105 protein-coding genes and 1 tRNA gene (2 of these 106 cut by a window edge) are annotated in these 115,343 nt (G+C 55.2%); 64 read left to right on the forward strand and 42 right to left on the reverse strand.

The annotated features are described in order from the left end of the window. From NG653_RS03055 to NG653_RS03085, 7 genes are all read right to left on the reverse strand, one after another. A protein-coding gene (locus NG653_RS03055; protein ID WP_252740196.1) for an MFS transporter crosses the window boundary here: on the reverse strand, positions 1-897 show its 5' portion. 432 nt of this gene lie to the left of the window's left edge; the window shows 897 of its 1,329 coding nt (coding positions 1-897); it begins with the start codon at positions 895-897; its stop codon lies beyond the left edge, outside the window. Between the two features lie 60 nt (positions 898-957). After that, a complete protein-coding gene (locus NG653_RS03060) occupies positions 958-1,764 on the reverse strand; it encodes a M48 family metallopeptidase (protein ID WP_252740197.1) in 807 nt (268 codons plus the stop codon). 48 nt (positions 1,765-1,812) lie between these two features. After that, positions 1,813-4,209 carry a glycoside hydrolase family 31 protein gene (locus NG653_RS03065; RefSeq protein ID WP_252740198.1) on the reverse strand — a complete coding sequence of 799 codons (2,397 nt, stop codon included), beginning with the start codon at positions 4,207-4,209 and terminating at the stop codon, positions 1,813-1,815. Between the two features lie 101 nt (positions 4,210-4,310). Continuing rightward, on the reverse strand, positions 4,311-6,206 hold the full coding sequence (gene glgB / locus NG653_RS03070; protein WP_252740199.1) for a 1,4-alpha-glucan branching protein GlgB: 1,896 nt from the start codon (positions 6,204-6,206) through the stop codon (positions 4,311-4,313). Between the two features lie 8 nt (positions 6,207-6,214). Continuing rightward, positions 6,215-7,849, reverse strand: a complete 1,635-nt coding sequence (locus tag NG653_RS03075; protein WP_252740200.1) for a maltokinase N-terminal cap-like domain-containing protein — start codon at positions 7,847-7,849, stop codon at positions 6,215-6,217. 12 nt (positions 7,850-7,861) lie between these two features. Further along, complete coding sequence (locus NG653_RS03080) at positions 7,862-9,796, reverse strand: alpha-1,4-glucan--maltose-1-phosphate maltosyltransferase (protein WP_252740201.1); 1,935 nt, start codon at positions 9,794-9,796, stop codon at positions 7,862-7,864. A 123-nt stretch (positions 9,797-9,919) separates the two neighbouring features. Next, positions 9,920-11,437 carry an MFS transporter gene (locus NG653_RS03085; protein ID WP_252740202.1) on the reverse strand — a complete coding sequence of 506 codons (1,518 nt, stop codon included), beginning with the start codon at positions 11,435-11,437 and terminating at the stop codon, positions 9,920-9,922. A 237-nt stretch (positions 11,438-11,674) separates the two neighbouring features. Here NG653_RS03085 and NG653_RS03090 point away from each other — a divergent pair, with 237 nt between their 5' ends. From NG653_RS03090 to NG653_RS03105, 4 genes are all read left to right on the forward strand, one after another. Continuing rightward, complete coding sequence (locus tag NG653_RS03090; protein ID WP_252740203.1) at positions 11,675-12,229, forward strand: collagen-like protein; 555 nt, start codon at positions 11,675-11,677, stop codon at positions 12,227-12,229. A 111-nt stretch (positions 12,230-12,340) separates the two neighbouring features. Further along, the gene (msrB, locus tag NG653_RS03095) at positions 12,341-12,829 is read left to right on the forward strand and encodes a peptide-methionine (R)-S-oxide reductase MsrB (RefSeq protein ID WP_252740204.1); all 489 of its coding nucleotides are present in this window, start codon (positions 12,341-12,343) and stop codon (positions 12,827-12,829) included. Between the two features lie 122 nt (positions 12,830-12,951). After that, the gene (gene lpdA, locus NG653_RS03100; RefSeq protein WP_252740205.1) at positions 12,952-14,343 is read left to right on the forward strand and encodes a dihydrolipoyl dehydrogenase; all 1,392 of its coding nucleotides are present in this window, start codon (positions 12,952-12,954) and stop codon (positions 14,341-14,343) included. Positions 14,344-14,372: 29 nt separating this feature from the next. Next, a complete protein-coding gene (locus tag NG653_RS03105) occupies positions 14,373-14,657 on the forward strand; it encodes a DUF3817 domain-containing protein (RefSeq protein ID WP_252740206.1) in 285 nt (94 codons plus the stop codon). Here NG653_RS03105 and aroQ read toward each other — a convergent pair. Both aroQ and NG653_RS03115 read right to left on the reverse strand, forming a co-directional pair. Further along, positions 14,654-15,067: a type II 3-dehydroquinate dehydratase gene (gene aroQ, locus NG653_RS03110; RefSeq protein ID WP_252740207.1), complete on the reverse strand. Its 414-nt coding sequence runs from the start codon at positions 15,065-15,067 to the stop codon at positions 14,654-14,656. The genes NG653_RS03105 and aroQ overlap by 4 nt on opposite strands. A gap of 169 nt (positions 15,068-15,236) precedes the next feature. Further along, positions 15,237-15,734, reverse strand: coding sequence for an outer membrane beta-barrel protein (locus NG653_RS03115; RefSeq protein WP_252740208.1), 498 nt, complete (start codon positions 15,732-15,734; stop codon positions 15,237-15,239). 133 nt (positions 15,735-15,867) lie between these two features. Between NG653_RS03115 and xerD the strand changes: the two genes are divergently transcribed. The 4 genes from xerD (at position 15,868) to NG653_RS03135 (ending at position 19,531) form a co-directional block, all read left to right on the forward strand. Further along, a complete protein-coding gene (xerD, locus tag NG653_RS03120; protein ID WP_252740515.1) occupies positions 15,868-16,785 on the forward strand; it encodes a site-specific tyrosine recombinase XerD in 918 nt (305 codons plus the stop codon). 59 nt (positions 16,786-16,844) lie between these two features. Continuing rightward, positions 16,845-18,257, forward strand: coding sequence for an amidohydrolase (locus NG653_RS03125; protein ID WP_252740209.1), 1,413 nt, complete (start codon positions 16,845-16,847; stop codon positions 18,255-18,257). A 123-nt stretch (positions 18,258-18,380) separates the two neighbouring features. Then, a complete protein-coding gene (locus tag NG653_RS03130; protein ID WP_252740210.1) occupies positions 18,381-18,875 on the forward strand; it encodes an RNA polymerase sigma factor in 495 nt (164 codons plus the stop codon). Between the two features lie 2 nt (positions 18,876-18,877). After that, positions 18,878-19,531 (forward strand): DUF8845 family protein, encoded by a 654-nt coding sequence (locus NG653_RS03135; RefSeq protein ID WP_252740211.1) that lies wholly within the window; start codon positions 18,878-18,880, stop codon positions 19,529-19,531. Here the strand turns inward: NG653_RS03135 and NG653_RS03140 are convergent. Continuing rightward, the gene (locus tag NG653_RS03140) at positions 19,528-20,340 is read right to left on the reverse strand and encodes a lysophospholipid acyltransferase family protein (protein ID WP_252740212.1); all 813 of its coding nucleotides are present in this window, start codon (positions 20,338-20,340) and stop codon (positions 19,528-19,530) included. The two genes, NG653_RS03135 and NG653_RS03140, sit on opposite strands and share 4 nt — an antisense overlap. A 24-nt stretch (positions 20,341-20,364) precedes the next feature. Then, positions 20,365-20,928, reverse strand: a complete 564-nt coding sequence (locus tag NG653_RS03145) for an NUDIX hydrolase (protein WP_370281065.1) — start codon at positions 20,926-20,928, stop codon at positions 20,365-20,367. A gap of 76 nt (positions 20,929-21,004) precedes the next feature. Here NG653_RS03145 and NG653_RS03150 point away from each other — a divergent pair, with 76 nt between their 5' ends. After that, positions 21,005-21,733: a peptidylprolyl isomerase gene (locus NG653_RS03150; protein WP_252740214.1), complete on the forward strand. Its 729-nt coding sequence runs from the start codon at positions 21,005-21,007 to the stop codon at positions 21,731-21,733. 10 nt (positions 21,734-21,743) lie between these two features. Here NG653_RS03150 and NG653_RS03155 read toward each other — a convergent pair whose 3' ends face one another. Next, positions 21,744-22,361 (reverse strand): trimeric intracellular cation channel family protein, encoded by a 618-nt coding sequence (locus NG653_RS03155; protein ID WP_252740215.1) that lies wholly within the window; start codon positions 22,359-22,361, stop codon positions 21,744-21,746. A 154-nt stretch (positions 22,362-22,515) separates the two neighbouring features. Here NG653_RS03155 and NG653_RS03160 point away from each other — a divergent pair, with 154 nt between their 5' ends. From NG653_RS03160 to NG653_RS03170, 3 genes are all read left to right on the forward strand, one after another. Beyond that, entirely contained in the window at positions 22,516-23,805 is a 1,290-nt protein-coding gene (locus tag NG653_RS03160) for a Zn-dependent hydrolase (protein WP_252740216.1), read from the forward strand. Positions 23,806-23,860: 55 nt separating this feature from the next. Next, entirely contained in the window at positions 23,861-26,053 is a 2,193-nt protein-coding gene (locus tag NG653_RS03165) for a M28 family metallopeptidase (RefSeq protein WP_252740217.1), read from the forward strand. Positions 26,054-26,321: 268 nt separating this feature from the next. Beyond that, the gene (locus NG653_RS03170; RefSeq protein WP_252740218.1) at positions 26,322-28,052 is read left to right on the forward strand and encodes a tetratricopeptide repeat protein; all 1,731 of its coding nucleotides are present in this window, start codon (positions 26,322-26,324) and stop codon (positions 28,050-28,052) included. An 11-nt stretch (positions 28,053-28,063) separates the two neighbouring features. Here NG653_RS03170 and NG653_RS03175 read toward each other — a convergent pair whose 3' ends face one another. Both NG653_RS03175 and mnmA read right to left on the reverse strand, forming a co-directional pair. Beyond that, positions 28,064-29,011 carry an NAD(P)H-dependent flavin oxidoreductase gene (locus tag NG653_RS03175; RefSeq protein ID WP_252740219.1) on the reverse strand — a complete coding sequence of 316 codons (948 nt, stop codon included), beginning with the start codon at positions 29,009-29,011 and terminating at the stop codon, positions 28,064-28,066. Between the two features lie 33 nt (positions 29,012-29,044). Next, positions 29,045-30,235, reverse strand: coding sequence for a tRNA 2-thiouridine(34) synthase MnmA (gene mnmA / locus NG653_RS03180; protein ID WP_252740220.1), 1,191 nt, complete (start codon positions 30,233-30,235; stop codon positions 29,045-29,047). Positions 30,236-30,495: 260 nt separating this feature from the next. Between mnmA and NG653_RS03185 the strand changes: the two genes are divergently transcribed. Beyond that, on the forward strand, positions 30,496-31,899 hold the full coding sequence (locus tag NG653_RS03185; RefSeq protein WP_252740221.1) for a fasciclin domain-containing protein: 1,404 nt from the start codon (positions 30,496-30,498) through the stop codon (positions 31,897-31,899). A gap of 381 nt (positions 31,900-32,280) precedes the next feature. Here NG653_RS03185 and yidC read toward each other — a convergent pair whose 3' ends face one another. The 5 genes from yidC to guaA form a co-directional block, all read right to left on the reverse strand. Further along, entirely contained in the window at positions 32,281-34,146 is a 1,866-nt protein-coding gene (yidC, locus tag NG653_RS03190) for a membrane protein insertase YidC (protein ID WP_252740222.1), read from the reverse strand. An 80-nt stretch (positions 34,147-34,226) separates the two neighbouring features. Then, on the reverse strand, positions 34,227-35,864 hold the full coding sequence (pyrG, locus tag NG653_RS03195) for a CTP synthase (protein ID WP_252740223.1): 1,638 nt from the start codon (positions 35,862-35,864) through the stop codon (positions 34,227-34,229). Between the two features lie 201 nt (positions 35,865-36,065). Next, positions 36,066-36,470: an OsmC family protein gene (locus tag NG653_RS03200; RefSeq protein ID WP_252740224.1), complete on the reverse strand. Its 405-nt coding sequence runs from the start codon at positions 36,468-36,470 to the stop codon at positions 36,066-36,068. Then, positions 36,467-38,626, reverse strand: a complete 2,160-nt coding sequence (locus NG653_RS03205; protein WP_252740225.1) for a PBP1 and LysM peptidoglycan-binding domain-containing protein — start codon at positions 38,624-38,626, stop codon at positions 36,467-36,469. Before NG653_RS03205 ends, NG653_RS03200 begins: the two co-directional genes overlap by 4 nt. Further along, complete coding sequence (gene guaA / locus NG653_RS03210; RefSeq protein ID WP_252740226.1) at positions 38,617-40,146, reverse strand: glutamine-hydrolyzing GMP synthase; 1,530 nt, start codon at positions 40,144-40,146, stop codon at positions 38,617-38,619. The genes NG653_RS03205 and guaA overlap by 10 nt, the downstream gene beginning before the upstream one ends. 619 nt (positions 40,147-40,765) lie before the next feature. Between guaA and NG653_RS03215 the strand changes: the two genes are divergently transcribed. Beyond that, the gene (locus NG653_RS03215; RefSeq protein WP_252740227.1) at positions 40,766-41,314 is read left to right on the forward strand and encodes a pyridoxamine 5'-phosphate oxidase family protein; all 549 of its coding nucleotides are present in this window, start codon (positions 40,766-40,768) and stop codon (positions 41,312-41,314) included. Here NG653_RS03215 and NG653_RS03220 read toward each other — a convergent pair. Beyond that, the gene (locus tag NG653_RS03220; RefSeq protein ID WP_252740228.1) at positions 41,303-42,676 is read right to left on the reverse strand and encodes a pyridoxal phosphate-dependent decarboxylase family protein; all 1,374 of its coding nucleotides are present in this window, start codon (positions 42,674-42,676) and stop codon (positions 41,303-41,305) included. The genes NG653_RS03215 and NG653_RS03220 overlap by 12 nt on opposite strands. A gap of 52 nt (positions 42,677-42,728) precedes the next feature. Then, positions 42,729-44,336: a bacillithiol biosynthesis cysteine-adding enzyme BshC gene (bshC, locus tag NG653_RS03225; RefSeq protein ID WP_252740229.1), complete on the reverse strand. Its 1,608-nt coding sequence runs from the start codon at positions 44,334-44,336 to the stop codon at positions 42,729-42,731. A 197-nt stretch (positions 44,337-44,533) separates the two neighbouring features. On the opposite strand from bshC, the gene NG653_RS03230 reads away from it, so the two are divergent. Continuing rightward, complete coding sequence (locus NG653_RS03230; RefSeq protein ID WP_252740230.1) at positions 44,534-46,987, forward strand: M14 family metallopeptidase; 2,454 nt, start codon at positions 44,534-44,536, stop codon at positions 46,985-46,987. Between the two features lie 77 nt (positions 46,988-47,064). On the opposite strand, the gene NG653_RS03235 is transcribed toward NG653_RS03230, so the two are convergent. The 3 genes from NG653_RS03235 to NG653_RS03245 form a co-directional block, all read right to left on the reverse strand. Then, positions 47,065-48,705: a Gfo/Idh/MocA family protein gene (locus tag NG653_RS03235; RefSeq protein WP_252740231.1), complete on the reverse strand. Its 1,641-nt coding sequence runs from the start codon at positions 48,703-48,705 to the stop codon at positions 47,065-47,067. Further along, the gene (locus NG653_RS03240; RefSeq protein WP_252740232.1) at positions 48,702-49,196 is read right to left on the reverse strand and encodes a DoxX family membrane protein; all 495 of its coding nucleotides are present in this window, start codon (positions 49,194-49,196) and stop codon (positions 48,702-48,704) included. The genes NG653_RS03235 and NG653_RS03240 overlap by 4 nt, the downstream gene beginning before the upstream one ends. Before the next feature lie 129 nt (positions 49,197-49,325). Beyond that, entirely contained in the window at positions 49,326-50,591 is a 1,266-nt protein-coding gene (locus tag NG653_RS03245) for an aminotransferase class V-fold PLP-dependent enzyme (protein ID WP_252740233.1), read from the reverse strand. A 92-nt stretch (positions 50,592-50,683) separates the two neighbouring features. On the opposite strand from NG653_RS03245, the gene NG653_RS03250 reads away from it, so the two are divergent. The 6 genes from NG653_RS03250 to NG653_RS03275 all read left to right on the forward strand — a co-directional run bounded on the left by NG653_RS03250 (position 50,684) and on the right by NG653_RS03275 (position 59,462). After that, positions 50,684-50,887, forward strand: coding sequence for a DUF4177 domain-containing protein (locus tag NG653_RS03250; protein WP_252740234.1), 204 nt, complete (start codon positions 50,684-50,686; stop codon positions 50,885-50,887). A gap of 95 nt (positions 50,888-50,982) precedes the next feature. After that, positions 50,983-52,263 carry a carboxypeptidase-like regulatory domain-containing protein gene (locus NG653_RS03255; RefSeq protein ID WP_252740235.1) on the forward strand — a complete coding sequence of 427 codons (1,281 nt, stop codon included), beginning with the start codon at positions 50,983-50,985 and terminating at the stop codon, positions 52,261-52,263. 668 nt (positions 52,264-52,931) lie between these two features. After that, complete coding sequence (locus tag NG653_RS03260; RefSeq protein WP_252740236.1) at positions 52,932-55,154, forward strand: NADP-dependent isocitrate dehydrogenase; 2,223 nt, start codon at positions 52,932-52,934, stop codon at positions 55,152-55,154. Positions 55,155-55,245: 91 nt separating this feature from the next. Then, a complete protein-coding gene (locus NG653_RS03265; RefSeq protein WP_252740237.1) occupies positions 55,246-57,648 on the forward strand; it encodes a TonB-dependent receptor in 2,403 nt (800 codons plus the stop codon). A gap of 4 nt (positions 57,649-57,652) precedes the next feature. Next, on the forward strand, positions 57,653-58,555 hold the full coding sequence (locus NG653_RS03270) for a DUF4249 family protein (RefSeq protein ID WP_252740238.1): 903 nt from the start codon (positions 57,653-57,655) through the stop codon (positions 58,553-58,555). 31 nt (positions 58,556-58,586) lie between these two features. Beyond that, positions 58,587-59,462, forward strand: coding sequence for a DUF4249 family protein (locus NG653_RS03275; RefSeq protein ID WP_252740239.1), 876 nt, complete (start codon positions 58,587-58,589; stop codon positions 59,460-59,462). On the opposite strand, the gene NG653_RS03280 is transcribed toward NG653_RS03275, so the two are convergent. Beyond that, complete coding sequence (locus NG653_RS03280) at positions 59,452-60,603, reverse strand: glycerate kinase (protein ID WP_252740240.1); 1,152 nt, start codon at positions 60,601-60,603, stop codon at positions 59,452-59,454. The genes NG653_RS03275 and NG653_RS03280 overlap by 11 nt on opposite strands. Before the next feature lie 85 nt (positions 60,604-60,688). On the opposite strand from NG653_RS03280, the gene NG653_RS03285 reads away from it, so the two are divergent. The 5 genes from NG653_RS03285 (at position 60,689) to rplT (ending at position 64,195) form a co-directional block, all read left to right on the forward strand. Beyond that, on the forward strand, positions 60,689-60,916 hold the full coding sequence (locus tag NG653_RS03285; RefSeq protein ID WP_252740241.1) for a DUF6095 family protein: 228 nt from the start codon (positions 60,689-60,691) through the stop codon (positions 60,914-60,916). A 73-nt stretch (positions 60,917-60,989) separates the two neighbouring features. Then, the gene (thrS, locus tag NG653_RS03290) at positions 60,990-62,942 is read left to right on the forward strand and encodes a threonine--tRNA ligase (protein ID WP_252740242.1); all 1,953 of its coding nucleotides are present in this window, start codon (positions 60,990-60,992) and stop codon (positions 62,940-62,942) included. Positions 62,943-63,018: 76 nt separating this feature from the next. After that, positions 63,019-63,513 (forward strand): translation initiation factor IF-3, encoded by a 495-nt coding sequence (infC, locus tag NG653_RS03295; protein WP_252740516.1) that lies wholly within the window; start codon positions 63,019-63,021, stop codon positions 63,511-63,513. 44 nt (positions 63,514-63,557) lie between these two features. After that, positions 63,558-63,755: a 50S ribosomal protein L35 gene (gene rpmI / locus NG653_RS03300; RefSeq protein WP_252740243.1), complete on the forward strand. Its 198-nt coding sequence runs from the start codon at positions 63,558-63,560 to the stop codon at positions 63,753-63,755. Between the two features lie 95 nt (positions 63,756-63,850). Then, on the forward strand, positions 63,851-64,195 hold the full coding sequence (gene rplT, locus NG653_RS03305; RefSeq protein ID WP_252740244.1) for a 50S ribosomal protein L20: 345 nt from the start codon (positions 63,851-63,853) through the stop codon (positions 64,193-64,195). 56 nt (positions 64,196-64,251) lie between these two features. Here the strand turns inward: rplT and NG653_RS03310 are convergent, their stop codons facing one another. Continuing rightward, positions 64,252-64,674, reverse strand: a complete 423-nt coding sequence (locus NG653_RS03310) for a secondary thiamine-phosphate synthase enzyme YjbQ (protein ID WP_252740245.1) — start codon at positions 64,672-64,674, stop codon at positions 64,252-64,254. An 87-nt stretch (positions 64,675-64,761) separates the two neighbouring features. Here NG653_RS03310 and NG653_RS03315 point away from each other — a divergent pair, with 87 nt between their 5' ends. After that, a complete protein-coding gene (locus NG653_RS03315; protein ID WP_252740246.1) occupies positions 64,762-65,565 on the forward strand; it encodes a Cof-type HAD-IIB family hydrolase in 804 nt (267 codons plus the stop codon). Here the strand turns inward: NG653_RS03315 and NG653_RS03320 are convergent. From NG653_RS03320 to tgt, 5 genes are all read right to left on the reverse strand, one after another. Further along, a complete protein-coding gene (locus NG653_RS03320; RefSeq protein ID WP_252740247.1) occupies positions 65,562-66,764 on the reverse strand; it encodes an asparagine synthetase B in 1,203 nt (400 codons plus the stop codon). The two genes, NG653_RS03315 and NG653_RS03320, sit on opposite strands and share 4 nt — an antisense overlap. Positions 66,765-66,852: 88 nt before the next feature. Then, positions 66,853-68,403, reverse strand: a complete 1,551-nt coding sequence (dnaB, locus tag NG653_RS03325) for a replicative DNA helicase (RefSeq protein WP_252740248.1) — start codon at positions 68,401-68,403, stop codon at positions 66,853-66,855. Positions 68,404-68,571: 168 nt separating this feature from the next. Continuing rightward, entirely contained in the window at positions 68,572-69,525 is a 954-nt protein-coding gene (locus tag NG653_RS03330) for an acetyl-CoA carboxylase carboxyltransferase subunit alpha (RefSeq protein WP_252740249.1), read from the reverse strand. Positions 69,526-69,620: 95 nt separating this feature from the next. Then, on the reverse strand, positions 69,621-70,703 hold the full coding sequence (locus NG653_RS03335; protein WP_252740250.1) for an LptF/LptG family permease: 1,083 nt from the start codon (positions 70,701-70,703) through the stop codon (positions 69,621-69,623). Between the two features lies 1 nt (position 70,704). Next, on the reverse strand, positions 70,705-71,835 hold the full coding sequence (gene tgt, locus NG653_RS03340) for a tRNA guanosine(34) transglycosylase Tgt (protein WP_252740251.1): 1,131 nt from the start codon (positions 71,833-71,835) through the stop codon (positions 70,705-70,707). Positions 71,836-71,999: 164 nt separating this feature from the next. Here tgt and NG653_RS03345 point away from each other — a divergent pair, with 164 nt between their 5' ends. From NG653_RS03345 to NG653_RS03355, 3 genes are read left to right on the forward strand one after another with little or no spacing between them, the layout of a single operon-like run. After that, the gene (locus tag NG653_RS03345; protein ID WP_252740252.1) at positions 72,000-72,845 is read left to right on the forward strand and encodes a transketolase; all 846 of its coding nucleotides are present in this window, start codon (positions 72,000-72,002) and stop codon (positions 72,843-72,845) included. Positions 72,846-72,863: 18 nt separating this feature from the next. Then, complete coding sequence (locus tag NG653_RS03350; RefSeq protein WP_252740253.1) at positions 72,864-73,820, forward strand: transketolase family protein; 957 nt, start codon at positions 72,864-72,866, stop codon at positions 73,818-73,820. Positions 73,821-73,862: 42 nt separating this feature from the next. Then, positions 73,863-74,432 (forward strand): outer membrane beta-barrel protein, encoded by a 570-nt coding sequence (locus tag NG653_RS03355; protein ID WP_252740254.1) that lies wholly within the window; start codon positions 73,863-73,865, stop codon positions 74,430-74,432. A gap of 66 nt (positions 74,433-74,498) precedes the next feature. On the opposite strand, the gene NG653_RS03360 is transcribed toward NG653_RS03355, so the two are convergent. Next, on the reverse strand, positions 74,499-75,473 hold the full coding sequence (locus NG653_RS03360; RefSeq protein WP_252740255.1) for an FKBP-type peptidyl-prolyl cis-trans isomerase: 975 nt from the start codon (positions 75,471-75,473) through the stop codon (positions 74,499-74,501). A gap of 72 nt (positions 75,474-75,545) precedes the next feature. Here NG653_RS03360 and NG653_RS03365 point away from each other — a divergent pair, with 72 nt between their 5' ends. From NG653_RS03365 to NG653_RS03375, 3 genes are read left to right on the forward strand one after another with little or no spacing between them, the layout of a single operon-like run. After that, entirely contained in the window at positions 75,546-75,917 is a 372-nt protein-coding gene (locus tag NG653_RS03365) for an RNA-binding S4 domain-containing protein (RefSeq protein WP_252740256.1), read from the forward strand. Beyond that, entirely contained in the window at positions 75,904-76,491 is a 588-nt protein-coding gene (locus NG653_RS03370) for a methyltransferase (RefSeq protein ID WP_252740257.1), read from the forward strand. The genes NG653_RS03365 and NG653_RS03370 overlap by 14 nt, the downstream gene beginning before the upstream one ends. Before the next feature lie 8 nt (positions 76,492-76,499). Beyond that, positions 76,500-76,997, forward strand: coding sequence for a phosphoribosyltransferase family protein (locus NG653_RS03375; RefSeq protein WP_252740258.1), 498 nt, complete (start codon positions 76,500-76,502; stop codon positions 76,995-76,997). Here NG653_RS03375 and NG653_RS03380 read toward each other — a convergent pair. Next, positions 76,989-77,525 carry a shikimate kinase gene (locus tag NG653_RS03380; protein WP_252740259.1) on the reverse strand — a complete coding sequence of 179 codons (537 nt, stop codon included), beginning with the start codon at positions 77,523-77,525 and terminating at the stop codon, positions 76,989-76,991. The two genes, NG653_RS03375 and NG653_RS03380, sit on opposite strands and share 9 nt — an antisense overlap. A gap of 151 nt (positions 77,526-77,676) precedes the next feature. On the opposite strand from NG653_RS03380, the gene NG653_RS03385 reads away from it, so the two are divergent. From NG653_RS03385 to NG653_RS03465, 17 genes are all read left to right on the forward strand, one after another. Beyond that, positions 77,677-77,749: transfer RNA gene (locus NG653_RS03385), tRNA-Lys, on the forward strand. 457 nt (positions 77,750-78,206) lie between these two features. Further along, the gene (locus NG653_RS03390) at positions 78,207-79,376 is read left to right on the forward strand and encodes a tyrosine-type recombinase/integrase (RefSeq protein ID WP_252740260.1); all 1,170 of its coding nucleotides are present in this window, start codon (positions 78,207-78,209) and stop codon (positions 79,374-79,376) included. A 49-nt stretch (positions 79,377-79,425) separates the two neighbouring features. Further along, positions 79,426-80,697: a phosphatidylserine decarboxylase gene (locus NG653_RS03395; protein ID WP_252740261.1), complete on the forward strand. Its 1,272-nt coding sequence runs from the start codon at positions 79,426-79,428 to the stop codon at positions 80,695-80,697. Between the two features lie 151 nt (positions 80,698-80,848). Continuing rightward, positions 80,849-81,583, forward strand: coding sequence for a DUF6090 family protein (locus NG653_RS03400; protein ID WP_252740262.1), 735 nt, complete (start codon positions 80,849-80,851; stop codon positions 81,581-81,583). Between the two features lie 230 nt (positions 81,584-81,813). Beyond that, positions 81,814-82,065: a type II toxin-antitoxin system ParD family antitoxin gene (locus tag NG653_RS03405; RefSeq protein WP_252740517.1), complete on the forward strand. Its 252-nt coding sequence runs from the start codon at positions 81,814-81,816 to the stop codon at positions 82,063-82,065. After that, complete coding sequence (locus NG653_RS03410) at positions 82,058-82,360, forward strand: type II toxin-antitoxin system RelE/ParE family toxin (RefSeq protein ID WP_252740263.1); 303 nt, start codon at positions 82,058-82,060, stop codon at positions 82,358-82,360. The genes NG653_RS03405 and NG653_RS03410 overlap by 8 nt, the downstream gene beginning before the upstream one ends. Before the next feature lie 386 nt (positions 82,361-82,746). After that, a complete protein-coding gene (locus NG653_RS03415) occupies positions 82,747-83,286 on the forward strand; it encodes a DinB family protein (RefSeq protein ID WP_252740264.1) in 540 nt (179 codons plus the stop codon). Between the two features lie 404 nt (positions 83,287-83,690). Then, a complete protein-coding gene (locus NG653_RS03420) occupies positions 83,691-84,050 on the forward strand; it encodes a bleomycin resistance protein (protein WP_252740265.1) in 360 nt (119 codons plus the stop codon). A 188-nt stretch (positions 84,051-84,238) separates the two neighbouring features. After that, positions 84,239-84,985, forward strand: coding sequence for a CPBP family intramembrane glutamic endopeptidase (locus NG653_RS03425; RefSeq protein ID WP_252740266.1), 747 nt, complete (start codon positions 84,239-84,241; stop codon positions 84,983-84,985). A gap of 618 nt (positions 84,986-85,603) precedes the next feature. Continuing rightward, positions 85,604-86,185 carry a hypothetical protein gene (locus NG653_RS03430; protein ID WP_252740267.1) on the forward strand — a complete coding sequence of 194 codons (582 nt, stop codon included), beginning with the start codon at positions 85,604-85,606 and terminating at the stop codon, positions 86,183-86,185. Between the two features lie 153 nt (positions 86,186-86,338). Further along, a complete protein-coding gene (locus NG653_RS03435; protein ID WP_252740268.1) occupies positions 86,339-86,809 on the forward strand; it encodes a YybH family protein in 471 nt (156 codons plus the stop codon). Positions 86,810-87,292: 483 nt separating this feature from the next. Next, a complete protein-coding gene (locus NG653_RS03440; RefSeq protein WP_252740269.1) occupies positions 87,293-88,150 on the forward strand; it encodes a glycoside hydrolase family 16 protein in 858 nt (285 codons plus the stop codon). Positions 88,151-88,367: 217 nt separating this feature from the next. Next, positions 88,368-88,886, forward strand: coding sequence for a RidA family protein (locus NG653_RS03445; RefSeq protein ID WP_252740270.1), 519 nt, complete (start codon positions 88,368-88,370; stop codon positions 88,884-88,886). Positions 88,887-89,023: 137 nt separating this feature from the next. After that, a complete protein-coding gene (locus tag NG653_RS03450) occupies positions 89,024-89,767 on the forward strand; it encodes a DUF1538 domain-containing protein (RefSeq protein WP_252740271.1) in 744 nt (247 codons plus the stop codon). A gap of 13 nt (positions 89,768-89,780) precedes the next feature. Further along, on the forward strand, positions 89,781-90,551 hold the full coding sequence (locus NG653_RS03455; protein ID WP_252740272.1) for a DUF1538 domain-containing protein: 771 nt from the start codon (positions 89,781-89,783) through the stop codon (positions 90,549-90,551). Beyond that, positions 90,548-90,895: a P-II family nitrogen regulator gene (locus NG653_RS03460; RefSeq protein WP_252740273.1), complete on the forward strand. Its 348-nt coding sequence runs from the start codon at positions 90,548-90,550 to the stop codon at positions 90,893-90,895. Before NG653_RS03455 ends, NG653_RS03460 begins: the two co-directional genes overlap by 4 nt. 18 nt (positions 90,896-90,913) lie before the next feature. Next, entirely contained in the window at positions 90,914-91,315 is a 402-nt protein-coding gene (locus NG653_RS03465; RefSeq protein ID WP_252740274.1) for a CBS domain-containing protein, read from the forward strand. 136 nt (positions 91,316-91,451) lie between these two features. On the opposite strand, the gene NG653_RS03470 is transcribed toward NG653_RS03465, so the two are convergent. Further along, entirely contained in the window at positions 91,452-92,057 is a 606-nt protein-coding gene (locus NG653_RS03470) for an MCP four helix bundle domain-containing protein (protein ID WP_252740275.1), read from the reverse strand. A gap of 268 nt (positions 92,058-92,325) precedes the next feature. Here NG653_RS03470 and NG653_RS03475 point away from each other — a divergent pair, with 268 nt between their 5' ends. The 5 genes from NG653_RS03475 to NG653_RS03495 all read left to right on the forward strand — a co-directional run bounded on the left by NG653_RS03475 (position 92,326) and on the right by NG653_RS03495 (position 96,137). Beyond that, positions 92,326-93,267 carry an aldo/keto reductase gene (locus tag NG653_RS03475; RefSeq protein WP_252740276.1) on the forward strand — a complete coding sequence of 314 codons (942 nt, stop codon included), beginning with the start codon at positions 92,326-92,328 and terminating at the stop codon, positions 93,265-93,267. Positions 93,268-93,370: 103 nt separating this feature from the next. Beyond that, positions 93,371-94,453, forward strand: a complete 1,083-nt coding sequence (locus NG653_RS03480) for a 3-oxoacyl-ACP synthase III family protein (protein WP_252740277.1) — start codon at positions 93,371-93,373, stop codon at positions 94,451-94,453. A 30-nt stretch (positions 94,454-94,483) separates the two neighbouring features. Beyond that, on the forward strand, positions 94,484-95,011 hold the full coding sequence (hemG, locus tag NG653_RS03485; protein ID WP_252740278.1) for a menaquinone-dependent protoporphyrinogen IX dehydrogenase: 528 nt from the start codon (positions 94,484-94,486) through the stop codon (positions 95,009-95,011). Between the two features lie 136 nt (positions 95,012-95,147). Further along, complete coding sequence (locus NG653_RS03490) at positions 95,148-95,534, forward strand: DUF302 domain-containing protein (protein WP_252740279.1); 387 nt, start codon at positions 95,148-95,150, stop codon at positions 95,532-95,534. Between the two features lie 129 nt (positions 95,535-95,663). Then, entirely contained in the window at positions 95,664-96,137 is a 474-nt protein-coding gene (locus NG653_RS03495) for a hypothetical protein (RefSeq protein ID WP_252740280.1), read from the forward strand. 18 nt (positions 96,138-96,155) lie between these two features. Here the strand turns inward: NG653_RS03495 and NG653_RS03500 are convergent, their stop codons facing one another. From NG653_RS03500 to NG653_RS03520, 5 genes are all read right to left on the reverse strand, one after another. Beyond that, positions 96,156-96,692: a DinB family protein gene (locus NG653_RS03500; protein ID WP_252740281.1), complete on the reverse strand. Its 537-nt coding sequence runs from the start codon at positions 96,690-96,692 to the stop codon at positions 96,156-96,158. Between the two features lie 139 nt (positions 96,693-96,831). Continuing rightward, positions 96,832-97,374 (reverse strand): hypothetical protein, encoded by a 543-nt coding sequence (locus NG653_RS03505; protein WP_252740282.1) that lies wholly within the window; start codon positions 97,372-97,374, stop codon positions 96,832-96,834. Positions 97,375-97,393: 19 nt separating this feature from the next. Then, positions 97,394-97,714 (reverse strand): hypothetical protein, encoded by a 321-nt coding sequence (locus tag NG653_RS03510; protein WP_440480513.1) that lies wholly within the window; start codon positions 97,712-97,714, stop codon positions 97,394-97,396. A 213-nt stretch (positions 97,715-97,927) separates the two neighbouring features. Further along, positions 97,928-98,209: a winged helix-turn-helix domain-containing protein gene (locus NG653_RS03515; protein WP_252740283.1), complete on the reverse strand. Its 282-nt coding sequence runs from the start codon at positions 98,207-98,209 to the stop codon at positions 97,928-97,930. Further along, complete coding sequence (locus NG653_RS03520; protein WP_252740284.1) at positions 98,202-98,783, reverse strand: hypothetical protein; 582 nt, start codon at positions 98,781-98,783, stop codon at positions 98,202-98,204. The genes NG653_RS03515 and NG653_RS03520 overlap by 8 nt, the downstream gene beginning before the upstream one ends. 312 nt (positions 98,784-99,095) lie before the next feature. Between NG653_RS03520 and NG653_RS03525 the strand changes: the two genes are divergently transcribed. Further along, positions 99,096-102,206 (forward strand): VPS10 domain-containing protein, encoded by a 3,111-nt coding sequence (locus tag NG653_RS03525; protein WP_252740285.1) that lies wholly within the window; start codon positions 99,096-99,098, stop codon positions 102,204-102,206. A 20-nt stretch (positions 102,207-102,226) separates the two neighbouring features. Then, positions 102,227-103,138: a retropepsin-like aspartic protease gene (locus NG653_RS03530; protein ID WP_252740286.1), complete on the forward strand. Its 912-nt coding sequence runs from the start codon at positions 102,227-102,229 to the stop codon at positions 103,136-103,138. A 78-nt stretch (positions 103,139-103,216) separates the two neighbouring features. Here the strand turns inward: NG653_RS03530 and NG653_RS03535 are convergent, their stop codons facing one another. After that, entirely contained in the window at positions 103,217-106,495 is a 3,279-nt protein-coding gene (locus NG653_RS03535; RefSeq protein ID WP_252740287.1) for a WD40/YVTN/BNR-like repeat-containing protein, read from the reverse strand. Between the two features lie 207 nt (positions 106,496-106,702). Here NG653_RS03535 and NG653_RS03540 point away from each other — a divergent pair, with 207 nt between their 5' ends. The 4 genes from NG653_RS03540 to NG653_RS03555 are packed head-to-tail and all read left to right on the forward strand — an operon-like array spanning position 106,703 to position 108,622. Next, on the forward strand, positions 106,703-107,404 hold the full coding sequence (locus tag NG653_RS03540) for an aspartate/glutamate racemase family protein (RefSeq protein WP_252740288.1): 702 nt from the start codon (positions 106,703-106,705) through the stop codon (positions 107,402-107,404). A gap of 21 nt (positions 107,405-107,425) precedes the next feature. After that, on the forward strand, positions 107,426-107,602 hold the full coding sequence (locus NG653_RS03545) for a hypothetical protein (protein ID WP_252740289.1): 177 nt from the start codon (positions 107,426-107,428) through the stop codon (positions 107,600-107,602). After that, complete coding sequence (locus NG653_RS03550) at positions 107,583-108,146, forward strand: hypothetical protein (protein ID WP_252740290.1); 564 nt, start codon at positions 107,583-107,585, stop codon at positions 108,144-108,146. The genes NG653_RS03545 and NG653_RS03550 overlap by 20 nt, the downstream gene beginning before the upstream one ends. Next, complete coding sequence (locus NG653_RS03555; RefSeq protein WP_252740291.1) at positions 108,143-108,622, forward strand: GNAT family N-acetyltransferase; 480 nt, start codon at positions 108,143-108,145, stop codon at positions 108,620-108,622. Before NG653_RS03550 ends, NG653_RS03555 begins: the two co-directional genes overlap by 4 nt. A 93-nt stretch (positions 108,623-108,715) precedes the next feature. Here the strand turns inward: NG653_RS03555 and NG653_RS03560 are convergent, their stop codons facing one another. Continuing rightward, positions 108,716-109,249: a lipid-binding SYLF domain-containing protein gene (locus NG653_RS03560; RefSeq protein WP_252740292.1), complete on the reverse strand. Its 534-nt coding sequence runs from the start codon at positions 109,247-109,249 to the stop codon at positions 108,716-108,718. Between the two features lie 367 nt (positions 109,250-109,616). Further along, the gene (katG, locus tag NG653_RS03565; protein WP_252740293.1) at positions 109,617-111,854 is read right to left on the reverse strand and encodes a catalase/peroxidase HPI; all 2,238 of its coding nucleotides are present in this window, start codon (positions 111,852-111,854) and stop codon (positions 109,617-109,619) included. A gap of 331 nt (positions 111,855-112,185) precedes the next feature. Between katG and NG653_RS03570 the strand changes: the two genes are divergently transcribed. From NG653_RS03570 to NG653_RS03580, 3 genes are all read left to right on the forward strand, one after another. Next, entirely contained in the window at positions 112,186-113,253 is a 1,068-nt protein-coding gene (locus NG653_RS03570; RefSeq protein WP_252740294.1) for a flavin monoamine oxidase family protein, read from the forward strand. Positions 113,254-113,353: 100 nt separating this feature from the next. Beyond that, positions 113,354-115,006 carry a DUF885 domain-containing protein gene (locus NG653_RS03575; protein WP_252740295.1) on the forward strand — a complete coding sequence of 551 codons (1,653 nt, stop codon included), beginning with the start codon at positions 113,354-113,356 and terminating at the stop codon, positions 115,004-115,006. 163 nt (positions 115,007-115,169) lie between these two features. Next, positions 115,170-115,343 carry the 5' portion of an efflux RND transporter periplasmic adaptor subunit gene (locus NG653_RS03580; protein ID WP_252740296.1) on the forward strand. 993 nt of this gene lie beyond the right edge of the window, so only the first 174 of its 1,167 coding nucleotides appear in the window; it begins with the start codon at positions 115,170-115,172; the stop codon falls past the right edge of the window.

Genomic DNA, 115,343 nt, shown 5'->3' on the forward strand with positions numbered 1-115,343 from the left:
TACGATCAGTCCTGTGGTGCGCTGTTCATCGGACCCCCAGGCGATTTCCTCCTCCCCGAAGTACGTGGCGATCAGCATTACGGTTTGCACGGCCATACTGTAAACGAAAAAGGCAGCCAGGTAGGCCTTCAGGGTTGGGGTATTGCCCAATTGCCCCCAGACCTCCCGCAATTCGCGAAAGCCATTGAAGACGATATTGGTGGGGGTTCCCTCCCGCTTGTTCCCCCGGGGCAGGTAATGGAAGGTGTACTGGCTGAACAGGATCCACCAAAGGCCCACCGAAACAAAGGAATACCGCATGGCCATCATTGGCGCAGGGTGGTCGGGATGGTCGGAAATCCCAAACCTGCCGGGTTCCATGACCATGGCCAGGTTGAACAACAGCAAAATCACGCTCCCGATATACCCGAGGGAAAACCCTTTGGCACTGATGCGGTCCTGTTGTTCGGCAAAGGCAATGTCGGGCAGGTAGGAATTGTTTATGGCAAAACTAACCCAGAACCCGACCAGGCCCATGAAATAGCAGAGCAGGCCGAAATAGATGGATTCAAGGGAAAACCAGTAAAGCCCCATACAGGAGAGTCCGCCCAGGTAACAGAAAAATCGCATAAAGACTTTTTTGTTCCCCAGGTAATCTGCAATGCCCGAAAGCAGGGGGGTAATCAGGGCGATAAAGACAAAGGCAGCCGAAGTTACATAGCTGATCAGGGGTGCCCTCGCGATCTCCCCGCCGAATACCGAAACTTTCTCTACCCCCGCCAGGCGGAAAAGCGCCCCATAGTAGATTGGGAAAATGGCGGAAGCGATTACCAGGCTGTACACCGAATTTGCCCAATCGTAGAAAGCCCAGGCGTGGAGCAGTTTTTTGCTTCCTTTTGGGAGAAAGGGACTCGGCATAGGCAACCCTGTTAGACGGATATCCAGGGGAAGATACAATAATTCCCCAATGGGCCCATGCTACTGAAAAGTGGTTACCCCGAACTTCCTGGCTTCGGCTTTGGCCTCGGGTACCCACTTGGTCAGGTTGCTGATGCGGGTATCGTTGGAAGGGTGGGTGCTGAGGAATTCCGGCGGGGCGCCCTGGCTGTTTGCCTTCATCCGCTTCCAAAGCTCCGGGGCCGCCCCAGGGTCATACCCGGCGATGGCCATAATCCGCAGGCCGATCAGGTCCGCTTCGGTCTCATGGCTCCGGCTGAAGGGCAACATAACCCCCACCGAGGAGCCCACGCCATAGGCCATATTGAAGGCATTCCGCGTTTCCGGGTCCTGAATGGCCACATTGCCGGCCACGGCGCCCAAGGTCTGCAGGGTGCCGGCACTCATGCGCTGCGCCCCGTGGTCTGCCAGGGCGTGGGCCACTTCGTGCCCCATTACCACGGCGATCCCAGTCTCGTCCTGGCAGATGGGGAGGATACCCGTGTAGAATACGATTTTGCCCCCCGGCATACACCAGGCGTTTACGGTTTTGTCATCGACCAGGGTATATTGCCAGCGATAATCCTTAAGGTAACCCGGATGGCCGTTTGCGGTAAGCCAGCGTTCAGCCGCTTTGGCGATGCGCTGGCCCACGCGGGTAATCATGGCAGCCTGCTCCGTCCCCGTTACCACCTTGTTCTCCTCCAGGAATTGGTCGTACTGGGCAAAGGCCGTCGGGAAAAGGCTTTGGTTGCCGTAAAAGTTCAGGGTGCTTTTTCCGGTAAAGGGGTTGGTCTTACAAGCCACTACCCCCAGGAAAATGAAAAGGGTAAGCACTGTTTTTTTCATGTCCGGGAATTTTTTGGTCTCCTTAGGCCTTAAATTAAAAAATATCCCTTACCCCCGGATGACCAGGGACGTGAAATTTTTGTCTACTTCGATGGTATTCTCCCCGTTGAGGCGAACATCGTTCAGGTTAACAGGTTCATTATCTACCTGGATCTTCCGGATACGAAAGGGGAGTCCGATCAGGTTTACCCTGAAGGTCGAATATGGGGTGATATACGTACCATCCTTGTATTGCTGGATAATGAGTTCCTTCTCCTTGCCGGTAAGCTTGAAGTTCCTCAGGCTGTATTCCCCCTTTTTGTAGTCGTAGCCATCCTGTGCGTCCTCGTAAAGGGTCGATTGCTCCGTCCCCAAAAGGAAATACGTGTTCAGGGTAAGCTGTTCCATCTTTACTTCCCCCACATATTGCTGTACGGGGTATTTTGGGATCATGGCCCCTGCCTTGATGAAGATCGGGATTTTGTCGATGTCGGCAACGACCCATTTCTCCATCCCGCCATCGACCACTTCGCCGGTCCAGTAGTTGTGCCATTTCCCGCGGGGGATGTACATGCGGCGCCCCTGGGCGTTCGGTTCCTGAATGGGGCATACCAAAATCTGGTCGCCACACAGGAATTCATCGGTGCGGAAATGGGTTTGGTGGTCTTCCTGGTCGTAGTAAACCAGGGATTTCAGCATGGGCACCCCTTCCCGGATATATTTCCAGAACATGGTATAGAAGTAGGGCAGCAGCTGGTAGCGCAACTCGATAAACTTCCTCACGATGCCGGTAACCTCCTCATCGAAGGACCAGGGCTCCTGATCTCCGTGGTCGCCACTGGAATGCACCCTGCAGAACGGGTGGAAAATCCCCATTTGTATCCAGCGGGCAAAGAGCTCCCCGTTGGGCTGTTCCGCGAATCCGCCGATATCGGACCCGGCAAAGGACATCCCGCTCATACAAAGCCGTTGTACCTGGATATTGGCCAGCCAGAGGTGTTCCCAGGTCGCCACATTGTCGCCGGTCCAGGTGCTCGAATAGCGCTGCGTCCCGGCATAGGCGGCCCTGGTGATCACGAAAGGGCGTTTGGGGAACACATATTTCTTTACCCCGTGGTAGGTAGCCCGTACCATTTGCATGCCATAGATGTTATGCGCCTTGCGGTGGCTGCACGGGTGGCCGTCGTAGTCATGGCGGGTGTCGAGGGGGGCAGTTTTGCTGGGGACCTCCATCACGGCAGGTTCGTTCATGTCGTTCCAGACCGCGTGCACCCCGGATTCCTGGATAAGGCCCTTGTACAACTCGGCCCACCATTCCCTGACTTCAGGGTTGGTGAAATCGGGAAAACTACAGGGCCCGGGCCATACCTTGCCCTGCATAATGGGGCCGTCGGCCCTTTTGCAGAAATAATCCTTTTCCAGGGCCTCCCGGTATACCCAGTAATTCCGGTCGACCTTGATCCCCGGGTCGATCATGACCACGGTTTTGAAGCCGTCTTCCTCCAGTTCGGAAATCATGCGCTTGGGGTCGGGGAAACGCTCCCGGTCCCAGGTAAAGCACCGAAACCCGTCCATGTAATCGATGTCGAGGTATATGGCGTCGCAGGGAATCCTCAGTTTGCGGAAGGTGGTGGCGATCTCCTTCACCCGGCTTTCCGGGTAATAACTCCATTTGGACTGGTGGAAGCCAAGGGCCCACAGGGGCGGGAGTTCCGGGGTTCCGGTAAGATCGGTATAGGCACTGACCACCCGGCGCATCTCGGGGCCGTAGAAAAAGTAATAGTTCATTTCCCCCCCATCGGCCCAGAAACTGGTGATGTTCCTGCGCTCATGGGAGAAATCGAAATGGGTGCTGAAGGAGTTGTCAAAAAAGACCCCGTAAGCGATATTGTTGTGCAGGCCCACGTAAAAGGGAATGGCCTTATAGAGGGGTTCCTGGTCCTTGCTGTAGGCGTACTGATCGGTTACCCAGTTCTGAATGCGCTTGCCTTTGAGGTTGTTATGGGTGGCTTTGTCGCCCATACCGTAAAACGATTCCGCTGCCTGGGCGACCTTGCTCATCTTCACCGTATTCCCGCCGAACTCATAGTTTTCCTCCCAGTGGAACCCGAGTTCATCCTCGTTGATCACCCGTCCCTCGAGGTCGGAAATCTGCACCCGCAGGCTGGCCTTGTCGACGGTAACTTTAAGCTTGGAGGTGTAAATCAGGTAATCCGTATCGGTCTCCTCCTTCCGGATTTCATCGAAGCCCCTGCTGTGGTTCGGGCTGATGGCATAGGAAAAATCGGGCTCAAAAACGTGGTCCGTGGCATAGCGGAACCGCAGGACGCTATTGCGGAGGATCGTCAACTCCAGGATGACCCCGTTTTCTGTGGTAAAATAGAATTTATCGGTATCCTTACGAAAATCAACAACCTGTTTGGGGTACAGGTTGCCTTTGTATTCCAGCTCGGTATTGGTAATCATCTGTCTTGGTCCGTTTGTAGCCCGACAAAAGAAAGACAAAACGGTCAAAAACCGAAATCTTCAGGCTCCCAAATATGAACTACATCGTTTGCGCCCCTTGTTTACCTGAAAATAACGACCCCGAGGGGTGGCAAGTTCACGGAAATAGAACGATCAAAGCCATGCCAGGGGGTCCTGGAAACCTTTGCGGACCCATTTTCCATGCCGCTGCCCCCATACCGGGTTGCATCGGAGTTGAAAATCTCCTTCAGCTGCCGGGTTTTGGGCACCCCGATCCGGTATCCCTCCCGGGGCACAGGGGTGAAATTGCAGGCTACAATAAGGTCATCTTTGGAATCCCTGCCCTTGCGGATAAAAGTAAGGACGGAATTTTCCCAGTCGCCGTAATCGATCCACTGGAACCCTTCGGGGCTGAACTGCTTTTCGTACAGGGCAGGCTGGCCCCTGTACAGGGTATTCAGGTCCTGCACCAGGGCCTGGACCCCCTTATGGAAATCATACTGCAGCAGGTGCCAATCTAGGCTTTGCTGGAAATTCCATTCCGACGACTGCCCGAATTCCCCTCCCATGAACAGGAGGTTCGTGCCGGGGTGGGTGAACATGTATCCAAACAACAGGCGAAGGTTGGCAAAACGCTGCCATTCATCCCCTGGCATGCGATACAAGAGGGATTGCTTGCCATATACGACCTCGTCATGGGAAAAAGGCAGCATGAAATTCTCGGTAAACGCGTAAGTCATGCTGAAGGTGAGGTCATTCTGGTGGTGCCTCCGGTAAATGGGTTCCTTTTTGAAATATTCCAGGGTATCGTGCATCCAGCCCATCATCCACTTCATCCCGAATCCGAGCCCGCCAAGGCTCACGGGCCTGGAAACCATGGGAAAGGAGGTGGATTCCTCTGCGATGGTCTGCACCCCGGGGTAATTGCCATAGACTTCGGCATTGAGCTCTTTCAGGAAAGATATCGCCTCGAGGTTTTCCCGTCCCCCATAGATGTTCGGTTCCCATTCCCCTTCTTCCCGGGAATAGTCGAGGTAGAGCATGGAGGCCACGGCATCGACCCTGAGGCCGTCAATATGGTACTGGTCGAGCCAGAAAAGGGCATTGCTGATCAGGAAGGCCCGCACTTCGTTCCTGCCGTAGTTGAAGATCAGGCTTTTCCAGTCGGGGTGATACCCTTTCCGCCTGTCGGGGTGCTCATAGAGGTGCGACCCGTCAAAAAAGCCCAGCCCGTGCGCGTCTTCCGGGAAGTGCGAGGGCACCCAGTCCAGGATCACCCCGATGCCGTTCTGGTGCAGGGCATCCACCAGCAATTTGAAATCTTCCGGCTTCCCGAAACGGGAGGTCGGGGCAAAATACCCGGTGAGCTGGTATCCCCAGGAAGGGTCATAGGGGTACTCCATAATGGGCATCAGCTCCACATGGGTAAAGTTCATCTCCTTCACATAGGCGACCAGTTCCTTCGCCAGTTCCACGTAGGAAAGGAACCGCCCCCCCTTGCCGCGCCTCCACGAACCCAGGTGTACCTCATACACCGAAAACGGTTGGTCGAGGCTGTTGTGCGCTGCCCGGCTTTGCATCCAGGCACCATCCTTCCAGGGGTAATTCGACTCCCAGACCACCGATGCCGTCTTCGGGGGCGCCTCGCAATAGCGGGCAAAGGGGTCCGCCTTTTCCGTCTTTATGTCGTTGTGGTGCGAATGGATTTTGTATTTGTAGAGTGCCCCGCGTTCGACCCCCGGAATAAACCCTTCCCAGATTCCGCTTTGGTCCCAGCGCACGCTGAGGGGATGCTCCCCCTCCAGCCAGTAATTGAAATCACCGACCACGGAAACCGCCTTGGCCGACGGCGCCCAAACGGCAAAGTAAACCCCTTTTACCCCATTGACCTCCGTGAGGTGGGAACCGAGTTTTTCATAGAGGCGGAAATGCTTCCCCGCCTTGAATAGTTCAATGTCGAAATCCGAAAATAAGCTGTGGGGGACTACATTTCCCATATTTTGCTTTAGTTTTTATCGTTGATAATGCTGCGGATGCCTTCCAGGGGGATCACAGCCCAGTGGGGGCGGGAATTCATTTCATAACCCAATTCATAAACGGCTTTTTCCAGCATACAGTACTTGAGCAGGAAAATGCGCTCTGCGCTGTAGCCGATGTCGATGTTATGGACCTGAATCAATTGCACATAGGTTTCCATAAACACCCCGGTAAAATAACGGTAGAGCAGTTCCCCGGCCCGGAAAAGGGCCTCCCTGGAATACGGATATTCCCCTTCGTGGTTGAAGATAGTGGCATATACGGCATAGTGGAACGACCTGAAAATTCCCGCGATATCCTTCAAGGGGGGCTGCTTGACCTTCCGGTCGCGGATGGTGCTTTCCGGTTCCCCTTCAAAATCGAGGAGGTAAAAATCGTCGCCCTGCACCAATACCTGGCCGAGGTGGTAATCGCCATGGACCCGCAGGCGCTCCCCCTTTAATTTGGTCCAGTCAAAATTCACAAATCGCTTTCGGATTTCATTTTTGCGTTCCAGGAATTCGGTGGCCAGTTCCAGGGTGGTGCCCTCGAGGCGATGAAGGTTATTTTCCACCGTATTCAACCGGTTCTGGAACATATACAAGAGGCGGTTTTTGAGCCATACCTCGTAATCCCCGTTAAAGTGGGCGGGGGTGAATGCCGTATCCTCGAATTCCGAGCCCAGCGCAATATGCATTTCGGCTGTGCGCTGCGCCAGTTTCTGCAGTTTCAGGAAAATATTCAGGCCTGCCCAGTCGATGATCTCGGGGGGCACTTCCCGTATTTTAAGCCGTTGGAATAACTCCACATTGGGGAGGTTTTCCGCATCGATGCCCTTGTATTCCAGGTTGGAGAAAATCTTGTGGAGTTCCCCCAGCATAAATTCCCAGGCATCCCCCTGGTTGGGGACCAGTTCCTGCATCAGGGCGATGGTGATATTGGCATTATCGGCATCCATGATGCTCAGGCTTCCCTGGTAGGCCGGGGTGTTTTTGTATCCCTTTCGCTCCGAAAGGAAACGGCTCATCTCGTAATCAGGGTTCTTGTCGGCGTAGATCCTCCTGAAGAACTTGATGACGGACCGGCCGTTGATGATGATGGAGGTATTGCTTTGCTCAAGGCCCATGAATTTAGAGGTTTCATAGGGGCCCGGCTCGAAGATGGCGCTCCTGTGGTACCGCACCCGGGTGGTATCGTTCGGCTCGGCGGTGGCGATCCGCTCATAGACCAGCCTGCGAAAGGCCTCGAGGTTCACCGCATCGATGATAAACCCTTCAACCCCACCGATGGTAACAGGCAATATGCGGTCCTTCTCCGCAAAACTCTCGTCGGAAACAAACGCAATGGGCAGGAAATAATGTTGGAAAAACGCCTCTTCAAAATTGACTTCCAGCAACAACCCGTAGTAGACCTCCTCCCGTTGCTGGATGCGGAAATACTCCTGCAGCTCTATATATTTCAAGGTACTGGACTTTCCACCGTACCAGCGTTGCTGCTGTACATAGTTCTCGAGCACCTCGGAAAGGAATACCTTCATGAATCCTCCCTCGTCCAGTAACTGTTCCCAGGGGACATCAAAGGCGTAGGTGGTTTTTTTAGGGGCTTCAACCGTCTTTTTCTCCATGGTCTTCGGCTTCTATCGGATGTGAAACAGGTGTATGGGCAGATCCGGGTGCAGGGCGACATAGTTCCATTCAGCCTCCCAATGGTAGCTGGTATGGGTCATCAGGTCGTGGAGCTCCAGGCGCGTGCCGGCCCCAACCCCCAGGGCGTCGAGGGGAAGCTGTACATAACCCTGCTGGGTACTGTGCGGGTCAAGGCTGATAATGACCAGCAGGCGGTCGTGCCCGGCATCATCCCATTTGTAAAACGCCAGCATCTGCTGGTTTTCAAGCCCGCAAAACCGGATATTATTGGTCTGCTGCAAGGCCGGGTGGGCCTTTCGGATCGCATTTAGTTTGCCGATAATGTGGGTCAGTTTGTTCTCGCGCCCCCAATCCCAGTGCCGGATCTCGTATTTTTCCGAATCCAGGTATTCCTCCTTTCCCGGATAGGGTTCGGAGACCATGTACTCGAAAACAGGGCCATAGATCCCGATATTCCCGCAGAGCGAAGCGGCCAGCGCATAGCGGATTATGTGCATTGCCTCCCCCTGCCCCTGAAGGTGGTAGGGGTTGATGTCCGGGGTGTTGGGCCAGAAGTTGGGGCGGTAGTACTCCCGCATTTCCGACTGGGTGAGCTCGACCATATACTCGATGAGTTCCTGTTTCTGGACCCTCCAGGTAAAATAGGTATACGACTGGCTGAAGCCCTGCTTGGCCAGTTGCTGCATCACCCGGGGCCGGGAAAAGGCTTCCGCCAGGAACAGGACATCGGGGTGCTTTTTCTTCACCTCGGCGATCAGCCAGTTCCAGAACCGATACGGCTTGGTGTGGGGGTTATCGACGCGGAAGATCCGGATCCCGAAGCCCACCCACTGCAGGGTAACCTCCAGCAGTTCCTTCCAAAGGGCCTTGTACTGGGGACTTTCAAACCAGAAATTGACGATGTCCTGGTACTTCTTTGGCGGGTTTTCGGCATACTGGATGGTACCGTCCGGCCGTTTTCGGAACCATTCCGGGTGCTCGGTTAGATAGGGGTGGTCAGGCGCTGCCTGGAATGCCAGGTCCATGGCAACCTCCAGGCCCAGTTCCCCGGCAGCGCGGATAAGGTTTCGAAAATCATCCTCCGAACCCAGTTCAGGGTGCAGGTGCCGGTGACCCCCGAAACGTGAGCCGATGGCCCAGGGCACCCCGGAATCGCCTTCCTTTGCCTGGGTGGTATTGTTTTTTCCTTTTCGGTTAACCTCCCCAATGGGGTGAACCGGGGGGAAGTAGACGGTATCAAAGCCCATTTTTGCGATCCTGGGCAGGAGCCGCTCGCAGTCTTTGAAGGTTCCGTGCTTTCCGGGTTCCGGAGCAGCCGACCTGGGGAAAAATTCGTACCAGGTGGAAAAATTGGCCCGTTTGCGGTCTACATATACCTGCAGGACCCTGGAGGTGTGCGCCAGGAACCGGCCCGGGTATTTCAGGAAGAGTCCATGGAGCCGTTCTGAAACCGCTTCCTTTACGGCCTGTTCATAATCGCCTTCATTTTTAAACCGGGAGGCAAGTGTTTTTACGTATTCTCGGTCGAATTTTTCGGCCTTACTGCTCACATAGTCAAGGTATTGTATGCCATCGAGCAATTCACTTTTGACATGCTGCCCGTCGCGGATCTTGGCCTCGATCCCATGTTGCCAGTTCAGGGCATAATCTACCCAGCCCCTTACCTTGTATTCATAGAAGCCCTGGCGGCTGACCGTAAAGGCGGCCTGCCACCGGTCGTTGGGCAGGGGTTCCATCCGTACTTCCTCCCACTTGCGGGCCGACTGGTGCTTGTAGAGCACCTCCGCCTGGATGACGTCGTGCCCATCGGGAAGGACGTCGGCCGATACCACGACCTGTTCGCCCACTACCCGTTTGATAAAGAATTTCCCACAATTAATCTGGGGCCGGAGGTCATCGATCACCACCCGTTCTTGCTGCATCATAGGTTTATCGGTGCTTTTGCGGTTTAAGTTCGATTAAAGATATAAATTAAAGTGGTAATTGCCTGTGTGACGGCCCGGGGCACTACCCGCAAGCGCCCTTCCCATAGCCGGCAGACCTTTGGCCTACCCCAGCCCATCGACGGAAATTACTGCCTGGTCGTGGACCCTCAGGGTCAGCAACCCGGAAAGGATCATGGCCACTCCCCCAACAATCAGGGCATACACGGGCTGGTTCCCGAAGAACTGGTTTACGATAAACCCAAGCAGGGTGGCGGCTACCATCTGGGGGATGACGATAAAGAAATTAAACACCCCCATATAATATCCCATTTTTTTAGGTGGGAGGGCACCGGCCAGCATGGCATAGGGAACAGAAAGGATGCTCGCCCAGGCAATGCCCACCCCTACCATGGAAAGCAGCAACCAGTCGGGGTCTGTAATAAAATAGACTGAAATAAGTCCGAGGCCTCCCAGGGTAAGGGCCAGGAGGTGGGTAATTTTCCTGCTGGTCATTTTCGCCAGCACAGGGAGGAGGAAGGCGACCAGGGCTGCCACGCCATTGTATACCCCGAAGAGTACCGTTACCCAGTCGGCCCCGTCATTATAAAGGGCACTGGTAGTATCGCGGGTGCCGTAAACATGGCCGGTGACAGCCTGGGTGGTATAGATCCACATCGAAAAAAGGGCAAACCAGGAAAAGAACTGCACCCAGGCGAGCTGTTTCATGGTCCCCGGCATGTAAAGGAGGTCGGTCATGATAATGACAAAGCCATTGCGGCCGACTTTCCGGCGTACCGCCGAGGCTGCCAGGAACAGGATCCCGACAATCAGGAAACCGACGGTGAGTACATAGAGCTCTTTCTGCAGGCCATAATAATAGGGCAGCAGGGTAGCCCCCCCTCCCAGGAGGACCATGGCCACCCCGTAATTCCGGAGTTTCCGGATCCGAAGTTCGTTTTCCCCTGCCGTAAGTTCCGGGGGTACCGTCGCCTGGTGGTCTTCAAAGGCTTCCAGTTCTGCCGGGCTGTATTCCCTGGAACGGAAAACCGTCCATAATACGGCGAGCAAGAAGACCACGGCCCCCATATAGAAAGACCACTTGACCGAGTCAGGAATCACCCCCTCGGGGGCGGTATTGCTGATCCCCAGCCAGTTCGTGAAAACATAGGGCATAACAGACCCCACCACGGCCCCAATGCCGATGAAAAAACTCTGCATGGCAAAACCCAGGGTTCGTTGTTCGGAAGGGAGGTTATCGCCCACAAAGGCCCGGAAAGGTTCCATGGAGATGTTGATGGAAGCATCCATGATCCACAGCATCCCGGCAGCCACCCACAGGGAAGGGGAATTCGGCATGATGCACAGGGCAAGGGAAGCCAGCACTGCGCCTACCAGGAAGTAGGGCCTACGCCTCCCCAGGCGCGTCCAGGTGCGATCCGAAAAATACCCGATAATGGGTTGGACCACCAACCCGGTAACGGGGGCCGCGATCCATAGGATGGGGATGCTTTCCACCTCGGCCCCGAGGGTTTCGAAGATCCGGGAGGTATTGGCATTTTGCAGGGCAAATCCAAACTGTATGCCCAGGAAACCGAAACTCATGTTCCAGATTTCCCAGAAACTCAGGGTGCGTTTTTTCATAGTGGTCAGGTGCGGTCGCAGTATTTTCAGTAGGCACGGAATCGACTCCGGAATAAATATAGTATTTTTCCCTTCAGAAGGAGCACAATGCCGGTTGACGGGCGTTATCCTCCCAAACAGGATGGTAACGCCTTCATCATCAGGCGATTTATTATGTAATTATATTTTTGGAACGCTTTTTGCCACACTACAGGAAACGGGGCCGGAGCCCTGATTATCAACTAAAATCTAACCCTTATGAAAAAATCTGTATTGCTTTCAGCCCTGTTCCTCGCCCTTACCACCCTCTCGTGTGAAGGCCCTACCGGACCTCCGGGCCCTCCCGGCTTCGATGGCCAGGACGGCCTTGACGGGGTGAATATCCTGGGGCAGATTTACGAGATTACCGGCGATTTCACCCCTGCCAACAACTACTCCCTCTTCTCGGTATTTTCTGAAGATGCCCCATCCGTGGAAGTCTTCGAAACGGATGTGGTTTTGGTCTACATCCTCTGGGAACAGTTTGACGACCCCACCGGCCCGATCGATGTATGGAGGCTCCTTCCCCAGACCAGGGTGCTCAACCAGGGGATCCTGCAGTATAATTACGACCACACCTTCCTGGATGTCTCCATTTTCCTGGAGGCCGATTTTGACCTGGGTACCCTGCTGCCGGGGGATACGGATAACCAGACCTTCCGCATCGCCATATTGCCGGCCGATGGCGCCGGGCTGGATACCAGCAACATGTCGGAAGTGCTCAATTTCCTGAATGTGAAGGAAGGGAATATCCCACGATTCCAACTGGATTAATTCCCCCTGCCAAATACCGCAAATGCCCTGCCCGCTGCAGGGCATTTTTTATGAATCCCCTATCTTTGAAACCCGGGGGGTCAAGCTCCCCGGCCAAAAAAAATATGCGCTATGAAAAAAAAACTTTTGTTTCTCGCCATTGGCCTGATGCTGGGCTGCCAGGGCCAATCTCAAAAAGCCCCTGACCCTTCCGGGGAGGGCACCTCCTACCCCGTATCCAAAACCGACGCCGAGTGGCGGGAATCCCTCACCGAACTTGAATATTATGTACTCCGGAAAGCCGGCACTGAAAGACCCGGAACCAGCGACCTGCTCAAAAACAAACAAAAAGGGACTTACGTCTGTGCAGGCTGCGGCCACCCCCTTTTCCGGAGCGAACACAAATTCGATTCCGGTACCGGATGGCCCAGCTTTGACCGGGAGATCGAAGGGAATGTGGCCTACAGCGTGGATTACGAAATCGGGTACAAACGGACCGAGGAACACTGCGCCCGCTGCGGGGGGCACCTGGGGCATGTTTTTGACGACGGGCCGGGGGAAACCACCGGGATGCGTCACTGCATCAACGGGGCAGCCCTGGATTTTGTCCCTGAAAATTAACGGCTTGGCCCAGGTGGGAAACCGCCGGGTACCCCATGGGGTCTAAACGACCCGATGGGGGCTTTGCTTTCAATTCGGTTTTGTACCTTTGGCAGGCAATTTTTCAAGAAACCAACACCAGCATGAATACTTTTGACGTCATTGTTTTAGGGAGTGGCCCGGGGGGATATGTAACTGCGATCCGCGCCTCGCAACTGGGCCTGAAAACCGCTATTGTAGAAAAAGAAAGCCTGGGAGGGGTTTGCCTGAACTGGGGTTGTATCCCTACCAAGGCCCTGCTGAAGTCGGCCCAGGTGTTCAATTACCTGCAGCATGCTGAAGAATATGGCCTGAAGGTCAAAGAAGCCGACAAGGATTTCGATGCGGTGGTTGCGCGCAGCCGACAGGTAGCCGACGGGATGAGCAAAGGGGTGCAGTTCCTGATGAAAAAGAACAAAATTGAGGTCTTACAGGGCCATGGGACCCTGTTGCCCGGGAAAAAAGTAACCGTCCGGGGGGAAGATGGGAAGGAAACCACCTATGGGGCTTCCCACATCATTATTGCCACCGGGGCACGCAGCCGCGAGCTGCCCAACCTGCCGCAGGACGGTGAAAAAGTGATTGGCTACCGCAAGGCCATGACCCTGGAAAAACAACCCGAAAAAATGATCGTGGTGGGCAGCGGGGCCATAGGCGTGGAGTTCGCCTATTTCTACAATGCCATGGGCACGGAGGTAACCGTTGTGGAATACCTGCCAAATATCGTCCCGGTGGAAGACGAAGAAGTCTCCAAACAACTGGAGCGAAGCTTCAAGAAGTCGGGAATTAAAATCATGACCTCATCCGAGGTGACGAAGGTGGATACCAGCGGCAAAGGCGTCAGGGCCACCGTCAAAACCCCGAAAGGCGAAGAAATCCTGGAGGCCGATATCCTCCTTTCCGCCGTAGGCATCAAAACCAATATTGAAAATATCGGCCTGGAAGCGGTGGGCATTGCCACGGACCGCGACAAAATCGTAGTGAACGATTTCTACCAGACCAACATCCCGGGGTACTACGCCATCGGGGATGTAACCCCGGGCCCTGCCCTGGCCCACGTGGCCTCAGCTGAAGGCATCCTCTGCGTGGAGAAGATCGCCGGGATGCATGTGGAGCCCCTCGATTACGGGAACATCCCCGGGTGCACCTATTGCTCCCCTGAAGTGGCCTCGGTTGGGCTTACCGAAAAGCAGGCCCGTGATAAAGGCTATGAGATCAAGGTGGGGAAATTCCCCTTTTCCGCCAGCGGGAAGGCCAAGGCATCGGGGCATGCCGACGGGTTTGTGAAGGTGATTTTCGATGCCCGCTATGGCGAGTGGCTGGGTTGCCACATGATTGGGGCCGGGGTAACCGATATGATCGCGGAAGCCGTGGTTGCCCGAAAGCTCGAAACCACCGGCCATGAAATCCTCAAGGCGGTACACCCCCACCCTACCATGAGCGAAGCGGTGATGGAAGCTGTGGCGGCGGCATATGACGAGGTGATCCACCTTTAATGTTCCTCAATCCAAAAAAATAAACGATCGTGCTAAAGACTTTTCGATGGGTGGCCCTTGCAGAGGGGGTTTCGTACCTGCTCCTTTTTGCCCTGAGCATGCCCCTGAAATACTGGGCCGGCCTTCGGGAGCCGAATATTTACATCGGGTATGCGCATGGCGCCCTGTTTATAGCCTATATAGTGCTGGCCACCTTCCTCTGGCGGGAGCGCAACTGGAGCAATAAGGTGTACCTCTACCTTATTCTGGCGTCCCTGCTCCCCTTTGCCACTTTCTACCTGGAATCACGGCTGCTGAAGCCGATGGAGGCCTAAAGAAAACTCTGGACGGCCAACGCGTATCCCTTCAGGCCAAAACCGAAGATAACCCCACGGGCCCCTGCGGAAATATGCGATTCGTGACGGAAGGGCTCTCGGGTGGCAAGGTTGGAAATATGGACCTCCACCACAGGGGTTTCAATAGCCTTTACCGCATCGCCGATACCCACCGAGGTGTGGGTGTATGCAGCCGCATTCAGGATGATCCCGTCATAGGAAAAGCCGGCATCCTGGAGCTTATCGATCAGCTCCCCTTCGATGTTCGACTGGAAATACTCCAGTTCCACTTCCGGGAAGCGCGATTGCAATTGGCTGAAAAAGGCTTCAAAAGACTGGCCCCCATAGATTTCGGGCTCCCGCTTTCCCAGCAGGTTCAGGTTCGGCCCGTTGATAATCAGTAGTTTCATAAGCTTCTGCGGGAGGGCGCTACAGGCCGACCCCTTGGGCTAAGGTACAAAGTTCGGAGCATATACCCACCTGTAGGGCAGCCCCGGATCGGTGTGACCGGGTTACCGTAAAAAAAAAGCGGAGGGGTTACCTCCGCTTTTCATATTTATGGGCACCCCTGGGGTGAACCTAGAAGGAATACATAAAGCCCAGCCCAATAGTAGACCAGGTTCCTCCATCGAGGCTGATTCCGGTGTACGAAAGGTTGAGTTCCATGCTTTCGTTCAGGCCATACCCGACCATAGGACGGTAATAGAAGCCCCCGTCATTGCCATCGCTGATGCCAATGGCGTAGCCGAGGTCGGCGCCAACCCTGAATTTATCAGTGGCGTGGAAACGTCCGGCAGCAGCGATCGGGAGGAATTGTACATCGTCCACCTCAAAGCTTCCAAAGCCAGGCACTTCGATTTCCTTTCCAAAGGCATTGGTAAACCCGGCAGCAATACCAGCATCAAAAGAATCTGATACACTCCACAGGTAATTCACATCGAGGCCAATGCTGAAACCGGAGACATCGGAGGCATCCCCTGTGGGGATCGCCAGGTTGATTCCGGCCCTGAAGCCTTCCTGGGCCTGAAGGGCCAGTCCTGAAACCATCAAAAATGCAATAAACAGTACTTTTTTCATACTCGTTGTTTTTTAGTGAGAATTGGATTATCGGTAAAGAACGACAAAACTGGCATTTTGTTTCATGCTGGCCATTTTTTTTTCTCCCGGGTTCGCGCTGGACAGGGGCACTTCAAATCCCTATCTTTACCTGGTGAACTGGAAACAGGCCCTTACGGACTATACCCATTACCTCCGGCTGGAACGCGGGCTGGCCAGGAATTCCATAGCCAGTTACCGGCAGGATGTACAAAAACTGGCAGCGTTCCTGGAAGGGGAACGGGAAGGGGTGCCGCCCCTGAAAACACAACGGGAAGACCTGGAAGCCTTTATCCACACGGTTGGGGAAACCCTGCAGGCCCGGTCCCAGGCCCGTATCCTTTCAGGGTTGAGGGGGTTTTTCGATTACCTGGTTTTTGAGAATTACCGGGAAGACAACCCTATGGAGCTCATAGAATCCCCAAAATTGGGCCGGAAACTTCCCGATACCCTGAGCGTGGAGGAAATCGACCTGATCATTGGGGCCATCGACCGGTCTACCCCGGAAGGGGAACGCAACCACGCCATCCTGGAAACCCTTTACGGGTGTGGCCTGCGCGTATCCGAACTCCTTGGCCTTCGCCTGAGCGACCTTTTTTTCGAAGAAGGGTTCATCAAAGTGACCGGCAAGGGCAACAAGCAGCGCTTCGTGCCGGTAAGCCCTGCCACCCAGAAATACCTCCGGCTGTATATGCTCGAGGTCCGTCCCCATTTCAGGCCGGGGAAAGGCTATGAGGACCTGTTGTTCCTAAACCGCCGGGGCAAAGGGCTTTCGCGGAACATGGTCTTTACCATCGTGCAGCGCCTGACCGCGGAGGCGGGGCTGCGCAAAAAAGTTAGTCCGCATACCTTTCGGCATTCCTTTGCGACACACCTGCTCAAAAACGGGGCCGATATCCGGGCCATCCAGCAAATGCTCGGCCACGAAAGCATCACCACCACCGAGGTCTACATGCACCTCGACCGACAGCACCTCTCGGAGGTGGTAAATGCCTTCCACCCCAGGCGTGAAGGGGACGCCACTACCCCCTGAAGGAACCCTTGGCAGATAGCCCGGTTATCGTATCTTTAGGAAACAAAACATTTGCTCCGATGAAGTATACACTTATGCTCCTGCTCGCGGCTTCCCTCTGGGGGGTCCGGGCACAGGAAGATGCCCTCAGGGCCTTAGATCTTAAATCCGAAGCCTACGGAAAAATCGCCCTTCAAATCTGGGAATGGGCCGAAATGGGATACCAGGAGGTCCAAAGCTCGGCCCTGCTGCAAAAGACCCTTGCCGATGCCGGCTTTCGCATCGAAGCCGGGGTGGCGGGAATCCCCACGGCATTTGTAGCAGAATACGGAAGTGGTTCCCCGGTTATTGGCATCCTGGGGGAATTTGACGCCCTCCCCGGGCTTTCCCAGCAGGCCACTCCTGAGAAGCTTTCCGCCGGGGGGGAGGCCGGGCATGCCTGCGGGCACCATTTGTTTGGCACGGCCTCGGCCGCTGCAGCCATTGCCGCAAAGGACTGGCTCGCCCGGGGCGGGCAGCAGGGTACCATCCGTTTTTACGGGTGCCCCGCGGAAGAAGGGGGGTCCGGAAAAGTGTATATGACCCGGGCCGGCCTCTTCGACGACCTTGATGTGGCCCTGCACTGGCACCCCGGGGACCGCAACGATGCGAGCGCCAGCGCTTCCCTGGCCAACAAATCGGCTAAATTCCGGTTCCACGGGGTTTCCGCCCATGCCGCCGGAGCCCCGGAAAAAGGGCGTTCTGCCCTGGACGGGGTGGAAGCCATGAACGCCATGGTGAACCTGATGCGCGAACACATCCCCGAAAAAGCCAGGATACACTATGTGATTACCGACGGGGGAAAAGCCCCCAACGTGGTGCCCGATTTTGCCGAAGTATATTATTACGCCCGCCACAACAGCCGGGAAGTGGTCATCGACATCTTCGACCGGATCGTCAAAGCGGCCGAAGGGGCGGCCCTGGGGACCGGCACGACCATGGACTACGAGATGATCGGGGGCACCTATGAACTCCTCCCCAATGTGCGCCTGCAACAGGTGATGCACAAAAACCTGGAAGCCGTGGGCGGAGTTGCCTACACCCCTGAGGAAATGCGTTTCGCGGAACAAATTGCCAAAAGCCTTGGCTCAGGGGGCCTCCAGGCGGATATGGCCCGCGGCGTCCAGCCCTTTAAAACCGAAAGCCAGGCCTACGGCTCCACCGATGTAGGGGACGTAAGCTTTGCAGTGCCCACCGCCGGGCTGAGGATAGCGACCTGGGTGCCGGGGACCCCTGCCCACAGCTGGCAGGCCGTGGCGGCCGGGGGTACCTCCATTGGCCTGAAAGGCATGATGGTGGCCGCAAAGACCCTGGCCGCCACCGCCATCGACCTTTTTAAGGATCCGAAGGCCCTGGCCGAGGGCCGGGCCGAATTCCTGGAGCGCAGGGGCGCCGATTTCAAATACATCCCCCTTTTAGGGGACCGACCCCCGGCCCTCGATTACCGGGAATAAGACAGCGGATTGTGGACAATATCAAAAACCGCTTCCCCTGGGGAGGCGGTTTCCCTGTTTTTATCACCTTGCTGTAACAAACAAGGCATTGCGCCTACTTATGGATCAGATCAACCCAACCCCGTGAATACCGAGCTGGAGCACCAATTTGTGACCGAACTGGAGAGCAATCAGAATATTGTTCACAAGGTGTGCAGCCTGTATACCGACAACCGGGAAGCCCATAACGACCTGTTCCAGGAGATCGCCATCCAGCTTTGGAAGGCGTATCCCCGGTTCCGTGGGGACTCCAAGTTCAGTACCTGGATGTACCGGGTGGCCCTCAATACGGCCATAACCCTTTACCGGAAGTCGCGTAAACAGCCCCATACCCAGGATTACGACTCTGTGATTTATAAAATCCGCGCCGAGGAGTACGACCCTACCGTGGAGGAGCAATTAAAACTCATGTACAGCGCCATACGGCAGCTGGGCGATATTGACAAAGCACTGGTTTTCCTTTACCTGGAAGACCGGAATTACAGCGAGATCGCTGAAACCCTGGGTATCTCCGAAGTGAATGCCCGGGTGAAGATGAACCGGATCAAAACCAAACTCAGGACCATCCTGAACCCTTAGCCATGATAGATGAACTTGAATTACTGAAGGAAGACTGGCGAAAAAGGGAGGAACACCTCCCGAGGCTTTCCTATGACCAGATTTATAAGATGATCTGGAAAAAATCCTCGTCCCTGGTCCGATGGATCTTCTACATCAGCATTATCGAATTCCTCCTCCCGCACCTGCTTTACCTGATCCCTTCCTTCCGGGACGGGTCGAGCTACGATATCGCCAGGAGCCTGGGCATCAACCAATGGCTCATTGCCCTTACTGCGGTGCAGTACCTGGTGGCGCTATTCTTTATCCTGCAGTTTTATAAGCGATACCGGGAAATTTCTGCCCTGGACGATGCGCGTAAACTCATGAATCGGATCATCCGAACCCGCAGGACGGTCAAAAACTATGTGATTGTAAGCCTCAGCCTCATCCTGCTGGTCTTCGCGGTATTTGTTACGGGCATGTACCTGGATGACAACCTTGCGGCCTCCCTGGGCGTTACCCCCGGGCCGGGCCGGGTATCCCCCGGGGAACTGAAATGGATCATGATTGGGGTCATGGCAGCCGCTGGCATCTTCTTTACCGCCCTGATGGGGGGGATCTACTTCCTGCTCTACGGTTTGCTTACCCGGAAACTGTTCCGCAACTACCAGGAATTAAAGCGGATGGAAGCCTAGTCGCGCGATGGCCTCCATCGCCGTTCTTTGTTGGATTCCTCATAGGCCATGAGTTCTTCCATGGGGATTACCTTCAGGAAGGAGGGGTGCTGCTCGATGGCATATTCGAGCTTCTCCATGATTTCCCCGACGGTGTCGTTCTCGTAGTCGATATCCAGGGGTTCCTTGATCACCATATGCTGCAGGATCCCCTTCTTTTTGATGAAAAGGCCTTTTTTGTCAAACGACCGTCGGAAGCCGTCGATGACCACGGGTACCACCACGGGTTTGTAAGTTTTAATGATATGCGCGGTCCCCTTCCTCAGGGGTTTCCACGGGGTGGTGGTCCCTTGGGGGAACGTTATGACCCATCCGTCCCCGAGGGCCCTGCCTATATTGCTGATATCGCTGAATTTTACCTGCCTTTTGACCTCCTGACCGCCGGCGCGCCAGGTACGCTCAATGCTGATGGACCCCACATAGGCCAGAATCCGGGTCAACAGGCTTTTGCTCATGGTCTCCCGGGCCGCCACATAATAGATATTGAGTTTCGGGTTCCACAGGTAGCCGATATTCTTGATGGAATCGTCGCGCCCGCTCAGGCTGGCATTGAAGACGTGGAACATGGCCACCACGTCGGCGAAATACGTTTGGTGGTTGCTTACAAAAAGCACATTATTGTCGGGAAGGGAACGGATAACGTCGGACCCTTCGATCTCCAGTTTGTTAAACCCCTTGTAGCGCTGGTGGGTCAGCAGCCCCAGGATGCGGATCAGCCATTTCTTGATGAAAAGATAATGGCCGAAAGGATTTTTTTTGAATACCCCCATGCCTGCAAAACTACGAAATTAGGTTCAGAAGAATTCCCTCAAAAGGGTTTTGATCTCATTAAGCATCATGGCGGTCGCCCCCCATACGATCTGGCCCTGCAACTCGAAGGCTGGCACCTCAATGTCGTGGGCATAGGAAGTGGTAAGCCTTCGGGTGACCAGGCGTGCATCGTCGAGGATTTCGGCCAGTGGAACTTCCAGCAGGCCTGCCACTTCCGATTGCTGCCGCCGGAAGGACGGGGTCTGGCCGCAATAGCCCATAAAGGGGCTCACCTCGAAATTGCTCGGCGGGATAAACACGCGTGAAAGGGGGCGGATTGGGCGCACCAGGCCCGGGGGCACCCCTACCTCTTCCTGGGTTTCCCGCAGGGCGGTATCCCACAGGTCCCGGTCTCCCCCTTCCTGCTGCCCGCCGGGGAAGGCAATCTGCCCGGAGTGTACCCCGGGGTAAGCATTTCGGATAATGAACAAAAGCCTGGTTTGCCGGTCTGCCCCGGGGTAGAACAGGGCCATCACCCCCGCCCGCCGGAAGTTTTCACGCCGGTTATACGCCTCCCGAAGCTCTGCGATACGAAGTTCAGGTGCCATCTGCAGATGGGATGTTTCCCCCGGTAGGGGAAGTTTTTTTATTTTTGGGACCTGACCCGAAAAATCCTCGAATTCCATGTTGAAACGTATCGCCCTGTTCAGCCTCCTCCTGCTTGCCGGAGGGATATTGGGTTGCGGGGAGCAAAGTAAAGAAAAACCCAACAAAGAACCCGCTGCCCCCCAGGCCTCCGATTCTTTGGAAACTGCAGCGGGGACCCGTTCCGAAAAATCAGAAAAAGAAGCGGAGGAGCCCTTCGTGCTGACGGAGGAAAATGCCATCGATTTTTTCTTTGACTACCAGAAAAACCTCAAAGCCAACCGCGTACGCCTGACCACCAGCCTCGGGAGCTTTACCATTGCCCTGCACGACAACGTTCCCTACCACAAGGCCAACTTCATCTACCTCACCCGCAAGGGGTATTTTGACAACACCATGTTCCACCGGGTGGTCCGCGGCTTTATCATACAGGGTGGGAATGCCGACAACAGGGAAACGGCCCGGAAGCGGACCGAAATCGGGAGGTACCTGCTTCCCCCCGACACGCGCAAAGGCTACCGGCACCACCGGGGCACGGTCTCCATGCCGTCAAGCGAGATCAACAACCCGCACATGCTGGCCTCTCCCTATGAATTCTTCATCGTGGTGACTGACCCGGGCTCCTACCACCTCGACGGGGACTATACCCCCTTCGGCAAGGTGGTCGAAGGGATGGACGTGGTGGACCGCATTAATCAGGTGCCCGTGGACGACGGGGACTGGCCCAGCCAGAATGTATACATCCTCAAGGCCGAGGTTCTGGACTAAGCTGCCAGGTTCAAAGGCGCTTCCGGTAAATATCGGGCAGGGCGATCCCATAGCGGACCGCAAGCAGTCGGGTCCCGATAACCAGACCGGCCCCGCACAGGTAGGCATAGGCTGGCGGCAGCGGGGTTTTCAGCAACAGGAAATAGCCGATTCCCCCCAGGATGCAGGCCGTGGCATAGATCTCCTTTCGAAAGATAACCGGGATTTCATTGCAGAGGATATCCCTGAGCACCCCGCCAAAACTGGCCGTAATGGTCCCCAGGGCGATACAGATGAGCGGTTGCAGGCCGGCCTCCATCCCCTTCTCGATCCCGACCATGGTGTAGAGGCCAATGCCGATGGTATCGAACAAAAACAGGGAGGTCCTCAGGTATTTCAGCCGGCTTTGGAAGACTACGGCCACCATCACGGAACCCAGGATCACGTACATATACACCAGGGTGGTGGTCCAGTTCACCGGCAGGTTCCCGATGAGCAAATCCCTGAGGGTGCCCCCGCCCAGGGCGGTCACCAGGGCAATGATGCCAACCCCGAACAGGTCGAGGCGCTTTTCCATGGCTACCAGGACTCCCGAAATGGCGAAAGCCACCGTGCCCAGGATATCGACTGTGAAATAAAGCTGTTCCATGTAACCTGCAAGTTCGGGCCAAAGATATCCCTTTGCTCCATTATCCCACGATACGGGTTTCGAATTTTGGCCTGGGTGGCCACTTCAGGCCCCAGGTTCGGGTGAATCTTCGTACCTTTTCACGAGTCTTAACCCATGCCACAACCGCCTTCCCATGAAACACCCTGTACTCGTTTTGCTCTTCCTGCTGCCGGCGCTGCTCGCCGGACAGGAATCCCTTAAGGTGAATGCCGAAAGGCTGAACCAAACCCTCGGACAGCTCGCCGAATTCGGCCGCGATGCGCAGGGCCGGCCCAACCGGGTCGCCTTCAGCGACGGCGACCTCGAAGCCCGTGCCTACGTGGTGGGGCTTATGGAAGAGGCCGGGCTGCAGACCTCCATAGACGCGGCCGGGAATATCATCGGGCGACGTCCCGGACGCAACCCCGACCTGAAACCCATCGCCTTTGGCTCCCATATCGATATGGTGCCCCTGGGGGGAAATTATGACGGGTGCGTGGGGTCCATGTCCGCCATTGAAGTGGCCCGCACCCTGGAAGAAAGCGGCACCCGGACCCGGCATCCGCTGGAGGTAATCATTTTTACCGATGAAGAAGGCGGGTTAACAGGAAGCAGCGCCCTGGCCGGTGTGCTCAGGCCCAGCGCCCTCGGGGTGGTCAACAGTACCGGGTATTCCATTGGGGAGGGCATACAGCGCCTGGGAGGGGACACCACCCGCCTTAAGGAAGTGATCCGGCCAGAAGGCAGCCTGGCGGCCTTCCTGGAGCTGCACATCGAACAAGGGGGCCTCCTGGAACGGAAAGGCCTGGATATCGGGGTTGTAGAAGGCATTGTGGGCCTGCGGTGGTGGGACGTGACCATCAGCGGCATGGCCAACCACGCCGGGACCACCCCCATGCGGATGCGGCAGGACGCTTTGCTGGCGGCCTCCCGGTTTATCCAGGCCGTGAATGAAGAGGCCCTGGCCATGGAAGGGGGGCAGGTGGCCACGGTAGGACGGATTGACGCCTATCCCGGTGCCCCAAACGTCATCCCCGGAAAGGTACTCCTCAGCCTTGAAATCCGCGACCTCTCCGATGCAGTAATCGACACCCTTTTTGATCGCATCCAGGGCCGGGCCGATTCCATTGCGGAAAGCTCAGGAACACAGTTCGCCTTTACCCGGCCCTATTCCGGGAAGCCGGCCCTTACGGCCCCCTGGATACAGGAAGAGATCAGGCGGGCGGCAACCGACCTGGGGCTTAGCCACCAGCAGATGCCCAGCGGGGCGGGTCACGATGCCCAGGACATGGCGCTGATCTGCCCCGTGGGGATGATCTTTATCCCCAGCCGGGGAGGGATCAGCCATTCCCCGGAGGAATATTCCTCCCCTGAAGATATCGCCAATGGGGCGAATGTGCTGCTGAAAAGCCTGTTGCAACTCGACGCAACATTGGCAGAATAGCCCGGCAAGACTTTTAAATACGCTTAACGAAACAATTCTAATAAGTTTTATCCCAATGAAAATTCTGATCAACCTCTTACTCGCCCTGCTTTTTATGGTGGGGGCATATGCCCAAACCATTACGGGTTTCAGCCCCGGTGAAGCCCAAAAGCAACTCGTGCTGGAATCCCGTTTTGACGCCCAGTTATCCACAGACAACCTGGATGCCTGGATGGAGAAAATGGCCGCCCGCCCACATTGGGTAGGCACCGAAGCTGGAGCCGATTTGGCCCGCTGGATGCGTGGTCAGTTTGAATCCTGGGGTTATGAGGCACGCATTGAAACCTATCAGGTGCTCTTCCCCTACCCTAAAATCCGCCTGCTCGAGCTCACTGAACCCACGCCATTTAAAGCCGCACTAACGGCCGTTCCGGTGGAGGGGGATCCGTATACCCGCCAGGGCGATGCCCTGCTGCCTTCCTACAATGCGTTTTCCAGAGATGGGGATGTGGAGGCTGAGCTCGTCTACGTGAATTATGGGGTTCCAAAGGATTATGAGGAACTGGAAAAACTCGGGATCGATGTTAAGGGGAAGATTGTCATCGCAAAATACTACGGTTCCTGGAGGGGTATCAAGCCAAAGCTCGCCGCTGAGAAGGGGGCTATTGGCTGTATCATTTATTCGGATCCCAAAGACGACGGCTATTACCAGGGGGATGTCTACCCCAAAGGGGCCTTCAAGAATGCGACAGGCGTACAGCGGGGGTCCGTAATGGATATGCCGCTATACCCAGGAGACGTCCTAACCCCTGGGTACGCGGCCACAGCCGATGCCAAACGATTAGATAGGGAAGAAGCCCCCACCATCACCAGAATACCTGTATTGCCCATTTCCTATGCGGATGCAGAACCCCTGCTGGAAGCGCTTAAGGGACCTGTTGCCCCGGACTCCTGGAAGGGGGCCCTGCCCATTACCTACCATATTGGGCCCGGGCCCGCCAAGGTCCGTTTAAAACTGGAATTCGAATGGAAGCTCCAACCGGCCCATAACGTGATCGCAATTCTGGAGGGTTCTGAATACCCTGACCAGTGGGTTATGCGCGGCAACCACCACGACGCCTGGGTTCACGGCGCGGCCGACCCGGTCAGTGGGATGGTCGCCCTGATGGAAGAAGCCCGGGCCGTTGGCGTGCTGGCCAAAAAAGGGCAGCGGCCGAAAAGGACCCTGGTCTATTGCGCCTGGGACGCGGAGGAACCCGGGCTGATCGGTTCCACGGAATGGGTGGAAGACCATCTGGAAGAATTACAGCAGAAGGCGGTTGCCTACATCAATACGGATGGCAATGGACGCGGCTTTCTGGAAGCCGGGGGGTCCCACTCCCTGCAGACCATGGTTTCTGAAGTGGCTGCCTCCGTCCCCGACCCCCAAACAGGGGTGTCGGTAAAGGAGCGCCAGGCCGCGCGGAACCTAACCAATGGTGGGGATGGGGCTTTTGCCTTAGATGCGCTGGGTTCCGGATCGGACTATACGCCCTTTATCCAGCATGCCGGGATTGCCTCCCTGAACCTTGGGTTTGGCGGGGAGAGTGCGGGAGGCGAATACCACACCATTTACGATACCTATACCCATTACAAACGTTTTAAGGATCCTGACATGAGCTATGGGGTGGCCCTGGCTCGGACTGCCGGGCGCATCACGCTCCGACTGGCCAATGCAGAAGTCCTGCCCCTGGATTTTGGCCCCTGGCACCAAACCCTTTCAAACTACCTGAAGGAGGTGATGAAAACCTCAGAATCGATGCGGGAAGATATGCTGAAACACAACAAGCTCATTGACAAAAAGGCCTACCTCCTTTCGGCCGACCCCACGAAGCCCCGGGTCACCCCAACCAAAAAGAATGAGGTGCCCTACCTGGATTTCTCCCCCTTACAGAATGCTCTTGCAACCCTTCAAAATGAAGTGGATGCTTTGGCAGCTAAGGATTTGGAAAGTTTATCTAAACCCGGAAAAGATGCCCTTAATGTACTGCTGATGCAGGCAGAACAACAGATGATTTCGGAGGAAGGGTTACCGCGGAGGCCTTGGTACCGGCATCAGATCTATGCCCCTGGCTTCTATACCGGCTATGGGGTTAAGACTCTTCCCGGGGTACGCGAGGCAATCGAACAGGAAAACTGGGAGGAAGCCCGGCAGCAAATCGGAAAGCTGGCCGGCACCCTGGAACGGATGCGGGCCTACCTGATAAAGATCAATGCCTCGATTCCCTGAGACGGTTCCTTCAACGGCATCTCCCGGTTGAAGCGCCAGGAAGGTTACCTAAAAAAGGATCTTCCTCCCCCCTGCAGGCATGAAACAATTCCGAAATCTGGAAATACGGGGCAACGTGTAACATTGGATTCCCTAAGGCGTCCTTAAGCAGGGCGCAAGGCGGTGCGGGTATGGGAGGCTGATCGCAGGATGTCCCTTAAGAGCTGATCGGAGGGTGTCCCTTATGGGTAACCGGATATGTTGGCTAACCTAAAAAAAACTTCATGTCATGAAACGCAAAGTCAATGTATTTTGGATTGCTGCCCTGGGGGCAGCCCTGATCATTTTGTGGAACATCCCGGAACAGACCCGGGAACTTCCCAAGCGGGAAAAAGCGTCCATTGGCGCCATAAAATGCACGGTGGCCAAATTCCTGCTGGGGCCCGTGGACAGTACCCGTCAGATCGCCCCCCTCTTCGAAAACCTGGGGACCTATACCTTTGGGGTTTCCACGGCAGATGTCCGTTCGCAGGCATTTTTTGACCAGGGAATCAAGCTAACCTTCGCCTTTAACCATGCCGAAGCCCACCGCTCCTTTCTGGAAAGCGCCAGGCTCGACCCGAAGAATGCCATGGCATACTGGGGCCAGGCCTATGCCCTGGGACCCAATATCAATGATCCCCTTCCGGACGAGGATCGAAAGGAAAAGGCCTGGGAAGCCCTGCAAAAGGCCAATGCCGCCCTACAGGGAGCAAGTCCTCTGGAACGGTCGCTGATCGGGGCCCTCAATGCACGGTATAGCGATGTATGGTCAACGGATCAGTCCAGGCTTAATGGGGCATATCTGGAAGCCATGCGGTCCGTACGGGAGCAGTATCCCAATAATCCGGATGTGCTCACCCTTTTTGCGGCAGCGGCCATGAACACCATGCCATGGAACTACTGGGACGCGGATGGAAAACCCATGCCCAATACCACAGAGGCAAAAGAAGCCCTGGAAAAGGCCATTTCCCTGGACCCTAAACATCCGGGTGGGCACCACTACTACATCCATCTGGTGGAGCTCCCACAGCCTGACCTGGGTGTCCCGAGTGCCGGGGTCCTGGAGGACCTCATGCCGGCGGCAGGACACCTGGTGCACATGCCCTCCCATATTTATATCCGGGTTGGTCGGTATAAGGATGCCGTGCGCGTGAACGAACTGGCAATAGCAGCGGATGAAGATTATATTTCACAGTGCTTTTCCCAGGGCCTGTACCCCCTGGGGTACTACCCTCACAACATCCATTTCCTGTGGTCGGCCTCGAGCCTGATCGGGGAAAGCAGCACCGCCCTGGCCGCGGCAAAGAAAACGGCTGAGAAAGTTCCCGTAGGTGAAATGGAAACCCTCCATTTCCTCCAGGATTTTGCCTCCACCCCTTTGCTGGCCTACACGCGCTTTGGGAAATGGAACGATATCCTGACGTACCCGGCCCCTGCTTCCGGCATAAAGCACCTGAGGCTGATGCGGCATTATGCCCGGGGCCTGGCTTTCGTCCGCAAGAAGAACCCGGTGGAAGCGAGGGAGGAGTTGGAGGCCATTGATGCCATGCTTGGGGATCCCGAAATGGATTCTATCGTGGCCACTGCCCAGAACCCGTCTAGTAAAATCGGGCGGATCGCCTTCGAGGTGGTTGCCGGCGAACTGGCCCATCTGGAGGGCCGGGCAGAGGAAGTCGTGTCCCACCTGACGCGGGCCGTGGAATACGAAGATGCCCTGACCTACACCGAGCCGTCGGCCTGGCACATCCCGCCAAGGCAAAACTTAGGGGCCGTGCTTATGGACCTGGGACGATACGAAGCCGCTGAAAAAGTATACCGGGAAGACCTGGAAAAGTTGCGAAACAACGGGTGGTCCCTGTATGGGCTCTACCGGGCCCTGGAAGCGCAGGGCCGAATGGGGGAAGCCGGAGCGGTGAAAAAGGAATTCGACCAGGTGTGGCGTTATGCCGACATTGCCATTGAGCGGTCGGTTTTCTGAACGGTGCGGATTTAAAGCTTTACCCCCGATAGTTCCAGCCGGGCGACTTCAAATTCATGCACCAGGTTCCTTACGATTTCAGCAGCCGGGAGAATCTCGTGGATGATGGCAGACACCTGCCCTATCTCGAGTTCCCCTTGGTCCAGGTCGCCTTCGAACATACCCTTTTTCGCCCGCGCCCGCCCGAGCAGCTCCCGGAGTTGTTCGGGCGTCGCACAGCGGGCATAAGCCTCCTCCACCTCCTGGTAAAACTTGTTTTTCAACAGGCGCACCGGGGCAAGTTCCTTCAGGGTCAGCCGGGTATCCCCCTCCCCTGCCTCTACCACCTTCTGTTTAAACGCCGGATGGGAGGAGGCCTCCTCGCTGGCCACGAACCGGCTGCCCACCTGTACGCCATCGGCCCCAAGGACCATGGCGGCCAGCATGGCACGCCCGGTGGCGATGCCCCCCGCCGCGATCAGGGGTAAGGACAATTGTTCCCTTACGGCCGGGATAAGGGTAAGGGTCGTGGTCTCGTCCCGCCCGTTATGCCCCCCGGCCTCGAAACCCTCTGCGACCACCGCATCGACCCCGGCCTCCTCAGCCTTCAGGGCAAACTTAACGCTGCTTACCACATGGACCACGGTAATCCCGCGTTCCTTAAGGTAGGTGGTCCAGGTTTTGGGGTTGCCGGCAGAAGTAAATACGATCTTCACGCCTTCCTCCACCAGTATTTGCATCAGCTCCTCTACCTGGGGGTAAAGCATGGGCACATTCACCCCAAAAGGAAGGGAAGTGGCCTTTTGACATTTCCGGATATGTTCCCTCAGGACCTCCGGGTACATGCTGCCGGCCCCGATCAGGCCCAGCCCCCCGGCATTGGATACGGCAGAAGCAAGGCGCCAGCCGCTGGCCCAGATCATCCCCGCCTGTATGATCGGGTAGCGGATTTCAAAAAGATCGGTAATACGGTTCTTCATGGCCTTTTTATTTACATTTCCACGGGAGACTGCTTACGCTATTACCCCCGAACCCAGCAATTCGTCTTCCCGGTACCAGGCCACGAATTGCCCCGGGGTTATGGCACTCTGGGGTTCCCGGAAATCGACATACATGCCCCCTTCCGTGCGGTAGAGCACTGCAGGTTGGAGTTCCTGGCGGTAACGGATCCGGGCCATGATTTCCATTTCCTGCCCGGGTTTCAGGGCGAGGTCTTCGCGCACCCAGTGCAGGTCGGCCTCCCCCACAAACAAGGTGCGGCGGAACAGGCCCGGGTGCGCCTTTCCCTGCCCGGTATACAGGATGTTTTTGTCCACATCGGTTTGGATAACGAAGAGCGGCTCCGGGGTACCCCCGACATCCAGGCCCTTTCGTTGGCCGATCGTAAAAAAATGCGCGCCCGGGTGGGTGCCCACCACCTTGCCGTGTTCGGGCTTCAACTGTGGTGGGGTGGCCTCAAACGCCAGCTCGGCCTCCCTGGAAGCGAACCCCGGATGGACCCGCTGAAAGGGGTCCGCCGTACCCGGTATTTCCACAATCTGGCCTTCCCGGGGCTGCAACTGCTGCTGCAGGAATTCCGGAAGGCGCACTTTTCCTATAAAACACAACCCCTGGGAATCTTTCTTCCCGGCAGTCACCAGGCCGTGGCGGGCCGCAATTTCCCGTACTTCTGACTTTAGCAGGCCCCCAATGGGGAAGAGCGCCCTGGAAAGCTGCTCCTGGTTGAGCTGGCACAGGAAGTACGACTGGTCCTTCCCCGGGTCCTTCCCCGCCAATAGCCGGTATACCGGATTGCCGTCGGCCACGGTAGCCTCGTCTTTCCTGCAATAATGGCCGGTGGCCACATAATCGGCCCCAAGTTCCAGGGCCAGTTTCAGGAAGAGGTCGAACTTGATTTCCCGGTTGCACAGCACATCCGGGTTGGGGGTACGCCCCTGCTGGTATTCCCTGAACATATAATCCACGATCCGCTCCTTGTAGGGCGCGCTCAGGTCCACGGTCTGGAAAGGGATCCCGAGCTTTTCGGCCACGATGAGCGCATCATTGCTGTCGTCGAGCCAGGGGCATTCCTTCGAAATGGTGACGGAGTCATCGTGCCAGTTTTTCATAAAAAGGCCAATGACCTCGTAGCCCTGTTGTTTGAGCAACAAGGCGGCCACACTGCTATCCACGCCCCCGGAAAGGCCAACAACCACTTTCTTCATACCTGCGATTCGGCAAGGCAAAAGTACAAAAATTACAGGGGCTCCCCTCGGGTTCCGGGAACAGGAAATATTTCATAAAACAGTAAAATACTTAAACATTTTGTTAACATACGCCCTGACATAATTTTTTAGCAACACCCGCCTAAACCCAATATATATGGACTTATTACAAGGCCATCATTGTTAAACATTTACTAAACCAAATTGTTTTGTTTAACTTTTATCTAAATTAGCCAAACAATTAAAAACTACTTATCGTTATGAAAAAAACTCGCTTTTTATTGAAAACCGCAATTCTCAGCCTTTTTGTGGCCACTGCGATTTCCTGCTCCGATGATGATGACAACGGAAACGGGAACAACCAGGACTCTGACCCGAACATTGTAGAACTCGCCGCAGACAATCCGGAACTATCCAGCCTGGTGGCCGCCCTGGAGCGCGCCGGACTGGTAAGCGCCCTGGAAGGGGACGGGCCCTTCACGGTATTCGCCCCAACCAATGCCGCATTCCAGGCCTTCCTTACCGCCAACGGCTTTGGAGGCCTTAATGATGTGCCTGTGGATGTACTGACCCAGGTACTGCTGAACCATGTGGTTAGCGGGGAGAATTTCTCCAGCGGCCTGAGCAGCGGGTACATTTCTTCCCTTTCGACCGCCGGTCCCGGAGGGGCTAATTTGAGCCTTTATGTGGACACCAGTGCAGGAGTGGCCATCAATGGCGTCTCTGACGTGATCATTCCGGATGTGGAAGCTTCCAATGGGGTGGTACATGTGGTGGATGGGGTTATCGGCCTGCCGACCATCGTGGACCATGCCGTGGCCAACAGCAGCTTCACCTCCCTGGTGACTGCCCTTACCACCGGTGGCAACACCACCTTTACCGACCTGCTTTCCGGGGATGGGCCCTTTACCGTGTTTGCCCCGGTGAATGCCGCCTTCACCAGCTTCAACAACCCGAATGGGAACGACATCAACAACATTCTCGCCAACCACGTGATTTCAGGGGTGGCCGCCTTCTCCTCAGGCCTCGCGAATTCCTATGTAAATACCCTGGGCACCAACGCCGACGGGGATGCCCTCAGCGCCTATATCAACACCGATAGCGGGGTGAGCATCAACGGAAGCAGCAGTGTGGCCGTTGCCGACGTAGTGGCGACCAATGGAGTGATCCACGCCGTAGACGGGGTGATCGATATCCCGACTGTTGTCACTTTCGCCGTGGCAGACCCAACCTTTGCCCCCCTGGTGACTGCCCTTACCGAGGCCACCCCGGGCACCGATTTTGCCACTATCCTGAGCGGCGACGGACCCTTTACCGTATTCGCCCCCACCACCACAGCCTTCAATAATTTGCTGACTGCACTTGGCCTTGATGGTGTAGGGGATATCGACGAGGCCCTGCTAACATCCGTGCTGTTGCACCATGTAGTTTCCGGAAACATCCGGTCCGGAGACCTCACCAACCCTGGAGATACCGTAGCGGCCTCCCTGGAGGGCGATAACATTACCATCACCCTGCCCGGTACCGATAATGGGGTCAATATTGCCGACATTACCGATGGGGCCGGGAATACCGGCATCGGCATCATCGCCGTGGACGTACAGGCCGGAAACGGGGTAATCCACGTGGTAAACCAGGTCCTGCTGCCAGACACCACTAACTAATCCATTACCGCTTTCCTTAAAAGCCGCCTCAGGGCGGCTTTTTTGGTTTTAAAAGGACGCTGTTCCCCCGGGTGCTTTAAGGTATTTACGCCCCGTCGGTTTCGGTAAGAAACGGGAGATCGGCTTCGGGGCCCGCCCTTCGAAAACACCCCCCCTGTCACTAACAGGGAAATGAAACTGACGCCCGCCGGGGCTTTCGCAAGGGATTACCCCACAGAAAAACCTATAGCGACCTACACATTCCGTAAGCTGGCAACATTTTCTTTCCGGTGGCCCTGGGATTATGCATCTTTCCAGTCCCAAATCTTACCACACTAAACCAGCTCAACCAAAAAGCCCCGACCATAAAGTCGGGGCTTTGTTAATGAAATGAAATGCGCATTAACTGCGTTTCCCTGACTTCTTCTGCGATTCCGCCTCTTCCATCATCTCCCGCATCTTGCGCTGGAACCGGTTTTCCTTGCGGGGCTTCTTTTTCTGCTCCTGGATCTGGGCATGGATTTTGTCTTCATCCAGGATCACATTCTTGATCACCAGCATGATGCCGATGGTAATCAGGTTGGAAACGAAGTAATACAAGCTCAGGCCGCTGGCGTAGTTGTTGAAGAAGAACAACATCAGCAGGGGCGACAGGTACATGATGAACTTCATGTTCGGCATGCCCGGCTGCTGGACCTGCATGGTCTGGCCGGTCGTCATCATCATGTAAAAGAAGATGGCAATGGAGGCCAGGATGGGAAACAGGCTCACGTGGTCCCCGTAAAAAGGGATGGCAAAGGGCAGTTGGGCAATGGTGTCGTACGAAGACAGGTCATCTGCCCACAGGAACGATTTCTGCCGCAGGGAAAAACTGGTGGGGAAAAACATGAAAAGGGCATAGAAGATAGGCAGCTGCAACAGGGCGGGAACGCAACCACTTAAGGGGCTTACCCCGGCCTTATTGTACAACTTCATGGTCTCCTGTTGCCGTTTCATGGCATTGTCCTTGTGCGTTTCGTTGATTTCGGTGATCTCGGGTTTCAGCACCTTCATCTTGGCCTGCGACAGGTAAGACTTGTAGGTTACCGGCGACATGACGATCCGGACAATGATGGTCATGACCACAATGGCGATACCGTAGGGCAGGAAGGAGCTGAGGAAGGAGAAGAAAGGGGTGAAGATATACCGGTTGATCCACCCGAAAATGCCCCATCCGTAGGGGATGGAGTCAGCCAGGGCCAGGTCGTCATAGGTCTCGAGCACGTCCACGTCTGTGGGTCCGTAATACCAGTACATGGATTTGGAGAGTTCCCCCCCGACGAGTTCCAGTGGGGTGCGGGCCCCGAATTCCTTGGTGAATTGTACTTCTTTACTCTCCTCTTCCACCAGGTTTTTTGAACTCAGGTCCACGGTGGGAAAGGGTTCGTCCGTAGCCAGGATGGAGCTGAAAAAATGCTGCCGGAAGGAAATCCACCGCACCTCTGACTCGGTATCCTCATCGTCGCCCCCTTCGGAAAGCTTGCTGATATCGTCCCCTTCGTGGCGATAGGTCAGGCGGGTATAGCGGTTGCCGTAGACCACGCTTTTGTTGTGGCGTATCCCGCGGAGTTGCCAGTCGAGCAGGGCGGATTGCGCAGGGTTCAGGATGGTGGAAAGCCCCTGCGAACGCACGTCAAAATCCAGGAGGTACTCCCCTGGTTTCAGGGTGTACCGGTACTCCAGATAGCTGTCAGGGCCGGCTTTGGCCCTCATGGACAGTACCTGGTTTTCCCCTTCCATGGTCATACTGGGCTCAAAATAGAGGTCCCGGGTCTGCAAAAGGCGGTTGTCGCGCATAGCGAGTTGCAGGTTGAACAGGGCATTCCCGTCTTTGACCAGGTATACAGGCACCGAATCATAGGTGACAAACTGCTTCATCCGCGCCTCGATGATCTGCCCGCCCCGGTTGGAGACTTCCAGGTAGAGGAGGTCGTTCTCCAGCCGGGTAACGCCCTCTTGGGCGGTGGTATAGGCAAAAGCCCCCACCTGGGTGGCATAGGCAGCCTGGGCCAGGGAATCCCCCGGATAGGAAACCGGTTCCGGGATGCGGTTTAGCGGCTGGAGGGGCTCCCCTCCTTCCGGGGAGGCCTCTGCAGCCTGCTCAGTGGCCTGTTTCTGGGCTTCAAGCTCTTCGGGGGTGGGCTGGTTCAGGTAAAACCAGAACAGGAGGATCCCAAAAATCAGGACAAATCCGATTATGGCATTTACGTCCAGTTTCTTTTCTTCCATGGATATTTTATTTACCCGAAGGCCCCGCGAACAGGGGGCCCGGACCGGGGCGGTTGCAAATATAGGCCCAATTGCGGAGTTTAGGCCAACCTGGCCTTGCTTCTTTCTTTTTTATGGCGGAGTACCGCACTGACGAAGCCCACAAACAGGGGATGGGGGCTGGCCACGGTACTTTTGTATTCCGGATGGTATTGCACCCCTATAAACCAGGGGTGGGATGGGATTTCAATGATTTCCACCAGGCCGGTGTCGGCGTTGATGCCGGAAGCCACCAGGCCGGCCTTCTCCAGTTCCTCCTTGTAATCGTTGTTAAACTCATAGCGGTGGCGGTGGCGTTCAGAGATGGTACTGGCCCCGTGGTAGACCTCCGAGGCCAGGGTGCCTTCGGTCAGTTCACAGTCCCACGCGCCCAGCCTCATGGTACCCCCCTTGTTGACAATGGTTTTCTGCGCATCCATCAGGTCGATCACCGGGTGGGCGGTATTTGGGTTCATCTCGGTGGAATTGGCGTCCTCATACCCCAGCACATTGCGGGCGAACTCGATCACGGCCATTTGCATCCCCAGGCAGATGCCCAAAAAAGGGATCCCGTGCTCCCGGGCGTACTGCACGGCCTTCACTTTTCCCTCAATCCCCCGTTCCCCGAATCCGGGGGCCACCAGGATTCCGTTTAGCCCCTCCATTTTTTTCTGGATGTTGTTGGCACTGATGTGCTCGGAATGTATGGAAGACACCGCAATCTTCACCTCATTGGCTGCCCCGGCATGGATCAGGGCTTCGAGGATGCTTTTGTAGGAATCCTGGAGTTCCACGTATTTGCCGATCAGCCCTATGCGCACTTCGCCTTTGGGGTTTTTTAGGCGGTTGAGGAATTCCATCCATTGGGTAAGGTCGGGCGGGGGCTGCAGGGGGAGGTCGAGCCTCTGAAGCGCAACCGTATCCAGGCCTTCTTCCAGCATCATCACCGGCACATCATAGATGGTCGAAGCATCGATGGACTGGATGACCGCCTCTTTCTTTACGTTGCAAAACAGGGCCAGTTTCTGCTTGATTTCCTCGGAAAGTTCGTGTTCGGTGCGGCAGACCAGAATGTCGGCCTTTATCCCGCTTTCCATGAGGGTTTTCACCGAGTGCTGGGTGGGCTTGGTCTTCAGTTCCCCTGCTGCCGAGAGGTAAGGGACCAGGGTAAGGTGGACCACGATGGCGTTGTGGTCCCCTAGTTCCCAAAGCAACTGCCTGACCGCTTCGATATAGGGAAGGGACTCGATGTCCCCCACCGTACCCCCGATTTCCGTGATGACGATATCGTAGTCCCCGCTGTTGCCCAGCAGTTGTATCCGCTCCTTGATTTCATTGGTGATATGGGGCACCACCTGCACGGTTTTCCCCAGGAATTCCCCCCGGCGCTCCTTCTCTATAACGCTCTGGTAGATCCGCCCCGTAGTGACGTTGTTGGCCTGGGAGGTCCGCACGTTCAGAAAGCGTTCGTAATGCCCAAGGTCGAGGTCTGTTTCGGCCCCGTCGTCCGTCACGTAGCATTCCCCGTGTTCATAGGGGTTCAGCGTACCCGGGTCCACGTTGATGTAGGGGTCCAGTTTTTGGATGGTGGTCCTGAAACCTCTTGCCTGAAGGAGTTTGGCCAGGGAGGCGGCGATGATTCCCTTGCCCAGTGAAGAGGTTACTCCCCCCGTAACGAAGATGTACTTGGTAGCTGCCATGAGCGGATTATTTGTTACGGGATTCAAAGATACAAATTGCCCGAGGAAATCGGGCAGCGAACCCCCGAAATTCTTCGGCGATCAGGCTGGGCCCACCCGCTGCGGCCCCTCCGCCCGGGGCAACAGAAAGCCTTAGGCTTCCCTGGTAATTCCCGGCAGGCAAAACCAGAGCTACCCCGTAATGGCAAAGACTGGCAGGGCCTAAAGGGTCCAGAAAAACCGGACGTCCTTGGCGATGGCGTCATTGAGGCTGTACCATACCGGGCAGGTGCGGGCCGTGGCCTCCAGGATCTTCCGGTCCCGCTGCGGCACAGCCTGCGGGAGGTAGAGGTCCACCTCAACCCGCGAGATACGCCTGGGGTTGGCAGCCATGTGTTTGGTTACCTCTGCGTATGCCCCCTCAAGGGAACCTTCCGATTCCCCGTACCGGATCCCCATCATGGTAAGCATGCAACTGGCAAGGCCCGTTGCCACGGTATCGGTGGGGCTGAAGGCCTCTCCCAGCCCATGGTTATCCACGGGGGCATCGGTGTTGAAACGGTCCCCGGACCGAAGGTGGGTACATTCGGTCCTCAATTTTCCCTTATAGGTTACTTTGGAGGTCATGGATCTTTGATTTCTTTAAGCTGCAGGTCCTCATACTTTAAAATGTAGGAGGCGATATTGTAATAGCCCGACTGCCATCCCTTCCAGTAGTTGAACTTATTGCCCGAATAGGCGAGTTCCCCCAACTGGTCAGCCGCCTCGAACAGGTCGGGCCGGTAAGCCAGGCGAAGCAACAGGTCCATCCCGAGGTCGAAGCCCCTGATGGCATAACGGTCGGGTTCCCCCTTGAAACGGTTTGCATATTGTCGCATAAACCCTGGGGTGGTGCTTTCCAGGGTCACAGACGGGAAGGTGAAATTGAGGTTGGACAGGTGGGGTACGGAGATCACTTCATTTTCAAAAGCCTTGTTCCGGTTGGTGGTAAACATGCGGATACGGGTCGAGTCGGAATTGGAGGAATTCAAAATGGAACTCACGCTGGAAGCAATTTTGAAATCATCGGTCTCCACAAAAACCCAGTTTTCGGCCTCCTGCGATAACCGGGACCGGAAGGCATTCATATCGAGGGAGATATTTTTTTCTTCCTCCCGCAGCACCACGGCCTCTGCCGTAGGGAAGGCCTCCATAATCCGGTCCTGTACCCCCCGGTTCTTACGGTCTGAGATCACCAAAATCTTCTGGTCGGTCACCTGGCCTTTCACAAAGGCGAGCATGTGTTCGCGAAGGCGGTCCTCCGGGGTGAAGGAATAGAAGAGGTTTTCCAGCGGCATATCTTCCCCCAGGGGCAGGGGGGCAATCACAGGGACCTGCAGGGTTGCCGCCTGGGTGGCCACCTCCCTTATCGCTTCCGGCGAAAGGGGTCCGATAATCGCGCTGTAGGAGCCGAGGTCTTCCTGCTGCAGGAATGAACGGACCCGCTGGGTATTGAGCTGGGTGTCGAAGGTTTTCACCTGGACGGAAACGCCCAGGTCGGCAATCGAGTCCAGGGCCACCAACAGGCCGGAGTATAGCCCCAGGCTGTATTTCAGGGCATTGTTCTGGTCGATGCGCTTACGGGTGCTTTCCGGATCTTCCAAATCGAGGCGGTCGAGGCGGAATGGCAACAAGACCAGTATTTTTGGGATATTCCGTCGATCTATGCTGTCTTTCAGGTTAAAGGATTCCAGGACCAGGTCGTTCTTTACCTGCAACTCCCCTGCATTTGCCCTCGGCACTTTCAGGACCATGCCCGCCTTAAGGCCTCCGACAAGGTCGGGATTAAGGGCCAGCAATTCGCGGTAGCTGAGCTCGAACTTCCGGGTGAGGGAAAATTCCGTCTGTTTGGGAAGCACTTCGTAATACACAAACTCCGAATCACCGGGGTCGGCGGGTTCCGGCTTTTTCTCCGGAAGCCGGAGGACCATGCCCTCCTGGAGGTTACCCCTCTCCATGATCTCGGGGTTCAGGCGTATAATCTCCTCCCTTGTAATCCCGTATTCCTGGCTAAGGCTGAAAAGGGTTTTCTTTGGGGGTACGGTATAAGAAACATAAATCTGGGTTTCCCCGGACACCTCACTGGCCGCGGAGCGGGGCACTTTTAGCTCCTGCCCGGCAGCCAGGTAGCTGGTATTTTCGGGGAGTTCGGGGTTCAGTTGTAACAGGCTATCTACCGTTATGCCATACCTGTGAGCGATGCTCCACCGCGTTTCCCGGGGCTGTACCACATAGGTTTCAAGGGCTTCGGCCCCTGTCTCGCCCGAAGGCTCCCGGCCTGAAGGATACATCGGAATCCGCAGGACCATGCCCTTTTGCAGGGTGGCGGAATAGAGTTGCGGGTTATAGCGCTTGATCAGGTCCTGGGGGAGGTCGTAACGCCTCGAAATACTGAAAAGGGTCTCCTTCCGCCTCACCCTGTGCGTCTGGAAGCCTATGGGCTTTTCCTGCCCCACCGTATCGGGGCGCGGGGCATTTTGCTGCCCGGGCCGGGCCTCGGCGGGGCCTGATACCGGGATGACCAGGATGGTATTGACCCGAAGGGGCGATCCGGGCTTGAGCTCCTTGTTGTACCGGTACAGGGCCTCAGTGCTGACCTGGTAACGCCGCGCAATGGATTCAAGGGTTTCCCCCTCTTTCACCGGGTGGCTCCTGAACTGCTGGGCCCCTGCCCTGCAGGCGACCAACAGCACCAGAAACCCCAATAAAATGTATTTCCCGAAGTGCTTCATGCCTATTCCCATTCAATTGTGGCCGGAGGCTTGGAACTGATGTCATAAACCACCCGGTTTACCCCGGGGACCTTGTTGATGATTTCGTTTGAAATTTTCTGCAGGAATTCATACGGCAGATGTACCCAATCGGCCGTCATCCCGTCCGTGCTTTCCACGGCCCGCAGGGCAACGCATTTTTCATAGGTGCGTTCATCTCCCATCACCCCCACACTGTGCACCGGCAACAGGATGGCCCCGGCCTGCCAGATCTGGTCGTACAAGCCCCAATCCCTGAGGCCCTGTATGAACAGGTGGTCCACCTCCTGCAGGATTGCCACTTTTTCAGGGCTCACATCGCCCAGGATCCGAATCGCCAGTCCCGGACCGGGAAAGGGATGCCTGCCCAGGCGCTCATCGGGGATCCCGAGGCTGGCGCCCACCCTCCGGACTTCATCTTTAAAAAGCATTTTAAGCGGCTCCACAACTTTCAATTTCATGAAATCAGGAAGTCCCCCCACATTGTGGTGGCTCTTGATGGTAGCCGAGGGCCCGCCGGAGGCGGAAACCGATTCAATCACATCCGGATAGATCGTCCCCTGTCCAAGCCACCGGGCATCTTCTACTTTATGGGCCTCATCGTCAAATACCTCGATGAATACCCGGCCGATGATCTTCCGTTTCTTCTCGGGGTCGTCCTCCCCCTTCAGGGCATCCAAAAAGCGTGCCGAAGCGTCCACCCCTTTTACGTTAAGCCCCATGTGCTTGTACTGCTCCAGAACTTCCTCATATTCATGCTTCCGCAGCAGGCCGTTGTTGACAAAAATACAGTGCAGGTGCTCCCCGATGGCCTGGTGCAGCAATACGGCTGCCACAGTGGAGTCGACCCCCCCGGACAGGCCCAGGATCACCTTGTCTTCCCCTATTTGCTCCTTCAGGCCGGCCACAGTGGTTTCCACAAAGGCAGCAGGCGTCCAGGTCTGTTCCAGCCCGGCAATATCGACCAGGAAATTCTTCAGGATGCGTTTTCCCTCCTTGGTATGGTAAACTTCCGGGTGAAATTGGATGCCGTAAAGGTTCTCTGATTCAATCACATAGGCTGCATTCTCCACGTCGTGGGTACTGGCCAGGAGCTTGGCTCCCCCGGGGAGTTGCTGTATGGTATCGCTATGGCTCATCCAGACCTGGGTATCCCGGGGCACATCCCTGAAAAAAGGATCGGGGGTAATATGGGTCAGCCTGGCACGCCCGAATTCCCGGGTATTGGAGGGGGCCACATTGCCGCCCCCGAAGTGCGCAATGTACTGCGCCCCATAGCAGATCGCCAGCACGGGTTTTTTTCCCTTTATTTCGCTCAGGTCCGGATGGGGTGCCGTATCGGACCGGACGGAGGAAGGGGAGCCGGACAGGATAACCGCCTTATACCCTGAAAGGTCTTCGGGAAGGTGGTTGAAAGGTTTTATTTCGCAGAAGATATTGAGCTCCCGTACGCGCCTTGCGATCAGCTGGGTGTACTGGGAACCAAAATCGAGGATCAGGACGTTGTTTTGCATGGCCAAAAATAGTAAAATGAAAAAACCGAAACGACCTTCTTTGGCAATAATTATCCCCACGTTGTGAAGAACGCACCAGGGTACTTCCCGGGGCACCCCCATCCGGACAGCCGGTGGCCGGGGACTGATCAGGCCTCCAAATCGACCTTCCGGGAAGACGCCGACCTGCTTCGGCAATCAAAAAAACACAGCCTGGCAGGGCCCGCCCTGACTAAAACAGCAATATAAATTTATAATTCATATAATTTTATTTATAGCATTGGTAAACAACCTATTAAATCAATTCCTACATTTTTATTTTTTGCCAATTTCAGCCCTGTCAAGGACAAAACTGAACGATAAAAAAATCCCCGGCCTGCCGACCGGGGATCCCTTGCTCCCCTGCCGCGGCAGGGGAAAAACTAACCTAAACACATGAATGAAAAACGGCACAAAATCCAACCCTCAACAGGGTCCTGGGTTGCCCCGGGATAAAACCCCGTCCCAGGCCGCTTGGGCAGCCGGGGAGCAGGGTTCCCTCCTCTTTCATGGCAACTTCAAACTTAGAACAACTCAGGACGCGGATACCCTACCTGAAATCTCCATTTTTTTTGTATCTTTAAAAGTAAAGAATTGGGGTATGGCCGATCAAATCTGGAACGAACTTGTGCAGGAGCTCAGGGAAGGCCTTCAGGATCCTTCCCACCCCTTTCGCCTGGCCACCCTGGCCACCCTCGGACTGGAACGCCTTCCCCGGCTTCGGACCGTGCGGATCCGGGAATTCGACCCGGGCAGCCTGCGGATGGCCTTCTACACCGATTCCCGCTCCAAAAAAATCCTCCACATCAAGGAAAACAACAAGGTAAGCCTGTTGTTATACCACCCCGAAAAACTGGTGCAACTCCGCATCGAAGGGCTGGCCCTACGGGAACGGGACCCAGAGGTACTCCATGACCACTGGATGCGGGTAGAGGGAAATGCCCAGCAAAACTATACCACCGCCAGTGCCCCTGGGACTGAGATCAAAAGCCCTGAACAAATCGAATACCTGGAACAGGAACAGTACTTCACCCTGGTGTACATCCTCCCCTTTAAGGTGGAGTACCTTAAACTCCACCGGCCCCATCACCTCAGGGTCCGTTTTTCAAAGACCGACAACGGCTGGAAAAGCACCTACCTAGTCCCCTAGGGTATCCAGGATCATCTGCACATCCTCTTCCGTGGTGTCGGGGTTGATAAAACAAAAACGCAATACGGTTTCCACTTCCCGGGCCCTGCGCCATTTCGTGGGGGTAACCAGGGCCAGCCCGGCTTTATGGTTGCGGTAGGTCCAGCTCACATATTGCTCCGGGGTCCAGCCCTTTTTCCGGAACAACACGCAGGATAGGCTGGGTTCCCGAACCAGTTCCAGGCCTGGCCGGGCCGAGATCATCTCCCCTGCCGCAAGGGCAAGGGAAATCCCCCGCTCCACCGCCCATTTGTATTTATCCGTTCCATGGGTGGCCAGGGAATACCACAAAGGCATCCCCCGAAGGCGACGGGTCAGCTGGATCTGGTAATCGGCCGGGTTGAACCCCCTGGCCCCCTCATCCTGGAAAATATCGAGGTAGGAACCTTCCTGTTGATGGGCCTCCCGGGCCAATTCGGGTTCCCGGTAAATAACCGCCCCGCAATCGTAAGGTGAGAACAGCCATTTATGCGGGTCGATGGTAACGCTGTCGGCCTGTTCAATCCCCCTGAAAAGATGCCTTACGGAGTCGGCTGCCAGGGCCCCGCCCCCATAGGCGGCATCTACGTGGAACCAGAGGCTTTCGCGCCGGCAGACTTCGGAAATCCCCTCCAGGTCGTCCACAATGCCTGCGTTGGTGGTACCCCCGGTCGCTACCACGGCAAAAAGGCGCCTGCGCTGGGCCGGGGCCAGGGCGTCCACCGCCTGCCCGAGAAGCTGGCCGGTCATGCGGTCTTCGGTCTCGACCTGCAAAAGGTCCACGTCAATGACCCTCGCCATGGCCTTAATGGAACTGTGGGCCCCTATAGAGGTGAGGATGAGCCCTTTTTCACCGACCTGCCCGCTACTTTTGCGCCAGGCTTCCCTGGCCGTAACCATTGCGGAAAGGTTGGCGGCAGTTCCTCCGCTGGTAAACACCCCGAATGCCCCTTCCGGCATCCCGGTCAGGGAAACCAGCCAGTCCATGGCCCGGTTTTCGCAGAAAATCCCCCCGGCACCTTCCATCCAGTAAGCCCCATGGACCGAGGAGGCCGAAGTGATCAGGTCAAAAAGGATGGCAGCCCGGGTAGGGGCAGCCGGCACAAAAGCCAGGTGCCTGGGGTGGTCGATGGGCACGGTGGCCCTGATGAGGATATCCCGGAACAGGCGAAAGGCCTTTTCCCCACCGATGCCCTCAGGGGTAATGGTTTCGCCTACCAGGGCCTTCAATTCTTCCTCTTTTTTGGGTTGCCCGAGCTCCGGGGCATTGTTGGTGATCCGGCTGATGGCATATTTCATGACATCCAGGGTCATTTCCACGGTCTCAATATCGATTTTGTGCATCCTTTGGGGGGTTATTCCGGATGCAAAGATAGGATTCCGACCGATACCCGGTTCAGGGTTCGTAGACCAGGAGGGTGAATTCCCCGGCCATGGGGTCGAAAGCTTCCAGCAGGCCTTCCCTCAAGGTCGGGCCCAATTCCAGGTAGAATTCCGAAAAGTTCCGGTTTCGTTCCTGAAGCCCGCCCTGGGGAAACAGGGACTCCCTTAACAGGCGTATACGCTCCACCTCATCGGAAAGCTTTCGTTTCTGGGCTTTCAAAAGCCGTTTCTCCAGGCGGTCAAGCCCCTTTAACTGCCGTGCTTCTTCGGCCCTGACGGCCCCGAGGAAGGATTTGTCGGTTTGTTCGGCCAGGCGGTACAGGGCCTCGAACTGCTCCGTTAAATGGCGGCGTTGCGGGCCGAAGTCGATAGGGATTTCCGAGATCTCCCTGACGCGCTGTTCGACAAGGCTGTCGGGGTCCCTGAAAAGTGCCTTCAATTGTAGGCCCAGCTTTTCGGCTTTCCGCTGCTGCTTGGCGGATGCCACCAGGGCCGAATTCCTGAGCAGGAGCATGGGAAAAGGCACCCCGGATTGCGCAAAATATTCCCTCAGTTCGAGCCAGTAGGCCAACTCCCCTCCCCCGCCCACGTAACAGAGGTTGGGCAGCAAAAATTCCTGGTAAAGCGGGCGGGTCACCACATTGGGGGAAAATCGTTCGGGATGGCTATGCAATTCCTCCCGCAGGGCTTCGGCCCCGAAGCGAATATCGCTTTCCATCACCCCAAAACCTCCCGCATGGGGGACCAGGCGCTCCCGGAACCCGTCTTTCAGGTAAAAGAAATTCAGCTCCCGCGGGCTGACCTGTATGCGGTACTGTCCCGAAAGGGCATTCAGGCGGGTGATGCTTTCCGAAACCGTGCGTTGTCCAAGGTTCCCGAAGAGGTCCTGCTCCATGTGGGGCACGAAAAGCGCCTTCAGGCGCGGGTCATCGGCATCCAGGATCACCAACCCCAGGTCGCCGAAAAGTTCATTCACCAGGTAACGGGTAGCCGCCGCCATGTTCGGTTGCTGCAGGTAGGCACTGGAAAAAAGGTCTTTGAGGTATGCCGCATGGGTTCCCGGGCCCAGGTCTTTGGAAAATTGTTCGAACACGGCATCAAGGCCATTGGTATCCATGCGTCCGACAGCCCCTCCGGTGGGCCGGTTCCAGCGAATCTCCTTTCCCCGAAAATTAAAATGGTTGACCTCGTCGAAATCGTGGTCTTCAGAACCCATCCAGTAAACGGGCACAAAATGGGCCTCAGGATATTCCTCCCTCAATTGGGAGGCCAGTTTAATGGTGGTCAGGATCTTATACAGAAAATACAGGGGGCCAGTAAAAAGGTTCAGCTGGTGGCCGGTAACTACTGTAAAGGCGTTTGGGTTCCGGAGGTTTTCCAGGTGTTCCCTGGTGGCCGCGGAAACCTGCAGGGAAGCATACTGCTCCGAAAGGACCTGATGGAGGACTTCGCGGTGGGCCGCAGGGTAATGACCCGCCTTTTCACCCATCTGGTCCCGGAAGGCCTCCAGGGTCGGATAGCGGCCATAAAAAGGGGCAAGGTGCGGAACCTGGTCAAGGTAATCCCTGATAAGCCCTGAAAAAAAACCCGTTTCCTGGAAGGGGATTCCTGATGCTTGCATGCGTTGGATCAATGCCTCAAAGATAGGATTCCCGGAGGTAGGAATTCCTAAAAATACGTTAAGAAAGCGGCCCCGGCACGGGTCCCGAAGGCCGAAAGGTACCGGAAAATGTCCTCTAATTGCCACCTTATTGGGCAGGGCTGGTGACGGGGAATTATGTAGATTTGGAACCTGAAAAATCGCTTCAAACCCTTTTTATGAAATCCATCCTTTCCTTCCTGGCCATTTTTTTCCTCTCTTCTGCCCTCGCGCAGGACCTGAAATCGCCTTCGGAGTTCCTGGGCTATGAACTGGGTACCCAGTTCACCCGCCATCACGAGGTATTCGCCTACTACCAGTATGTGGCGGCATCCCTGCCCGGCCAGGTACGCCTGGAAACGTACGGGTATACCCCGGAACGCCGGCCCCTGTTCATCGCCCTGGTTTCCGCGCCGGAACATATGCAGCAGGCAGAAGCCCTCAGGTTGAAACACCTCGAAAGCACAGATGGAAAAGGAGATGCCCGCCTGGCGGTGGTCTGGCTGAGCTACAACGTGCACGGGAACGAAAGCGTCAGCACCGAGGCTTCCATGCAAACCCTTTACGACCTGCTGACGTCAAAAAAAAGCTACCTCGAGAATACCCTTGTGATCATGGACCCCTGCATCAATCCCGATGGGCGCGAACGCTATGTAAACTGGTATTACCAGTATAAAAACACCCCTTACCAGGCAGACCCGAACAGCAAGGAGCACTGGGAAGGCTGGTGGAGCGGGCGCAGCAACCACTATATGTTCGACCTGAACCGCGACTGGGCCTGGCTCACCCAGGTGGAAAGCCGTCAGCGACTGAAAAAATACCAGGAGTGGATGCCCCACATCCACGTCGATTTCCACGAACAGGGGATGGACAACCCGTATTACTTCGCCCCGGCTGCAGAACCGTATCACGAAGTGGTTACCGGGTTCCAGCGGGAATTCCAGGATGAAATCGGCCGGAACCACGCCCGGTACTTCGACGCCAACGGCTGGCTCTATTTTACCCGTGAAGTTTTTGACCTGTTTTACCCGAGTTACGGGGATACCTACCCAACCTACAATGGGGCCATCGGCATGACCTACGAACAGGGGGGCAGCGGTAGGGCCGGCCTGGGGGTCGTGGTTGCCACGGGGGACACCCTTACCCTGAAGGACCGGATCGCACACCACCTGACCACCGGGCTCAGCACGGTGGAGGTGGCCGCCCGAAACGCAGCCCGGCTAAATGAGGAATTCAGGAAATTCTATGGGGAACCCAAAAATTTCAAATACCGGTCTTACGTGCTCACGGGCGACCGCGACAAGCAGGAAGCCCTGGCCGCCCTGCTGGATAAACACCAGGTTGCCTATGGCTGGGCTGCCCCCGCCACGGTGAAGGGATTCCATTATGGAAGCGGGCAAACCAGGTCGATCAGGGCAGACCAGGAGGCCATGGTCGTTTCCACCAACCAAAAGAAAGGGACACTGGTGAAGGTATTGTTCGAACCGGATGCCAAATTGAGCGATTCGCTCACGTACGACATCACTGCCTGGTCCCTGCCCTATGCCTATGGCCTGGATGCCCTCGCCCTGCAATCCGATATACCCGTAACCACTCCGAAGCCCCAGGACACCGCCGTGGGGTTCCGGGAAGATGCCTATGCCCACCTAACGGATTGGAACAGCATGAAGGACGCCCGATTCCTGGCCGACCTGTTGCAATCGGGCATCCGCGTAAGGCGGGCTGAACGTCCGTTTCGACTCGATGGCAGGGATTGGGCGGCCGGGACCCTGATAATTACCCGGGGCGACAACCGCAATCTGAGCAGTTTCGGCGAACAGGTCAGTTCCCTCTCCCGGAAGCACAACAAATCGCTTACCCCGGCAACCACGGGGAAGGTAGACCAGGGCAGGGATTTTGGTTCGGGATCGGTGGGCATGGTGCCCGCAGTAAAGGTGGCCCTGCTGTCAGGGGAACCTACCTCCACCCTTCGCTTTGGGGAGGTATGGCACTATTTTGAACAGCAATTGCAGTATCCGGTTACTGTACTGGATGCCGATTACTTCGATCAGGTAGACCTGGGGGATTACGATGTTCTGGTTCTTCCAGGCGGGTGGGGGTACCGGAAATTCCTCAATGAAAACCGAAAGGGTGCGCTCCGCGAATGGGTATCCTCCGGGGGGCGGCTGATCGCCATGGGGGAAGCCCTGGGCCACCTAGGGGGGGAAAAGGGCTTTTCCATTCGGGAGAAAGAAACTGAAGAACCGGGGGACGAGGCGGAACCCGAATATGCGCAAACGCGACGGGAACGGATCCGGGATGCCATTACGGGGGCCATCTTCAAAGCCGGTGTAGACCCCACCCACCCCTTGGCCTTCGGGTACGGGGACACCTACCATACCCTGAAGCTGGGGAATGCGGCCTATGAGCTGCCGGGTGGAAATACGGTGGCGGTCCTGGACAAACTTCCCAGGCCCGTTGCCGGGTTTGCCGGGAGCAAGGCAGTAAAAAACCTGCCGGGGAGCCTGGTTTTCGGTATGGAATCAGTAGGCAGGGGCCAGGTGGTCTACCTGGCCGACAACCCCCTGTTCCGGGGCTTCTGGGAAAATGGGAAGCTCTTTTTCGCCAACGCGGTATTCATGGGGAACCCATAAAAACCAAATTCCAAATTCCAACGTCTTGGGGGCGCTGAGCCTTCCCCTGTTGGGATTTGGAATTTGGAATTACGGTCCTATAAGGCAGCAACCACATTCGGGGCGTACTGGCCGACCCCGGGCGGGTTTTCCAGCAGGACGGCATCGAGGTCGACGCCTTCGACCGGGATGATCTGCTGGCCCTGCGGATCCCATTCGATACGCCTTCCTAGTTTCCAGGAAAGGCCGGTCATATGGGCTGCAATAGCCTCTTCAAAACCTTCCTGGATCCCGCAACTCACCTGTCCGCCGTTGCGGATCACGCTGAGCCATTCGCGCATGTGCAGGAAGGTGGAATCGACCCTTTTTCCATCCACATAGGTCCACATCAGGCCCTTGTCGGCGAAATACTGGGAAGTGGCAGAAGACACCCCATCCAGGGAACTGGCTGCGGGATCATAACTGTAAATGGGGGTTTGCGGGCTCATGTCACCCGATTCAATCATCCCGGCATAGCGGGTGGAGCCGGAATCCGGCCAAATTGTGAGCCGGTTCCCCAGTTCCATGGAGGCATCGTGGCCCATCAGCATGGTCGGCCTGTTCCAGCCATTGCCCAGCGTGGCGCTGTAGGTGAAGGTCATCCCTTTTTCCTTGCCGGCCCTCTGGCTGCTCCCCGTACTGAAATCGGGGAATTCAAAATTGGCCTGCAAGACGTCAGGGACGTTTCGCCCGTCGCGGTGGGTATATATTCCCCCGGAAGCCATAACCGATTTCGGGATCCCCATTTTCAGGACACAATTCAGGCGGTCGTAATCGTGTGTAAGCAAGTCGCCTGAAAGCCCGGAACCATACGCCCACCATTTCCTCCATCGAAAGAAATGGTTCTTGTTGAAGGGGACCTCCGGGGCAGAACCGAGGAATTGCTGCCAATCGATGGTTTCGGGATTTGCCTGCGGATGGATGTCGTAATTCCAGGCCCCGTTATCGTCATTCCGGTTGGTATTGGTGGTAATCAGGGAAACATGCCCCAATACCCCTTTATCGACAATGTCCTGGGCGGTTTTAAAGCTTAGGGTCTGCCGGTGCTGGTGGCCTACCTGGAAGATGGCTTTCGAATTCCGGGCAGCTTCGCGAAGGGCATACGTTTCGGCCACGTTATGGGTCATGGGTTTTTCCACATAGACGTGCACATTATTGTTCAGCGCCTCGATAGACATGGGCGCATGCCAGTGGTCCGGGGTGGCGATGACCACCGCCTCCACCTCCCCGCTCCGAATCATGTCGGTGTGGGTGGCATAGCGTTTTACAGGGTTATCAGGGGTGCTGAAGGAACGGATGGCCAATTCGGCCTTTACGTCAAAAATATCGCAAACCCCCACTATACGGATATTCAGCGGGTCCTGGCTGCGAAAATCCTGAAGGGCTGTAAAAGGCCTGCCTTCTTTTTTGGCAAGGGCCTCTTCGGCTTCCATCGCCGCCACCCACTCATCGGTAGCGTACCCCAGGGAACGACAGAGCTGTTCCCCCCGAATGCCAAAGCCAATGATCCCTACCTTCACCGGTTCCCCGGAAATGGCGGGTACGGCACCCGGAAGCGAAGGCTGAATGTTGAGTTGTTCCAACAGGGCGCTGCGCTCCCTTTTCCGGCCTACCGCCCCGGAGGCTCCGGCCCACCATACGGCGCCAAGTACGGGGATACTTCCCAATCCCAATAAGGCTTCTCTGCGTGTCCAGCTCATAATACTTTGGTTTTAGAGGTTGCGGGTTTTTTTGAAAAAAGGCGGGAAAGCCCGAAGAGTTTTCCCGTGGGGTGGTAAAACAGGACCAGGCAGGCTACCGCCTCGATCAGGTTTTTATTGACGATCCAGTAACTGCCTTCGGTGTTGATCTGGGGCATGCCCGGCCAGGAGGGATGGGCGAGGTAGTATAGGAGCAACAGCCCCACGCCCACCAGGGCGCCAAGCCGCTCTGCCACCCCAAGGATCAGGGTAATGCCCACAAAAACCAGGGCGGCCCAGTTCAGGGTATCTACCCAGGGGATAACAGCCTCTGCCGTAAGGGCCTGAAACACCGGTTTCAGGGGCCCCTGTGCGGAAGCCAGGTACCCGAAGCTGGTCCAGTCGGGGTTATAGAGCTTAATGATCCCCTCGTAGAGGAAATGCCAGCCAATCAGGATGCGCAACAGGGCCACGCTCTGGTCGGGGCCCCATCTGTTCGAAGTTGAAGTCATATGTATTCTGGTTTGGTTCCTAAGTTTCAGTCGGAAGTAGGCACCGACCGGGGCAATCTCCCAAAACTACGCCCCTTGCAAAGCCCATCCTATGACCAATATCATCTTTTTATCCCCTGCCGCAACCCCCTACGCCCGGGCCGCAAGGGTTTTCATAGCCCCGATGAAACGGTCGAGTTCGGCCGTGGTTGTATACACATTGGGAGTGATCCGGCAGCCCTGCACGTTCGCATAATCGATGGCCACGGTAAAGATTTTGAATTCCTCCAACAAGGTCGTGGCCAGGCGGGCAGGCTTCATATGGGAAACCCCTACATTCGCAATGGCGCAACTGCGCTCCGGGGCTTCCGGGGTATTTATCACGATGTTCGGCACCCCCCTGAGGGCGTCGCTCCAGTACCGCTGCAGGAAACCAAGGCGCTCCGCTTTGCGTTCCAGGCCAATCCCCTCGAGGTAATCCATGGCATCGCCTATGGCGAGGTCGGTATGCACCGGGTGGGTCCCCGTATGGTTCAGCCGGCCGATATCCCCGGGATCGCGAGGGTAGTCTGCCAGCAGGGGCCATATTTTTGGGATATGTTCTTTGCCCACATAGAGCATGCCGGCACCCAGCGGGGCACTCAGCCATTTGTGGAGGCTCGAGCCGTAATAATCGCAGTGGAGCTCCGGAATGTTTACGGGAAACTGCCCCACGCAGTGGGCCCCGTCCACGAGCACCTCCACGCCGTGGCGGTGGGCCATATCGCAGATCTTGCGCACCGGGAGGATCTGCCCGGTGATATTGATCATGTGGCAGATCATCAGCAGGCGGGTCCGCGGGGTGAGCTGCTGCTCGTAAAGGGCGACCAACTCCTCGTCAGAGGCCGGGTGGTTCGGGACGGAGACCTGCCGGCACACGACCCCGTACCGGTCGGAAACCTGCCTGAAATGGTCCTTCATGGCGCCGTAATCCTGCAGGGCATATACGGCTTCATCCCCTTCCTTCCAGGGGTAGCCGCCGATGATCATATCCAGTGACTCTGTAGTATTGCGGGTAATCACCACGGTATCCTCCGGGCAGACGAGCATGCCCGCAAGGCGGGCGGCCACCCTTTTCTTGTTTTCCCACTGTACCGTCCGCATATAGTAGGCCCCCTCGTAATTGACCTGGCGGACATGTTCGGTAAACTGCTCCATAACCGGGATCGGGATAATGTTATAGTATCCGTTTTCGAGGTTGATGTAATCGGGTTTCAGTGCATAATCGGCCCTGATCCGGCTCCAGAAATCCTCCCCTGAGCCCTTCGGATATGGCATTCGAGCTTTTGCAGGGGTGCCGGGTTCCCAGGCCGATGCCACCCAGGGGGCGGCAAGGGCCGCATAGCCCAGGTGCCGGATAAAATCCCTTTTTTTCATAACTATGGCGTAATTGCCCCTCCAATATAAAAAATTACCGCCTATTGGGGTACATCCTTTATCTTTACGTTGGAACCTAAATCCGGAGCAAAATGGAAAAAATGAAGGTGGAAACCCTTGTTTATTACAGTAAGGCCTTCGCGAAAAGGGATCACATTGCAGCCGATTCCAAAAAGGACATTCAGGAACTCCTGGACCGCTATGCCTCAGAGGGGTACCGCCTGGCAAGTACCAACAGTGCAGGGTTCGGCTATGCGATGTATGTCTTTTTGTATTTTGAAAAAGTGGGCGGCTAACCCCGATGGGGGTTGATTTTACGGCCCTCCTCCTGTGAGATTGCCCTCCCGGGAATACAGGGCGGGATGAATAAATGGAGTTAACTTTAATTGCTATGAAAAAAACGCGTTTGTTTCTGGCCTGCGTCGCCCTGATATGCTGCGGGGTGCAGGCAGCCCTGGCACAGGAAAGCCCAGGGGGGCCGCCTGCGGCATTCAGGCAGTACCAGGGGGAGGTCACCGATGCCGATTCGGGTGACCCCCTGGTCTTTGCCACCATTGTTCTTGAAAACCAAAACATCAGTACGGTCACCAATTCCGAGGGACGCTTCCTGTTAAAGGTGCCGGAAGGGATCCGGGAGGGAAACCTGCTGGTCTCCTACCTGGGCTATACCCTCAGGACCATCCCCCTGGAACAGCTCCGACCCGAAGGCAACCGCATTGCCCTCCGGGTTTCGGTTACCCCCCTCCCCGAGGTGGACGTGGTGGTGCCCAGGGATGCCCGGTCCCTGGTTCAGGAAACCCTGCGTCGGAAGGGTGAAAACTATATGCAGGAACCCATGGAGATGACTGCATTCTACCGTGAAACCATAAAGAAGCGACGGAAAAACGCCTCCCTGGCCGAGGCGGTGGTAACCCTGTACAAGGCCCCTTATTCCGGGCCCAGGAAGGATGCCGCCACCCTTTACAAGGCAAGGAAAAGCACCGATTACTCCAGGCTCGACACCGTGGCCCTGAAACTGCAGGGAGGGCCCTACAATGCCCTGTACGTGGACCTTATGAAGTATCCCGATTTTATCTTTTCCCCGGAATACATGGAAGACTACGATTTCTTTTTTGAACGAAACACCCGTATCGGCGGCCGTCTGATCTTTGTGATCGGGTTTCGCCAGAAACCTGAGGTCACGGAGCCCCTGTATACCGGACAGCTCTTTATCGATGGGGAAAACAAGGTCCTGACCAGCGCCATTTTTTCCCTGAACATTACCGACAGGAACCTGGCCAGCAGGATGTTCGTAAGGAAGAAACCCGCCAATGCCAGCGTTTACCCCACGGCGGTAGCCTACCGGGTAGACTACCGGGAAAAGGATGGGAAGTGGTTTTACAGCTATAGCAATGCCATGCTCGAGTTCAAGGTAGATTGGGACAAGCGACTGTTCAATTCCGTGTACAGCATCACTTCTGAAATGGCGGTGACCGACTGGGTAGCGCATTCCGGGGAGCGCGGGACGCAAACAGGGGAACGGATCCGGTCCTCGATAATCCTTAGCGATGCTGCAGACGGCTTTTCCGACCCGGACTTCTGGGGAGCTTATAACATCATAGAACCTGAGAAATCGATTGAAGCAGCCATCCGAAAAATCCAGCGCCAGTTGAGGCGGGAAGATCGCGAATAGGGAAATCCGTCCCGGGACCCGGCAAAATATAGGGGCCTGAGGCAAGGCTCGATATATATCAACAATTGTTAATAACCAAAGTTGGCAACCTGTGCATTTCTTTTTTCGCAAAGATTTGGATATCAGGGGTTCAGATAGTACTTTAGGGATGTAATTAAGTAGGTATCCCCGTCCAGGGACATATTGAAAGATTACTGCGAAGTTGACGTTCTTTGCATTGCGGTTTACTCGGTTCAAAAGGGCGATACACGTATTGTCCGAAGAAGCGAAGAGCCTTGTCCGGGGGCGGGAGCTGCCGGAGGTGGTGGGACCTTTTGCAGGTTTGATGAAGACCCAGGTCTTCTGAATCCTTCCAATAGGGCCAGGCTGCAAAAAGAGTCAGGAGAAAAACGCAGGTGGGTTCATCCCTGCAGCGTTGGAAGCCTGCTCAAATGTCAGAATAACCAGGCGGGAAGCAACCACGGGTTGCAGAACCTGGCTTATGCCGGGGGAAGATACTGCAGGTTATTCCAGGAAAGCCATATCACTGTACTTGTTACATCGATATGGCTTTCTCATTTCCCGGGGGTACCTCCCGGCTATTCCCGCAAAAGGCTGCACCGGCCAAAGGGTATTCCCGGACCCGTTGAAAACCCTATATTTGCCCCGCTTAACCCCTAACCTACCCCATGGCGAAAATACGCTATACCAAAACAGACGAGGCCCCGGCCCTGGCAACCATTTCCTTTCTGCCCATTGTAAGGGCTTTTACCCGCCCGGCCGGGATAGAGATTGAAACCAGGGACATTTCCCTTGCAGGGAGGATTCTGGCGGCCTTCCCCGAACGCCTGAGCCCGCAGCAGCAGGTGGCCGACGACCTTGAGTTCCTCGGGGAACTCGCCAGGAAGCCGGAAGCCAATATCATCAAACTCCCCAATATCAGTGCTTCCATTCCCCAGTTGAAAGAAGCCGTTGCCGAACTGCAGGCCAAAGGATATCCCCTCCCTGAGTATCCGGATGAACCGGGTAGCCCTGAGGAGCAGGAAACCAGAGGGCGATATGACCGGATCAAGGGCAGCGCTGTAAACCCTGTACTCCGGGAGGGGAACTCAGACCGCAGGGCCCCCCGGGCCGTGAAAAACTTTGCCCGCAAGCACCCGCATTCCATGGGTGCCTGGAGCCCCGATTCCAAAACCCACGTAGCCACAATGGGCACAGGTGATTTCCGGGCGAACGAAAAATCCCTTACTGTAGACCGGGCCCGCTCCCTGCGCATCCAGTGGCGTGACGGGCAGGGCAACACCCGGGTCCTGAAAAACGAAGTCAGGGTACTGGAAGGGGAGATCATCGATGCCAGTGTCATGGAAAAAAAAGCCCTGCTGACCTTCCTGCAGGAACAAATCCGGGAGGCCCGCAGTCAGGGGATACTTTTTTCCGTGCACCTGAAGGCTACCATGATGAAGGTTTCCGACCCGATTATCTTCGGCTACCTGATGCGAACGTATTTCCACAAGGTTTTTGAACGCTACGGGGACGTGCTGGAAGCCATAGGGGTGAACCCGAACAACGGGCTGGAAAGCCTCCTGGAGCGCCTGGGGGAATTGCCTCCCAACCAGGCCGCAGAAATCCGCAAAGCGGTGGAACAGGCCATGGAAGATGGCCCTTCCCTTGCCATGGTAAACTCCGACAAAGGCATCACCAACCTCCATGTCCCGAGCGACGTCATTGTTGACGCCTCCATGCCCGCCATGATCCGGAACTCGGGCAAGATGTGGAATGCAGCGGGCCAGCCCGAGGATACCCTGGCCGTGATTCCCGATAGCAGCTATGCAGGCATTTACCGGGCTACTATTGATTTCTGCAAGGAGTTTGGGGCCCTGGACCCCCGTACCATGGGCACGGTTCCCAATGTTGGGTTGATGGCCCAAAAGGCCGAAGAATACGGCTCCCACGATAAAACCTTTGAAATTGAAGCCCCCGGGGAAGTCGAGGTGATCGATAACGAAAACGGGGAGGTACTGCTGGGGCATCAGGTGGCCCGGGGAGATATCTGGCGGATGTGCCAGGTAAAGGACCAGGCCATAAGCAACTGGGTATCCCTGGCGGTCAGCAGGGCAGGGGAATCCGGGATGCCGGCGGTTTTCTGGCTCGACAGCGAGCGCGCCCACGACCGCGAACTGATCAAAAAACTGGATGCCTATCTGCCCAAAGCCACCCGGAAGGAACTCGATATCCGGATCCTGTCGCCGGAAAAAGCCACCTGGTATACCCTGGAGCGGCTCCGCGAAGGAAAGGATACCCTTTCCGTGACCGGGAACGTACTCCGCGATTACCTGACGGACCTTTTCCCTATCCTGGAAGTCGGGACCAGTGCAAAAATGCTTTCCATCGTGCCCCTGATGAACGGGGGAGGCCTCTTTGAAACAGGGGCAGGGGGATCTGCCCCCAAACACGTAGAGCAATTCCTGGAAGAAGGACACCTGCGCTGGGATTCCCTGGGGGAATACCTGGCCCTGGCCGTATCGCTCGACCATTATGGTCGGACCAACAATAGTGAACGGGCGCGGATACTGGGCGACGCCCTGGACGCGGCCACGGAAAAATTCCTGGAGGAAAACAAATCCCCTTCCCGCAAAGTCGGGGAAATCGATACCCGCGGGAGCCACTTTTTCCTTGCCTGCTATTGGGCGGAAGCCCTGGCCAGGCAATCCGGGGATGATGAGCTGCGGGAAATCTTTAGGCAGGTGTCCGAAGAACTGGCTTCAGCCACAGGGACCATAACGCAGGAGTTATTGCAGGCCCAGGGTTCCCCCCAGGACCTTGGGGGCTACTATTTGCCCGACCCGGCCAGGGCTGAGGCAGCCCTCAGGCCCAGCCCCACCTTCAACCAAATCCTCGGGAAACTGGGGTAATCGCCATACGGGGAATTCGGGAATACCGCTTAGGAATGACCCCAAAGGTTTGCTGCTGGAAATTTCTGCCTATTTTTGAACAAAAAATTGCATGAAACCATTCCCGGGGATCTCCCTGAGTATTTTCCTGTTTTTTTCTGCCTTCACGGTTTTCCCGCAGGCCCGCTATACCCTGAGCGGGACCATTACGGAAGCCAACAGCAACGAAACCCTGATCGGAGTCAGCATCCTGGTCCCCGAACTCCGGGCCGGCGCGGTTACCAACGAGTACGGGTTTTATTCCCTTTCACTTCCCGAAGGTACCTATGAAGTGGTCATTAGCTACCTGGGCTACCGCGATATCCGGAAAACGGTATCCTTCGACAGCAACCAGCGCCTGGACCTGCAGCTGCAGGAGGAAGCCGAGGAACTTGAAGAAGTGGTCCTTACCGGGGATGTGGAACGACTCGATATCCGAAAACCGCAGATGAGCGTGTCTTCCCTTTCGGTGCAAACCATCAAGAGCATCCCCGTGGTGTTGGGGGAAGCGGACGTGATCAAATCCATCATCCTGTTGCCGGGGGTGACGAACGCCGGGGAGGCCTCCTCTGGCTTCAATGTCAGGGGAGGGTCCGTGGACCAGAACCTCATCCTGCTCGACGAGGCCATCATCTTTAACTCCTCCCACCTGTTCGGTTTTTTCTCCGTTTTTAACCCGGACGCCATCAAAGACATCAAACTCTTCAAAGGGGGCATCCCCGCCCGCTACGGGGGCCGGGTATCCTCCGTGCTGGAAATTTTCCAGAAGGAAGGGAACAGCAAAGAGTTCCACATGAGCGGGGGTATCGGGGCAGTAGCCAGCCGGTTGCTGGCCGAAGGGCCCATTGTAAAGGATAAAGCGGCCTTCCTGATCGGCGGCAGGGCCTCTTACGCCCACCTGTTCCTCCCGTTGCTGGACCTGGACAACCGCGCATATTTCTACGACCTGAACACCAAGCTGAACTACCGGATAAACGACCGCAACAACCTCTACCTCTCGGGCTACTTTGGGCGCGACCTGTTCAGCATCAATGACCTGTTTGTGAACATCTACGGGAATTCGGTCTTCAATTTCCGCTGGAACCACCTGTTCTCCGACAAGCTCTTTTCTAACCTCTCCCTGATCTATTCCGACTACTATTACGGGCTGGAACTCGATTTTGTGGGCTTTGAATGGGATTCGGGCATACAGAATTTCAACGTGAAATACGACCTGAAGCACTATGTCAACGACCGCTTACAGGTGAACTACGGCCTCAACAGCATTTACTATGTCTTCAACCCGGGAAAAATTATCCCGAACAGCGAGGATTCGGGCATCGTAGAGGAGCAGCTGACCAAAAAATACGCGAACGAAAATGCCGTATATGTAGATGTTTCCCATGAGATCACCGACCGTCTCAGCCTGGGCTACGGCCTGAGGGTGAGCCATTTCAACCGGCTGGGACAGGACGAATTCTTTGTCTATGAAAACGACAACCCGGTAGATTTCAACCCGTTCAGCCTGGTGTACCAGGAGGCCACCCCAATCGACACCCTGAGCCCCGGAAGGGGTAAGTCCCTGAAAACCTTCCTGAACCTGGAACCCCGGGCCTCCCTGTCGTATACCCTGAATGACCAGAGCTCGGTAAAGGCCAGTTTCACGCGTATGGCCCAGTACCTGCACCTGCTTTCCAATACGGCCTCCCCTACCCCCCTGGACGTGTGGACCCCCAGCGGGCCCTTTGTGAAACCCCAGCTGCTGAACCAGTACGCCCTGGGGTATTTCAGGAATTCGGCCTCCGGGGAGTACAGCCTGGAAACGGAGGTATTCTACAAACAGGTTGACAACCGGATCGACTACATAGACGGCGCCAACCTGATCGCAAACAATGCCATCGAGCGGGTGATCCTGAACGGGGAGGCAAGGGCTTACGGATGGGAGCTGTTGCTTCGCAAGAACACCGGTGCCTTTACGGGCTGGATGGCGTATACGCTGTCAAAATCCGAACAACGCACCCCTGGCCGTGACCTTGACCTCAACAACGGCCGATCGGGGCTGGAAACAGGCATCAATTTCGGGGAATGGTACAATACCCCCTTTGACAAAACCCACGACCTGACGCTTTTTGGAAACTACGCCCTGAATGACCGGTGGAGTTTCAATGCGAATTTCACCTACCAGACCGGCCAGCCGACCAACTACCCCGTGGGGCAATTTGAATTCGAGGGGCTGGTGGTGCCCTTTTACGGGCTTCGCAACCAGGAACGGCTGCCGGATTACCACCGGCTCGACCTCTCCGCCACCCTCAGGCCTCGTCGGGCAGAAACCCGGAAAGTGAAGGGCGAATGGGTGTTTAGCATATACAACGTTTACAACCGGATGAATGCTGCGGCAATCAACTTCCGTCAGAACCAGGATACCGGGAGGAATGAGGCGGTGCGCACGTCAATTTTCGGGATTGTACCCTCCGTAACCTATAACTTCAAATTCTGAGCAGATGAAAAAATGGCTTGTGATTTTTGGGTTGGGAAGCCTGGGTTTGCTGGCTTGCGAAGAGGTTATCGAGGTGGAAACCCCCGTGGAGGATCCCCGCCTGGTGGTAGATGCCCTGTTGCGGGTAGACACTACCCAGACCTATGTGCCGGTGGAAATAAAACTCTCGCAGACGGCCGGGTTTTTCGGGGAAATCGAGCCGGTAACCGATGTGGACGAAATCGTCATTATTGTGCAGGAACTGGACAATGGGGTGCCCTCCGGCTCAACCTTCACCCGCAGCCTGGCCCAGGTGGACCCCGGGAGCGGGGTCTATGTCCCCGACCCGAATTTTGACCAGGACCAGCGGCTGCCCGTTTCCGTCCTGGTGGAAAACGAAGTGATGCTCACCCTGGTGATCACCTGGCGGGGCCGGCGCTACGCCGCCCAGACGCAGTATGTCCCCTCCGTGCCCATCGATGCCCTCGGGCTGGGCGACGGCACCCTTTTCGGTGAAGACGAAACGGAGCTTACCGTGCGCTTTACCGACGACCCGACCCGTGACAACTTTTATGTGTTCGATTTCGGGTTCGGGAATTTCCTCGCCTCCGAAGACACTTTCTACAAAGGACAATCTTTTGAATTTTCGTATTTCTACGACCAGGCGTTTGCCCCGGGGACGACACTGGAAGTAGCGATCCTGGGGGCCGACCGCACGTTCTTCAACTACATGGACCTGCTTGTGGAACAGGCCGAAGGGCCCCAGGGGCCTTTCCAAACCCCCGTGGCGACGGTGCGGGGGAATGTTTTTGACGTGACCGGGATCGACAACCTGAACAATTTCGACAACGCGGGCACCCCGGAGGTTTTTCCGCTGGGGTATTTTGCGGTGGTGCAGGAATTCCGCGATCAGATCACCATTGAGTAGAAGGATGGGGGGGTGCAGGAAAATAGGCATTTTGCTTTCTCTCGCGCTGCTTTTGGGGTGTGAGGAAGTTATAGAGGTGGACGTGCCCGGGGAAGCCACCTCAAGGCTCATTGTGGATGGCCTGATCCGGGTGGACGCGCAGCAGCCGTTCGTGCCCGTGCGCATCGCCCTTTCCGAAACGAATGGCTTTTTTGAAGAGCTCCCGGTTGCGCAGGCCGAGAATATCCTGATCACCGTCTCGCGGTTTGACCCCGAGGGCAACCTGATCGAAACCCTTACCTCCTCCCTGGCTGAGGAAGCCCCCGGGACGGGGGTCTACATCCCGGACCCGGATGCTACTTTCGACCAGCGGATCCCCACTGTTTTCCTCAACGAAAACGTCCGGTTCACCCTGCAAATCCGCCACCGCGGGCGGCAGTACCTGGCTGAGGCCTGGTATCAGCCCGTCGTGCCCATAGATTTCCTGCTCCAGGGTCGGGCCACCTTGTTTGAAGGGGACGAAACCGAAGTGATCGTGGCCTTTACCGACCCACCCGGCAAGGCCCACTACTACCTCTTCGATTTCGGCCGGGGGGAATACCTGGTAACCGAAGACACTTTTTACCAGGGGCAATTTTTTCAGTTCTCCTATTTCTACGAAGACCCCATTGACCCGGGTACCGAACTGGATATCAGCATTATGGGGGCCGATTTCACCTTCTATAACTATATGGACCTGCTCATCGAACAAAGCAGCGGCCAGCAGGGGCCATTCCAGACGCCGGCGGCCACCGTAAGGGGAAATGTTATCGACGTCACCGGCCTGGACAACCAGGAGCGATTTGACAACGCAGACCGGGCCGGGGTATTCCCCCTGGGCTATTTTGCAGTGGTGCAGGAAGAGCGAAGGACCCTGGTTATCGAGTAAGGCTTCCGCCGGGGAGGCTCGAGAAAAATTCAGAAACGGTTCGGGAGGTCAGCGCTTCCGCATGTTCCATGTTATAGGCCAGGCCTCTGTCGGGGTCAGCCACTTCAATGACGGCGCGAAAACCAGCGTCTTTAACTTCCAGGGCCGTAAGGTCGCACTTCCCGCAAACGGCAAGCACCGGCACCCCATGGCGATTGGCCAGCCCAACCACGGCCTGTAGCAACTTCCCGTGAAGGGTTTGCCGGTCAAGCCGTCCTTCCCCCGTGCATATGAAATCCACCTTATGGCCCTCCAAATAGGCCTCCACCCCACTGATTTCCAGAACATAGTGGGCCCCGCTGACAAACCGTGCCCCCAAAAAGGCGCAAAGGCCGAAGGCTGCCCCCCCGGCTGCGCCTGATCCGGGTACCTGGCAGCCTCCTTTGCCGAGCTGTTCCTGCACCAGGCGTTCGAGGTGTCGGAGGCCCTGGTCGAGCAGGGGTACCTGGCCCGGCCGGGCCCCTTTCTGGGGGGCATAGGTGAACGCGGCCCCGTCGGGCCCATGGAGGGGATTGGATACGTCGTTTACCGCCACCAGGTCCACCCCCTGGAAGAAGGAAGGTCCTTCCGGGGGAACGATGCGGTGGATGTTCCCCAGGTTTTCCCCCGAAGGGTGTACCGGGTTGCCTTTCGCATCTAGGAAGCGAAACCCGAAGGCCAGGGCCAGGCCACATCCCCCGTCGTTGGTGGCACTGCCCCCAAGGCCTGCAAAAACCCGCCGCGCCCCCAGGCTGATTGCTTCCCGGATCAACTCGCCCGTGCCCAGGGTGCTGGTCTTTCCGGGGTCTCTTTCCGTTGGGTCCAGCAGGGACATCCCCGAGGCGGCTGCCAGCTCTACAAAGGCCTCACGGGTATCCCGGTCCCACAGGAAGGCGGCCCGGACCGGCCGTCCGAGGGGGTCCGCCACCAGGGCTTCCATGTACTCTGCCCTTGGACGGGCTGCCCGTACGGCCTCGAGGAACCCATCCCCCCCATCCGAAGCCGGAAAATTCATGAATTCAGCCCCGGGAATAACTGACCGCACCCCCTTTTCAATGGCAAGGGTGACTTCGGCTGCCGTCAGGGAGCCTTTGAACTTATCCGGGATCAATACCATTCGCATACGCGGGATTCAGAGTCGGAATTACCGGGGTTTCGGCCCAAAATACAGCAATTCTTGCTATTTTTGACCCCAAAGTCCCTGAAACGTGCCAACAGACAAAACCTTGCTGCTCAAAGGCGTCAAACGCCTGGCCTATACCCTGGCCCTGATGTTTTCGGGCCCGATCGTGCTGTACCAGGCCTTCAAAAACCAGGACCATCCCTGGTACCTGCCGGTTCTTGTGGTTGGGGGCCTCCTTGCCCTTGGCGCCATTGCCATGGGGTTTTACAGCATAAAAACCCTGGTGGACGCCCTGTTCGGGGGCAGAAAATAAACGGCAACCGCCCGGCGCAAATGGTTGTCTGCAATGCCCGGAGGTATTATCTTTGCGCCCTTACACGCACACCATGATAAACATTACGCTGCCCGACGGGAAAGTGGTCCGGTACGCCCCGGGGGTCACCCCGATGGAAGTCGCCCGGGACATAAGTGAAGGCCTGGCCAGGAATGTCATTTCTGCCCGATTCAACAACCGGAAGGTGGAAAGCCAGACCCCCCTTGAGGAAGATGGGGACCTGGTCCTGTACACCTGGCAGGATGACGAGGGCAAAAAAGCCTTCTGGCACTCTTCCTCCCACGTCCTGGCCCAGGCCCTGGAGGAATTGTATCCCGGGATCAAACTGACCATCGGGCCGGCTATTGACTCCGGGTTTTACTACGATGTTGATTTCATGGAGCATACCATTTCCGAGAAGGATTTCCCGGCCATAGAAAAGAGGGCCCTGGAAATCGCCAGGGGAAAACACGATTTTGTGATGCGTGAAGTCTCCAAGGCCGATGCGCTGGCCTATTACGGGAATCAGGGCAACGAATACAAGCTGGAGCTCATCGAAAACCTGCAGGACGGGGACATTACCTTCTGCGACCACGACACCTTCACCGACCTCTGCCGGGGCGGGCACATCCCCAATACAGGCCTGATCAGGGCCTTTAAGATCCTCAACGTGGCCGGGGCCTACTGGAGGGGCGATGAGAACAGGCCGCAACTGACCCGGGTCTATGGTATTTCGTTCCCCAAACAAAAAGACCTTACAGAATACCTCGAATTACTGGAAGAGGCCAAAAAGCGAGACCACCGCAAGCTCGGGAAGGAACTGGAGCTCTTCACCTTTTCCGCCCGGGTCGGCCAGGGGTTGCCCCTGTGGCTTCCCAAAGGGGCCGCGCTGCGCGAACGCCTGGAGCAATTCCTCAAGAAGGCCCAGCGCAAGGCGGGGTACGAGATGGTGGTATCGCCCCATATCGGCCAAAAAGAGCTCTATGTGACCTCAGGGCACTATGCCAAATACGGGGAAGACAGTTTCCAGCCCATCCACACGCCGAAGGAAGACGAGGAATTCCTGCTCAAGCCGATGAACTGTCCGCACCACTGCGAGATCTACAGGGCCAGGCCGTTCAGCTACCGCGAACTACCCAAACGCTATGCCGAATTCGGGACCGTGTACCGCTACGAACAAAGCGGCGAATTGCACGGGTTGACCAGGGTCCGGGGCTTTACCCAGGACGATGCCCATATCTTCTGTACCCCGGAGCAACTCGACCAGGAGTTCAAGGACGTCATAGACCTGTCTCTTTATGTGCTGACCTCCCTGGGCTTCGACCAGTTTACCGCCCAGGTATCGGTGCGCGACCCGGAAACCCCGGAAAAATATATCGGTACAGCTGAAAACTGGGAACGGGCGGAGGCTGCGATTATCGGGGCAGCCAGGGAAAAAGGCCTCGATTTTGCCATCGTCCCGGGGGAGGCGGCCTTCTACGGACCAAAACTGGATTTCATGGTGAAGGACGCCCTGGGCAGGCAATGGCAACTGGGTACCATCCAGGTCGATTACAACCTGCCGGAACGGTTCGACCTGACTTATAAGGGAAGTGACAATGAACTCCACCGCCCCGTGATGATCCACAGGGCCCCTTTCGGCAGCATGGAGCGGTTTGTGGCCCTGCTGCTGGAGCATACCGGGGGTAATTTTCCGCTCTGGCTGACCCCTCAGCAGGCTATCGTACTGCCTGTGAGCGAGAAACACGAAAATTATGCGCAAAAAGTTTTAAAATCGCTGGAAAATCACGAAATTCGCGCCCTTGTAGATGCCCGCAGTGAAACGGTTGGCCGCAAAATCCGGGAGGCGGAAATCCAAAAGGTGCCGTTTATGCTGATTGTGGGCGACCAGGAGATGGAAGAGGGCACCGTTTCGGTGCGCAGGCATGGAGGCGGCGATCTGGGAACCCTTTCAGTGGACGCCTTCTCGGACTTGGTAAGCAAAGAAATAAATAGTACCTTAAAGTCGTTTAAGAGCGAAGTTTAATTAAAACCCATACGCCATAGCAATACGAAGAAAATTCAGACCCCGTCAACAGCGGGAAAATAAATTTCCCCACCGGATCAACGAAAAAATCACCTCCCCGGAGGTCCGATTGGTAGGTGATAACGTTGAAATCGGGGTTTACAGTACACAGCAAGCCCTCAGGAAGGCCGAGGAACTGGAACTTGACCTTGTGGAGATCTCCCCCAAGGCAGATCCACCGGTCTGTAAGGTGATCGATTACAAGAAATTCCTGTACGAGCAGAAGAAACGGGAAAAAGCCATGAAGGCGAAAGCCACCAAGGTGGTGGTCAAGGAAATCCGTTTCGGGCCCAATACGGACGACCACGATTACGAGTTTAAAAAGAAGCACGCAGAAAAATTCCTCAAGGAGGGGGCCAAATTAAAGGCCTATGTGTTTTTCAAGGGAAGGGCCATCGTTTACAAGGACCAGGGTGAAATTTTGCTGCTCCGCCTTGCCCGGGACCTTGAAGATTACGGAAAAGTAGAGCAGATGCCCAAATTGGAAGGCAAGCGGATGACCATGTTCATCGCGCCCAAAGCCAAGAAATAAAAACGAGAGAACGAGAGTCAATATTAATTGTTAACCAGGAAGAGATGCCTAAGATGAAGACCAAATCCAGTGCCAAGAAGCGATTCAAGCTGACCGGCACCGGTAAGATCAAGAGAAAGCACGCCTTTAAGAGCCACATCTTGACCAAGAAGTCAAACAAGCGCAAGCTTCGTCTGACCCATTCCACATTGGTCCACCCGGCCGATGAGAACAATATCATGGACCAGCTGCGCCTGAAGTAAGCAGCAGCGAGGAACAGGTACTAATGTTTAACCATGGAGCCAGGCCTGAAAGCGCCCGATAACCGGGCCGCCTGCTACAAAAAAACAACAAAAAAATGCCAAGATCAGTAAATTCAGTGGCTTCAAGAGCTCGCCGTAAGAAGGTGATGAAGCAAGCCAAAGGGTATTTCGGGAGACGGAAAAACGTCTGGACCGTTGCCAAAAACGCGGTTGAAAAGGCTATGGTATATGCCTATCGCGACCGCAGGACCAAGAAAAGGAATTTCCGTGCCCTATGGATCACCCGGATCAACGCCGGTGCCCGCCTGCACGGGATGTCCTATTCCGAATTCATGGGAAAAGTCAAGGCCAATGGAATCGAGCTGAACCGCAAGGTGCTGGCCGACCTGGCGATGAACCACCCGGAAGCCTTCAAAGCCATCGTGGAGAAGGTAAAATAAAGCCCTCGGGCTCTCGTTCTGACCCCGGTCCCGATAGCTATCGGGACCGGGGTTTTTTATTGCCCCTGCAAGGTCAGGACCAGGGTCCGTCCGCCAGCGCGGTCGCGGTGTTCGCACAGGTAGATGCCCTGCCAGGTCCCCAGGGCAAGGCGCCCACCGGTAACGGGCAGGGTAAGGGAGCTGCCCATCAGGGAGGCCTTGATATGGGCCGGCATGTCGTCAGGGCCTTCCAGGGTGTGCTGGTAATAGGGGGCGTTTTCCGGCACCAGGATCGACATATGCCTTTCGAAGTCGGCGCGGACCGTAGGGTCTGCATTTTCATTCAGGGTGAGGCTGGCGGAGGTGTGCCTGATAAATACATGGAGCAGCCCCACCCGGAGATCCGCGATCTCGGGCAGGGCTTCCTCGATGGCCGCGGTGATCAGGTGAAAACCCCTGGGAAATGGCCGGAGCCGGAGTTCGCGTTGGGTCCAGGTCATGGAAACACAAAATTTAGGTTAAACCTGCTTTGTCGGGGGGGAGAAAGCTACGGATAAAATTACCTTTGCCGCTAAATGCAACGGCCTATGGACCTTAAAGGTATTAAATTGGTGGTGACCGATATGGACGGAACCCTGCTGAATGCGCGCCACCAGGTAAGCGGTCGTTTTTTTGAACTCCAACGGGAGCTCAGCCTTCGGGGCATCCGGTTTGCCGCTGCCAGCGGGCGACAGTACCAGAGTATCGCCTGCAAGCTGCAGCCCATCCTGGACGAGGTTATCATCATTGCCGAGAACGGCGGGCTGGTTCGCCACCGCGACCGCGAACTGCTCTCCACCCCCCTGGGCAGGGAAGTGCGCGACCGGGTCCTCGAAACCCTTGCCCTGGTCCCAGGGGCACACCCCATCCTCTGCGGCAAGGACCGCGCCTACCTGCTTCCCCCTTCCGAAGCATTCCGGGCGCAACTGGAGGAGTACTATACCGAATTTGAATTCCTGGAACGCCTGGTGGGCTTTGAGGGGGAAATCATGAAGGTGGCCGTATACCACTTTGAAAGCGCCGAATCGTTCCTTTACCCTGCTGTGAAACCTTTTGAAGGGCAACTGAAGGTAAAGGTTTCCGGGGCGCACTGGGTAGACCTGTCTGACCCCCTGGCCCATAAAGGCCATGCCCTGGAACTGGTACAGCAGTATCTGGGAATTACCCCCGGGCAGACCCTGGCCTTCGGGGACTACAACAACGACCTGGAAATGCTGGAGCGGGCCGAATTCAGCTTTGCGATGGCCAATGCCCACCCCAATGTTTTGCAAAAAGCGCGGTACCGGACCGCCAGCAATGAGGAGCAGGGGGTGGAACAGGTGCTGGAGCGGCTGTTGGGACAGCTGGGTTAGGTCTTCTGCTTTTTCTTGCGGGCCGCCGGGAAAAGGACATTGTTGAGGATTAGCCGGTAGCCCGGGGAATTGGGGTGCAATTCCAGCTCGGTTTTCGGGTCCCCGACCCGGTGCTGGTAATCTTCGGGGTCGTGCCCCCCGTAGAAGGTAAAAAAGCCCCTTCCCCTTACCCCATGGATATAGCGGGCCTCCCCATTGAGCCTGTTCTCGCCCAGCACCAACACCGTCGGCTTGATCTCCGACCGGGTAAAGGCCGTGGTTTGCCCCATGAACCCCTTGACCAGGGCGGTATGGTTCTGGCACAACATGGTGGGCACGGGGTCCCATTTGGCGGAAAAATCCATAAGGGTGAAGTAGTCGGCATCCATGGGCACATCGTCGCGCTTGTTGGTCATGTCGATCGAGGAAAATTCATAGCGCAGGGGGTTGCGTTCCAGGGTAAACCCGGTAAAGGCAAAAGATTGGCTGAAATCAAGGCGTTGCTGGTAATTGGGGTCCGAAGGATCCCCGTCGAACATGGGCTCACAAATATCGACCCCCTGGGCCGCCAGGGCGATATCGAAGCTGTCCGTGGCCGAGCACATGGCAAACATAAAGCCGCCGCCGATCACAAATTCGCTGATTTTACGGGCCACGGCGCCCTTGGCCTCGGAAACCTTGGAAAACCCGAGACGGGCGGCCAGGGCTTCGGCTTCTTTTTTCCCCTCGATATACCAGGGGGCTGCCCGGTATGCCCCGTAGAATTTCCCGTACTGCCCGGTAAAATCCTCATGGTGCAGGTGGAGCCAGTCGTAAAGGGCAAGTTTGTCGCCGAGTACCTCTTCGTCGTAGACGGTTACGTAGGGGATTTCGGCATAGGTGAGCACCATGGTAACCGCATCGTCCCAGGGCGGGTTGTCGCTGGGGGTGTACACCGCAATCCTGGGGGCTTTCTCCAGAATCACCGCCTCCTGGTTCTGGGAAGGGCTGGCGATCAGGTCCAGGATTTCGGACGCCTGGGGGTCGCTGAGCACCTCAAAGGAAACGCCGCGGATACGGCATTCATTGCGGATCAGTTCCCCGTCGGGCAATAAAAAGGAACCGCCCCGATAATTGAGCAGCCACTGCACCTTCTGGTTTTTGCTAAGGACCCAGTACGTGATCCCATAGGCCTTCAGGTGGTTTTCCTGCCCTTCCGCATCCATGGGGATCAGGATCATGGAAGCGGATATGCGCAACAGCCCGGCAAAAAAGAGGATCAGGGACAGTAAGCGAAAACGCGGGTAAAAAAGGGCGGGGTTATTTGGGTCAAAAGGGTACATCATCATCCGGGTCGGCCTCGGGGAGGGCGTTCATGGAACTGCCAAAGGCCTGCTCCGCACTGGGAAGGTCCCTGGTGATGAACGGGTTTTCCCCCTCGGCATTCATTTTGGATTGAAACTCAAACGGAGAATCAAAGTCATCCAAATTATCAAATTTACCCAGATGCGCAACAAACTTTAACCGAATATTATCAAGCCCGCCATTCCGGTGCTTGGCCACAATGAATTCCGCCTGGCCCTGGGTGGGGGTGCGCTCCTCGTCGTCCCACTCATCGATTTTGTAGTACTCGGGCCGGTAGATAAAGGAAACGATGTCGGCATCCTGCTCAATGGCCCCGGATTCCCTGAGGTCGGAGAGGATCGGCCGCTTGCTGCCCCCCCGGGTTTCCACCGCCCGGGAAAGCTGCGAAAGGGCAATCACCGGTACGTCCAGTTCCTTGGCCAGGGCCTTCAGGTTCCGGGAGATCGTGGAGATTTCCTGTTCCCGGTTCCCACCTTTCTGACTCACCCCTGAGGTCATCAGTTGGAGGTAGTCGATGATCACCAGCTTAATGCCGTGCTGGGAGGCCAGGCGCCGGGCCTTGGCCCTGAGGTCGAAGATGGACAGGGAAGGGGTATCGTCGATGAACAGCGGAGCCTTTTCCAGGGTCTTTACCTTCACATTCAGTTGTTCCCACTCGTGCTTTTCCAGGCGGCCGGTACGCAATTTCTCGGAAGAAAGGCCCGTCTCCGACGAAATAAGCCGGGTAATCAGCTGTACGGAAGACATCTCCAGGGAAAAGAACGCCACGGGGATATTGGCATTCACGGCAATATTCCGGGCCATCGACAGGGTCAGGGCCGTTTTACCCATACCCGGGCGGGCGGCAATGATGACCAGGTCGCTGGGCTGCCACCCCGAAGTGAGCCGGTCTACCTTGTCAAAGCCGGAGGGGATGCCGCTCAGGCCTTCTTTGTTCGAGATTTCCTCAATCCGCTTTTTGGCCTGTATCACCAGGTTCTGGGCGGTCTCCGCAGACCGCTTCAGGTTGCCCTGGGTTACCTCATACAGCTTGGCTTCCGCATTGTCGAGGAGGTCGAAAACGTCCGTAGCCTCTTCATAGGCCTCCTCGATGATTTCGCTGGAGATCTTGATCAGGCTCCGCTGGATGTACTTCTGCAGGATGATGCGGGCATGGAACTCAATATGGGCCGAGGAAGCCACTTTCTGGGTGAGTTTGATCAGGTAAAAGTCCCCTCCGACCGCTTCGAGTTTGCCTTCCTGTTTGAGTTGGGCCGAAACGGTTAATAAATCGACGGGTTCGGAAGATTCGAAGAGCCTGAAGATGGCCTCGTAGATATACCGGTGGGCTTCTTTATAAAACACATCCGGATGCAGGATGTCGATAACCTCATCGACCCCCTTTTTATCGATCATCATAGCGCCAAGCACAACCTCCTCTAAATCAACAGCTTGCGGAGGTATTTTTCCCCGCTCCAACGGAATAATCTCGGCCATCCCGATTTTCCGGCCGGCTAGCGCTCTGGTTTTTTCCATAACTTCAAAAGTAGGGAATTAAGATTAAGGGAACCCCGGGAAAGCCCTCCCGATATTCACCATTCATTGACAAAAGCCCTGTTGATAAGTTACAACATTTTGTTCATAACCAAAAAAATCCGGGGCGCGGCGCCCCGGATTTCCCATAACCGTGCGAAGGTAAATGCCTTATCCCCGGAAAACCCCCATGGAGGCGTATTTCTCCATCCGCTGGGTGACCAGGTCTTTTGGTGATAACTTTTTGAGTTCCTGATAGTGCTTGTCAATCCTGTCGCTCACGATCTCGAACGTCTTTTCGCGGTTGGCGTGCGCCCCCCCGACGGGTTCGCGAACGATCTCATCGATCAGTTTCAGCTTTTTCATGTCGGAGGCTGTGAGCTTCAGGGCCTCGGCTGCCTGCTCCTTGTATTCCCAGCTGCGCCAGAGGATGGAAGAACAGGATTCCGGGGAGATCACGGAATACCAGGTATTCTCGAGCATCAGCACCCGGTCGCCCACGCCAATGCCCAGGGCTCCCCCGGAAGCACCTTCCCCGATAATCAGTACGATGATGGGCACCTTCAGGCGGGTCATTTCCAGGATATTCCGGGCAATGGCCTCGCCCTGCCCCCGCTCCTCCGCTTCGATCCCCGGGTAGGCCCCAGGGGTGTCGATCAGGGAAACCACCGGCAGGTCAAATTTCTCGGCCGACTTCATCAGCCGGAGGGCCTTCCGGTATCCTTCGGGGTTGGCCATCCCGAAATTGCGGTATTGCCGGGTTTTGGTGTTATACCCCTTTTGCTGCCCGATGAACATGTACGACTGGTCGCCGATTTTCCCCAGGCCCCCGATCATCGCCTTGTCGTCGCGCACGGTGCGGTCGCCGTGAAGTTCCAGGAAGGTTTCCCCGCAGATGGCGCGGATGTAGTCCATGGTGTAGGGCCGGCTGGGGTGGCGGGAAAGCTGGACCCGCTGCCAGGGGGTCAGGTTTTTGTAGATCTCCTTTCGGGTATCGTGGAGCTTTTTTTCAATCTGCTTGCAGGTTTCGGTGACGTCCACCTCGCTTTCTTCCCCGATCAACTGGCATTTGTCCAATTGTTCCTCCAGTTCTTTGATCGGCAGTTCAAAATCCAGGTATTCCATGGAACGGCAATTTAATGGGAGTTTGGTCTGGGCAAAGATAAACTATCCGGGAAAACCACCCACGGCCGGGATGGAATTCTGCCGAAGAATGCGATTTACCGCTTGGCCTTCTGCAGGAGGTATACCCCCAGGGCCCCGAACAACAGGTTGGGGACCACCACGGCGAGCAGGGGCGGAAACCCCGATTGTTCCGCCAGGGTCCCGAAAACCTTGTCCATGAAAATATAGATAAAGGCCACCCCGATGCCCAGGGCGAGGTTGACCCCCATCCCGCCCCTCCTTTTTATGGAGGAAACCGATACCCCGATGACCGTCAGCACAAAGGCAGTGACCGGCAGGGCCCAGCGCTTGTACGATACCATCACGTAGGTGTTTACGTTGGAGGCGCCCTTGCGCCGTTGTTCGCGAATGAAATCGTTCAGTTCGAAAAGGTTCTTGGTCTCCGCGATATACGAAACGGGGGTCAGGTCGTCGATCTGGAAGGAAAAAACGGTGTCGAGGCGCCTCAGGGTCTCCACCCGTTCGGTTTCCCCCCTCAGGGTCCGGCGGGTATAGGAAGTGAGGCGGTAAAGGCTGTCCTGGGGCACCCACCGGATATTTGCCGCACTGATCTTGAAATCCAGGGTCCCCTCTTCGGTGAAGTGCTCATAGGTAAAATTGTAGCCGATCTGCCGCTCGGGGTCAAAGCTGCTGACGTAAATATAATCCCGGTCGCCCAGCTGGTTGAAGATATTGCTGGTGACCCGGTCCTGTTTTCCCTTTTTCAGGTACTGGAACTTGAATTCGTTGTATCCCTTGCTGGCTGCCGGCACAATGAACATCCCCATCACGAACATCAGGGAGGCGATGATGGTCGCCCCCACCCAATAGGGTTTGAGGAACCTGCCAAAGGAAACCCCCGAACTGAGGATGGCCACGATCTCGGTGTTGTTGGCCATTTTGGAAGTGAAGAAAATGATGGAAAGGAACAGGAAAATCGGAAACAACAGGTGGCCGATGTAGATGGTGAAGTTCAGGTAATAGATCAGGATTTCCACCAGGGGGGCTTCGTTGTCGATCATCTTCCCGATCTGCTCGGCCAGGTTCAGCATGATCCCGATGGGGATGAACAGCATGAGCATCAACCCGAAGGTCAGCAGGTATTTCCGCAGGATGTACCGGTCGATGATGGTCAGCATACTAAAGCCTCTTGTCCATTTGGCGCACCATTTTGTCCTTCCAGGCCGCGAAGGTCCCTTCCGCGATCTTCTGCCGGGCCTCCCGCACCAGTTGCAGGTAAAAGCCCAGGTTGTGCAGGGTGGCTATTTGTTTCCCAAGATACTCATTGGCGGCGAAAAGGTGCCGGAGGTAGGCCCTGGTGTATTCGCGGTCGACAAAGGTGCGGCCTTCGGGGTCCAGGGGCGAAAAATCGGCCTCCCACTTCTTGTTCTTGATGTTGATGGTGCCCTCGGAGGTAAACAGCATCCCGTTGCGGGCATTGCGGGTGGGCATGACGCAGTCGAACATGTCGACGCCCAGGGCGATGTTTTCCAGGATATTTGCGGGGGTGCCCACCCCCATGAGGTACCGTGGTTTGTCCTCCGGGAGGATGGCACAAACCGCCCCGGCCATGGCGTACATTTCTTCGGCGGGTTCCCCTACGGACAGGCCGCCGATCGCATTCCCGACGGCACCCTTTGAGGCGATGTACTCCGCGGAACGCTCCCGAAGGTCCTTGTAGGTAGACCCCTGGACGATCGGGAAAAACGATTGCCCGTACCCGTATTTCGGGGGGACTTTTTCCAGGTGTTCCAGGCAGCGGTCGAGCCATCGGTGGGTCATGTGCATGGAGCGCTCGGCGTATTTGTAATCGCAGGGGTACGGGGTGCACTCGTCAAAGGCCATAATGATATCGGCCCCGATGCTCCGCTGGAGTTCCATGACCCTTTCCGGGGTGAACACGTGGTATGACCCGTCTATATGGGATTTGAATTTGACCCCCTCCTCTTTGATCTTCCGGTTGGCCGAAAGGGAATAGACCTGGTACCCGCCGCTGTCGGTCAGGATGGCCCGGTCCCAGCCCATGAAGGCGTGCAGGCCGCCAGCCGCTTCCAGGATGTCCATACCCGGGCGCAGGTAAAGGTGGTAGGTATTCCCCAGGATGATATCGGGGTCCACCTCTTCGCGCAGTTCGCGCTGGTGGACCCCCTTTACAGAAGCCACCGTGCCCACGGGCATAAAAATGGGGGTATGCACGGGGCCGTGGGCGGTCTGGAACAGGCCGGCCCTGGCGGACGACCCGGGGTCTTTATGCTCGAGGGTAAAACTCATCCAATGCCTTTAGCGGGGCGGTGCCAAAGATACGCAACTCCGCCTCAATCCTCCCTAAAGAAAGATTAAAGTTGCCGTGCCGTACCCGTTGATAAAATGTAATAACATCGGTTGCGAAGCCCACAGAATGCCCTTACTTTTGGGCTGATTTTAAATTTGTGCAGATGGCGGAATTAAAGGATTTGGAAGCCCTGGTGAGCCAGGTGCGCCGCGACATCGTAAGGATGGTACACGCCGTGGACTCCGGCCACCCCGGGGGGTCGCTCGGGTGTACAGAATTCCTGGTGGCCCTGTTCAACCAGGTCATGGAGATGCGGGATACCTTCGATATGGATGGCATTGGGGAGGACCTCTTTTTCCTATCCAACGGGCATATCTCCCCGGTGTATTACAGCGTGCTGGCGCGAAGGGGGTTTTTCCCCCTGGAGGAGCTCCGGACCTTCCGCAAGATCAACTCCAGGCTGCAGGGACACCCGGCCACCCATGAGGGGCTGCCCGGGATCCGCATCGCCTCGGGATCCCTGGGGCAGGGCATGTCTGTAGCCCTGGGGGCGGCCCTTGCCAAAAAACTCAACGGCGACCCGCACCTGGTCTACAGCCTCCACGGCGACGGGGAGTTGCAGGAAGGGCAGATCTGGGAAGCCGCCATGTTTGCCGCCGGGCGCAAGGTCGATAACCTGATCGCCACCATTGACCGGAACGGGCAGCAAATCGACGGGCCCACCGAAACGGTCATGCCCCTGGGCGACGTCCGGGAAAAATTCGAAGCCTTCGGGTGGGACGTCCTTTCCCTGAAGGAAGGGAACGACCTGCAGGCCATCCTGCAGACCATGGAGGCCGCCAAAAAACGCACCGGGAAAGGAAAGCCGGTAGCCGTGATCATGGAAACCGTCATGGGCCATGGGGTGGACTATATGATGCACACCCACGCCTGGCACGGGAAGGCGCCCAATGACGAGCAACTGCAGCGGGCCCTGGCCCAGAACCCGGAAACCCTGGGCGATTATTAACGCGAAACAAAAGGAAGCATGAAAAAATACACGGATCAGGGGAAACAGGATACCCGCAGCGGTTTCGGGGCCGGGCTGGCCGAACTCGGACGGACCAACCCCAAAGTAGTGGCCCTGTGTGCCGACCTTGTGGGCTCCCTGAAAATGGACGAGTTCATTTCGGAAAACCCCGGGCGTTTTTTCCAGGTGGGGATCGCCGAAGCCAATATGATGGGCATTGCCGCAGGCCTTACCATCGGGGGGTACATCCCCTTTACGGGCACCTTTGCGAATTTTTCCACCGGCAGGGTGTACGACCAGATCCGCCAGTCCATCGCCTACTCTGAAAAAAACGTGAAGATCTGCGCCTCCCACGCCGGCATCACCCTGGGCGAAGACGGGGCCACCCACCAGATTCTCGAAGACATCGGCCTGATGAAGATGCTTCCCGGCATGGTGGTGATCAACCCCTGCGATTACAACCAGACCCGGGCGGCCACCCTGGCCATTGCCGTGCACCAGGGACCTGTGTACCTGCGGTTCGGCCGGCCAAAGGTGCCGAATTTCACCCCGAAGGACCAACCATTTGAAATCGGGAAAGCGCTGTTGTTGCAGGAAGGCTCCGACGTGACCATCGTGGCCACGGGGCACCTGGTGTGGGAAGCCCTGGTAGCCGCTGAGAACCTGGAAGCACGGGGGGTTTCCGCCGAAGTCATCAATATCCACACCATCAAGCCCCTCGACGAGGCAGCCCTACTGAAGTCCGTTGCCAAAACGGGTTGCGTGGTCACGGCCGAGGAGCACAACTACTGGGGCGGGCTCGGGGAAAGCGTCGCCCGGGTGCTCACCACCCACCTGCCCGCCCCCCAGGAATTCGTCGCCACCCGCGACACTTTCGGGGAAAGCGGCACCCCAGACCAGCTAATGGAAAAATACGGGTTGAACAATAAGGCTATAGAAAAGGCCGTTTTGAGGGTAATGGAAAAAAAGTCCTGATCCCGGGATACTCCCGGGGTAACCCTTAAAACGAAACCCTTTATGAAACTATTCCCATTGATGGCCCTGCTGTTGCTATGCAGCATGGCCAGCTACGCGCAAAGCGGCTCCGGATTCGGCGTAAAAGCCGGCTTGAACTTCAACTCCAACGGAGACCTCCGCCTCGACGAGGTCCCTGACCTCAGCTCAGACACCAAAACGGGATTCCACCTTGGGGTCTGGGGAAAATTCGGCGACCGGGTCTACCTGCGGCCCGAACTGATGTACACCAAGACCAAATCGGCCTATGACGGCGTGGATTTCGATATGCAGAAACTGGACCTCCCGGTGCTTGTGGGCCTGCGCATAATCGGGCCCCTGCACGCCTTTGCGGGCCCGGCCTTCCAGTATATCCTGGATACCGACCTGGAAGACATCAACCTGGGCGACGTGGAGAATGACTTTACCGTAGGGCTCCATATCGGGGCCGGCGTTAACCTCGGGAAGCTCGGGGTGGACCTGCGGTTTGAACGGGGGCTCAGCTCCAATGAGGCCGAACTCGTCGATTTGGGCAACCAGCGGCTCGACACCCGCCCAAGCCAATTTATCCTCAGCCTTTCGCTGAAACTTTAGGGTTGCTATGAAAACGAAAAAGAAAAGTCCCCGGCCGGGGACTTTTTTTTATGGGATTTCGGGAACTTATTTCGTATCCGGGTCGAGGTAATCGGGGATGCCGTTATTGTTCGAATCCGGGAACGTCAGGCTGCCATCGGGGTTGATGATGATTTCATCGCGCGTGGGGGTATCGTCCCCATCATCGTCGGGGTCCAGGAAATTTACCCGCAGTACCGTCCCCGGGACACTCCTCTCCCGGGCTTCATCAGTGTTGTCGTTGTACAGGTACCCGTCCCCATCCAGGTCTTCCATGATGGAGGGTATCCCGTCCCCATCGTGGTCGGCAGTTTTTACCGAAAAGAGCTCCAGGGCAAAAATGAGCGGGGCATAGGCCGGGATCGCCGAGGAAGGAGGGGCATTAAAAAATCCCAGGCCGGAGGGCATAAAAAGCATCCCCACCCCCCCATCGAGGGATGACACCGTGCCGTCGGGATTCGACGAAACGCCGCTGGCTTCCTTTAAAAAGCGCATCCCCTCGGTAAAACCGCGCGCCCCCTGCAGGGGGCCCTGGATCCTGGCCAGGTCGAACCACACGGGCTCTGTAAAAGAGCCATCAAAATCCCGGCCATTCAGCAGGCTACCCCGAAAAGTGGCCAGGGCAGAATCGGCCACGGTAGGCATGGCCTCCCCTCCCCCTTCGCGGGCGATGAGGTAATACAGGGTATGCACCTGGTCGGGCTGGTCCTTCAGGCCCATTTCCTCGTTGGTGACGGTAACCTGTACGCTTTGCACCTGGTCGATCAATGGAATTTTCTGGGCGTTTTCCCCGGCCAGGGTATCGAGCACAATCTTGTAGTCAAACCCGGCAGGGGGCATTTCAAAAGCCTCGTAATTGTAAAAATGGGTCTGGAGGAATTCCCTGATCTCGGCATCGTTTTCCTGGGCCACCTCGGCCAGTTCCCGGGGGGGGATGACCTCAATATCGAGTCCGTCATCCTCGCCGCAAGCCGCCAACAGCCCCATCAACAAGAACATCGCCCATAAATGCTTACCTGACATAGCCTCCGTTTTAGAAGGCGCAAGATACAATTTTCCCCTATTTTTGACCTGCCCTTAACAAAGAATTGGCCCATGCGCATTGACAAATACCTTTGGTGCACCCGGTATTTCAAGACCCGGAACCAGGCTACGGAAGCCTGCCGGAAAGGGATGGTCCGCATAGGGGGAATTGCGGTAAAACCTTCGCGGGAAGTCCTTCCGCACGACGAGGTGCAGGTGCGCAGAAACCAGGTAAACCTGCAGCTGAAGGTGGTGGGGATCCCGCCCCAACGGGTCGGGGCCAAATGGCTGGGGTTGTACAGGGAAGACACCACCCCCCGGGAGGAAATGGAGCGCTTTGAAAAAATGCAGGAAGCCAGGGAATACTACCGACAGAAGGGCACGGGAAGGCCCACTAAAAAAGACCGGCGGGAACTGGACGACTACCTCGATGGACCTGAATAAAACGTACTGGCAGCAGCGCTACCTGGAGGGCCGCACCGGATGGGACCTGGGGGCGGCCAGCCCGCCTATTCAGGCCTATATCGACCAGTTGGGGCGAACGGACCAGCGAATCCTCGTCCCCGGGGCGGGGCGGGGCTTCGAAGCGGAATACCTGTACCGGAAAGGGTTTGCCAACTTTACGGTACTCGATATTGCCCCGTTTCCCCTAAAGCAGCTGGCCGACCGCCTGCCGCCGGAGTTCCCCGCGGAGCGGCTGGTGGAAGGGGATTTTTTTGAATATTCCGGAGGCCCTTTTGACCTTATCCTGGAACACACCTTTTTTTGTGCCCTGCCCCTGCAGGACCGGACGCGTTACGCGGAAAAGATGGCGGAACTCCTGCGTCCCGGGGGCATCCTGGCCGGCCTGCTCTTCGACTTCCCCCTGACCCCTGACGGCCCGCCCTTCGGGGGTTCCCCGGAGGAATACAAAACGCTGTTTGCGCCGGCCTTTTCGATAAGGGTCCTGGAGCGGGCGAGAAATTCGATCCCCCCAAGGGCCGGAAGGGAACTCTTTTTTATCTTTGAGAAGAAATAACCCGTCCTATGGACCACAGAATTTTGTCGCACCAGCAAATCCTCCACAAAATCAACCGCATGGCCTACCAGATCTATGAGGCCAACGTGGAGGAAAAAGAAATCATCCTGGCCGGCATCGAAGGGGGCGGGCTGGAGCTGGCCAAAAAGATCAAAAGCGCTTTGGAGAAAATTTGTCCGGCCGAAGTCCGGCTGTGCCGGGTGAAAATGGACAAATCGGCCCCCCTGGAAAGCGGGGTAACCACCTCCATGGACCCCGGGGACTACCGGGGGCGCTCGGTAGTGCTCATCGACGACGTCCTGAAATCGGGCAGCACCCTGATCTACGGGGTGCGCCACTTTTTGGGCACCCCCCTGAAACAACTGAAAACCGCAGTGCTGGTCGACCGGAACTACAAACGCTTTCCGGTGAAGGCCGACTTCAAGGGCCTTTCCCTTTCCACTTCCCTGGAGGAAACCGTAAAGGTCGATTTCAGCGCCCGCAATTATGGGGTTTACCTAGACTAGCTTTTCCCGGATGGCCTTTACAAGTTCTCCTGGGGCCTTTCCGTCGCAAGGCAGTATGTGGGTGGCCCTGGCGTAGTACGGCACCCGGTCAAAAAGGTGCTTGCCTATGAATTCGGGCAGTTCTTCATCAGCCAAATGGGCAATCATTGGGCGCGAAGCGCGCTCATGGGCCAGGCGGCCCACCAGGGAGGGGATGGAATGCTGTAAATAAAAGGTATTCGGGGTGGCCCGGCATACCAGGTCCATATTCCCCGCATAGGCCGGCGTACCGCCACCCAGGGAAAGCACCCCCGGGGAATGGCTTTTGAGCAGGCCTTTAAGGAGTTCATGCTCCTTCTTCCGGAAAAAAACTTCCCCCCGGGTACGGAAAACCTCTGGGATAGACATCCCCAGTTCCTGCTCGATGTAGGCATCGAGGTCCGCAAAAGGCAGGCCAAGGCTTTGGGCGAGCTCCTGCCCCACCCTCGATTTACCGCTGCCCATATAGCCCAGCAAAACGATGAGCCCTGGATTTTCAAACGCTTCCACAGCCCAAAGATGACACTTTTTGCAGAAATCTGAAATTTCTAAACCCCGGCGCTTGATAAATAAAGAATAGACACTATATTTGCACCCGCCTACGCTACCCCCCCGGGAGGTAGTTCGGCGGGCCAGCCCGCCGGGAGGCATTTATTTTTTTGACCTGGTAGCTCAGTTGGTAGAGCATCTCCCTTTTAAGGAGAGGGTCCTGGGTTCGAGCCCCAGCCAGGTCACGATCAAGCGCAAAACCCGCCTCATTTGAGGCGGGTTCTTTCGTTTCAGAGCAGCGCCAAGCCCGCTTGAGCGATGCGGGTGGAACGAAAGAACCGCGCAGTTGAAAACTGCGCTGGTTTTGCATTTGCAGCATGGGACGGCTGGGTCAGGCGAGCGCAGCGAGCCAACCCCAGCCAGAGACTCCCCTAACCGGGTTTTTCCCTTGCCAGCCCACGCACCGCCTGGCTCCTCGCTGCGAAAGGTCCACCGGGCCTTTCACTACCGCTCGGCCCGGGTCAGGCGAGCGCAGCGAGCCAACCCCAGCCAGAAACTGCCCTTCGCAGGTTTTGCCATAATGGTTAGCGGGGTACAGCCATGCCAACGCACCAGCTGGCCCCTCGCTGCAAAAGGGGTACGGCCCGGACCAGAGATATCCCTGCATCTCCATTGCAGGGCCACGGGGGATCTTTGTTTATCATGAAAGAAGCGGTCCACCTTTCTACCTTCCTCTATAAAGGCAGGGAGCGCCTGCGGATTTCCTTCCGGTATTCCTACCGGCTCAAGGAACATGTAAAGGCTTTCCCCGGGGCCAAATGGGACCCGAAACTCGGATTCTGGCGCCTGGACGACCCCGGGGCGGTGGCGGCGCTGACGGCCCACCTGCGCGACGGGGGCTTTGGGGTTTCTACCCAACCTGGCCCAGGGCCCGGGATGCAAAAACCCCTGCGTTCCGTGCCCCACCCGATGGCCCTCCGGTTCCGGGACTATCTCATCGCGCGGCGGTACGGCCAAAGCACGGTCGGGGTTTATGGCGCCTTCATAGAGCAATTCCTCGATTTTCTGGGAGATACCCCTCCGGAAGCGGCCACGAATGCGGAGGCGGAAGCCTTCCTGGAGTACCTGGTGCTTAAACGCCGTATTGCCATCAGCACCCACCGACAGGCCATAGGTGCCCTAAAGCAATTGGCTGCTTTCCTACCGGATAGCCCGCTGAACCCCGAAGGGCTGGTCAGGCCCAGGCGGAGCCAAAAGCTACCCTCCGTTCTGGGGGAAGCCGAGGTGGTGCGTTTACTGCAGGTGACCCGCAACCTGAAACACCGCGCCATCCTCGCCCTCATGTACAGCTGCGGGCTTCGGATCGGGGAATTGTTAAACCTGGAATGGCGTCATATTGACCTGGAGCGCCGCCAGGTCTGGGTGCGCAGCGGAAAAGGTCGAAAAGACCGGCAAGTGGTCCTGGCTGACCGCATCCTCCCCCTGCTTGAAAACTACAAGGCCACCTACCAGCCCGTACGGTTCTTTACCGAGGGTGCTCCCGGAAACCGCTACAGCCCTTCCAGCATAAGGGCCTTCCTAAGGCGCAGCGCCAAACGGGCGGGTATCCTGAAGCACGTTACCCCGCATACCCTACGGCATTCCTATGCCACCCATTTGTTGGAAAAGGGTGTGGACATCCGCTATATACAGGAACTCCTGGGCCATGCCAAACCGGAGACCACCATGATCTATACCCATGTGAGCCGAAGGGATCTTTTGAACATCAGAAGTCCATTGGATTTAATCCATGAACCTCCTGAAGCACCTGGTCGCTCTTCATCTACTATGCGCTTATCCGGAGAAGGTTTAGGGGATAAGCGTTATATTTAAGAACATAAAACAAGTTGGCGTTCATTAGCTAAAACAAAACACAATTAAAATGAAATATCACAGAAATCTCTCGCTGGTACTATTCATGGTCATTGGTCTTATTTCCTGCGACCCTTCAAAAGAAAAGATAGAATATGGCGAAGCTACCCAAGAGTTAATTTCTCTATTGGAAAGTGATCAGAATCTAAAATCAATGCTTGAGTCATCAATACAGAGAGCCAGAGAAATTAATTCCAATAAAGATACTAACCCTGTCCAAACGCTTGAGGAGTATTATGATTTTATTACCTGGGCAGAAACAACCATGCCTTGGGCAATCGTTAAAAAGGAAGAGTATCCAGAAATTTTTGATAATATTTTTCAAGGCTTTTGCACATTTTATTTTCTGATAGATCAGCCCTTGCCAGAATTAGAAAACAAAGGTCTGGTCAATAATTCGCTACAGTATTATGAACCGTTTGCCAACTGGCTGATCAGCTTCAATAAATCATGGGGCTCCTACCTCGATACTGAAGATTCCTGGAATGAAGAATATTATCAAATGGCATTAAATGATAGCACTTTCGGATTACAAAATGGCTGGTATGAAGACCCTTCAAACTGGAAGACATTCAACCAATTCTTTGCCCGGCATCTCAAATCTCCAGATATGAGACCTATTTCCAGCCCTGACGATAATTCGGTGGTGGCATCATTTGCAGATTCTCAACCGATGGGTGTATGGAGCATTGACGAAAACTCAAACCTTGAAGATCCGGATGGTGTGCCCGTCAAGTCGGCTACAATTAATTCAATCTCAAAACTTATTGGTGAGGACAGTGAATACAAAGACGCATTTGCCAATGGCACGTTCACGCATTCATTTTTAAATGTAAATGACTATCATAGATATCACTTTCCTGTTGGTGGCAAAATAAAAGAGGCAAGAATAATACAAGGTATAAACCCAACTGGTGGCCAGTTGTGGTGGGATAAGGAAAACAAAAGATATGCTTTTAACCCTGCTGCAAAAACAGGCTGGCAAGCTATTGAAACAAGAGGATGCGTAATTGTTGAAACTGAAGAATATGGCCTGGTTGCATTACTACCTATAGGCATGGGCGTTGTTGGTTCTGTGAATTTTGAAGAAAACGTTACCGAAGGAACGGAAGTTGATAAAGGTGATAAGCTCGGTCATTTTGCATTTGGTGGTTCAGATTTCATTATGATTTTTCAGGATGGTGTTACATTCACTTTAGACGCACCAATGCAGGAGGATGGCGAATCATATCAGCATATATTAATGGGAGAACGTTTAGGTCTATTGTTAAAAGAGGAATAACGAAACGCCAACAACAGCTATACGCAATGCCCTACGGGCCACTGCGCATAGCCGGAACCGTTGTGCTTCATTCCCGATCCCGATAGCTATCGGGATCGGGACCAACCAATTACCAATGATAAAATTCTTTAGAAAAATTCGATATGACCTTATGGAGAAAAATAAAACTGGAACGTATTTGAAATATGCTATTGGTGAAATTATCCTTGTAGTAATTGGAATTTTAATCGCATTGCAGATTAATAACTGGAATGAAAACAGGAATACGCATAACCTCTCAAAAATCTATTTAAATAACATTAAAAAGGACTTAATTACTGACACTATTACTTTTCAATCTGGAATTAAAAGATTTGAAAACTCATTAGTACTTCAAGGAGATTTATTTAATCCTGTCAAAGTGAATATACTACCTGTAGATTCACTTTTTAGCGCCATTAATACAGCATTTCATTCCGCAAGGATTTATAAAATAAATAATTCAACGTATTTAAAACTAACAAATAGTGGTTTTGTAGAAAGTAAATTTTTCAATGAAATATTTATTGATATTAATAACTACTATACAAAAGAGTACAACACCTGGTTAGAATATTTAGAATGGGATAAAGAGAATGGAACAACTATATACCAGCCTGAATCTTTTATCAGATTGTATGACATAATTGATTTTCCTGACTTTGAAAAACAACTAAAATCCGAATTCCAAACAAGCATAGAAAAGGAATATAAAGTAGCATTTAGAGAATATATAAAGTCGCCTAATTTTAGAAACTATGCTTGGAAAAGCCATAAAGAAATGAAGGCTTTGTTGGAAAAAATGAAATATCAAAAAAGCGTTACATCTGAATTGATTGAAAAAATTAATAATGAATTAAAAAAATAACGAAAGCACACCAATGGCTATAAGTAATTGCTAATTCTCGCTTACTTCTTAATGCCGATGGCTATCGGGACTCGCGGATTTTGCTACGCCAGTTCGCACTGCGTGCTCGTGTCAGTTTGGTGCATACGTGCTAAGTTAAGTGCTAAACCACGCAACTACTCATGGCCGAAACGTTAAGTGCTATTGGTTTTTTTACCAATTTTTGGTATATTTATACTAAATGCATTCTAATGAGTAAAAACACTTCCATTTCCCTGGGCAACTACTTCGACGATTTTGTACATCAACGCATCTCAGAAGGCAGGTATAAAAATGTAAGCGAGGTTATTCGAGCAGGCCTTCGACTTCTCGAGGAAGAAGAGTCAAAGGTAACCGCGCTCAAAAATGCAATAGATGAGGGTATCAATAGCGGTATGGCAAAGGATTTTGATCCAAAAAAACACTTGGATTCGCTAAAGTCCAAAAGACGGCTAAATGGGTAATTATTACCTAACCAACAGGGCCGTTGAAGACTTGTCCGAAATCTGGAACTACACCATTGACGAATGGTCCGAAGGTCAAGCAGATAAGTATTATCAGGGTCTTATCGATTGTTTTCATGATCTGGCTGAAAATCCTGCAATAGGAAAAGACTATGAGGGTATTGCAAAGGGCCTACTCGGATTCCATGTGAGCAGGCATCTGGTCTTCTATCGCAGAATTAATCCAGGATTAATAGAAATCACTAGGATCCTTCACGGAAGAATGGATCTGAAAGTAAGATTCTGGGAAGTATAAACAGCAACTAACATGGGGTATGCCCCCATTCCGGCAACCTTCCCAACTCAAACTATTTTCCTAACTTGATCTCCGATTAACAACTGGAAACACCCGTCGCCAGGCTTTTTTTTTGCACGCCATCCTTTAGGCACCATTCTGAAATTGCTTAAGTCCTCATCGAGGAGACGCCAGGCACTCTAAGGATCCCGACGCCGCCCGTGGTGCAAAACAAGCCCTCGGAACGGTACATGCCCAGGACCATTGTGCTTCATTATGACAAACTCAATTGAGAAATAATAAACGGGAAAGCCGAAAACTGACCAGAGTAGTGTAACCTCCCCTAAAAATCGGACCACTGAGTGCTGGACAAAAAACGTTAATTTTTAAAAATCAAAAAACTGACAATGAAGACCAGGATTGACTCCTTGCTTACTGACATAAGAGCCTCGCGTCATAAGATCGTTGAGTTGGTGGCCGGGGTATCAGCCGGGCAGGGAAGCTTGCGGGTGGAACCCGACAGATGGAATATACAGGAAGTAATTGAGCATCTGGTTTTGGCGGAAAGGGGCGGTTTCGACCTGATTTTCACGGCGGCAGAACGTTATCGCACGGGCAACCCGGTATGGTCGGGGCCATCTGAGAACGAAGGATTAACGATAGAAGCGATCGTGAAGAAAACCTGGAAACCAAAAGAGCAAGCCCCGGAATCAGCGACACCCACGGGAAAATGGACCCTGGGGGTTTGGTTGTCGCATTTTATGAATTGCGATGATTTACTGCACCATTTGAGGGCACCCCTTGAAAACCTCCCTTTGGATGAGGTTATTTACCCCCATTTTCTATGCGGACCCTTAAATGCACATCAAAGGCTTGAATTCATAAGGTTTCACATAGACCGACATTATGCCCAAATTGCGGAAATCAAAAAAGAGTTGGTCAAATAAAACCAAGCGATACGCCTTATTCCACTTCTGCGAATCGGACCCCTGGGGCATATTGAAGAATCACTTTTCGAAACAGGACCATTGCCTCACCCCAGGTTTTTCTGTTGCATAGCCTAAAACGGCACTTAAAGGAGCCAATAATCAACAGGCCTCCTTGCAGGCATACCTGCTTCCCCCGATATTATCTACCTTTAATCGGCATCAAACCAACCCGGGAAACTGCCCCGTCCTGCAGGGTTCCGCTAACAAACCATCTCCGGCGAAACCTTCCGCTGAAAGCGCCCTGGGGGCATAGCCAAAAACGCTGGCAGTCATTTAAAAAAAACGAAATGAAATTTGAGATAAATTCCCAACCGAATTGGTTAACAAAAGAAGTTGTTTTCAAACGTTAAAGCCACAAATTTATGCTCACAGAGATCCATCCTAAATTGCCTATGCGCAACAAACACGTGACGCGCGAATTTTACGCAACCCGGTTAGGGTTTGAAGAATTTGGGAGTGCTGACTTTGAAGGCTATTTGATGATGCAGAAAGACCAAATTCAAATTCATTTCTTTGAATTTAAAACCCTTGACCCGCATGAAAATTATGGTCAGGTTTATATTCGCACCGATAATATCGAAGCGTTTTATAAATTCCTGTTGGATAAAAGGACACCCATTCATCCGAATGGGCCCTTGGAAATCAAACCCTGGGGCCAGAAGGAATTTTCAGTGCTTGACCCGGACCATAACCTTTTGACCTTTGGCCAGAGTTTGAAATAATATTAAAACCACTTGCCCAGGCGGTGATTGGCTGTGGGCTACCTGAAGGGGGGGGCTCGCCGCCAAAACCGGGCGCCTACTCACCCAGACGGGGTCTTTTCCGGCGCCTCCCGTGGCGCGAAACCAGCTGGCCAAAGGTGGCGTGCCCAGGGCCTTTGGCGGCTATTGCGAAACATATCGCCTAAACAATGACTGAAACCGAATTAAAACCATTTTGGGATAAATTCTTCAAATTCGATTGGAAATTTGGGTTTTTTTTAATTGCCTTGATATGTATTCCAAGATTTATTTTGGTTCTGCAAGCAAATCAAACTGGGAACTATGGACCTATTGGTGCAATTATGTTCGTTTCTGCGTTTGTCCCTTTCATCTTTTTAAACAAATATGGACGAAAGAGGATTGGAATTAAGAAGCCTAAGAGTATTGCGGGTTTAGTTTTGTCATTAATCCCTGGGATCGCATTCAGCCTTTTTCTTTTCTTCATAGGAAAAGAACTGTATGGAGGTTCTTACCAGAATTGGTATGAATACATTGGAAATTCTTACAATATCCCTGAAGGGATAGCCGGAAATAACAAACTCATTTTGTTCTCGATTATGGCTACAACAGGGATGATTTTCAGCCCGATTGGAGAAGAATTATTTTTTAGAGGTATCGTCCACGGTAGTTTTGCGAAATCAATTGGAGAAAGAAAAGCTTCCAATGTAGATAGCCTTGCTTTTGCCTTGACGCATATTGCCCATTTCGGATTGGTTTTCGCTAATGGTGTTTGGAATTTTTATCTTATCCCTGCAATGATTTGGGTATTAAGTATGTTCCTTGTGAGCATTATTTTCTTTAGAGCAAAAAAGCTAACTGGTTCATTACTGGGAGCAATTTTTTGTCACGCAGGATTTAACTTGGGAATGATTTATTCTATATTTTATCTACTTTAAAAGGATAAAACCGCAGCCGCTAAGAATGTATAACCGCAATTACGGTGGATTTGACTATACTTCTGCTGGGCTCAGGGCAGGCATAAACGGGTACACTCTGAACCGCGGGCGGCAATGCTTATCCGAAAAACAGTAACTTAAAAACCGTAACTGAAGGCAATACAGGAATGTTAGCATTCATACTGAAAGGCATTGGATCTTATAATTTGAAGAAAGCAGTCATATGAAACAACAAAGAAAGAGTTGGGTGTTTTTTGTTTGTATTGGAGTTGGCATTTTTATATTCCTAATGATTAAGGACTATCTCTGGCCAGGTTTATTTGACTAAACGTTTGCTTGAAATAAAGTGGTCATGATTGGGGCTTATCGTTCATAAAATGGAATTGCAGAGTCCTTTCAAATACCGCATTACCGATTAAAAACAAATACCTGATATCTTTGCCTTCATCGGAAATCAGAAGTCCGGAACTCGGGATTACCAAAACGGCTATAGTTCATTCCGGCCAGGGTCTGGTTTACTTTGTATTTTAGCGTATAACAAGACGGAGGGCTCGGATGTCCGGGCGCCCCTCCTGTCGGCGGGCACGCAAACCAGAGCCCAGACCGCTGCGCTATGAAATGGTCCATTTCGAAACCAAGATCGCTTTTATTCATCACCCTTTTCCCATTTTGGATAAATGGGTTTGGACTGGAGGAGGGAAACACGCAATCCGCAAGCCCACCGGCAGATTCCATAACCTTTTGTTCAAAAACAGATTTCACCGAAAATGGTATCCCAACCAACGAGGAATTGACTTTGAAAAATACCTCGAGGCATTAGGAGTTCCGGATAAAGGATTGAGGGGAGGTCCAGGGGGGATTCTCTCAGGATTTGGCTGTGAAGATTTCTCCCTTGCGTATTGCAAAAATGAAATCTGGGCCGGACATTGCTTCCTCTCTGAGGCCTATTTAAGAGAAAGGGGAGTCAACATCTTCGGGCTTGAAGTCGGAGACTCTCGGGAAAAAGTGGAAAAAACCTTCCTTATAGACACCAAAAAAAGAAAAAAAATAAGGGTTTGGGGAAATTCAGATGCCATTTTAAACATTCATTTTGATTTAAATGACAGGGTTGTCGGAATGAGATTTTTTCAGGACGTCACCTTATACCGCCAGTGCCTAACAATGCCTAAACCCATCGGCCGGCCCTTTTCTACAAATTAATTCCTACATTTCATTAAAATAAATAACCCCTGAGAAACTACTGAGCCCGGGCGTGGTTCGCTGTGAACCATTTCCGGCGAAACCTCCCGCTGCAAAGGCCCCGATGTCGTACCAGGGGCCATTTGAACCAATTTTAACAGAAAAGACAATACGATGACAAAATTCTCTAGAGCAACAATGATTTCAATATCCTTAGTGATCATAACAGGATGTAAACCTGGAAATTCCGAATACGATAAAATGGTCGAATTTGGTCAAAACTATACCGATGCCTGGAACAGTAAACAACCGGAGAAAATGGCGTCATTTTATGCGGAGGACGGAATGCTGGCTGTAAATAATGGAAAACCAGCTGTTGGAAGAAAACAGATAGCAGAAACTGCCAGGTCCTATATGGAGGCCTTTCCTGATATGGAATTGTCTATGGACAGTTTAAACGTCGGGGAGAAGACTTACCGGTATTACTGGACTTTTAAAGGCACCAATACCGGCCCTGGAGGAACAGGAAACAAAGTAGATTTTAGCGGATTTGAGGAATGGACGATGAACGATCAGGGACTTGTCCAAAAGTCAATCGGAACGTATGACGCCGGGGAATATCAAAGGCAACTTGAAGGGTTCTGAATTGGCTGAACCTACTTTTTTGGGGGCCTATGATAACGGATGCGGGCGACCCGTACTTCGTACCGGCCAATAGCCCCTTTTGCTGATAGTTTCGGGACTGTAAGATTCTTTCCATTAACCCCCGTGGCCTTTAAGGATGCCTCAATTATGCCCAATATAACGTCTTTGCAGGGTAGAAACCCCCTCCTACCCCTCCGATTAACCCGTATTCCCAGGAGAAGCGAATTGAACATGAAAGGCAATTTTAAGACCGGGAGCAAAAAAAAATTCCCGGCGAAGAGGAATCTTGAGGATGAGAAAACGCTACGTAACCAAAAAAGGAAAATTCAAATGGCCTATAGGATCGGGGTTATGTCCTGTTTCGGATGCCCAACCGCTTAAAGAAATTTCCTAAATTGGACTGCAATACACCCGGAAAACAATGCCTACCCATAATTTCCATGGTTGACAGGGAACTTGAAGAATAACACTTATCCATAGAGCATGAAACAGACCATAATCATTTTACTGCCTGTACTCCTGGTATTGGTTTTTGGCTGTAAAGAAGGCAATCAAAAAAATAAGGCGATGCAGGAAACAGCCAGTACCTGGGAAATCGATTTTTTCGATGATTTTGACGCGTTTAACCCGGAGAACTGGCAGGACCAGCGTATTTGGGTGAACAATGAGAACCATTGCTATGTGCCCGATGGGGAATTCGGGACCCGTGAAGTCAGCGACGGCACCCTGAAGATCAAAGTGGTCAACATTGGGGAAAAGCGTCCCTGCGACAATTTTGACAAACACGGCAACCAGCACCCCGACACCGAATATGTGGCCGGCCGTATCTGTTCGAAAAACCGAAAGGAATTCATCAAGGGCAGGTGGACAGCCCGCCTCAGGTTGTCCGGCAATGGAGAGGCGAGCATGTTCCCGGCCTGGTGGTTGCTCGGCGCACAAAATAACGAGCCCCCGGTGCAGGAAGCCGACGAGAATATCTGCTGGCCTATGACCGGTTCGGGGGAAATCGATATTTTCGAACATCATGGGGACCACATGAAAGATGCCTTTACCACCGGGGCCATCGTCAGTTTAGGGGAGTGTGACAAGGGCGACTGGGAAAGCAAAAGGAGGAATTTTCCGGCAACACTGAATGAATTCCACGAATACTCCGTGGAATGGGAAGGCAGCGACCTGGTCTATCGCCTGGATGGAGAGGAGGTCTACCGCAATGAAGGGGAAGGCGATAAGTATCCCGAGCCTATGTTTGCGATTTTAAACTACGCCAAAATCACTGACTCCCCCATGGAGGGGGAATGGGTTATGGAAGTAGACTGGGTAAAACATGAATTCAGAAAGTGACCGGCTGTTCTGTACAGTAACCCCTACAAAACCTTTGTAGAAAACCGGAATCAGGACATGCCTTAAAAGTGCTGATTTAAAGCCCAAACATGAGGTTTTAAGACCGCCTCCGGTTTTGGCGGAAGCCGCCCCCGGGGCCTCCCGCCCAAAAATTGGAACAGCTAAACCAAACGGGAAAGCCGAACCCCGAAGACAGCCGGCATAACCAATTCATATTATGAAAAAAACACAGAACCAACTGCCCTTATTGCTGCTGGCTATCGCCATGCCTTTGGTCATCCAAAGCTGCCGGCAGCAGCAGGGGGAAGAATCCCGGGAAATTGAAAAAGAGGTGGTCGTTGCCCCGGAAAAACCGGAATACTTCCTGCTGCGGCCTGAAGTGGAAAAGGCCTACGGGTATTCGCACGCTGTTAAAATCGGGAACAGCATTAAAATTTCCGGGGCGGTAAGTATGGACGATGCAGGAAACCCGACTGCGATCGGCGATTTGGAACAGCAAATGAAAAACTGCTACGCCGACCTGGAAAAGATCCTTACCCACTATGGGTGCACTTTTGACGATGTGGTGGTGGAAAATATTTTTACCACCCATATGCCCCTGTTCCTTGAAAAATCGGTGTATCGAAATGAAATTTACACCAAACACTTCCCCACGGGTTCCTGGATCGGGGTAAAGGAACTGGCCCTGCCGGAATTGATGATCGAAATAGAACTGGAAGTGCATAAAGCGGAATAATGGACCAAAAGCACCCCCTGATATGAACCGGATATGAGTATCTTTAGGGTGTCCTCCGGAAAGGATTGGCCGGGTACCCCATGGGTCGGCCCGCAATTCCCCCTGAAGGATCGCAACCAATTCGTCAGGCAGCCAAAATGATTGCAACCCTTTCCAAACACCCCCTGCTGAAAAAGCTCTGGTCAGCGGTTACTGACCTGGTCCCGATTGCGCTGGTAGTGGTCTTTTTCCAAACCCTGGTTATCCGGCAACCCTTCCCGGAAGCCGGCGAAATCGCCGTGGGAACCCTGTTTGTGGTACTGGGGTTGTTCCTTTTTATAGAAGGCCTGGAAATGAGCCTTTTCCCCATAGGGGATGCCATGGCATACGCCCTTACCAAAAAAGGAAGCCTGTTCTGGCTGTTGCTGTTTTCCTTCCTGCTGGGCTTCTCCACCACGGTGGCCGAACCCGCCCTTATCGCAATTGCGAAACAGGCCGGGACCATTGCCGCAGACGCCGGGCTGCTCGACCCGAACCCGGAGGTGGTTGAACGGTATTCCCTGGGGCTGCGCCTGTCGGTGGCCGCGTCGGTGGGGTTCGCCATCCTGATCGGGGTCATCCGGATCCTCAAGGGCTGGCCGATTTATTACCTGATCATAGGGGGGTACATCCTGGTAATGATCATTACCACCATCGCCCCGGAGGAAATCATCGGCCTGGCCTATGACGCCGGGGGGGTTACTACTTCCACGATCACGGTTCCCCTGGTTACGGCCCTGGGGGTGGGGCTGTCTACCAGTATCAAGGGGCGGAGTCCCCTGACCGACGGCTTTGGCCTGGTGGCTTTTGCCTCCCTGCTGCCAATGATGTTTGTGATGATTTACGGATTATTCTGGTTCTAAACGCGCTTAAAAAATGAGCGGACTTTTTACCGACTTTATAAACATCTTGCTCAGCACCCTGCTGGATGTGGTCCCCATTGCCGCCATCATCCTCTTCTTTCAACTGGTGGTGCTCAGGCAACCCATCCCCCATTTAAAGCAGGTGCTTATCGGCGGGATCTATGTCATCCTCGGGCTGGCCTTTTTCCTGCTGGGCCTTGAAAAAGCGCTCTTCCCCCTGGGGGATATCATGGCAGGCCAGTTATCTTCCCCGGCTTTTATAGGGGTTGCTGACGGGGAATCGGCCCCGTGGTGGTCCTATTACTGGATCTATCTTTTTGCTTTCCTTATCGGCTTTTCCACTACCATCGCAGAGCCCTCCCTGATCGCGGTGGCGCTAAAGGCCAGCGAGGTCTCCTCCGGCACCATCAGCCAGTGGGGCCTGCGGGTCACTGTTGCCCTCGGGGTGGCCTTTGCCCTGGCCCTGGGGGCCTATCGAATCGTAAGCGGCACCCCCCTTTATATCTATATCTTACTCGGATATTGCGTTGTGGTGGTGCAAACATTTTTTGCCCCCAAACCCATGGTCGCCCTAGCCTATGATTCCGGGGGGGTAACCACCTCCACGGTCACCGTACCCATTGTAGCGGCACTGGGCATTGGCCTTTCCACCTCCGTGCCCGGGAGCAACCCGGCCATCGACGGGTTCGGCCTGATCGCCTTTGCCAGCCTGTTCCCGATCATCAGTGTGCTGGCCTATGCCCAATTCATGCATTTCAGAAACACAAAAACCAAGTACTCATGAGATTCAAATTGATAATGGCCTATGTGAAGCCCCACCTGACCGATACCCTGGTCGATACCATGAAGGAGGAGGGCGCCACCGGAGCAACCATCATCCCCGCCCGGGGCACCGGGGTGCGGGAAGGAAAGACCTTTTTTGGCCTGACCATAGAAGACAAGACAGACATTGTGACCTTTTTGGTAGAGGAACATATGGTGATGAAATTCCTCGAGGTGATCAACACCAAATGCGACTTCAAGAAACCCGGCACAGGCATTGCCTTTGTACTTCCCATTGAACACGCCGTAGGCCTGGAAAGCCAGATGGGCATCTTCCGGGACCAGGCCAGGGATGAATATTTATAAACTCAAAAACCCAAACCCATGATTCCTTCCCGCAACTATCAAAGCGCCCGTGAAATGATGAGTAAGAATATCATTTTCATCGATGGTCTGGCCACGGCCAAAGAGGCCGTGGACCTGATGCGCCAGGAAAAGGTGGACGCCCTCATTGTTAAAAAGCGCAATGAGAATGACGCCTTCGGTATTGTAACGATTCGTGACCTGATCAACGGGGTGATCATCCCCGACCGGACTTCGCAGGAGGTGAACGTCTTCGAAATCATGGTAAAACCCACCATAACGGTGCCTGCCGACATGGACGTGCGCTATGTGGCCCGGCTCTTTATCCGCCTCGATATCTGGGAAGCCCCGGTGGAAGAAAATGGCTCCCTGATCGGCATGATCTCGCTGTCTACCATTATCCTGAACAACGTGTTGTTCTGAAGGCTTTCAGACGCCTTCCGGCATACGAAGGTATGCGCGGCAGCTGACAGGGCAGGGATCAAATCCTTGCAACCCTGCCCCTTTACCAAACCCGGATCCGGGTTTCGGGCGGGACACCCGATTGTATGGGCCTGCTCTAAGCAGGTCCCCTTTTCCTGGGTTGGTAGATCACGATAACCTGGATCACGATGGCCAGGAAGATCAGGAAGTAAATTTCGATTTGGGTAAACAATTCCACAGAGTCGATGGCCTTTTTACTGATGCCAATTTGCCGGCCTCCTTCCTGCAGCTGGATTTTTGACAGTTTGTACAGGTTCTCCCTGGCCCGGGAAAGGTGCGCCAAAAGCTCCTGGTTTTGGGTGAAACCCGCCTGGACATAAGTGGTTTCGGAGTCCTTTAACGCTTCAAGGTTTCCCTTCAATGACGCGAAGACGCCCGCTTCCTCAGGGGTGAGTTTTGTTTGCCCGAACTTCGTCACCCATTCGGTTATCGCGGTATTGGCCTGGCCATTGCGCTCAAGAAAAAACAGTGAATCGGCCTCCACTGCCGCCAGCTCCTTTTGATGCACCGCCCGGGTGATTTCGAAAATAAGGTCATTGGCTACCAACCGGTCTTCATAAACAGTGGCCACGGAATCCCTGACCCGCAGGAAATTATTTCGGTCGATCAGGTTGGTGGTGACTATGAGCACGAATATGATCAGGATCCCCAGGACCCATTTTATTTTATCGTAAAATGCCATATCCAGAATATTTCTTAAAAAATGAACCTCCGGAAAGATACGAAAAACGCCGTTCCTGTTTTTTGGCAAAGGGTGCGATAATCGCCTGGATATTTTTGTGCCCCCAGGAAATGGCCGTAAGCCGTCTGAACATGGCCCAGGGGTTTTCATCTTAGAAGGAATTCCCTACTTTTAGTACAATAAGGACGCCTTTGATCAAGGGGCCTTACCGAAACCTTAACTTTTATGGCATCCTGGCCGGATGCTCCGGAACAAAAGCCTTTCGACTATGAACTATCGGATGTACACTGAAAATACCCCCCGGGTTTCTGAAATCGGCCTGGGGGCCTGGCAACTCGGACAGGCTTCCGGCTGGAAGAGCCTTTCGGAAAAGGAGGCCATTGAAATCGTTGAAAAAGCCCTGGATCTGGGGATCAACTTTTTTGATACCGCCCCGAACTACGGCCATGGCACGGGGGAAGAACGGTTGGGAAAGGCGCTGAAGGGCGTCGACCGCAGCCGGATCGCAATCAGCACCAAATTCGGGCATACCGATTCCGGCACCCTGGATTTCAGCCCGGGATCGATCCGCACTTCCCTGGAGGGAAGCCTTCGAAGGCTGCAGGTAGACTACGTGGATTCCCTCCTGATCCATAACCCGCCCTCAGAGCTGCTGGATGGCGCCCAAAACGACCATTACGAAATCCTCGAACGGTTGCAGGAAGAAGGCAAAATCAGGGCCTACGGGGCCTCCCTGGACACCGAAGCCGAAATGCGGTTGCTCATGGAGACCACGAACGCCCGTGTGGTGGAAGCTTTTTTCAATATCCTGCACCAGGATATTGCCGGGGCCTTCGACAGGGCTAAAGAAAAAGGGGTGGGCATCATTGTCAAAATCCCGCTCGATTCCGGATGGCTGAGTGGCAAGTACCATGGGAACAGTACTTTTGATGATATCAGGAGCCGTTGGTCAGGGGAAGATATTCAAACCCGGGCACGCCTTGTGGGGCGGGTCAAAGATATCCTCCAGCCCAAAGGAAACCTGGCACAGCAGGCCATTGCATTTTGCCTGGCATACGATGCCGTTTCCACCGTGATTCCGGGGAATGTCAGTATTGCACAGCTAACGAGCAACGTAAGCAGCGCGGAGCACCCACTTTCCCGGGAAGCGGTCAAAAGCCTGGAGGAGTTCTACCTCCGGGAAGTGGCCCCCCTTAAACTGCCCTGGTAGCAGGCCGCCCGGGAAGGCAATTTTTAGGACAAAAGGCCATAAAAGTCAATCGTTGACCGTATCTTTAACCTTGGGCTGCCAGCCTCTTCATCAAAACCAACCTATGTCAGCGTCAATTTACAGTATCATCACCGGAACAGGGTGCTACGTTCCCTCAAGGGAGGTAGGCAACGAAGCCTTCCTTTCCCATCAGTTTTATGAAGGCCCTGACCGAAAGTCGGAGAAGCCCAACCGGGAAATTATCGAGAAGTTTCAGGACATTACCACAATTGCCGAAAGGCGGTATATAGCAGATGACCTGAACACTTCCGATATGGCGGCATTAGCAGCGGAAGCCGCCATCACCGCTGCCGGGATAGACCGGGAAACCCTGGACTACATTATTGTGGCCCACAACTTCGGGGATGTCCGCAAAGGCTCCAACCGGATCGACATCGTGCCCAGCCTGGCCTCAAGGGTAAAGCACCTGCTGGGGATTGAAAACCCCGGTGCGGTTGCCTATGACATGATTTTCGGATGCCCGGGATGGTTGGAAGGGGTCATACAGGCGAATTATTACCTCCGGTCCGGGGATGCGAAAAGGGCCCTGGTGATCGGGGCAGAGTCGCTGTCGAGGATCATCGACCCGCACGACCGGGATACCATGATCTATTCCGACGGGGCAGGCGCTGTGGTCATGGAAGCCCGAAGCGGAGAAGAACCTATGGGGATCCTGGCCCACAAGACCCGTTCCGACACCCTCCACTATTCCAAAATGCTGTTTATGGGTCCTTCCTATAACCGTTGCGCGCCCGAAGGGGATAACCTCTATTTGAAAATGAACGGGCGGAAACTGTACCAGTATGCCCTGGAACATGTGCCCCAGGCGATCAAAGACTGCCTTGAAAAAAGCAATACCCCCATTGAAAAGGTCAAGAAGGTGCTCATCCACCAGGCCAATGGCAAAATGGACGATGCCATCCTCAAAAGGTTGTATTCCCTCTATGGGATTGAAGAGGCTCCGGAAGGCGTTATGCCCATGACCATTTCCTGGTTGGGCAATTCTTCCGTGGCCACCCTTCCCACCCTGCTCGACCTCATTCAGCAAGGTGAATTGCCCGGGCATGAACTGCGCCCGGGAGACCTGGTGGTGTTTGCCTCCGTCGGGGCCGGGATGAACATCAATGCCATGGTGTACCGGATGTAAGCCGAACCCGTTAAATCCATTCCATTGCTTATGAGCGACAAAACGGCGATGATCTATGCTTCAGTAGACGGACACACCCTGAAGATCTGCAAGAAACTACAGGAGGTCCTGCTGGCCCACGACCAGCCGGTGGAACTGATTTCCATTGAGGCATTCAACGGGGACCTGGAGGAATACTCCCGGGTCATCATCGGGGCCAGCATCCGCTACGGGGTGCACCACAAAAAAATCGTCGAACTGGTGACTGCGCAGAAAGAACAGCTCGAAACCAAACGCACTGCCTTTTTCTCGGTCAACCTGGTGGCCAGGAAACCCGAAAAAAGCAGCCCGGAGACGAACCCCTACGTGGTCAAGTTTTTTAAGAATATTTCCTGGAGGCCCGATATGGTGGAAACCTTTGCCGGGATGCTGGAATATCCCAAATATTCCTTTTTCGACCGCACCATGATCCGCCTGATCATGTGGATGACCAAGGGGCCCACCGACCCCAAAACCGTTCAGGAATACACCGACTGGAACAAGGTGGAAGCCTTTGGCGAGCGCTTAAGCACCCTGTAACCCGGCCTGCGGATGGGCGGATTCCTTACCGCCCCCGTGTATTCATGCGGCTTTTTTATCGACCCCCTTATGTAACCCTGGTTACGGCCAGGGTCGGAAAATTGTACGACCTTCATACCTCCTAAACCCATGTGCCATGAACTATTATTTCGCAAAAACCCTTAAAAACACAAACTTCGAGGAGGCCATCCTGAACGTCACGGAAGCCCTGAAAGAAGAAGGCTTCGGGGTGCTGACGGAAATCGATGTCAGGGCCACCATGAAGAAAAAACTCAACGAAGACTTCAGGCCCTACCGGATCCTGGGGGCCTGCAACCCGCATTACGCCTTCCGGGCCCTTTCCGCAGAGGACAAGATAGGGGCCATGTTGCCCTGCAATGTCATCGTTCAGCAAGTATCAGGCGGCGTGGAAGTCGCAGCGGTGGACCCCGTGGCTTCCATGAGTGCCGTAGAAAACAGCTCGCTGGAACCCCTTGCCCTGGAAGTGCGCGAGAAACTCAAGGCTGTCATCGACCGGCTCTGATGGGAAGTGCTGTTATCCTTCCCAGAGGTGGCGCCCCTGGCCACGATTAAATAAAAGCCGGAACAAAGATTCCTGCTGCCCAACAGGGATTTCCTGACAGGGGCTTACTGGGACAAAACCCATTTTACCGTGGAAAACATACTTTTAAAAAAGCTGAATTACAAGGGGCAGGAGGAGATCCTGGCCGTGAATTACCCGGATTCTTTCAGCCGGGAACTCGAGCAGATGCAGGCCCATGCCCGCATCCTGCGAAGCCTGGATGAAACCGGGGCCACTATCGCTTTTGCCATAGCCTTCGGGAAAACCCCGGAGGAGGTGGAGGGCCTGACCAAAGGCATCGGGCCCAAACTCGGCGAAGATGCTGTGTTCTGGTTTTGTTACCCCAAACAATCCTCCAAAAAATATTCCTGCGACTTCAACCGCGACACCGGCTGGCAGGTGATGGCGGAATTCGACCTGGAACCCGTGCGGCAGGTAGCCATAGACGAAGACTGGAGCGCCCTGCGGTTCCGCCAGGTAGACCAGATCAAGAAGATTACCCGGCGGGAGGGCTATGCCCTTACCCAAAAGGCAAAAGACCGCACCACTGGGAAAAAACCTTAGCCCCTTTGCCCTGCCGGGTTACCAGGTGTATTCCGGGGGTTCGATCCCATTCATCCTAAGGTAGAGGTTGGCCTTGGACCGGTGGTTGGCCATGTGGTCCTGCACATAGAAAAAGGCAAAGGCCCGGCTGACCGTATTCCCGCTATGGTACATCACGCAGGTCTGGTCGAGCTGGTCCTGACCTATGGTATAAATGACTTGTGTCGTGTAGTCAAAACCCTTTTCCAGCAGGTCCAGGATTTCCGCTTTGGTCATTTTGGAGGCATCCGGCGTATTCGGGGTCACTTCCATGCCCTGCACATAGCGCTTGGTAAGCAATTCCACGGTATGGGCGATATGGACCATCTGTTCCCCGAAGGATTTGCTGACCGGCGTGGGCCGGTAGGCATAGAGCGAATCGGGCATGGCACGGGCTACCTCGAGGCAGTGTTCCCGGGCCTCAAGCCAAACGGGGAGGTACATTAGCGTAAACGCGGTTTGGGGTACCCGGTCTGCCTGGCCGAATACCAGGGTTGCCTGCAGCAGGAAGAGGACAAATAAAACCCTGTTCTTCATGGCATCAATATTTTGGTTGCTGCCACAAGGTACGCAAAACCGGGATGGATCCATGGACCCGGGTCGCGGCAATTTCCCGGATGCATACGGGAATAGAAAGGGGTCCCGTCACACCGGGAAGGCCCGGGCTGGCCCTGAATCAAAGGGCTAGCCGCAAACCGGCCCCAACCCAGAAACCGGCCCCGAAAGATGGGACTCCGGGTTCGGCATCGAGGTCGTTACCGGCACTGCTGGCTCCCAATTCTATAAAAAGGGCCGACCCCCCGTATTGGGATGCAAAGAACTCAAAACCAAAGAGGCCATATCCCCCCAGTTGAAAGTCTTTCCCGGAGAGTTCGTTGGAAGGGAACACAGACAGCAGGCCCCCTTCCCCATAAGCCCTGATCCGGTCCTGGATCTGAAAGGACTTTGAAGCAGCTCCCAACCTCAGGGTAGCGTACGAAGCGGTTTCAAAACCGGTCTGCACCCCGGGAATCTCCATCCATTGCCAGGTACCGGCAAAGCGCAGGATTGGCCATTTCGCCCCAGTGGGAACATCGGCATGTGCCCCCATCCCAAAATCCCCACCCAATTGGCGGAGGTGGAATCCTATCCGGAAGGGGGAAGGGGTTTCCTGGGCGAAGGAGGCCTGAAATCCAAGGAAAAAAAGTACCAAAAGAAAAAAATTGCGGGTTGTTTTCATAGCGTCATGGCTTTAAAGGTTATCGTTTATAGTGTTGTGCAATGGATTTCTGAAACCGTCGAACCAGGAACCCAATGATAAAAAAGAACAAAACCCCGGTTCCAATGGCAGCCACTATTATTTGTGAAGCCGTGAGAAACCACGGGAGCAGACGTATCGTGAGTTCTGCAAACCCGGCAGCCCACACCCCCAGGGCAGCCCCGGTCATCCCGCTGATGTGCATCCTAAGCCAATGGGCGGGTTTTCGCCGGATTGCCGGGACTATTCCGTACATCAGGGAACCAAGGGAAATCCAAACAAAGACATGTAAGAAATTGAACCGGCCGGTCAGGTTAAACAAAAATGCAGCACTGATATTCAATGCCAGCAAGGCCATTGAAAAAACATAACCTGTCCGTTTGTGAAAACGCGTCCCTTTGGGCATTAAAAGGACCAAAGCTGCAAGGACAAGCGTGATACACGCTGCTCCTATGTGGATCTTCGAGGGTAGGGCGTCCGTTAGCATAATTAAAATAAACTTATTTATATTATAAACTATATATCAAAAAAAATCCTACTCGATAAACCTTCGAATTGCCTTGACATAATTCTCGAAGGCATTTATTCCTTTTTCAGTAATGCTGCAGGTAGTCAGGGGAAAATTATTCCTGAAGGATTTTTCCACCTGCAGATAGCCGGCATCCCCCAGTTTGTGGATTTGGACACTGAGGTTCCCGGAGGTGGCCCCGGTCTTTTCCTGCAAGTATTTAAAATCTGCCTCCCTCAAACCAATTAGAATGGACATGATGGAAAGCCGCAAAGGGGAATGGATCAGCGGGTCCAGGTCTTCAGTCATTTTCCGTACGCGTTTGAGCAGCCAACACATGTCCCGGTAGGATATACCCCAAAATCACCGATAGAGCAAGCACAAGCAATTGATCCTGAACCGTTAGCAAAAAGGCCACCGCCCCCCCGGCCCAACAGCAAATAGCCCCGTATTTATAAGGTTTAAAGCGTATCAGTGCCCCTTGCAACCACATACAAATTCCATAAAGCAACAATACCACAGGCAAAAAATGAATGGCCGTTGGTTGCATGAAGAGGTATAAAATCACAAAACTCACGGAGAAGGCCAACCATACCTGGGCCGTAAGATCGTGCACGTACGTCCGAACCCTTTTTTCCGTCCTGAACTTCATCCGCGTAGCGATCGTCCCGATGATTCCTGGAATGAGGATCAGCCAGGCGAGCGGGGCGTACTCCCAACGGGCCAAAACATCCAGGGCCCAGTGCCCCAGCGCCCCCAACATAATCAGGTACCCCCACAACATCGTGATGGTGCCTTCCGCCCTCGATGGCCGATACCTGGCCTCGGCAATCATGCGGTCGATGACCTTGAGGCTTTCCTGAGCATTGAATTCGGGTTTCATAAGCGATGTTTAGTTTACAAAATAAAGTAATTTATATGTAAAATCCAAAAAACTTCAACAACCCTTCATCGGGCCAGGCTTGCCGCCTGCCAGTACCTGCGGATGTCGGGGATTCCCACCTGGGCGAGGGGGTTTTCGTAAGAGCCGCATATCCCTATAGCCGCTGGCCAGGCCCATACCGGGTAAGCTTCCGGCGCCGGAGTCCATCAGATTCTCACAATTTCCCTACATTTAAGACGAAATAACAAAGGTAGCGGGGCCTGAAAGGTGGCACACCAATGGCCCGCCGACCCGACAAATCAGCCCATTTCCATGAAAAACGCACCAACCCTCCTGTTCCTCCTTGCCCTGTGCCTGGGTTCCTTCCCGGGATGGGGACAGCCAAACCCCAAAAGCGGGGTTCCCATCGACAAAAGCTTCTACGAAGGCCTGGAATGGCGGAATATCGGCCCGAACCGGGGCGGACGCTCCCTGGGATGCGCCGGGAGCCCCAGCCGGCCGAATGAATACTATTTCGGCGCAACCGGGGGAGGCCTTTGGAAGACCACGGACGGGGGCAATGAATGGAAACCGGTCACCGACGGGCAGGTGACGAGTTCTTCCGTGGGCGCCGTAGCCGTGGCCGAAACCGATCCCGACGTGGTCTACATCGGCATGGGGGAAGTACAGCTCAGGGGCAGCATCACCCAGGGCGATGGGGTCTACAAAAGCACCGATGGGGGGAAAACCTGGAAACACCTCGGCCTTGAAGATACGCAGGCCGTGGCCCGGATCCGCATCCACCCGACCAATCCGGAAGTTGTGTATGTCGCAGCCCTGGGGCACCCTTACGGGGAAAACGAGGAGCGGGGCGTATTCCGGAGTACAAATGGTGGGGAAACCTGGGAAAAAGTGCTGTACGTAGGCCCAAAAGCCGGGGCGGTGGACCTTATCATCGATCGGAACAACCCAAACGTCCTCTATGCAACCACATGGGAAGTCTACCGGAAAGCCTGGAAGATGTGGGGAGGGGGAGGCGACAGCAAGCTATGGAAGTCCTCCGATGGGGGTACCACATGGACCGACCTGACGGGGAACCCGGGGATGCCGGAAGGGCCAGTGGGCAAGATCGGGGTCACCGTTTCCCCTGCCGACTCCAACCGGGTCTGGGCCATTGTAGAGGCCAATGAAGGCGGGGTCTTCCGTTCGGACGACGGGGGGGAAACCTGGGAGCGCACCAACGGGGAACGCAAACTCCGGCAACGTGCCTTTTATTACTCCAGGATCTACGCGGACCCGGTCGACCGGGAAACCGTTTACTGCCTTAATACCGGCTTTTATAAATCCACGGACGGGGGCAAAACCTTTGACACCACCATCGAGGTGCCCCATGGCGACAACCACGACCTGTGGATCGACCCCAGGAACCCGGAGCGGATGATCAATTCCAACGACGGTGGCGGGAATGTCAGCATCAACGGCGGTAAATCCTGGACCGAACAGGACTATGTCACCACCCAGTTCTACCACGTGATGGCCACCAGCGACGTCCCCTACCATGTGGCCGGGGCCCAGCAGGACAACAGCACGCTGGCCATGCCGAGCGACGGGTGGGAGCACATGCAGGCCCGCGGGCCGAACCACGGGTGGTACTACGCAGTGGGGGGCGGCGAAAGCGGGTGGATTACGCAGCATCCCGAAAACCCCGACATCTTCTACGCCGGAAGCCAGGGGGCGCTGCTCACCCGGTACGACCGGAGCAACGGGCAGATCCGGGACATCCAGGTGTATCCGAGGTTTTTTTCCGGGGAGCCCGCCGAGGCCCTCCCGGAGCGCTGGCAATGGACCTTCCCGATCATGTTTGCCCCACAGGACCCGAGGGTGATGTACACCTGTTCCCAGCACGTTTGGAAGACCACCGATGACGGGCAGTCGTGGGAGAAAATCAGCCCGGACCTCACCTATGCCGACCCCGAAACACTGGGAAAAACCGGGGGGGTTATCACCATGGACATGAACGGGCCCGAGATCTACGCCACCGTGTTTGCGCTGGCCCCTTCCTGGCACGATATCAATACGATGTGGGCGGGGTCCGATGACGGGAAAGTACATATTACGAGGGATGGCGGAAAGAACTGGGTAGACATTACCCCCAAAGACCTGCCCAAATTTTCTCGCGTCAGCATTATCGATGAATCCAGGCACCGGCCCGGGACCCTCTTTCTGGCCGCCAACCGCTACCAGATAGACGACCGCCAGCCTTATGTCTTTAAAACCCACGATTACGGAAAAACCTGGACCAAAATTATCGACGGCATCGCCGACGGGCACTTTGCCAGGGCCGTGCGTGAAGATCCGGATAGGCAGGGCCTGCTTTTCCTGGCCACCGAGCACGGGGTGTATTTTTCGATCAATGACGGGGAACTTTGGCAGTCCCTCCAACTGAACCTCCCCGACACCCCCATCCGCGATTTGGTCGTCAAGGACAACGACGTGGTCCTGGGCTCACACGGGCGCGGCTTCTGGATCCTGGACGACATTCAGCCCCTGCGGCAGCATACCCCGGAAATGGGGCGGCAGCAGGCGGTACTCTTCCGGCCGGCCGACGCCATCCGGGGCGTGTACGATGCCTCAATACAGTATTACCTGAAGGAAGAACTCGATACCATCACCGTGGAAATCCTCGATGCGCAGGACCAGGTGGTGGGCACATTTACGGGCAGCAAGCCGAAGTACGAAAAAGACCCCGACCTGCCCTGGTGGGAACGGGGCGGTTCTTCAAAGCCAACCACAGCCAAAGGGCTCAACACGTTTACCTGGGACCTCAGGTACCCGGGCGCCACGACCTTTGACGGGATGATCATCTGGAGTGCTAGGCCCCAGCGGGGCCCCAAGGCACCTCCCGGAACCTATAAAGTGCGTTTAAAGGCCGGCGGAGTTGTACAGACGCATCCCTTCGCCGTACGCATGGACCCAAACCTGAAGGGGGTTTCCGAGGCAGACCTGCAGGCGCAGTTCGAGCTCGCCAACCAGATCATGGCGAAAACCAGTGAGGCGAACCAGGCAGTCATCGACATCCGGGCCATGAAATCGCACCTTGAGGGGAACCGGGACCAGATCCCCGAGGCTGAATACCAAAAAACGGTGGAACCCTTCCTCAGCCGGCTCGGCAACGTGGAAGAAGCGCTCTACCAGGTCAAAAACCAGTCGAACCAGGACCCCCTCAATTTCCCGATTAAACTCAACAACCGCCTGGCCGCCCTGAGGCGCAGCGTGGAAACCGGGGATGCCCGGCCCACGGATGGGGCCCGCAAGGTATTCCGGGAACTTTCTACTGAACTGGAACTACATAAATCGAGCCTGCAGGAAGTGCTCAAAAAGGACCTGCCCGAAATAAATTCGGTGCTCCGCCAGCATGGGGTCGCCCTTTTGGAACCTAAATAAACCCTGATAAAACAAATGATTTGAGATTCCCTAGACCATGGTTCTTCGCCCTGCTCCTGTCCTGCTGGGCCCCCCTTGCAGGACAGCGGGTGGCACAAGTCCCTTTTGAACTTTCCGACAACCTGATTTTTTTTCAGCTGCACGTCAACGGGTCCCGGGCGCTGAATTTCATGTTTGACTCGGGTGCGGGTGTCACGGTAGTCAACCGCAAGGCAGCGGAAGGACTGGGATTGACGTATGCGGGCACTTCGCAAATTGGCACCAGCGGCCGGAAGATCCGGTCGGATTCTTCACCGGACAATACCCTGCGAATTGAAGAGGCTTTCCTGGAAGGGATTCCACTGGAGGTCATCGGGCTGGACCACCTGGCCAACTATCTCAGGAGGCCTGTCGACGGCATTATAGGATTCGATCTTTTTGAGCGATATGTGATAGCCATCGACGCCGACCGGCAGGTCCTCGGGATTTACGCGTCGATGGATGGGGTGGATACCTCGGGCTATACACTGGTGCCGTCCTACAGAATCGACAACAACAAGATCGGTATCGAGACATCCCTGGGTTCCCTCGAAGGGGGTGAGCTCAGCTATATCATGACTCTAGATACCGCAAATCCCGATGCGTTGTTTTTATTCCCCAATGCCCTTGTGGCCGACGGTATCGCGCTCAAAAAAGGGAGGAAGGTCGTTCGGGGCTTCTCCGCAGATACGACCATTACCAAAAACCTCAGGGGGAAAATAAGGTCGGTGAGCTTCGCCGGCGGGGAATGGAAAAACGTCCGGACGGTACTTCCCACGGACCCTGTCACCCTGGCTTCCTCTTCAGGCGGGGAGTCCTTCGGGCTGATCGGGCAGGAACTCCTGCTGGAGTTCAACATGATCTACGATTACCGGAAGAACCGCATTTATTTTCAGCAACGGGAAAAACGCTGAGCCTTCTCCATCCGGGCATCCGATACAAGGGCCTGCCCGAGTTTCGTCAACTTCTAGTCCAAAGGAACCCTCCGGAAGCTACTCGAATTTCTGCCCGGGGGTCCAGGGTGCCCCTGCCTTTTCGAGGTCGGCCTGGTATTGGTCCAGGTCTGACAAAAAAGCTTTCAGGTCCGTCCTGAACGCCTCAAACTCCTGTCCTGCCCGTTCGACCTGCTCCTTTTGGGTTTGGGTGGGCGGCTGGCGGGTGTCCCAGTGCCCGTACGACACCCCCCCCACCCTCGATGCGATGGACGGCACGGTCGACTCGCTCATCCCCTGCTTCACGGGGTCCCCGGTCAGGCGCAGCTGCAGGCCGGCCAACCGGCCCTCCAAAAGCTCCAATTTCTCATAATGGGCTTCCGTAACCCGGGTGGTCCGGGGCAGGGCGGCCTCGATATACCGCAGGCGCTCCCCGGCTTCCTGCAGGTTTTTGCGGGCAGTGGAAATGCTCCTGGAAAGCGCGCTGGTCTGCTGCTGGAAGGCGGCAATGGCCACAAAATCGATATCCGTTCCTTCCCCGGGCAGGGGTTTTACTTCAAAGGACTGCGGGCTTCCCTGGAGGTGGAGTTTGCCCCCTTCGAGCAGGTAAAGCGTTACGGAATAGCGGCCAGGGGCCGCCAGCGGCCCCTGGGGGTCTCCCACCCACGGGGGTTTGAATCCGGGCTGCGAAAGCGAAACGGGGTCAGGGGCGGCATGCCTGAGGTCCCAGCTCGTGCGGTGTATGCCTGTGGTGGCGGGGCCTTCTATCCACCTTACGGGGTTATCCGCTGCATCCCGGACCAGCAGCATGGCCACAGCAGGTCCCTCAAGCCGTTCTTCCCGCAGCCGGTCCCATCCCGGGAACGGGATGTCCGCATTCTGTGCCCTTAATTCCTTTTCCCTGGCTTTCCGGATCTCCTTTCCGGTTTTGGGGACTTCGCTCAGGTAATAGGTAAAAGTGGCCCCAAAGGGCGGGTTTTCCCCAACAAAGGCTGTACTGCCCAGGGTAGGCATCCCCCTTGCCTGCATAGGGGTACTGGGGATGTACCACCAGGCCTCCCTCACCGGAAAGAGCGCATTGGCTCCGCTTTTGACGACTTTCGAAATCTCCCTCAGGGCTGAATAGTCATCCAGGATGTAAAACCCCCTTCCGAAAGAGGCCCCCACCAGGTCGTTGTCCCCGGGGTGCAACTCCAGATCCCGGAACGGGATGGTGGGTACCCCGCCTTTCAGGGGAACCCAGGTGCCGCCCCGGTCCACGGAAAAGTACAACCCGTATTCGGTGCCGATAAAAAGCAGGTTGGGGTCGACGGGGTCCTGCTTTACGACCCACACAATCGTTTTGGCGGGCAGGTTGCCTGCAATGGATTTCCAGGAGCGCCCCCGGTCAGGGCTCATGAAAATGTAGGGCTTGAAATCACCTTGTTTATGGAGGTCCACACAGACAAAAACGGTCTGGTCATCGTGGGGGGAAGCTTCTATATCCGTTATAAAGGCACGTGCCGGGACCTTTGGAAGGCCGGCCATTTTTCGCCAGTTCCTTCCCCCATCCTCAGTTACCTGAAGCATCCCGTCGTCCGAACCCGTATAGAGCAACCCCCCGACCCGGGGCGATTCTGAAATCGCCGTAAGGGTGGCATATTTGGACATGGCCCCGTTGTCGTAAAGCGCGTCCACGCTCCAGACCCTGTCGCCCATTTCGAGCTCATACCGGTTTGTGTTGGTGGTCAGGTCCCCGCTGATTGGGGTCCATGAATTTCCCCGGTCCTCGCTCCTCCATACCCGCTGCGACCCGAAATAAAGCCGTTTGGAATTATGCGGGCTGATCAGCACCGGGCTGTCCCAGTTCCAGCGTTCCGGGGGATCAGAGGGGCCCGGCTGCGGTTGTATATTCAGGACTTCTTCGGTGCGCCGGTCGAGGCGGTGCAGCATCCCCTCCTGGATTTCCATATAGGCCGTGTTCGGGTCTTCAGGATCAAAGGCGGCGTCATAGCCGTCTGCCCCCAGGGGTACATACCAGTCCTGGTTGCGCACCCCCTCAATATTCCGGGTCCGGGAAGGCCCGATCAGGGTCCCCAGGTCCTGGGCGCCTCCCACGATATTGTAAAAAGGCCTGGCATTGTCCAGGCCCAGTTTGTAAAACTGGGAAACCGGCAGGTTGGGAAAATGCCTCCAGGTCGTCCCCTGGTCAAAGGACTCGTATAATCCGGCATCCGTACCGGCGAGCAGGTGCTGTCCGTCGGCCGGATCGATCCAGAGGGCGTGGTTGTCGCTGTGCTTCTCGCGCCCGGTTCCCAGGTAATCGAAGGTCCTGCCCCCATCCCGGGTCACGTGCAGGAAGACATCCATTTGGTAAACGAGATCCGCATCCGTTGGGGAAACCTCTATTTCCTGGTAGTAATGCGGGCCCGTACCCCCTGAAATATAGGCATTGCGCCGCTCCCAACGCTCCCCTTTGTCCGTGGACCGGTAAAATCCCTTTTCCTCCTCCCCGGCTTCTATAGTGGCGTACACCAGGTTGGGGTCGGCGGGGGTTACCCCAAGGCCGATCTTTCCCATATCCCCCTTCGGTAGCCCGGTGTCTACTTTCTTCCAGTGCTTCCCGTTATCGGTGGATTTATAGATCCCCGAATGGGGGCCCCCGCCCATCAGCGACCAGACATGCCGCCGGCGCTGGTAGGCCGCGGCGTAGAGCACCGCGGGGTTGGAGGGGTCGAATTCCACATCGGTAACCCCGGTATCGGCATTGATTTCCAGCACCAGGTCCCAGGAGGACCCGCCATCCCCAGACCGGTAGAGGCCGCGCTGTCCGCCGGAGGCCCAAAGGGGTCCCTCGGCTGCGACAAAAATAACGTCGCTGTTCCGGGGGTCCACCAGGATCCGGCCAATATGTTCGGAGTCCTTCAGCCCCATGTTTTTCCAGGTGCGTCCCCCGTCATTGCTGCGGTATACCCCGTCACCCCAACCGACATGCCGCCCGCTGACATTTTCGCCGGTGCCAACCCACACCACCTCCGGGTTTTGCGGATCCAGGGTTACGCACCCTATCGAGTAGGAAGCCTGTTGGTCAAAAACGGGCTCCCAGGTGGTTCCCCTGTTGGTGGTTTTCCAGACCCCCCCGGAGCCCACGGCTACGTACCAGGTATTGGGGTTGAGCGGGTTTACGGCAATATCGGCGATCCTCCCGCCCATGAGCGCGGGGCCAATACTCCTGAATTCCAGGCCGGCGACTGCCTCAGTCAGGGCATCGGCACCGGCATTCTGGGCGAAACCATCAGAGGAAAGCAATACAATGCCGGTCATGAGTATAACGGCCAAAAAGGATTTTATGGGATTCATGGGTAATTGGTTATCAGGGGTTAGGGAAAAAAGCGATACGTTAAAGGCAGCCCTGGGCCACGATAAAAAAATAAATATACGCAAAGTCCGCGATTCATACCCCGGGATCGCCCCCGGGGATTTATGGCGTAAAAGTCTTAATTTAGGGGTGCACGTAAACTGGGGGCCGCTAGGGATTCCGCAGTGGACACAGAACCTGGAGCGCAAGTGAAAACCATCGGATTCATAGGCGGCATGAGCTGGGAATCTTCCCTGGAATACTACCGGATCGCCAATGAAAAGGTTCGGGAACTCCTCGGTGGCTTTGCCTCTTGCCGTTGTCTGATGTATTCCGTGGACTTTGCGCAGGTTGAAAGCCTGCAGCACGCCGGGGACTGGCACGCCCTGGATGCGTTGATGGCAGATGCCGCAAAACGGTTGTACCGGGGCGGGGCGGACCTCATTGTACTTTGCACCAATACCATGCATTTGTGTGCCGGGGCCATAAGGGCAGCAACCCCCTTACCATTGCTGCATATCGCAGAGGCCACGGGCCAGCGGATCGCTTCCCGGAACCTGAAGACCGCAGGGCTGCTCGGCACCAAATTCACAATGGAACAGGATTTTTACAAATCCGTCCTCAAAACGCATTACGGAATTAAAACACTGATTCCCGGTCCCGACGAACGCCAGGCAATCCACGACATTATTTACGGGGAACTGGTCCATGGGGTTATCCGAAAAACCTCCCGTGAAACGTTCAAATCCATCATCCACAACCTTCAGGGTCAGGGAGCGGAAGGGATCATCCTGGGGTGTACGGAAATACCCCTGCTGGTTTCACAGGCCGATGCAAACCTTCCGCTTTTTGATACCACCCGGATCCATGCGGAGGAAGCCGTGTTCCTCGCCCTCAACTCCGAACCCTGACCCCTTCTAACCCCATGTAAAATGACCCTGACCACCAAAATCGTACTGGCCCTGATCGTCCTCCACCTGCTGGTGGGTTTTGGATGGCTACTCTACAAATTGTTACCCCCCGGTTCCGGACTGGCCGACCCAAATGACCGGGAAGACCGCACAAAAAACGAACCTAAAACCGATGCCCATGAAAAAAACATTTCGTGAAATCGTCCTTCAGATCATCCCGGTAATGATCGGGGTATACCTGGGCTTCGTGGTTTCCGACTGGGCGGACGCCAGGAAGCGGGAGGGCCAGACCCGTCTCTTCCTTGAAAGCCTGCGGTCTGAGATCGCAAGCAACCGGGATGTCCTGGAAATGGTGCAGGAATATCACCTTATGCTGCGAGACAGCAGCCAGGCCTATGCAGCGGGCAAAATCAAGGGAAAACCAAGATTCTTCGAGGGTACCCGCATTATGAAACTTACCAGCAGCGCCTACCAGACCGGCATCCAGACAGGGATCATCAATGAACTGCCCCTGGGGAAAATCCAGGCGGTGAATTCCCTGTATACCTTCCAGAACGAGTACAACGAATTCGGTACCCTCATGATGGCCAGCCTGATCGACAAGGATTTTTCGGACGACCCCGAAGATATTCGGAAAATCGCGCAGTTCCTGGCCGTGACCATGACCGATGTAGTGATCAAGGAAACGGATTTGCTCCAGGGCTACGGGTCCCTGCTTGAGGAACTGGATGCCAGCCCATGATCCGCAAACTGGACCATAAGGACCCTTCCGTGGCCGGGGAAATCCGGGAGGTCTTCCAGGCTTCCTATGCCGTGGAGGCGAAATTGCTGGGAGCGGTTGATTTCCCGCCCCTGAAAAGGCCCCTGGAAGGCTTTCTTCAAAGTGGAAACGAATTCTTTGGTTTTAAGGAACAGGACAGGCTGGCAGGGGTGGCGGAGGTGGTCCCGGGCGAAAAGGCCGTCCATATCCAGAGCCTGTTGGTACATCCGGAGTTTTTTCGAAAAGGGATTGGGAGTGCGCTGATCTCCCATGTGCTGGAACGCTATGCGACGCCCGTTATTACCGTGGAAACCGGGCTGGAAAACCATCCGGCCACAGCGCTGTACCGCAAGTTTGGTTTTCGGGAGGTCGGGCAGTACGATACGGACCATGGGGTGCGGAAAATCCGGTTTGAAAAACGAAATTACCCCCATCCAGCAAGTGGTCGGCAGCCTTAAAGCAGGCACTTAAAAAAAATTCCGTGAAGCGAGCCTCACGGAATTGGCACCCCATTTTACTTCCTTTGCCCTCGGCTGTGGGATTTAAACCCCTCAGAAAGGCGTGAAGTTGAACTTTTGGCCCCCCACCGAGACTTCTGCCATCAAGCCCTTTTTGGCGTACGTAAAGACCGCCACGCCATCCCTGTATTCGGCGTCCACGCTTACCCCGGTCTCCACCATGGTCGCTGAGACTCCCGCATCGAATTCATAATTCCCTTCTTTGAATTTTTCCACATCCTGGTCGGTTTCGAAAAAAATCACTTCTATCAGGGCTTCCCCCCCTGCCTGAAACCCGATGCTCACCGCTTTGAGACTGGCCATGCCCACCTTTTTTCCGGCGTGGTACAGCACCCCGTTCCCGGAAGCACCCCCAATGATGAAACCGCCCTTGCCCACATTTGGAAAAACTGCAGCTCCGGCTGAATTGTCAAAATATTCCCGTAGTTCCGAATTCACATTCAGCAGGGTCTTTACCGCCCTATCGGCATCCTTCATGATTTTTTGATCCTTTTTGCTCTGGGCCGAAAGGGGCATAGCCAGGCTTCCCAACAGGAAAAACAGGCCTAAAATTCGAATTTTTTTCATGAGAATTTGTTTTGAGTTTGACAATAGTATGAACAATGGAGAGCAGGTTAGATCCGGTAGCTTAAAGATAGCAAAGAAACGGCCTTTCCCCATTCGTTTTTACCGTATTTATACCGTTTAAATGAAAGAATGCCGGGGCTTCCGCATCCCAAAAATCCCGCCCGGGATCAGATGCACATCCCTGTACGCCACCTGCGGGTGGTATTCCAGCCCCACGGCCTGGCCACAACAGGATTCAGCTCGCCGGGTATTCGGATTTTGGAAACTTCACAGTCGCTGAAGCACTACCGGGGCAATGGCGGGAAACCCGGAAAAAGAAAAGCGGCCCGTTGCCAGACCGCCTTTCCACCTTACAATTCCCTTGAACTTACTTCAGGTCGAAGCGATCGAGGTTCATCACCTTGTCCCAGGCCTTCACAAAGTCTTTTACAAACTTGCCTTTGGCATCGTCACAGGCGTATACCTCCGCGAGGGCGCGAAGTTCCGTATTTGAACCAAAGATGAGGTCCGTACGGGTACCGGTCCACTTCAGTGCCCCTGTTTTGCGGTCGCGGCCTTCGAAGACTTCTTCATCCGCATCCACGGCCTGCCACTGGGTCCCCATATCGAGGAGGTTTACAAAGAAGTCGTTGGTGAGGGTTCCCGGGCGGTTGGTGAATACACCGTGCCTGGAACCGTCGTAGTTGGCATCCAGGGCCCGCATGCCCCCAACCAGGACCGTCATCTCCGGGGCGGTAAGCGTCAGCAACTGCGCCTTGTCTACCAGTAAATGCTCCGACTTTACAGAAGGTTTGGCCTTCAGGTAATTCCGGAAGCCATCGGCAAATGGCTCGAGGTGCTCGAAGGATTCTTCATCGGTCATCTCCTGGGTGGCATCGGTCCGGCCCGGGGTAAAGGGTACCGTAACCTCGTGGCCTGCCTGCCTGGCAGCCTTTTCCACGGCGGCGCATCCGCCCAGCACAATCAGGTCGGCCAGGGAAACCCTTTTTCCCCCGGATTGGGAGGCGTTGAACGCCTCCTGTATCTCAGTCAGCGTATCGAGCACCCGTCCGAGTTGTACCGGGTTGTTGGCTTCCCAGTGGTTCTGGGGTGCCAGGCGCACCCGGGCGCCATTAGCGCCTCCCCGGAAATCGGACCCCCTGAACGTAGAGGCCGAGGCCCAGGCGGCAGCTACCAGCTGAGGGATGGTGAGGCCTGAATCCAATATGCGTTTTTTCAGTCCTTCAATATCCCCGGCATCGATCAATTCGTGGTCCACTGCCGGAACGGGATCCTGCCAGATAAGGTCCTCCCCGGGAACTTCCGGGCCGAGGTAACGGGATTTTGGCCCCATATCGCGGTGGGTAAGCTTAAACCACGCCTTCTGGTAGGCCTCCTTGAATTCCTGGGGGTTTTCCAGGAAGTGCCGGGAGATTTTCTCATAGGCCGGGTCCATACGAAGCGACAGGTCTGTCACCAGCATAAAGGGTGCATGCTTTTTGGACGGATCATGGGCATCGGGTACGGTCCCTGCCCCGGCGCCATCCTTGGGCTGGAACTGCCAAGCCCCGGCCGGGCTTTTGGTCAGCTCCCATTCGTACCCAAACAGGTTTTCAAGGTATTTATGGCTCCACCTGATGGGTGTATCGGTCCAGGCCCCTTCCAAACCGCTGGTAATGGTATCGGAACCTTTACCCGTGCCAAAATGGCTTTTCCAGCCAAGGCTTTGCATTTCTATGGGGGCACCTGCCGGTTCGGCTTCCAGGTATTCCGAATCCTTGGCGGCCCCGTGGGTCTTGCCGAAGGTATGTCCCCCCGCGATCAGCGCTACCGTTTCGTAGTCGTTCATGGCCATGCGCCCGAAAGTCTCGCGGATGTCGTGGGCAGCAGCGACGGGGTCGGGGTTGGCATTGGGCCCCTCCGGGTTTACGTAGATCAGCCCCATATGGGCAGCACCCATTTGTTTTTCCAACTCCCCCTTTTCATTGTACCGGTCCTTGTTGCCCAGCCACTCGGCTTCCGAGCCCCAGTAAATGTCTTCTTCCGGCTGCCAGATATCCTTGCGCCCCCCGGCAAACCCGTACATGGGAAGGCCCATGGATTCGTGGGCCACGTTGCCCGCGAGGATCAGTAAATCGGCCCAGGACAATTTCTTGCCGTATTTCTGTTTGATGGGCCACAGCAATACCCTTGCCTTGTCGAGGTTTGCGTTGTCGGGCCAGCTGTTAAGCGGAGCAAAGCGCTGGGATCCGGTTCCCCCGCCCCCACGACCGTCGGCGATCCGGTAGGTCCCGGCAGCGTGCCATGCCATCCGGATGAAGAACGGCCCATAATGGCCATAGTCTGCCGGCCACCAGTCCTGGCTGTCGGTCATAAGGTCTGCCAGGTCCTTTTTTACGGCTTTCAAGTCGAGGGACTTGAATTCTTCTGCGTAATCAAACCCCTCATCCATAGGGTCGGCCAACTCGGAATGCTGGCGCAGGATATTTAAGTTCAGGGAGTTCGGCCACCAGTCACGGTTGGTGGTGCCGCCTCCGGCAGCTTGTTTCAATTCCCCGTTGAGGAACGGGCATTTGCTGATGTCACCTTCGTTGGACGAAGCATCTGAATGTTTCATATCTTCCATTTTTTCACGTTTATCATGTTGTCTGTGGCTACAAAATAACAATACTTTTTATTTATTAATAAAGGAAAATCCATTTGTAAAACCTATGGGTGGATTGGTTCGGTTTATGGCCCCGGCCGGGCAGGGAATTCCCCTATGAAGGTACGAAATTTAGCAGGAAGAAAAAAGCCATTTCCCCCACTAAGGGCATGATCAGGCCCCGGTCATTTCCCTGGCCGGGAATGCGGGAACGACTTCAGGTCCGAAAAGGGCAGGCCAGAGCGGTATTCCCGCCGGAAACCGTACTTTTGAAGGGTAACCAAGGGGGAACCAACCCCCGCATTCAAAGGGTATGGTCCAAACAGATGTGCTTATTATCGGAGGGGGCCTGACCGGGCTGACCCTGCAGCACCTGCTCAGGAATTTGCCCCTGAAGGTCGTGCTGGTGGAAGGACGAAAGCGCCTGGGGGGAAGGATCCTCACCCACCGTGAACCCGGAGGCGCCCCAATAGAAATGGGGGCCACCTGGCTGGGCAGCCAGCATACGCGCCTGGGTTCGCTGCTGGAAGGGCTGGGGCTCGAAACCTTTCCCCAAAAGCTGGGCGAAAAAGCCTTCTACGAGTGGATCTCGACCAGCCCCCCCCAACTGGTGGACCTGCCCCCCAACAATGCCCCCAGTTATCGCATCCGGGGTGGGACGGATTCCCTCATCGCCGCCCTGGCTGCAGCCCTCGACCCGGCAACCCGGTTCCTGGGCGAGCGGGTGGAAACCATCCGTTCCCTGCCTGCAGGCCTCCGCGTAACCGGCACGGGAAGGACCCTGGAAGCGCAGATGGTGGTTTCCACCCTGCCCCCCTACCTGTTCTTGCAGACAATTCAGGTCTTCCCGAAATTACCCGCGGACCTGGCCGGGGTAATGGAAAAGACCCATACCTGGATGGGGGAATCCATCAAATTCGGGCTGTCGTGCCCCGCGCCCTTCTGGGATGAGCCCACGAGCAGCGGGACGGTGTTCAGCAATGTGGGTCCCGTTTCGGAAATGTACGACCACAGCCGCTATGAAGGGGATGCCTTTGCCCTCAAGGGATTCCTTGACGGTAGCTATGCCTCCCTGGGGTACGGCGAGCGAAAAGCTATGGTATTGAAACAGCTGAAGAAGTATTACGGGGCCCGGACCGATGATTTCACCGCCTACTTCGAAACCGTCTGGGCCCGGGAACCGCTCACCTATGCCCCGTATTCCACGGCGGTACTCCCCCATCAGAACAACGGCCACCCGCTTTTCAGGGAACCCTGCCTGGGCGGAAGGTTAGTCCTGGCCGGTTCCGAAACGGCTCCGGAGTTCCCCGGCTACATGGAAGGGGCGGTGGCCAGCGCAGGGTCTGCCTTTAACCGGGTACGGGAATTCCTCATGCCCTGACCCTCCCCTGCCCGGTTAATCATGCCCCGTAAACCCCAAAATTGTATCTTAGGCTGGCGCAACCAGCGCTTTAAACCAACGGACAAAAAAAAACCACCGGATGACGCTTAAGACCTTCCCTTTTGCAATACTGCTTCTCCTCTGTCCTTTTTCCCGGGCCCAACCCACTGTTGAACCCGGAACCTATGCAGACCTCACGGCATTGTTCAGCGACTGGCGCAGCTTCGAATCCCCGCCGCTTTTAAATGGGGCCCCCGATTATACGGCATCCGGGAGGCAGGGACGCAGGCCCCGGTTTGAAACGCTGAAATCGCGGCTGCACGCCATAGACACCACCGGGTGGGATATTCCGCAAAGAGCGGACTGGATGTTGGTCTGGGCCGAGATGAATGGCTATGACTTCAATGAACGGGTACTGCAACCCTGGGTGCGCGACCCTGCTTTTTATGTTTCGCTTTGGATGGCGCGAAGTGACGTGCCGGCCCACGAGGGCCCAACCCACCACCGCACGACGGAACTTTGGACCTATACCTTCCCACTTTCCGGGCCGGAGCGGGAGCGGATGCTCGGCGACCTCGCTGTAATCCCTGCCCTGAATGCCCAGGCTATGGAAAACCTCAGGGGGAATGCCCGGGAGCTCTGGATTGCCGGGATTCGCGATATCCGGACCCAAAGCCGGGACCTGGAGGGCATGCTCACCCTGCCCGGGGTGGGGGAAGACCCCCAACTGGTGGAGGCCATTGGGCGTGCCATAAATTCCACTGAGGCCCTGGCCGGCTGGCTGGAGGCGGAAGCACCCTCCAAAACCGGGCCATCGGGTATCGGGAAGGAAAATTATACCTGGTACCTGCAAAACGTCCACCTCGTTCCCCTGACCTGGGAAGACGAGGTGCAATTGCTGGAACGCGAACTGGCCCGAGCCTGGGCGTCTTTGAAGCTGGAGGAACACCGCAACCGCCACCTGCCCCCCCTGGAGGCTGCCGGCTCCCCCGAAGCCTACGACGCGCTGGCCGAAGCTTCGGCCATGAGCCTCCTGGATTTCCTGCAAAAGGAGGAGATCGTGACTGTAAAGGAATATTTTGAACCTGCCTTGAGGGCACACCTGGGGTCCTACGTGCCGGAAGCTACCCGGAATTTTTTCTGGATCTCCGCGCATTACGACCCACGCCCGCTCTACTCCCATTTTTACCATTGGTTCGAACTGGCCCGCATGGATACGGAGCCCCACCCTTCCCCCATCCGCCGGGGGCCGCTGCTCTACAACATTTTTGATTCCAGGAATGAGGGGACGGCGACGGCCGTGGAGGAAATGTTCATGCAGGCGGGCCTTTACGACGACAACCCCCGGGTTCGGGAGATTGTGTACATCCTGATTGCCCAGCGGGCGGCAAGGGGCCTGGGGTCCCTTTATGCCCATGCCAATATTATGACCATGGAGGAGGCCGGAGGCATTCATTCGGAATACACCCCCAGGGGATGGATGAAGACAGAGCCTGACCTGCTCCGGTTTGAACAGCACCTCTACATGCGACAGCCCGGGTATGGCACCAGCTACATCACCGGAAAGTATTTACTGGAACAAACCCTTATGGAATATGCCCGCCTGAAGGAACGGGAGGGTACCCCTTTCCTGGTCAGGGACTTCCTGGACAAACTCAACGGAATGGGCAATATCCCGATTTCGCTGGGGAAATGGGAATTGACCGGAAAGCCTCCCTTTGGTTCGGCAGGTAAAAATGCAGAAGGCCGTTAACCCGTAAACACGGTGCTCCTGGACGCGGGATCTGCGGAAATCGCGGGTCCCGGAAAATTTTGAAAAATGAATGAAAAAAAATAAAATATTGTTTTATTTTTGAAATGAGCCTTCTCCCGGAACGTCGGTTCAAAACCCCTATGACCCCTAAAGCCGCCCTATTATGAAATCCCTTTCGATCGCAGCTTTTGCGCTGCTTCCTTTCCTCTTCCTAGGGTCCTGTAAGGACCGGGAACAGGCCCTGCAGATGCCCCCCCCCGAGGTCCCGGTCTTCGAAGCCCAACAAAAAGACGTACCCATCTTCAACGACCTGGCCGGGCAAATCTTCGGCCAGCAG

The sequence above is a fragment of the Robiginitalea marina genome (assembly GCF_024006985.1).
In the GTDB taxonomy this organism is placed as follows: domain Bacteria; phylum Bacteroidota; class Bacteroidia; order Flavobacteriales; family Flavobacteriaceae; genus Robiginitalea; species Robiginitalea marina.

What these genes read in the sequence shown, in the direction of transcription:
- NG653_RS03060 (WP_252740197.1), bottom strand. Translation starts at nt 1,764, where the DNA reads ATGAAAAAAACAGTGCTTACCCTTTTCATTTTCCTGGGGGTAGTGGCT.
- NG653_RS03065 (WP_252740198.1), bottom strand. Translation starts at nt 4,209, where the DNA reads ATGATTACCAATACCGAGCTGGAATACAAAGGCAACCTGTACCCCAAA.
- glgB (WP_252740199.1), bottom strand. Translation starts at nt 6,206, where the DNA reads ATGGGAAATGTAGTCCCCCACAGCTTATTTTCGGATTTCGACATTGAA.
- NG653_RS03075 (WP_252740200.1), bottom strand. Translation starts at nt 7,849, where the DNA reads ATGGAGAAAAAGACGGTTGAAGCCCCTAAAAAAACCACCTACGCCTTT.
- NG653_RS03080 (WP_252740201.1), bottom strand. Translation starts at nt 9,796, where the DNA reads ATGATGCAGCAAGAACGGGTGGTGATCGATGACCTCCGGCCCCAGATT.
- NG653_RS03085 (WP_252740202.1), bottom strand. Translation starts at nt 11,437, where the DNA reads ATGAAAAAACGCACCCTGAGTTTCTGGGAAATCTGGAACATGAGTTTC.
- NG653_RS03090 (WP_252740203.1), top strand. Translation starts at nt 11,675, where the DNA reads ATGAAAAAATCTGTATTGCTTTCAGCCCTGTTCCTCGCCCTTACCACC.
- msrB (WP_252740204.1), top strand. Translation starts at nt 12,341, where the DNA reads ATGAAAAAAAAACTTTTGTTTCTCGCCATTGGCCTGATGCTGGGCTGC.
- lpdA (WP_252740205.1), top strand. Translation starts at nt 12,952, where the DNA reads ATGAATACTTTTGACGTCATTGTTTTAGGGAGTGGCCCGGGGGGATAT.
- aroQ (WP_252740207.1), bottom strand. Translation starts at nt 15,067, where the DNA reads ATGAAACTACTGATTATCAACGGGCCGAACCTGAACCTGCTGGGAAAG.
- NG653_RS03115 (WP_252740208.1), bottom strand. Translation starts at nt 15,734, where the DNA reads ATGAAAAAAGTACTGTTTATTGCATTTTTGATGGTTTCAGGACTGGCC.
- NG653_RS03125 (WP_252740209.1), top strand. Translation starts at nt 16,845, where the DNA reads ATGAAGTATACACTTATGCTCCTGCTCGCGGCTTCCCTCTGGGGGGTC.
- NG653_RS03135 (WP_252740211.1), top strand. Translation starts at nt 18,878, where the DNA reads ATGATAGATGAACTTGAATTACTGAAGGAAGACTGGCGAAAAAGGGAG.
- NG653_RS03140 (WP_252740212.1), bottom strand. Translation starts at nt 20,340, where the DNA reads ATGGGGGTATTCAAAAAAAATCCTTTCGGCCATTATCTTTTCATCAAG.
- NG653_RS03145 (WP_370281065.1), bottom strand. Translation starts at nt 20,928, where the DNA reads ATGGCACCTGAACTTCGTATCGCAGAGCTTCGGGAGGCGTATAACCGG.
- NG653_RS03150 (WP_252740214.1), top strand. Translation starts at nt 21,005, where the DNA reads ATGTTGAAACGTATCGCCCTGTTCAGCCTCCTCCTGCTTGCCGGAGGG.
- NG653_RS03155 (WP_252740215.1), bottom strand. Translation starts at nt 22,361, where the DNA reads ATGGAACAGCTTTATTTCACAGTCGATATCCTGGGCACGGTGGCTTTC.
- NG653_RS03160 (WP_252740216.1), top strand. Translation starts at nt 22,516, where the DNA reads ATGAAACACCCTGTACTCGTTTTGCTCTTCCTGCTGCCGGCGCTGCTC.
- NG653_RS03165 (WP_252740217.1), top strand. Translation starts at nt 23,861, where the DNA reads ATGAAAATTCTGATCAACCTCTTACTCGCCCTGCTTTTTATGGTGGGG.
- NG653_RS03170 (WP_252740218.1), top strand. Translation starts at nt 26,322, where the DNA reads ATGAAACGCAAAGTCAATGTATTTTGGATTGCTGCCCTGGGGGCAGCC.
- NG653_RS03175 (WP_252740219.1), bottom strand. Translation starts at nt 29,011, where the DNA reads ATGAAGAACCGTATTACCGATCTTTTTGAAATCCGCTACCCGATCATA.
- mnmA (WP_252740220.1), bottom strand. Translation starts at nt 30,235, where the DNA reads ATGAAGAAAGTGGTTGTTGGCCTTTCCGGGGGCGTGGATAGCAGTGTG.
- NG653_RS03185 (WP_252740221.1), top strand. Translation starts at nt 30,496, where the DNA reads ATGAAAAAAACTCGCTTTTTATTGAAAACCGCAATTCTCAGCCTTTTT.
- yidC (WP_252740222.1), bottom strand. Translation starts at nt 34,146, where the DNA reads ATGGAAGAAAAGAAACTGGACGTAAATGCCATAATCGGATTTGTCCTG.
- pyrG (WP_252740223.1), bottom strand. Translation starts at nt 35,864, where the DNA reads ATGGCAGCTACCAAGTACATCTTCGTTACGGGGGGAGTAACCTCTTCA.
- NG653_RS03200 (WP_252740224.1), bottom strand. Translation starts at nt 36,470, where the DNA reads ATGACCTCCAAAGTAACCTATAAGGGAAAATTGAGGACCGAATGTACC.
- NG653_RS03205 (WP_252740225.1), bottom strand. Translation starts at nt 38,626, where the DNA reads ATGGGAATAGGCATGAAGCACTTCGGGAAATACATTTTATTGGGGTTT.
- guaA (WP_252740226.1), bottom strand. Translation starts at nt 40,146, where the DNA reads ATGCAAAACAACGTCCTGATCCTCGATTTTGGTTCCCAGTACACCCAG.
- NG653_RS03215 (WP_252740227.1), top strand. Translation starts at nt 40,766, where the DNA reads ATGGCCGATCAAATCTGGAACGAACTTGTGCAGGAGCTCAGGGAAGGC.
- NG653_RS03220 (WP_252740228.1), bottom strand. Translation starts at nt 42,676, where the DNA reads ATGCACAAAATCGATATTGAGACCGTGGAAATGACCCTGGATGTCATG.
- bshC (WP_252740229.1), bottom strand. Translation starts at nt 44,336, where the DNA reads ATGCAAGCATCAGGAATCCCCTTCCAGGAAACGGGTTTTTTTTCAGGG.
- NG653_RS03230 (WP_252740230.1), top strand. Translation starts at nt 44,534, where the DNA reads ATGAAATCCATCCTTTCCTTCCTGGCCATTTTTTTCCTCTCTTCTGCC.
- NG653_RS03235 (WP_252740231.1), bottom strand. Translation starts at nt 48,705, where the DNA reads ATGAGCTGGACACGCAGAGAAGCCTTATTGGGATTGGGAAGTATCCCC.
- NG653_RS03240 (WP_252740232.1), bottom strand. Translation starts at nt 49,196, where the DNA reads ATGACTTCAACTTCGAACAGATGGGGCCCCGACCAGAGCGTGGCCCTG.
- NG653_RS03245 (WP_252740233.1), bottom strand. Translation starts at nt 50,591, where the DNA reads ATGAAAAAAAGGGATTTTATCCGGCACCTGGGCTATGCGGCCCTTGCC.
- NG653_RS03250 (WP_252740234.1), top strand. Translation starts at nt 50,684, where the DNA reads ATGGAAAAAATGAAGGTGGAAACCCTTGTTTATTACAGTAAGGCCTTC.
- NG653_RS03255 (WP_252740235.1), top strand. Translation starts at nt 50,983, where the DNA reads ATGAAAAAAACGCGTTTGTTTCTGGCCTGCGTCGCCCTGATATGCTGC.
- NG653_RS03260 (WP_252740236.1), top strand. Translation starts at nt 52,932, where the DNA reads ATGGCGAAAATACGCTATACCAAAACAGACGAGGCCCCGGCCCTGGCA.
- NG653_RS03265 (WP_252740237.1), top strand. Translation starts at nt 55,246, where the DNA reads ATGAAACCATTCCCGGGGATCTCCCTGAGTATTTTCCTGTTTTTTTCT.
- NG653_RS03270 (WP_252740238.1), top strand. Translation starts at nt 57,653, where the DNA reads ATGAAAAAATGGCTTGTGATTTTTGGGTTGGGAAGCCTGGGTTTGCTG.
- NG653_RS03280 (WP_252740240.1), bottom strand. Translation starts at nt 60,603, where the DNA reads ATGCGAATGGTATTGATCCCGGATAAGTTCAAAGGCTCCCTGACGGCA.
- thrS (WP_252740242.1), top strand. Translation starts at nt 60,990, where the DNA reads ATGATAAACATTACGCTGCCCGACGGGAAAGTGGTCCGGTACGCCCCG.
- rpmI (WP_252740243.1), top strand. Translation starts at nt 63,558, where the DNA reads ATGCCTAAGATGAAGACCAAATCCAGTGCCAAGAAGCGATTCAAGCTG.
- rplT (WP_252740244.1), top strand. Translation starts at nt 63,851, where the DNA reads ATGCCAAGATCAGTAAATTCAGTGGCTTCAAGAGCTCGCCGTAAGAAG.
- NG653_RS03310 (WP_252740245.1), bottom strand. Translation starts at nt 64,674, where the DNA reads ATGACCTGGACCCAACGCGAACTCCGGCTCCGGCCATTTCCCAGGGGT.
- NG653_RS03315 (WP_252740246.1), top strand. Translation starts at nt 64,762, where the DNA reads ATGGACCTTAAAGGTATTAAATTGGTGGTGACCGATATGGACGGAACC.
- NG653_RS03320 (WP_252740247.1), bottom strand. Translation starts at nt 66,764, where the DNA reads ATGATCCTGATCCCCATGGATGCGGAAGGGCAGGAAAACCACCTGAAG.
- dnaB (WP_252740248.1), bottom strand. Translation starts at nt 68,403, where the DNA reads ATGGAAAAAACCAGAGCGCTAGCCGGCCGGAAAATCGGGATGGCCGAG.
- NG653_RS03330 (WP_252740249.1), bottom strand. Translation starts at nt 69,525, where the DNA reads ATGGAATACCTGGATTTTGAACTGCCGATCAAAGAACTGGAGGAACAA.
- NG653_RS03335 (WP_252740250.1), bottom strand. Translation starts at nt 70,703, where the DNA reads ATGCTGACCATCATCGACCGGTACATCCTGCGGAAATACCTGCTGACC.
- tgt (WP_252740251.1), bottom strand. Translation starts at nt 71,835, where the DNA reads ATGAGTTTTACCCTCGAGCATAAAGACCCCGGGTCGTCCGCCAGGGCC.
- NG653_RS03345 (WP_252740252.1), top strand. Translation starts at nt 72,000, where the DNA reads ATGGCGGAATTAAAGGATTTGGAAGCCCTGGTGAGCCAGGTGCGCCGC.
- NG653_RS03350 (WP_252740253.1), top strand. Translation starts at nt 72,864, where the DNA reads ATGAAAAAATACACGGATCAGGGGAAACAGGATACCCGCAGCGGTTTC.
- NG653_RS03355 (WP_252740254.1), top strand. Translation starts at nt 73,863, where the DNA reads ATGAAACTATTCCCATTGATGGCCCTGCTGTTGCTATGCAGCATGGCC.
- NG653_RS03360 (WP_252740255.1), bottom strand. Translation starts at nt 75,473, where the DNA reads ATGTCAGGTAAGCATTTATGGGCGATGTTCTTGTTGATGGGGCTGTTG.
- NG653_RS03365 (WP_252740256.1), top strand. Translation starts at nt 75,546, where the DNA reads ATGCGCATTGACAAATACCTTTGGTGCACCCGGTATTTCAAGACCCGG.
- NG653_RS03370 (WP_252740257.1), top strand. Translation starts at nt 75,904, where the DNA reads ATGGACCTGAATAAAACGTACTGGCAGCAGCGCTACCTGGAGGGCCGC.
- NG653_RS03375 (WP_252740258.1), top strand. Translation starts at nt 76,500, where the DNA reads ATGGACCACAGAATTTTGTCGCACCAGCAAATCCTCCACAAAATCAAC.
- NG653_RS03390 (WP_252740260.1), top strand. Translation starts at nt 78,207, where the DNA reads ATGAAAGAAGCGGTCCACCTTTCTACCTTCCTCTATAAAGGCAGGGAG.
- NG653_RS03395 (WP_252740261.1), top strand. Translation starts at nt 79,426, where the DNA reads ATGAAATATCACAGAAATCTCTCGCTGGTACTATTCATGGTCATTGGT.
- NG653_RS03400 (WP_252740262.1), top strand. Translation starts at nt 80,849, where the DNA reads ATGGAGAAAAATAAAACTGGAACGTATTTGAAATATGCTATTGGTGAA.
- NG653_RS03405 (WP_252740517.1), top strand. Translation starts at nt 81,814, where the DNA reads ATGAGTAAAAACACTTCCATTTCCCTGGGCAACTACTTCGACGATTTT.
- NG653_RS03410 (WP_252740263.1), top strand. Translation starts at nt 82,058, where the DNA reads ATGGGTAATTATTACCTAACCAACAGGGCCGTTGAAGACTTGTCCGAA.
- NG653_RS03415 (WP_252740264.1), top strand. Translation starts at nt 82,747, where the DNA reads ATGAAGACCAGGATTGACTCCTTGCTTACTGACATAAGAGCCTCGCGT.
- NG653_RS03420 (WP_252740265.1), top strand. Translation starts at nt 83,691, where the DNA reads ATGCTCACAGAGATCCATCCTAAATTGCCTATGCGCAACAAACACGTG.
- NG653_RS03425 (WP_252740266.1), top strand. Translation starts at nt 84,239, where the DNA reads ATGACTGAAACCGAATTAAAACCATTTTGGGATAAATTCTTCAAATTC.
- NG653_RS03430 (WP_252740267.1), top strand. Translation starts at nt 85,604, where the DNA reads ATGGTCCATTTCGAAACCAAGATCGCTTTTATTCATCACCCTTTTCCC.
- NG653_RS03435 (WP_252740268.1), top strand. Translation starts at nt 86,339, where the DNA reads ATGACAAAATTCTCTAGAGCAACAATGATTTCAATATCCTTAGTGATC.
- NG653_RS03440 (WP_252740269.1), top strand. Translation starts at nt 87,293, where the DNA reads ATGAAACAGACCATAATCATTTTACTGCCTGTACTCCTGGTATTGGTT.
- NG653_RS03445 (WP_252740270.1), top strand. Translation starts at nt 88,368, where the DNA reads ATGAAAAAAACACAGAACCAACTGCCCTTATTGCTGCTGGCTATCGCC.
- NG653_RS03450 (WP_252740271.1), top strand. Translation starts at nt 89,024, where the DNA reads ATGATTGCAACCCTTTCCAAACACCCCCTGCTGAAAAAGCTCTGGTCA.
- NG653_RS03455 (WP_252740272.1), top strand. Translation starts at nt 89,781, where the DNA reads ATGAGCGGACTTTTTACCGACTTTATAAACATCTTGCTCAGCACCCTG.
- NG653_RS03460 (WP_252740273.1), top strand. Translation starts at nt 90,548, where the DNA reads ATGAGATTCAAATTGATAATGGCCTATGTGAAGCCCCACCTGACCGAT.
- NG653_RS03465 (WP_252740274.1), top strand. Translation starts at nt 90,914, where the DNA reads ATGATTCCTTCCCGCAACTATCAAAGCGCCCGTGAAATGATGAGTAAG.
- NG653_RS03470 (WP_252740275.1), bottom strand. Translation starts at nt 92,057, where the DNA reads ATGGCATTTTACGATAAAATAAAATGGGTCCTGGGGATCCTGATCATA.
- NG653_RS03475 (WP_252740276.1), top strand. Translation starts at nt 92,326, where the DNA reads ATGAACTATCGGATGTACACTGAAAATACCCCCCGGGTTTCTGAAATC.
- NG653_RS03480 (WP_252740277.1), top strand. Translation starts at nt 93,371, where the DNA reads ATGTCAGCGTCAATTTACAGTATCATCACCGGAACAGGGTGCTACGTT.
- hemG (WP_252740278.1), top strand. Translation starts at nt 94,484, where the DNA reads ATGAGCGACAAAACGGCGATGATCTATGCTTCAGTAGACGGACACACC.
- NG653_RS03490 (WP_252740279.1), top strand. Translation starts at nt 95,148, where the DNA reads ATGAACTATTATTTCGCAAAAACCCTTAAAAACACAAACTTCGAGGAG.
- NG653_RS03500 (WP_252740281.1), bottom strand. Translation starts at nt 96,692, where the DNA reads ATGAAGAACAGGGTTTTATTTGTCCTCTTCCTGCTGCAGGCAACCCTG.
- NG653_RS03505 (WP_252740282.1), bottom strand. Translation starts at nt 97,374, where the DNA reads ATGAAAACAACCCGCAATTTTTTTCTTTTGGTACTTTTTTTCCTTGGA.
- NG653_RS03515 (WP_252740283.1), bottom strand. Translation starts at nt 98,209, where the DNA reads ATGACTGAAGACCTGGACCCGCTGATCCATTCCCCTTTGCGGCTTTCC.
- NG653_RS03520 (WP_252740284.1), bottom strand. Translation starts at nt 98,783, where the DNA reads ATGAAACCCGAATTCAATGCTCAGGAAAGCCTCAAGGTCATCGACCGC.
- NG653_RS03525 (WP_252740285.1), top strand. Translation starts at nt 99,096, where the DNA reads ATGAAAAACGCACCAACCCTCCTGTTCCTCCTTGCCCTGTGCCTGGGT.
- NG653_RS03535 (WP_252740287.1), bottom strand. Translation starts at nt 106,495, where the DNA reads ATGAATCCCATAAAATCCTTTTTGGCCGTTATACTCATGACCGGCATT.
- NG653_RS03545 (WP_252740289.1), top strand. Translation starts at nt 107,426, where the DNA reads ATGACCCTGACCACCAAAATCGTACTGGCCCTGATCGTCCTCCACCTG.
- NG653_RS03550 (WP_252740290.1), top strand. Translation starts at nt 107,583, where the DNA reads ATGAAAAAAACATTTCGTGAAATCGTCCTTCAGATCATCCCGGTAATG.
- NG653_RS03555 (WP_252740291.1), top strand. Translation starts at nt 108,143, where the DNA reads ATGATCCGCAAACTGGACCATAAGGACCCTTCCGTGGCCGGGGAAATC.
- NG653_RS03560 (WP_252740292.1), bottom strand. Translation starts at nt 109,249, where the DNA reads ATGAAAAAAATTCGAATTTTAGGCCTGTTTTTCCTGTTGGGAAGCCTG.
- katG (WP_252740293.1), bottom strand. Translation starts at nt 111,854, where the DNA reads ATGGAAGATATGAAACATTCAGATGCTTCGTCCAACGAAGGTGACATC.
- NG653_RS03570 (WP_252740294.1), top strand. Translation starts at nt 112,186, where the DNA reads ATGGTCCAAACAGATGTGCTTATTATCGGAGGGGGCCTGACCGGGCTG.
- NG653_RS03575 (WP_252740295.1), top strand. Translation starts at nt 113,354, where the DNA reads ATGACGCTTAAGACCTTCCCTTTTGCAATACTGCTTCTCCTCTGTCCT.